Raw genomic sequence first — 115,343 nt, 5'->3', positions numbered from 1 at the left:
GTTGGGCACTCTAATGAGACTGCCGGTGACAAACCGGAGGAAGGTGGGGATGACGTCAAATCAGCATGCCCCTTATGACTTGGGCTACACACGTGCTACAATGGATGGTACAACGAGTCGCAAACCCGCGAGGGCAAGCAAATCTCTTAAAGCCATTCTCAGTTCGGATTGCAGGCTGCAACTCGCCTGCATGAAGCCGGAATCGCTAGTAATCGTGGATCAGCACGCCACGGTGAATACGTTCCCGGGTCTTGTACACACCGCCCGTCACACCACGAGAGTTTGTAACACCCGAAGTCGGTGAGGTAACCTTTATGGAGCCAGCCGCCGAAGGTGGGACAGATGATTGGGGTGAAGTCGTAACAAGGTAGCCGTATCGGAAGGTGCGGCTGGATCACCTCCTTTCTAAGGAATATAACGGAATACACAATGTGTTTGACGCTTCTTTGTTTAGTTTTGAGAGATTTATCTCTCTTGTATATATTTTGTTCTTTGAAAACTGAATACTGTAAGTAATAAACCTCTTATTTAATTATTTTCTACCAGGAGATAATTAATATAAGAAATTCCAATTTTACCAAGAGTAAAAAACCAATAAAAGTAAGCAGATTACTTTTCGCGAATCATACAACTTAACCAATGGTTAAGTGAATAAGGGCGCACGGTGGATGCCTTGGCACTAGGAGCCGATGAAGGACGGGACTAACACCGATATGCTTCGGGGAGCTGTAAGTAAGCTTTGATCCGGAGATTTCCGAATGGGGAAACCCAATTGCTTTGATAGGCAATTACTCAACTACGAATACATAGTAGTTTGAGAGGAAGACGCAGGGAACTGAAACATCTCATTACCTGTAGGAAGAGAAAGAAAATTCGATTTCCTGAGTAGCGGCGAGCGAAACGGAAAGAGCCCAAACCAAAGAGCTTGCTCTTTGGGGTTGTAGGACAGACGATATGTAGTTAAAGATTTAGTCGAATGGCATGGGAAGGCCAATCACAGAGGGTGACAATCCCGTAGACGAAAGATCAATAACGCTAGTCTGTATCCTGAGTACGGCGGAACACGTGTAATTCCGTCGGAATCCGGGAGGACCATCTCCCAAGGCTAAATACTCCCTAGTGACCGATAGTGAACCAGTACCGTGAGGGAAAGGTGAAAAGCACCCCGAGAGGGGAGTGAAATAGTACCTGAAACCGTGCGCTTACAAGCAGTCAGAGCCCGTTAATGGGTGATGGCGTACTTTTTGTAGAACGGACCGGCGAGTTACGATTGCATGCAAGGTTAAGTTGAAGAAACGGAGCCATAGCGAAAGCGAGTCTGAATAGGGCGTCGAGTATGTAGTCGTATACCCGAAACCAAGTGACCTACCCATGTGCAGGGTGAAGGTGCGGTAAAACGCACTGGAGGCCCGAACCCACGTCTGTTGAAAAAGGCGGGGATGACGTGTGGGTAGCGGAGAAATTCCAATCGAACTTGGAGATAGCTGGTTCTCTCCGAAATAGCTTTAGGGCTAGCCTCGGATGATGAATATTGGAGGTAGAGCACTGTTTGATCTAGGGGTCCATCTAGGATTACCGAAATCTGATAAACTCCGAATGCCAAATATTTTAATCCGGGAGTCAAACTGCGAGTGATAAGATCCGTAGTTGAAAGGGAAACAGCCCAGACCACCAGCTAAGGTCCCAAAGTTTCAGTTAAGTGGAAAAGGATGTGGGGTTGCTTAGACAACTAGGATGTTGGCTTAGAAGCAGCCATCATTTAAAGAGTGCGTAATAGCTCACTAGTCGAGTGACCCTGCGCCGAAAATGTACCGGGGCTAAACTGAACACCGAAGCTGTGGATATCCGCATGGATATGGTAGGAGAGCGTTCTAAGGGCAGAGAAGCAAGATCGAGAGGACTTGTGGAGCGCTTAGAAGTGAGAATGCCGGTATGAGTAGCGAAAGACGGGTGAGAATCCTGTCCACCGTATGACTAAGGTTTCCTGGGGAAGGCTCGTCCTCCCAGGGTTAGTCGGGACCTAAGCCGAGACCGAAAGGTGTAGGCGATGGACAACAGGTTGAGATTCCTGTACTTGTTTGTATTGTTTGACCAAAGGAAGGACGCAGGAGGCTAAGCAGAGCACGTTATTGGATTCGTGTTCAAGCAGTGAGTCTGACACAGAGTGAAATGCTTCGTGTTAAAGACAAGCTGTGATGAGGAGGGAAATATAGTACCGAAGCTGCTGACGTCACACTGCCAAGAAAAGTTTCTAGTTAGATACAAACAACCCGTACCGCAAACCGACACAGGTAGTCGAGGAGAGCATCCTAAGGTGAGCGAGCGAACTCTCGTTAAGGAACTCGGCAAAATAACCCCGTAACTTCGGGAGAAGGGGTGCTGACCATTGGTCAGCCGCAGTGAATAGGCCCAAGCGACTGTTTATCAAAAACACAGGTCTCTGCAAAATCGAAAGATGACGTATAGGGGCTGACGCCTGCCCGGTGCTGGAAGGTTAAGAGGAGTGCTTAGCATTAGCGAAGGTACGAATTGAAGCCCCAGTAAACGGCGGCCGTAACTATAACGGTCCTAAGGTAGCGAAATTCCTTGTCAGGTAAGTTCTGACCCGCACGAAAGGCGTAACGATTTGGGCACTGTCTCAACGAGAGACTCGGTGAAATTGTAGTACCAGTGAAGATGCTGGTTACCCGCGACAGGACGGAAAGACCCCATGGAGCTTTACTGCAGGTTGATATTGAGTGTCTGTGTGACATGTACAGGATAGGTAGGAGCCATTGAAGCCGGAACGCTAGTTTCGGTGGAGGCGCTGGTGGGATACTACCCTTGTGACATGGCCACTCTAACCCGCGACCGTAATCCGGTCGGGAGACAGTGTCAGTCGGGCAGTTTGACTGGGGCGGTCGCCTCCTAAAATGTAACGGAGGCGCCCAAAGGTTCCCTCAGAATGGTTGGAAATCATTCGTAGAGTGTAAAGGCAGAAGGGAGCTTGACTGCGAGACCTACAAGTCGAGCAGGGACGAAAGTCGGGCTTAGTGATCCGGTGGTTCCGCATGGAAGGGCCATCGCTCAACGGATAAAAGCTACCCTGGGGATAACAGGCTTATCTCCCCCAAGAGTTCACATCGACGGGGAGGTTTGGCACCTCGATGTCGGCTCATCGCATCCTGGGGCTGAAGTCGGTCCCAAGGGTTGGGCTGTTCGCCCATTAAAGCGGTACGCGAGCTGGGTTCAGAACGTCGTGAGACAGTTCGGTCCCTATCCGTCGCGGGCGTTGGAAATTTGAGAGGAGCTGTCCTTAGTACGAGAGGACCGGGATGGACACACCGCTGGTGTACCAGTTGTTCTGCCAAGAGCATCGCTGGGTAGCTATGTGTGGATGGGATAAACGCTGAAAGCATCTAAGCGTGAAGCCCTCCTCAAGATGAGATTTCCCATATCTTTAAGATAGTAAGACCCCTGAGAGACGATCAGGTAGATAGGCTAGAAGTGGAAGTGCAGCGATGTATGGAGCGGACTAGTACTAATCGGTCGAGGACTTATCCAATGGATAATAAGATTGTATGATGGAATGGTAGACGACTTACAGATTCAGTTTTGAGCGAACAAAAGCTCATATAAATATTGTGTGGTAATGATGGCAAGAAGGACACACCTGTTCCCATCTCGAACACAGAAGTTAAGCTTCTTAGCGCCGAATGTAGTTGGGGGTTGCCCCCTGTGAGACTAGGACGTTGCCATGCAAACCCGGAGAATTAGCTCAGCTGGGAGAGCGTCTGCCTTACAAGCAGGATGTCGGGGGTTCGAGCCCCTCATTCTCCACCATGACTCGTTAGCTCAGTCGGTAGAGCAACTGACTTTTAATCAGTGGGTCGTAGGTTCGAATCCTACACGGGTCATTATGCGGGTGTGGCGGAATTGGCAGACGCACCAGATTTAGGATCTGGCGCCGCAAGGCGTGGGGGTTCAAGTCCCTTCACCCGCATTTATATTAGCCGGCTTAGCTCAGTTGGTAGAGCATCTGATTTGTAATCAGAGGGTCGAGGGTTCAAGTCCTTTAGCCGGCATTAATATCTTTGATATTTACATACGCGGAAATAGCTCAGTGGTAGAGCACCACCTTGCCAAGGTGGGGGTCGCGGGTTCGAACCCCGTTTTCCGCTTTGTCTGAAAAGACAACCATATAAATACATTTTATAATATGCCGGGGTGGCGGAATTGGCAGACGCACAGGACTTAAAATCCTGCGAGGGTTAACCTCGTACCGGTTCGACCCCGGTCCTCGGCATTTTATACAAGCACCCATGGCTCAACTGGATAGAGTACTTGACTACGAATCAAGCGGTTGCAGGTTCGAATCCTGCTGGGTGCATGACCCGGGAAATAGCTCAGCTTGGTAGAGCACTTGGTTTGGGACCAAGGGGTCGCAGGTTCGAATCCTGTTTTCCCGATTCTAATGTGGGGGATTAGCTCAGCTGGGAGAGCGCCTGCTTTGCACGCAGGAGGTCAGCGGTTCGATCCCGCTATTCTCCACTTAATTAGATGTATAATATGGCGGTGTAGCTCAGCTGGCTAGAGCGTCCGGTTCATACCCGGGAGGTCATGGGTTCGATCCCCTTCGCCGCTATTATATAATTACTTGGACCTTTAGCTCAGTTGGTTAGAGCAGACGGCTCATAACCGTCCGGTCGTAGGTTCGAGTCCTACAAGGTCCATCCTTGTATGGGATTATATGAAGCATATTTTATTGCCTCGGAGGATTACCCAAGTCCGGCTGAAGGGAACGGTCTTGAAAACCGTCAGACGTGTAAAAGCGTGCAAGGGTTCGAATCCCTTATCCTCCTTTTTCTTATTAATATCGCGGGATGGAGCAGTTGGCAGCTCGTCGGGCTCATAACCCGGAGGTCGTAGGTTCGAGTCCTACTCCCGCAATTGTGATGGTCCCGTAGTGTAGCGGTTATCACGCCTCCCTGTCACGGAGGAGATCGCGGGTTCGATTCCCGTCGGGACCGTAAATAAAATAATATGCGGGTGTAGTTTAGTGGTAAAACCATAGCCTTCCAAGCTATCGTCGCGAGTTCGATTCTCGTCACCCGCTTTAGTATTATGGGCCTGTAGCTCAGCTGGTTAGAGCGTCCGCCTGATAAGCGGGAGGTCGATGGTTCGAGTCCATTCAGGCCCATTGATATTTGGAGAATTACTCAAGAGGCTGAAGAGGACGGTTTGCTAAATCGTTAGATCGCGTAAGCGATGCAAGGGTTCGAATCCCTTATTCTCCGCTTTTATATATTTTGGCCCGTTGGTCAAGCGGTTAAGACACCGCCCTTTCACGGCGGTAACACGGGTTCGAGTCCCGTACGGGTCATAGCTTGATAAAGCTTAATATTTTTACTTTTGGAGGATTACCCAAGTCCGGCTGAAGGGAACGGTCTTGAAAACCGTCAGACGTGTAAAAGCGTGCAAGGGTTCGAATCCCTTATCCTCCTTTTTCTTATTAATATCGCGGGATGGAGCAGTTGGCAGCTCGTCGGGCTCATAACCCGGAGGTCGTAGGTTCGAGTCCTACTCCCGCAATTGAAATGGTCCCGTAGTGTAGCGGTTATCACGCCTCCCTGTCACGGAGGAGATCGCGGGTTCGATTCCCGTCGGGACCGTTGATTAAGGTCTGATAGCTCAGTTGGTAGAGCACTTGATTGAAGCTCAAGGTGTCGGCAGTTCAAATCTGTCTCGGACCATAGCAATATTTTTATACTGGCCCGTTGGTCAAGCGGTTAAGACACCGCCCTTTCACGGCGGTAACACGGGTTCGAGTCCCGTACGGGTCATCATAATTAAAAAAGGAAGGGAGGCGAAAGCCTCTCTTTTTTGTTTTTCTATTTTATATTGTCTTAAGATGGCTCTACGTCAAATAGGACTGATGAGTATTAATCGCCAGGTAATTTTTAGATTGCCTGGTTTTTCATATACTCTTTTCCATTATTCATTTTTATCTTTATTTTGTGATTATCAAGCAGCCCTTAGGCTGCTTGTACTACAGGTATTTCATTTAGATATAGTTTATTCGTCATTAATATTCTAGTTCTAAAATTTTGGAAGTTTCGGTATCCGTAAGCTATTCGTTTTAAGACCTTAATTTTATTATTCAAACCTTCTATTCGGCCGTTCGTTAAGCGGTTATATTTGAAAGTATTCCCAATATATCTTTGAAGTTTGGTGAATGTACGTAGCACACGTCTTAATCCGCTTGGTAATTTAACTAACTTAGACTGCGCTAACTGGGCTTTAAACACTTCAGAGTCATTCTCTTGAAGCGCTTCACGCAAGTCATGGACGATATTATAGGTGTCTTTTAATAGCGGGTTCTTCTCTAGTAAATAGTCTAAAATACCACCGGTATTCGTAAGCCAATCGAATAATTTAAACGGTTGATAATCCCATGAGTTTAAGTTTTCTCGGGGCATTAGGAATATTCGCCAATATCTCTTATACTTGTTGTACAATCTATGGTCAGGAACCCTGAAAGCATTCATTACTTCAATACGTAGCTTATTTAATTCTCGATTTAATGCTTGAACTAAATGGAAACGATCAATGATGATTTTGGCGTTGGGAAATACTTCTCTAACAACTTCCATATAAGGCATATACATGTCCATCGTAACTGTCTGAACTTTCTGCCGAGTTTTCAACGGATAGGCAAAAAAGTAATCACGTAGGCTGAATTTTCTGCGATCTCCCAGCACATCTACAATACGTGAATTTGTATTATCAATAAAAATAAAGCTCATATTCCCTTCGGAATGCTTTACACCTTTGAATTCATCGAAAGCAATGTGCTCAGGCAATGCATCGAAGATACTAGGTTTAAGCTCTTTACTAGCACCATCAATTACCCGTTGCACTGTATGATCAGAAACGTTGCAAGTCTCTGCGATATGTTTCAGTGTCAACGCATTGGTTGCAAAGTCTAATACCATCCGTTTAACGCGCTTAGAAATAAAACAGTTATCACCGACTACCTCTGATTTAGCAGTGAAGTAGCTATCACATTCTCTACAGTGATAGCGTTTTTTTCGTAAGTCGAGGTAAGCAGGTAGCCCTGATATCTTTGTTAGCGTTAGTCTTGATTTTTTAGACCCATTCTTAACAATACTATTTCCTTGTTTAACACAGCCGCAGGCTGGACAATACTGAGGATTTACATCTAACTTGCCGAAATAGATCAGTGACTTTATATTCTTAACTATCATTTCTTCAACTTTATCCTCAAAAACAATATTTTCATCTTTCAATTGTAGCGTGGTATTGATAAACTTATTCATACGGGGAATCTCCTATCTTATCATGGTTGTCGTTAACTTTATGATAATGGAGATTCCTCTTTTTTTGTAAAAAAATATAGGACCAATGACTTTTTTTGAAGTCATCAGTCCTATATATTGTAGAGCCCTTAAGATTATCCTAAAATAAATATTAAGAATAGATTTGCATGGATAAACATTACAAATTAACTTAAGACTTTGTTATAATAAATACCATATGTAAGTGAAGGGATGGATAATATTGCGACGATTTTTTGAGAATAAAAAATTAATTGTCCTGCTTGTTAGTGTCATCACTTCATTCAGTATGATTGCCTACTCTATATTTAGTCAATCACAGATGCCCAAACCAATTTTATGGGTGAATGATGTGACCGCAGTTGTGGGTAGATTTGTTTCTACACCAACGAATGCGATGATGCGCTTTACAGATTCAATTAACGATTTAATGAACACATACGAAGATAACCAACGATTGAAAAGACAAATTTCTTCACTAGAGGAACTGGAAGCTCAAAATAAGATATTACAAAGTGAAAATGAAGAACTATCTGCCTTACTTGATTTACAACCTTCATTAGTTGGTAAGAATGTGATTGCTTCTTCTGTTATTTCTAGATCCCCTGATACCTGGTTAGACTCAATTACAATTGATGTAGGGTCTAATAGTGGTATTGAAGAGAACATGTCCGTGATGACAGAGAGTGGCCTTGTAGGGCATGTAACGGAAGTCTCTGCTACGAGTTCAAAAGTGCAGTTATTGATTACTGAGAATAATCAAATGAAGAACGTAGCAGTAAGTATTCAAACGGATGATAGTATCGTGTCAGGGATTTTATCTGACTATGAAGAGAAGACACAGGAATTAATCCTTAAACAAGTGCCGAATGATGCACAAGTTTCTGAAGGAAATACGGTCACTACAAGTGGTTTAGGTGGTGTATCTCCAGAAGGTTTAATCATTGGAGAAGTAACATCAGTATCTTCTGATAACTTTGGTTTATCTCAGTCAGTGAGAGTAAAACCTGCTGCAGACTTCAAAGATATCCGTTCAGTATTGGTTATCATGACCTTGAATGAAAGTTCAAGTGATGCACCAGCTGATAGTGAAGATCAGGCTGCTGAATCCTCTGCTGCCTCTACAGACACAGCAGAGTAGGGGAGGCCAGTATGTTACATTTCTTTAAAGATAACTTTTTGATCCCTATCTTTGTGTTCTTTATCCTATTACTGGATGGTAGCGTGATGACCATGTTGTCATATAGTTTGGGTAGTGAAAGCTTTCAGATCAGCCCACAATTTACACTGATTGTGATTACCTTATTGGCAGTTTATTTAATGAATGATTCGAATATATTCCTTGTAAGTATTATCATAGGTTTTATATACGACGCTTATTATTCTTCAATACTTGGGGTTAATTTATTCCTATTCCCCATGATAGTAATCCTTACTCGGACGGTTATTAAAAAATTCCCGATGAACTTTTATACGATTTGGTTATGGATCCTTATTGTTTATACCGGGTATACGCATTTTATCTATGCTTTATACTACTTAATCGATATACATAGTAGTAGCTATTATTATTTTTTAAGTCAGAACTATATTCCGTCGTTATTATTCAATGCCTTTTTAGGTTTTATCTTTATTTGGCTAATTCAGAAATTAGTCATTTGGTTTGAAAAATAATGCTTGATTAAAAATTAAAAAATGATTATAATATATTTACAAATATGAAAAGTGTTGATTGGAAGAGGGTACGAACCTTTTATTAAAGAGAGCCTAGCGAAGTTGAGAATAGGTATAAAAATCGTATCTACACACCCAAGAGCAAATTATTAAAGATAATTCGTGCGTGAGCGTTAATCACTGTGTCAGTACTGACATGCAGAGATAGTAATCGTGAGGTTGCTATGAAAAAAGGTGGAACCACGTTTATTTCACGTCCTTTTATACCAAGGCAGTTTGGTGTAAAAGGACGTTTTTTTTATTTAACTGGAGGGTGGAAGCAATGAAGAAATTTAAATTTAGAAATTTTGTATTATCAATTATTTTATCAATAGGTCTGGCATTTGCTGTAGGGCAAACATCGGTAAAAGCAACTGAATCTGAGGATACGAGTGGTGAAACTTATGTTATCGGTTTAGACGATACATTTGCACCAATGGGTTTCCGTGATGGGTCTGGTGAATTGGTCGGTTTCGATATCGACTTGGCTAATGCAGTAGCTGACCTATATGGTTGGAATTTAGAGTTTCAACCAATTGATTGGGCGATGAAAGAAACTGAGTTAAATTCAGGTAATATTGATATGATCTGGAATGGTTATGGGATCACACCAGAACGAGAAGAAATGGTCTTGTTCTCTGAACCATATATCGAGTCTGGACAAATGGTTATTAGTAAAAAAGGTTCTGGTATTGAAGAACTTTCTGATTTAGCAGGTAAAACAATTGCCACACAGTCTGGGTCCACAGCCTTAACATTTATGCAAGAGTGGCCAGATGACTTATATAATCAATTAGCTGATGAACCAGTCTTGTATCCTTCATATAATGAAGTATTTACTGATTTGGATGCTGACCGTGTGGATGCTATCTATGCTGGGGATATCTATTCTCGCTATACCCTAAACCAAAAAGGGACTTTAGATGAATATGAGTACTTTGTAGATGAAACATCTGTTGAACCGATGGGTGTTGGTTTTAGAAAATCAGATACTGTATTAAAAGAGCAAGTAGATGCAGGTATTGAAGAATTAAGACAAAACGGGACTTATGCTGAAATTGAAGCGAAATGGTTCGGTGAAGATTCTGAATCATCAGGCTCATCAAATATTGTCATGACGGTATTGCCTTCATTATTAAATGGATTAAAATTAACCCTACTATTATTTGTCATTGTATTGATTCTATCAGTGCCAATTGGTTTCTTAATTGGAATCTTACGCGTGTTTGGACCAAAATGGTTACAAGCAATTATTGAAGCTTATGTTTTCATCATGCGTGGTAGTCCACTAATGCTTCAATTGATGGTGATCTTCTTCGGTTTACCATATATTGGTATCGCTATGGATCGATTCCCAGCAGCTGTCCTTGCATATGTGATTAACTATGCAGCTTATTTTGCAGAAATCTTTAGAGGTGGTATTTCAGCAGTGCCGGACGGCCAATATGAGAGTATTTCTGTATTAGGTATTGGTAAAATACGTGGTTTTAGAAGAATTATCTTACCGCAAGTAGTTAATATTGTATTACCTTCAATTGGGAACGAAGTGATTTCCCTAGTAAAAGATACGTCATTAGTTTATGTGATTGGACTTGGCGAGTTACTAAGAGCCGGGAATATTGCAGCGAATACCTATGCGTCTCTAGTACCATACTTAGTTGCAGGGGCGATTTACTTAATCGTGACAGCAGTTCTTACATTCATCTTACGTAAATTTGAAAACCAATTGAAATGGTAAAAAGGAGGTAATCTTATGTCATTAAAAGTAACAGGACTAAATAAAGCTTATAAAGATAACCAAGTCATTAAGGATTATGACTTCGAAATCAATCCAGGTGAAGTTGTGATTTTACTAGGTCGTTCAGGGACGGGTAAAACGACATTCATGCGTATTATCAACAATCTTGAAGAAGCAGACCGTGGTACGATTGAAATTAACGGTAAGGTCTTATCAAAAGATAACGGCACCAAAGCTGTCTATAGTTCAAATAGTGAGCGTCGTGCTTATCAAAATGAACTAGGCATGGTTTTCCAAGATTATCAATTGTTCCCGAATTTAACCGTGATTCAAAATCTGATTGAAGCACCTTTAGCACAAGGGCTTAAAAACAAAGAAGAATTGATTGAAGATGGTAAAAAACTATTAGCAGATGTTGGTTTATCTGATAAAACAGATGTTTTCCCATCAACATTGTCTGGTGGACAAAAGCAACGAGTGGCGATTGCTAGAGCCTTAATGCTAAATCCAAGTGTCTTGTGTTTTGATGAACCTACTTCAGCCTTGGATAGAGAATCTGCTGACCAAATCGGGAGTCTTATCACAGCCTTAGCTAAAGACCAAGGTAAAGCCATTCTGATTGTTACCCATGATATTGTGTTCGGTAAACAAATTGGAACTAGAATTGAGTCATCGACTGAATTCGCAAAATAATCTGAGTTAGACGCTAGATTTTTGAAATCTTAAACTTAATCATGATGATTTTCTTGACGGGGTTAGGTTAATTTGGTAGTATATATGATGTTGTAAAAAGTGTGAGCACCACACTGCAACCGCGCATGATATCGTATTTTAAGTGTCGAAAGACCACGTGTCGTGGCGAGTCTAAGTCTATATAAGGAGGTGCGTTAGATGTACGCAATTATTAAAACTGGTGGAAAACAAATTAAAGTTGAAGCTGGACAAGCTATCTACATTGAAAAATTAAATGCAGAAGCAGGAGACAAAGTTACTTTTGATCAAGTAGTTTTTGTTGGTGGTGACGATGTTAAAGTAGGAACACCTTTAGTTGAAGGTGCGACTGTTGAAGCAACTGTTGAAAAACAAGGTCGTCAAAAGAAAGTAACTACTTTCAAATACAAAGCTAAAAAAGATTCTCACCGTAAACAAGGTCATCGTCAACCATACACTAAAGTTGTTATCGACTCAATCAATGCTTAATTAAAAGTGTGATGATATGATTCAAGCAATTTTTAAAACTGACGAGAAAGATCAATTTGTTAGCTTTGAAGTTTCTGGCCACGCCTTTGCAGGTGAATATGGGCAAGATATTGTCTGTGCAGGAGTATCCGCAGTCGTTTTATCGACAGTGAATAACCTGACACGTATGGCAAGTATCGAGCCACTTATTGAAGCCGATGAAGAAAATGGCGGTTACTTGTATGTTGAGTTAACAAAGGATCTCTCTACGGAGCAAGGTGAACTTGCTCAAATGTTATTAACAAGTTGCTATTTGGCCTTGTCTGAAGACGTTGAAGCCAATTACGGTGACTTTATACATGTATCCAAAACAACGAAATATTAGAGGAGGTTATCCCATGTTGAAATTTAATTTACAATTCTTCGCCCACAAAAAAGGGGGCGGGTCTACTGCCAATGGTCGTGACTCTCAATCAAAACGTTTAGGTGCTAAACGTGCTGATGGTCAAGAAGTTTCAGGTGGTTCAATTTTATACCGTCAACGCGGTACTAAAATTTACCCAGGTGTAAACGTAGGACGCGGTGGAGACGATACTTTATTTGCTAAAGTTGACGGAATCGTTCGCTTCGAACGTAAAGGCCGTGACCAAAAACAAGTATCAGTTTATCCAGTAGCTGCTGAATAAATCGTTGATATATCAACGTTTATAAGCTCTCTTGTTTCCCTAAGGGGCAGATAAGGGGCAAACTACTTCGCAATGTTCAAATTGAGCATTGCGTTTTTTTGTTGTGCTCGCATTTTTTTCGTAAAGTGAGCATATACCTTATCAATCATCTTGGTATCGGCGTGACCTACCTGTTCAGCGATTATTTCCTTTGATACGCCGTTCTGAACAGCAAGGGATATGAATGTATGTCTAAAGTAATGGGTGCTCACAGGCTTGCTTATAATGCCTTTTAAGCTAACATTCATCTGTGCAGGTCTGATAGGATAGCCAGTGTTGCCTACAAATAATAGTCGTTGTTCTCTATTTTTATTCGTTTCTATCATTTTCAATTTAGCGTGTTGGATTTGTTCAGTTAAGGCCTTTTTCACATCATCATTAAAAAATACCACACGATCATCACCGTTTTTAGGAGCGGTAAATATTTTATGGTCATGGTCATAATTTTTGCTGACAACAAGCGTGTGTTCCTCTAAATTAACATCATCAAAATTCAAAGACACCATTTCACTAAACCGCATACCTGTCCCAGATTGTATGAGTGCCATACGAGCATATTCTTCATTATCTTCACTTTTAAAATAGTCAATAATTTGATTTAGTTCATCAGGCTCTAAATACTTCAATTTATTCTTTTCAGACCGATTGATTTTAGGCACTTCTAGCAGGTCTAGCAACACATGTTGGTCAATCCCTTTATACTTCAAAGCAAATTTTATTATTTGTTTCAATGTGTTGTTGGCGAGTACAACTGACGAATATTTATATCTACCATCTGTTAACAACTCTAAATAGTAGTTATTAATTATATTTGCTGCTAATTTTTCAAATTTAACGTTACCAAATTTATTGGTTAACAATTTTATATTGTTAGCCGTTCGCTGGGCAGTTGACTGTTTAACATTTTGCTTGTGTACTTTAAACCAATCATTTGCAATATCCTCTAAAGTTAAACCACTTTGTGGTGCGTTTATCAATTCTTCAATTCTTTCATTTAAAATTGCAGTAGCTTGCTTCCTAATGCTTGCTGTATTCTTTTCCATTGTCACACTTACACGTTCCATTTTATCGGTTAGTGGGTCTTTATATCGTTCAACAAATTTTACTTTTCCGTTAGGTGTTTTTTCTGACCACATTTCAAATCTTCCTTTCTTATGGTAAAATATAGGTATACAAAAAGCACACACTTAGTGCGTTTTGTTAAAACTTCAGATTGCCTCACTCTTCGACCTTCCAAAGTGTAGAGTGGGGCGTTTTTTATCTAAAATATTCTTTAAATTATATCTATTTTTTGTTTAACATATTCTTCAAGTTTAGCTAAACTTTGAAGAGATATTCCAAATAATTGGAATACATCTTTACCATTAAAATTAAATTCAGGTCTTGAATAATTATCAAAATAATTTATTACTTCATTCCAGAAGTTGTTGAGTGCGTATGGGTCATCAAGTAAGGTAATAATAGAGTAGATTACTGAAAAGAGTCCGTTTCGATTTTCATTTTCAAATAAATCTAAAGTATTTGTACTCTCTAAATAGATACGTTTCATCTCATATTTTTCTTGGAATTGAAAATCAAAAATCCTGTTACCATGAGCAGAAATATTCCTAAATTCATAAACTTGGCTGATAAGTCTATAGAAATAGTCTTTTTTATTTTCAACTGTCATTCTGTAATCTGTATTAATAAATTTTGAGACTAATTCATTTTTAGGTATATCTCTAAGAATTTGATACCAGATATATGCAACTCCAAAACTTACTGCCTTGGTGGCAACCCAAGGGGGTAAATTTCCTTCAGTATCCATGTAATGTTTTGCTGAACGATCTGATTCTTTTTTATTTTTAATTTCATCAATAACTTTAGATAATTTCCCTCTATGATAAGGGGCCTGACTATAATTCTTTTTTTGTAAATATTGTTCTTCTGTGTCTCCAAATGAGTCTCCAATGAGGTAAGCTAATCTTGACTTAAGCCGTTTTTCGACAAGTAAACTATATTTAAACACTAAATTACTCATTGTTAGATCCATCCAATAGACTTGATATAACATTGAAATTGTAGTGCCTGCTTTAAATTTTTCTTTTGAACTACTAGGCTCTAAAAAAATATCCTTATAACCATTTATAATTGCATAGTAGGAATAGTCTTTCAATACAAGATCAAGAACTTTTTCATCATCAATTATTAGATTTCTGTCATTAATCAAAATATTTTTTTGTTTTTCGTAGTCCTGAAAAGGATGTTTTTTATTTTTCATTTTAAACGCAAAGAAACCCCCTTACATTTAGATAAGGGAGTTTCTTTAGCAATTTCCATTTAAGGAAATCATCTCAGTTACCCTTATTCTAAAATATTTATTTTACCGTGTCAATATATTAATCAACGATTCTAATTAAATCTCCTATACTAATAATTGGATTTTCTAGATTAAGATGTAAATTTTCTTCTTCATTAACATTAATGGTCTCATATTTCTTCTGTTGTCTATTCTTTAGCATGGGTGAAGCGATTGCGGTAGCTAATGAAGGCATTGCCATTATTTTTTCATTTCGAGCAACAGCATAATTTTCATATACTTCAGTTATAGTTAGTTTTTCTTTTACAATGGCATATTGATCAATTACATTATTTGTATCTGGATCTTTAATATCAGGGCCAGGTTCATACACTACTATTTCAGTACCAATGTTAAAATCTTTATCATTATCTGTTCCATAATTAATAACAACTCTACTATTATCAGGAATCATTACTACTTTTATCTGATTTTCCATAAGATTCATCTCCTTAACTTCCTTGCATACGTCATTTGTCCCTACTCACCACCCCCGCTATGATGTAGGGCTATTTATATTTAGAATTTTATATTAACAGCTTCAGTTTCTAAATTAGTCATTTCATCATCTTCTTGGGTAATATCCCAATTTATTGTCAATTCTTCAATTTCAGGATTATTAATTTTACCAATTGCACCACTTTGGTAAGTAGTCCCTCCGGATAATAGCTCATAATCTCCAAGTATATTGTTGAACGTAATTTGTTCACCGCTAGAAGTGATTAGAACTGGTGTTGAGATAGATTGTAAAGTATAAGGTGTTTCATTTTTCATGTCATAGGTTACTTGAATCATATAATCGCCGTCATATATTCCCATATTGCTGTATATGTCACTATAGTCTTCATCAATATCTGTAACGGACATAATTTTGACAGTTATATTCTCTACAGTTACACCTTCAACTATTTCATTACTGTCACTGGTTTTAGCTATCGCTTCTAAAGTAGTTTTAGAACCATCTTTAGTACTATACTGTCCAACTTCTTCGAGTAGCCCGTTACCGACATCTTTAGTGTTTGTTTTGTTATTGGTACTTTGAACAGTAGCTTCAGCAGAAGAACTACTAGATGATTCATTTTCTGTGTTACTTCCACAAGCACCTAATAAAAATACTGACATACCCAATAAAACTATTTTCTTCATAATCAAAAATCCTCCTAAATTATATCTTTGATAAAAAACATTCTAATCGCATCAACTACAACATTCACTGGTAAGCCAAAATCTTCAGCTATTTCATAATCGTGAACAGGTTCGTTAGACATCTGATATTTTTTCAATCGATCTATAGAAATTAATTGCTCATAACTCCACAGCCTAGCCTTATATTCTTCTTTCATGTCCGAATAATCTATAATTTCACCAATAGTCATATGATAATGTCCAACTTCTTCCATAACAGTAGCTACTTTATCCTCGTAAGATATATTGTCATTAATATAAATTGTTTCATTATCTATATATCCATAAAGTTTTGGTGGCATATCGCTTTTAAAAATAAATTCGAACTCATCATACTTTGACATGATCACTTCTAATTCATTCAATTAATCACTACCTTTTCGATTTTATATAATTAATATAATTTAAAATCTCCTCCATTTCTTCGGGAGTTACGTCATCAGCAATATGTGCTGCTAGAACATTAGGATGTTTAGTATTTTCTTCCCTTCCTAATAATTCATCAATTGACACACCAAAGAAATCTGCTACTGATTGAACTTTATCAATCCCCGGATTAGTTGTATCCCATTTACGAATACTACCTTGGCTAAGGTTGAGTTTCCTTTCTAACTCAGCAATAGTCATACCTTTAGCTATAGCTAATTCCTTTATATTTGCTAGTAAACTCATCTATTTCCACTCCTATTTTCTAGCTCATGAAAAATAAAATGGAAAATATTCCATTTAAGTGTTGACTAATGGAAAATAATCAATTATACTCATTTCATAAGCAAGATATTTAAGCGTATAAAAACCAGCTTATTTAATAAACAAAGTCCGCCAAGACAGCCATTAAACATGCGTTTATTTTTATGCTTATTTCCTATGCTTATATAATAGAATATTTTCCATTGTGTGTCAATGGGATTAGAAAATTACTGTGGAAAATAATCAATAGAAAGGAGTAATAAAGAATGTCATTTGAAAAACAAGTCAAAGTAGCTTTGGTAAAAAAGGATTGGTCACAAGCTAAATTAGCTAAAGAAATGGGTATTTCTCCAGCTTACCTTGGGGAGTTACTTAAAGGTTCAAGAACAACACCTAGTCGTATTGAGCAAATAAAAGAGATTTTGAAAGACGAATTAGAAACGCAATATGAGAAAACAGGAAATTAAAGGAGGATGCCAGTGTGGAAGTAGTAAAAGTAAGGGCTATGCACAGTCCATATGTGTACGCCAAAGATATAAAGGTGCTAATTAATCAAAAAAATGTATCAAACTTCTTACGAGATTTCAGAGAATTTGTGGATGAAAATCCATCTTATTTCAGTCCATATCGTGGTTATCACAAGCGCACAGGAAAAGATTCACTTTATGATGTGATTCCGATTCTATGGTTTAACGAGAATAAGGAATTTGCGACTGCAGGTAGTAGAACAGTGACGTTTAAACAGGATTTACCGAGATTGAAGGAAATATTGGACATTCAAACTTACTTAGTTCAGGAGGTATAAATAATGAAAAACACAATAAAAACACTCGCACTATTTACCACAGGATTGGTAGTCGGTGTGGTAGTAGGGCGAGTGAAAGAAAAGAAAATTGTTATTGATGGTCATCGTTTATCGGAGAATTTATCAAACCTTCGTCAACAAGATCTGTTAGAACGTGGTTTGAATTAAAAAGGCGGGAAAAATTTATATGTCAAAAAATTATATATATGTAAGTGAAGCTTCTGAATCACAACAGTATGTGTCTAAGAACCCAAATTTCAAAGGGTGTATGACTATAGTATTGAATACAGAAGGTGAATCTCCCAAAGACCAAGTTAAATTAAAGAAAGAGTTACTGGAGTTCGTTAGGGAGCTTTGTGAATCATTACAATCCTAAGCTTCTCGATATGAGGTTTGTAGCAATTTGACTAAGTATATCCAATGATACAGAACCAAATGTTGAGGCAGCTTTCTTAGTCTCAATCCAAATTTTAGGATCTCTAATGGTATCTAAAAATTCATGACCTAGATAGGTAATCGTTGATATGTAATAGAAATAAGGCTGATTTGATGAATATTTAATATCTCCTTTAATATATCCTGCTTCTATTAGTCTATCAATTACATATAGTGTTTCATCAACAGAAACGTTGTTGCGAACTGAGAATTCGTCTATTTCATTTGAACCAAAAGAACTATTACTCTCCTGAGATTCTAAATCAAGCAACAATAAGCGAATTAAATCTTTATTCAGTTTCAACCACTCACCTCCTTTCTATAAGGAGGATTATACCAAAGAAAGGAATTTCAATATGAAAAACGTAATAAAAACACTCGCCTTAATCACTATTGGCGTAGTGATTGGGCGAGTGAGTAAATATTTCATTCAAATCGAATTTGAAGAAATTGATTAAGACCATTTAAAAGTGAAACCACATTGGGAACATCTAACTGTCGACATAGAAGATGTTGGAATGTTGTGGCCACAATTAGGGCATCGTAACTGTTTAGTAACTGCTCGTCTAATATCTCTTTTGATTTTAGCTTTAGACGGAGTCTTGATTCTAATCTTTTTCAGGAGTATCACCTCACTTTCATTTTTATTTTGACATCAAAAATCTATAATGGTCCCCCAGCACGGGGAGTTGGATCACCATTTCTAAGGTTTTCGTTGTCGCATAGATTATAACACGGTTCAACGTTAATGCACAACATGTAGTAGCAAACAAATGTTTGGAGGTAAATATAACAATGATTAATAAAATCAAACTACAACATATAGTATCTAACTCAAACAAATCATTAAATCAATTAGGTAAAGAAATAGGAGTTAGTCATACAACTTTAACAAGAATAGTTAATGGAGATCAGGAAGATATGAAATTTTCAACGGCTTGCAATTTAGCAGACGCATTAGGTATAGATATTAATGAGTTTAGAGAGGATGAAGAAAATGAATCATGATAGTAAGAAATTCTTATATTGGTCATTCGTGACAGTAGCATATTTAATTGGTTGGGCATCAGCGATTGAGTACAACTTAAACGATCTAATCACAACACTATTATTTTGGGCTTTAGTTGGGAATGCATATAAGGCTTATCAATATGCAAAGACCGCTGACCTGTTTATATGGATTGAGGAGGAATAAACATGAAAACAAAAACTATCGAATGGACTAAAGAACAGCGCCAACAACAGATTGAAATATCAGTGAAAGCATATGCTGAAAGTGGCGATGTAGTGCATCTAGAAGATATCGAAGCAATCAATGAGCATTATGACGATATTTTAAAAGATTTACACACGATACCCATAGTTCTCAAGGCACAAAATTATTCATAAGGAGGCGTAACTATGAGAGGTACATACGATTTAGATGAGATGCAATGGTACCCAGAAGAAAAAGAGCTGCCGACTTTTGAAGTGCAGTTGACAGGTACCGTCAAGGTTGATGCAGAGGACGAGGACGAAGCTAAAGATCTAGCAAGTATTTACGATGTGGATCACTGGGAAAAGGAAATTTTGGATTAAAAAAGACACCTTTTGCAGAAGGTGCCTAAAGAAAATTATTTATCAAAATTATAGCACAAATATAAGGAGTGTACATGATGACGGCAGAAAATAACCTAATGGAATTTGAAGAACATGCGTTAGGCGCAATGCAAAAGATTTCTGAAGTGAGTAAAAGTATGAAGCAGCTAAAAGAAATTGATGCTCAAAACAGAAAATATATCGAAGAATTGATGGAGGAATACGACATTAAATCAATCGATAATGACTTCGTAAAAATTACTTATGTAGAACCAACAGAAGCAACATCAGTAGACATTAAATTGTTGGAGAAGAAAGAACCAGAATTACACCAAGAATTGTTGGAGGATTATCCAAAAGTGACAAAGCGTAAAGGATACGCACGTATTACTGCTAAGTAGGTGTAGTCATGGTCCTACCTGAAAAGCAAGTTGAAAACGAAATTAAGCACTATCTAGACAATATAGGTGCTTACCATATAAAGACCTTAGGCGGTTCAGTGCCAGCAGGTACGCCAGATATATTGGCTTGTGTGAATGGTGTATTTGTTGCTATCGAAGTTAAGAAACCTAAAGGTGGCGTGGTTAGTGCATTGCAAAAATCTAAGCTTAAAAAAATTAGAAAAGCTGGTGGTGTGAGTATGGTAGCTAAGTCACTAGATGAAGTGCTAAATGTGTTAAGAATGGAGGAATTAATATGACTGAAAGTGTGAAATATACGCTTGAATCGAGAATTGATGATTTTGAACGACATTTAGAATATGTCGAAGAAGAATTGGAACGAACAGAACGTAATCATGTTGAGCTTTCGACAGAAAAGGTAAGCCTAATCAAAGCAATCGAAGAACACAAACGAGCGTTACTGGATTTAAAGGAGTGAGTAAGTGGCTAAAGAGACTTTACTATACGACTTCCAACAGAGAATTTTAAATCAGTCTAAACCCAATTATATTATTGCAGCGGACACAGGTACAGGCAAGACCATGATGGGTATTCATCATTATCTCAAATATCGTGAGGATGAGCCGTTATTAGTGGTTGCACCACCTTCAAAAATCAAAGAAGGCGGTTGGGATAGAGAGATAGAGTTTATTGCTAACCATTACGAAGTTGACATCGAATACGCCTTATTGTCTTGGGGTTCAGTCGCTAAGAATTGGGCTAAGTTCAAAGGGTATTATGTACTATTTGACGAATGTCACATGGCTAAAAATTCTACAAGCCAACGTGGTAAAGCTGCATTTAAATTAGCAGAATATTCAACTCATTTCTGTTTATTATCAGCTACCACAATGCCAAATGGTTGGGGTGATGCAATCAACTATTTCAAAATGTTTGGTTTTGCTAAGAACAAAACACAGTTTAACCGTGAGTTTGCAATCATGGAGTACCAGAAATTTGGTGCACAGCAATTTCAAAAAGTTGTTGGTTACAGAAATGAAGATGAGCTGGAAAAAATGTACCAATCAGTATCTGTAACGATCAGCAAGAACGAGGCATTAGATTTACCGGATATCACATATCAATTCATCAACTTTAAGCCATCAAAAGAATACCGTGTAATCAAGAAGGACAGAGTATTAGATGATGTGGACTATGACAGTTCAGCTAAGTTGCTAAGTGGCCTAAGATACTATGCTAATCAGAAAGATAAGCTAGCCTACACCAAAGACTTCTTGGAAGGCACCAGTCGAAATGTAGTAATTTTCTATAACTTTAAACAGGAAGTAGAAGATTTGCTAGATATAGCTAAAAAACAAGACAAGAAAATTTATCAAGTGAGTGGTGGAAAGTTTAGCTTACCAGATAAAACAGATTGGCCGGATGTAACCAATAGCGTGACATTGGTTCAGTATCAAGCCGGTTCAGCTGGAATCGAGCTGCAGTACTGTTCAGAAGTTATTTATTACACACCAACTTACAGTTACGGTGACTATCAACAATCACTTGGTCGAGCGTATCGAAATGGTCAAGAGAATAAAGTATCTGTATATCAGTATAAAACGCTTGGCACAGTTGAAGAAGAAGTTTGGAAAGCACTTGAAAATAAAGAAGATTTTGATACTAAGTTGTATGAGTTAACTAAGTTGGGCGGGTGAAATCGTGAGTATTAAAAGATGTATAGAAGTTTTAGAGAGTATTAATAAATTACTTTTCTTTTTATCCAATGATGATAAATATGAATTTATTCGTGAATCAGATAAATTAAATAATTTAACAATGAACACTGAGTTAGAAGTTGAAGTTAACAGTTTAAGAAGTAGACAATTCGATGTTAACAGTGAAGGAATCAAAAGAACTTTATTAAGCTTATCAGATAGAACGATTGCAATCATCAAACGTAAGCTTGGATTGTAGGTGAGTATAAGTGACTAAATATAGTTACAGCCGTGTAGATCTGTATAAGCGTTGTCCTTACCACTTTAAGCTTAGGTATTTGGATAAGTTAACAGAGTTACCAGATTATGACAATGCTGCTAACCCATTAATTATTGGAACAGCAATGCATAAAGGAATTGAAACCGAAAATGTTGATATAGCTGTCAAAGAATACTTAGATACATTTCCTGGCCTAAATAATTTAATGATTGAAGAACAAATTAAATTAGAGTACTGGATACCCAAAGCGGTTGAGTTTCTAAAAGTGATGTTTGCTGGTGCTGAATTCGAACATGAATACAGGATCAACACAAATAATTTTATAGGTTTTGTCGACTTAATGGCACATCACCCAGACGGAACAGTATCAGTTGTGGATTTTAAATATAGTAATTCGATTAAAAATTACGCAACATCAGGTCAGTTACACATTTATAAAGAGCAACTAGAACAATTGGATTATAAGGTTAGAGATTTGTCTTATCTATTTATTCCTAAAACATCGATTAGACGTAAGAAAAAGGAAACTACAAATGAGTTTCGTAAACGACTAATGGAAACAATGGACGGACAACAACTAACATTCCTACCAATTGACTATGACGATATGGAGTATATCTACTTCATTAATACGGTTGATGAGATTGAAGAAAAAATTGCTAGTGGTTCAGAAGAGTGGGTACGTGATCCACATGAAGAGTGTTTCGCTTGCAGAGCGTTAGCGGGCAAGTTTGGCACACCACCTAATTACTTAGACGCAATTCAAGATGAAAAAGGAGAGATATTAATGGCATTACCTAAAAATGAACGACGTGAAGAAAAGATTGATGTTAGACCAGACTTTTGGATCTATGCAGAGTCTTATGTAGGAAAGAGTACGTTCGTAGATAACGTAGAAAACGTACTGTTCATCAACACAGACGGTAATACAGACAACACAACTGCACCAGTCGTAGCTGTAGCTGATAAGAAAATCAAAGAGGGCCGTCGTATCAAAACGGAACACGGATGGCAAGAATTCTTGGATACAGTAGCAGATTTAACATCTGAAGAAAATACCTTTGAAGCTGTAGCGATTGACTTAGTAGAAGATTTATATGAGCTGTGCCGTACTTATGTATTTGACCAACAAGGTTGGGAGCATGAGTCTGATGGTGAATGGGGTAAAGGCTGGGGCCTAATCAAAACAGAATTTAACAATGCGATTAAACGACTAAAAATGTTAGGTTACCAAATCATTTATATCAGTAAAGAAAAGGTAGAAACCACTAAGTTAAAAGGTGGTGCTGAAATTAACCACTATGCACCAAACATTAATGACAAGCAAGCCAATTTCTTATCTGGAACAGTTGATATGACAATTCGAGCTTATATTAATGCTGATGATGATCATGTGCTGGTATTAAATTCAGACAAAGATAGTTTTGGTGGTAGCCGTATTGAATTTAAAACAGATGAAATTGATTTAGACTATGACCAATTTGTAAGTGAGCTTGAGAAGGCCCAAAAAGGTAAGAAAACTTATAAAGATAGCCGTAAAACGCCTGTTGATGAAGATGATACCGACACCGAAGAAGTAGCAGAAGAAAAACCTAAACGCTCACGTACCCGTAAGAGTAAAGCACCGGAAGATTTATCTGATGTAGAAATGGCTGAAGATGTATCTGAAGAAATTGAAGAGGAAAAGCCAAAACGTAAACGTAGAACTAAAGAAAGTGAAGAAGAAATTGATACCGAAACAGAAGAAGAACCGGATGAAGAGAAGCCAGCACGCAAGCGACGTACTCGTAAGACTGCTGATGAACCCACAGAAGATGAAGAAGAGTCAGATGATGCAGAAGATACTGATGAAGAAGTAGAAGAAAAACCTGAGCGTGCACGTCGCTCACGTAAAACATCACAAGAAGAACCTGAGGACGAAGAAGAGGAAGTAACTACAACTCGTCGCCGTCGCAGAAGTCGTCGTAGCTAATAGATAACATAGGAGGAAATATATTATGACTAACTGGAATAAATTTGATAAAGACTTAGATTTAGATGCATTACAAGAAGCAGTAAATGAAGCAGCTGAAAATGGTGGAGATTTCCCAGAGATTCCAAATGGGGAATACGAAGTTGAGGTGGTTGAAATGGAACTGAAGGAAACCAAAAAAGGTGATCCAATGATGACTATTCGCTTCAAGATTTTGGAAGGTAGTTATAAGAATCAATTAATCTTCTTTAACCAGGTAATGAACCCATCAGTTGATTACTTCGGTATGCAAGTAAATGGTGCAAACACTATGTTGCGTAACCTATGGGATGCAGACAAGTCCGAAGTTAATTTTGAGTCATTCTCTCAATATGCAGAATTAATCAAAACTATTTACAAGGATATTGATGGGCAATTCGAATATTTATTAAAGAAAGGCGAGAACAAGAAAGGTTACGACACTTACGAAATCACAGACATTTTTGAAGTTGAATAATTATGTTGTTTATTGATTTTGAAGTATTTAAACATGATTGGCTGTGTGTGGTAGAGATACCATATACAGAGCCAATTGTGATAGTGAATGACACTGCTGCATTATCAAGATTGTACGAGAAGCACATTAAAGGCGTTTGGATAGGTAGCAACATTAAAGGCTATGACCAATACATTTTAAAGGGCATATTGCTAGGTATTAATCCATACGCAATATCTGACTACATTATCAATGGCGACAATTTTGGTTGGCAATACACAGACGACTTCAAGCTATTTTCGCTAAATGTTTATGACGTTCAAAAACCTAAACGCTCATTGAAAGAATCAGAAGCACATGCTGGTCATGATATTGAAGAAACACAAGTCGATTTCAATTTAGATAGGAAATTAACTGAAAAAGAAATTGAGTTAACAGAATTTTATTGTAGGCATGACGTATCTGAGACCATTGAAGTATTCATGGACGATGTCGAGGAATTCGAAACAAAACTAGAAATTTTAAACAGCTTCAAATTAAACCTTAAGCATATCAGCAAGTCTTATAGCCAATTGGCTAGTTTAGTATTTGGTGCTAGACAAGGACTAGGCGAAGAACAAGCTGATAAGTATGACTTAATACTGCCAGAAGTTAACACTGATATGGCGAATGAAATAGCAGATTGGTTTGAGGGTATATTTGATGAAGACCAGGAAACCTATTACGTGAAGCAAGGTGTTCAGCATCGAATAGCTGGCGGTGGTATACACGGTTGTGTTGAACCGATGAACAGTAAGGGTAACTACTTACTGATAGATGCTATTAGTTATTACCCAACGCTGATGATTGAGTATGACTTATATAGTAGGAACTTAATGAATCGAGATAAATTTAATGAAGTTTATGATAAGCGATTGGCTTACAAGGATGTAGGTAATAAGCGAAAAGCACAGGCATATAAAAAACTAATCAATAATACTTACGGAGCGATGGGAGATAACTTTAACAAACTGTATGACCTTAAAATGCGTAACAGTATAGTAGCGACTGGTCAAGTATTGCTGGTAGAACTCATGGAAATGTTAGCAGACGACTGCAGGATATTGTTCAGCAACACAGACGGTATTTTGATTGAATATGATGACTTTGATGTGATTGATGAGATATGTGCTGAATGGGAAGATTTATACGGTATCAAATTAGATTTCAAAGAAATAGATCGTGTGATATTAAAAGATGTAAATAATTATATTTTGATTGGTGACGAGGTGCATCGAGTAGGTGCGTATACCAAAGAGTTGAGTAAGTATGACAATGACTTGCCAATATTGAATAAGGCGGTAGTTGAATATTTGCTAAATGGTAAGAAACCAGAAGAAACGATATTCTCAAGCAATGACTTAATGGACTTTCAAAAAGTCGTTAGATTGCCGAATGGAAGCATTGGGGCTAGATATGGGTACTTAGAGTATACAGGTAAAGTATACAGGGTATTCGCTTCAGATAGCTTACAGCACAATGAATTAAAAGCTGTTAAATCGAATGGGTTACATTCAATAGCTGGTATACCAGAGTTGGTGTTTATCGATAATGGTGACGTTCGAGGTAAGACAATACCAGAGTATTTAGACTATACCTGGTACATTGCTGAAGCATGGAGTCGGATTAATGATTTTAAAGCCAAAACAATTGATTATATTAAGCCGGATGAACTTACAGATGACATGTTGCCATTTTAAAAATATAGGAGGGATTAAGAATGGGATATACGGTATTCGATACATTCGATTTACTACAATTTAACTATGGTGTTACGGGAGCAGAAATTTCTAAACAAGCAGACATACCATATCAATGGATTGCAACTTCCAAAGAAACAAATAAATTATCCAATAACTTACAAAAAGCGATTGGGAAAGTATATGGATATGATTGGAACAGTTTAGAAAATTTACGATTATACCAAAAGCGACTAAATACAGTAGGGTTGGTTGATGGTAATCGGATTAAGAAATTACGTGCTCAACGAGAAATTACACGTAAACAAGCAGCTATTGATTTGAAAACAAGCGATGATCGTATCAGCCGCATTGAACGGAATGAAGTCGTCCTATCCAGTTGGGTTGAATATTTAAGATTTAAAGATTATTACCAAGATGACTTACTGTTACGTGATGAAACAACTGAAGCTAAAAAGCGTAAACGAGCTAAAGAAGTAATCACTTTTAGAAACATCGCAACACGCGGTTCAAAAGTATCTTGGCAGATGATTAAGAAAGTAAGAGCTTAGGAGAGTTTGAAATGGACAAACAACGAGAATTCAATAATATCATAACTGAAATGTCTGAATTATATAGCGCTAAAAACCACGACTATGGTGACGCATTCGGTCAAACCTTTGCTGAACTAGGTATTATCTCAGCAATTACACGTATCTCTGACAAAACCAATCGTTTGAAATCACTCGCAACTAAAGACCAGCGTGTTGATGATGAACGTATTGAAGATACGCTAATGGACTTAGCCAATTATGCTGTAATGACATTGATTGAGTTGCAAGATAATGATGATAAGAAACCAATTGAAACTGTAATAGCGTATGCAGACGGTGGACCAGTGTTTAAGACTGAACTACCTGTGAAGCCAATTGCTGGTGTATATAAAGGCAAAGTGTACAAAGGTCGGTTGAACTTGTTGAAAGACTTGAAACATGATGGGTTCGAGTGGTTTGCAAGAGATTATGACGGTGAATTGTACGTTTATGAGGGTGCTCCATAAAAGTATGAAAATATTGAGGTTTGGGATACATGGGTAAACGATAGTTCATTAATCGAAAAAGACAACCTCCCTGAAGTTAAATGGTCTGACGAAGAGCCAACCAAAATTTCTGAATTACTGGCAACTTACGAAAATGGTGGAGAAAACAGAAAATAATGACGTATGACGCAGTTGTAATAACTAATGATGGTAAACACACCTACCAAAACATCGAAGCTAAAAACGAGCAGCATGTGACGGATAAGATACACAAAGATTTAAAGACTGAAATTGTTGAGATTGAAATCAAGAAAACATTTGGAGATGTGGATAATTATGAAAGTTATTTATAAAGGCAGAGGTCAAGGGAAAACTTACGACATGATTAAGCTTGCTAGTGAAAATAAAGGATATATCCTTTGTAGCACGTTTCAGCAAGCGCAGCACATTTATGACTTATCAAAAGATATGGGTTTGAGCATTCATTTTCCTATTACATACTCTGACTTACCATTAACAAAAAGGCAAAGAATTGACAGCATATTGATTGATAATGCAGAGGATTTTATCGAGAAGTCGGTTGGTAAGAATGTTTCTGCTATCTCAATCACAGATAAGGAAGGATAAATTATGACTAAACAAGTAACAGTGTTTTCAAAGTATGAATGTGGAATTTGTGAGAACGTAAAGCGCTGGTTAAAGTGGGCGAATGTACCTTATACAGAAGTCAATGTAGAAGAGAGTTCAGAAGCTTTAAAATATGTTAAAGAGGATTTAGGGTACCAGTCAATGCCAGTAATTGAAGTTACAGACGCTGACGGTATCAAATATGAGTTTCAAGGTTTTAATGCGGAAGAATTGGCTAAACTGAAAGTATAAGAAAAGCAAGCGGTTAAGCTTGCTTAAAGGAAAGTACTTATTTTTTCTATAATTTGTGGAAGGTTATTATGGATAAATCCAGCTGAGGTTGTTAATAAATTTCCAATTGGTGCGTACTTTTGTAAGAATCCGTTGAAGCGATCTAATAAGGTATTCTTATCTTCTCCTCTTTGGATTTCTTCAAGTAATTCTATAAGTGTTCTTATATCTCTTTTTCCCATTTCATCTTGAACATATTCATACATTTCTGCTTGAGAATTGATTTGATTCAAGTTGTTTTGGTTTTGATTTATAGTTCCCGAATTATTATTACTAAAATTGATATTTCCACCGTTAAAATTGTAATTTGTTCCGCGCTCTTTATCCATTATATCTCCTAACATTCTTTGACCACTTACAGTAATGAAAATAGAAGGGTGAATAATCAAACCGTCATCACCAAAATAAGCGATAATACTTTTACCATTACTTGTTTCGATTACGCCTTCATGTTGTAATGCTCTTAAATCATTAGAGAAATCATATCTCGTTAGATACGAAAGAGAATCATCTTGTAATCTATTATCTTTAATTAATTTAAGTATCGATTTGTAATCAGCTTGTTTATCGTCCAAAAACTTTTCTCCAGAATAGGTTAATTTAATATCAGGGTCAACTTCTGGACCGGCGTAGGTTTGTATTATTACATCTCGACCTTCTGGAACATATATATACTCAAGTTTTTCAAGTTCTGATAAAAGACTGATAATTTCATCTTTATCAATTCCAATGTCGAAAATGAAGCTACTCAAATCTTTTTCAGAATTTACTTGTATTACTTTCAATATATATTTTAATGATTCTTCTTTCAATATAATCGCCTCCATATGGAGAATTATATATTGAAATTGATAATAATTCCATAATAGAAAGGAGGTGCTACTCTTTGTCAGAGCAAACAGTCAATGATCTATTATACAAAGGCTTCTTAAGAGGTAACGGCAAGCATGCTGGTAAGCCAAAAGACAAAGCAAAATTCCTAGCATTTGAAACAGTGCGTAAATCAGATTCGTTCGTTGGTATCTTAAAAGATGATGTAGTCATGGTTGACATCGATGACATTGAACAAGCTGAGTTACTACTTGATATCCTTGAAGATAAGGAAATACCAGTTATCTCGAGAGAAACACCTAACGGTATACATTTTTACTTTAAGAACTCATCTATTAATTCCAACAAAATTAAATGGTTCAGTAACATCGATATGTTGACTGATTATAAAATCGGTAGTAAGTGGACTGCTGACCCAATTAAAATAGATGGTGATAAGCGTGAATTAATTACTGAAGCAGATGAACTAACTGATTTACCTGCATGGTTATTACCGCTAAGAAAACAGAAAAGTGATGAAGATGCTGGTGAGGGTTTAAATGGTATCAGCGAAGGTAATCGAAATCAAACCTTTTACAACTACATTTTAAAATTGCAGCGGAATAGCTTATCTAAAGATGAAATTGCAGAAACGATTAAAATTATCAACGAATACCTAGCTATTAAACCGCTTAAACCAAGAGAACTTAAAACTATCCTTCGTGATGAAGCATTTAAGAAACAGTCGTTTTACGAAGGTAAGACGTTTCTACATGATAAGTTTGGAGATTATCTCATTAATGAGTACAACATCATCAGTATTCAAAACAACTTACATATCTATGAAGCTGGTGTGTATGTCCTAGGCGATGATCATATCGAACGCTTCATGATAAAAGAAATACCTACACTCAAACGCAATAACAGACAAGAAGTGTTAGCTTACATAAAGTTAAAAGCGCCAGTCAAACAGTTCAGTGATACGAGGTACATCGTATTCGCTAATGGTATCTATGACTACGTTGATGACATACTCATGCCACACTCGCCTAAAATTATATCAACTAATAAGTTGCCAGTTAGATATAACGAAGAGTCTTACTGTGAAGCGGTTGATCATATGCTAGATAAAATATCTACTAAGGATAGGAAAATTCGTAGTTTAATAGAAGAAATGTTTGGCTACACACTATACAGACGTAATGAAATTGGGAAGTTTTTTATCCTCAAAGGTAAAGGTTCTAATGGTAAGTCAACGCTGCTAACTATGTTAAGACACATGTTAGGTAATGATAACGTATCGTCCTTAGACATCCGGGAAGTGGATGAACGATTTAAAACCGCTGAAATCTTTGGGAAGTTAGCAAACATTGGTGATGATATCAGTAAGGCTTACATCAATGAGACATCTGTACTTAAGAAATTAGTAACAGGTGAGCCGTTATCAGTGGAGCGAAAAGGTAAAGATCCGTTTGACTTGAAGAATTACAGTAAATTAATATTCAGTGCGAATGACATACCACGATTCAATGATACTTCTGATGGTTTCTTAAGACGTATTTGCATCGTACCTTTACGGGCTAAGTTCAGTTCGCAAGACCCAGACTATGACCCAACGATTATTGATAAGCTGCTATCGCCTGAAGCATTAGAGTACATGGCACAGTTAGCACTTGATGGCATGTTGGATGTAATAGAGCGTAAGAAATTTACAGAACCTGCTGGTGTTCAAGATGAGTTGGATAAATTCAAAGAAGAGAACAACCCAATCATTGGTTACCTCAAAACAACAGATATCGATGGTGAGTTAGTTGCTGAAGTTTACACTGACTACTCTCAGTGGTGTTATGATTCAGGATTAAAAGCAGTAAGTAAAGTTTCATTCAGTAGATATATTTGTAGTTATGAGGGATACGAAACCAAACAATCTAGGATAAATGGTAAAAGACAACAAATATTCGTTTTGGTCAAATGATAACTAAAAAGTTAAATTGACCAGAGAATTGACTGTTTTCGTGGTCAAAATCGACCAGACACTCATTTTCGTGGTCAAATGAACCTTGATATATCAACATCGACCACAAAAGTTATAAAATGTCTGGTCAAAATCGACCAGCAAATTAGCAGATTTCTTGGTTTTTTATACTAAATAAGTTATAAAAATGGTCATTTTTACGGGTTGAGGATAGACAGTAGACAACTCGATAGACACAATGATAGACACTCAAACGTTGATATGACGGTGTTTATAGAGGTTGTCTATCTTGTCTATCTTACTTTTATTCCTTTTATATATTTAAAGAAAAAAATAATAAAAAGTAGTAAATATATATAATAATATTAGAGTGAAAACTACGCTTACATTTTAAATTTTAGACGCTGAATCGATTGGGGGAGTAAGGATAAGGGGTGTCTATCCTCGTCGATAGACATAAGATAGACAGCTGACACAAGGAGGGAGTTGTATGAGTGACGAATTTAGCTAAAGAGAAACTTTTAAAGTTTAGTAATGAGCAGCAGAAGTTGCAGAGATACAAAGAACAGTTGGTAGAATTAAATGCCATTGCAACAAATACAACTACAGAATTAAAAAAGGTAGTTGTTACTTCTTCAAAGAGCAATTCATTTGATGGCCAGTTGGCAAGGATCTCTGATTTGAAATCTGAAATTATCAAACAATCAATAGTAGTGAATGCAGAGCAACAAGAATTAAAGTATTACGTCAACTCACTAAGTGATGAATCTTATGTAGAAGTAATCACACTGAGATACTTTGACAACTTACCTTGGTTTGAAGTGTGGCAGGATATGCATTGCTCTCAAAGTAAAATGTATAGATTACATGATGCAGCACTCAAAGAATTGAATGAGATGATGAAAGTAAATGAGAGTAATGTGGGAGTTAATTGGGAGTGAATGATAGTAGTAGTGGGAGTGGTTCACGTAGTATATTGGTATTGTCAAAAGATTAAGACAAACAAAACATACTACAAATTAATATTTGACAGCAGAGCATCAAGCCAAATCAGCTTGGTGTTCTTTTTATTTACTAACAAAGGAGTGTGATGATAAGTGTATGAAACAACAGACGAACGTAATAAATTCTATTGGTCTAAAGAATGGCGAGCGATGCGTGAATATATATTGCAGCGTGATAACTATGAATGCATTCAATGCAAACGACAAGGAATAGTTACGTCACATGATGTTGCTACACTTATTGTTGATCATATCCTTGAACTAAAAGACAGACCAGACTTGAGGTTGGATGAGGATAACTTACAGGTCTTGTGTCATTATCATCATGAGTTGAAACATGACAGAATATTCAAAGGGAATGAATTCAGAAAGAAAAGTAAATGGTCAGATGATGAATGGTGGTAAAAATTTTTAGGTACACCCCCACTAAAAGTTTTGAAAAATAAATTTCACTCTGCACAGCGGGGAGGGGATGCGACTGTGGAACTTTTTTTGAAATTCCTATACGCAATAGGGGGCACTTTAAGGAAGGGGGGGTCTGATGGCTAGACCAGCAAAAACAAAATTAAAAATGTATATGTTAGAAAATATAGATATGAATAATTTGATTGAAGTCGATAAGGTCGAACGATACTTGCTGATGTACGATATCCAAAAGAAATTAGAACAAAAAATAAAGCAGCACGAGGTGGTTGTTGAAACTGTTAATGGTTCTCAAAGCTTTTTGAAAGAAAATCCTGCAATTAATTCATGGACCAAAATAGAAGCCTCAATGATGAAATTGCTAGATTCTATACAGTTTAAAAATGATACAAAATCTGATAAAGCAATTACTAATATAATATCGGAAAAGCCAAGAGATAAAATCGTGGCCATGAAACGTGATTTACTATGACATTTAAAACAATGTATCCAACAGTCAAGCATTACATGGATTTATTTGATGATGGGAAAATCATTTTAAATAAAGAACGTATTCAATTATTTGAATACCTAGAGCGAGATGTATTGAATCGAGATGATGTTTATTTTGATGTCGAGCAAATAGAAAACTGCATTGATTACATAGAAAGGTGGTATTTCCCTCTAGCTGATTTTCAGAAGTTTTTAATTCCTTTTAGTTTTCTAAGGATAAATGAAGATGGTACCGATGCCTTATTTTATGATTCGCATTTTTGGACGATGGCCCGTGGCTCAGGAAAAAATGGACTCTTTAGTGGATTAAGTAACTATTTTATTGGTCCGCTTCACGGCATCAGAAATTATAATGTTGATATTGTAGCGAACTCCGAAGATCAGGCGATGGTTTCATTTGATGAAATTTATGACATGTTAGACAGCAATGAAGATTTGAAATCCTACTTTTATAAGAATAAACAATATATAAAAGGGATTGATTCAAATAGTATTTTAAAATTTAGAACATCGTCCACTAATACAAAAGATGGGTTACGAGTCGCCTGCGTTGGATTTGATGAAATTCACGAATATGTAAAGAATGACCAATTGGAAATATTTGAATCAGCTCGTGGTAAGGTGAAAGATTTTAGGGCTTACTATATCGGTACAAACGGTTTTCAACGTGATGGTGTCTATGATCAAACTATTGATATTGCTAAAAATATACTGAATGGTGAAGATCCATATACGCGGATGTTTCCTTGGATTTGTAAGTTAGATGACTTATCAGAAATGGATAATTTTGATTTGTGGCAAAAAGCTAATCCTATGTATCATGCGCCAATGACAGAATATGCCAAAGAGCATATGCGACAACAGAAGCGACGTTATTATGGCATTCAGTCTGGTAAAACGGATAAAATCAAATTTACGATTAAAAATATGAATACATTGTTGGAAGATACAAATCGTACTGTGGTACCGAAAAAAGAGTTGATAGCAGCAACCAGACCTATTCCTCAAGATACTTCAGAATTATCAGCATTAGGCGCTTGTGACTTTGCGCAAGCACGAGACTTCACTGCATGTGGCGTTTTATTCTTGGACGAAAACGAAGAGTATATTTGGAAACATCATAGTTTTGTAAACCAAAACTTTTTAAATCAATTTACGATTAAAGCGCCGATAAAAGAATGGCAAGAAGAAGGGTTACTTACAATTATCGATGAACCATTAATATCAGTTGATCATATAGTGGATTGGTTTGTAGAAATGCGAGAAGAGAATCCTATGCTTCAAACAATAGTACTTGATAAACACAAACTAAATACTTTAAAAGTACCGTTAGAAGATGTTGGCTTTGAAGTAGTCTGGGTAAATAACCCTAGAGTCGCTTCTGGTCAAGTGTCAGATAAAATCGATAGAGTTTTTGGTGGACAACATATTCGTTGGGGTAATGATTACATGATGAGGTGGTACACGAATAATGTATTCGTAAAATATGACGCTTCAGGTAATAAGCTATATGAAAAGAAAGAAGAATTAAGGCGTAAGACAGATGGTTTCATGGCTCTGTTTTATGCTTTTTATTTTGCAGATACGAATTTAGAAGTACCATCGGAATTTATTTTAGCGGACATAGATTTCTAGTGAAAGGAGGGATGTTATGAATAATAAAGGTCGTGACGTAACGGAACTCTGGAGGTGATCTAATGTATCTAAATTTAAAATGAAAGGTGGTGAAAGGTTATAGGCGTATTTAATTATTTTAGTCGACACCCGGATGCAAATATTATCAAAGAAATTACTTTATTGGAGCAAGACTACAATGCCACATTAATGAAACAGAGGGCGTTAGACACGGTTTTAGGTAAGGTGGCTAGGTCTTTATCACTTGTTGAATGGAAGACGTTTGACAGCGGAAATTTTAATCGTGATGACCTGTATTACCATTTAAACGTCCAACCTAACTTGAACGATAATGCAACAGAGTTTTGGCAGAAAGTTATTCGTAAATTATTTTATGAAGACAACGAATGTTTAATTATTGTGACAAAAGAAGATTATTTCTTAGTGGCTGATGATTTTCAAATAAAAGAGTTTGCTGTATACCCAAATATCTATAGTGACATTGTTGTAAATGGCTTGAATATGAATAGAAGTTTTAGTGAGACAGAAGTTATACATCTTAAATATGAAAATACTGATTTAAAACGATTAGTACATCAATTGGATGATTCGTACGGTGACTTATTTGCTAGGTTGATTCAAGTAGCAATGCGGACAAATCAAGTGCGTGCTACTGCTAAACTAACTGGTTCGCTAAGTAAGCAAAAAAATGCCCAAAGCTATTTACAAACTTTTGTAGATAAAGTTTTCAAAGCATTCAGCAACAAAACAGTCGGTGTCGTACCATTACAAGATGGTATGGAGTACAAGGAACATTCTAGTAGTACCGGTATTGCCAATAGTCAGGTTGATGAAATGAATAAAATTTCTGATGAGTATCTCGATGCAGTCCTACAAGTTGTTGGTATCCATCCATCATTAATTTATGGCGATATGGCGGACGTCAGTCAACATAAGGATGAATATTTGATTAACGTTATTCAACCACTTGTTGAACAAATTTCTGATGAAATTAATCGAAAGTTTTACACACCAAAAGAATATATTTCTGGCAATTATGTAAAAGCTTCAACTCTGAAATTACGTTATATCAATATTTTCGATATTGCTACTAGTGCAGAAAAACTGATTGGTATTGGTTCATTTAGTCCGGATGATATTCGGGAAGAAGCAGGATATGAACGATTAGAAAATGCAGAATCGTCAGCTTACTACTTAACCAAAAATATTGAACCATTGAAAGGTGGTGAGAATACTGAATAAGAAATTAGCAAAAATGATGGTAGAAGAGCCTATCAAAGCATCTGTTTCAACTGAAGAAGATAAGTTATTTTTATATGGAACGATTGGTGATGCATGGGACGGAGTGACACTTGAGTACGTTCGTCGAATGTCGAGTCGATTAGACAAAACTAAATTAACAGTTCACATCAATTCATACGGTGGCGATGCAACAGAAGGCGTGGCTATTCGTAATTATATTAAATCTACTTTTGATGAAGTTGATGTAGTAATCGATGGTATCGCAGCAAGTGCAGCATCAGTCATTGCAACTTGTGGGAATACGTTAACAATGCCGTCCGGAACTACTTTTATGATTCATAACCCTTGGGCATATGTCATTGGGAATAAGAGTGACTTGCAAAAAGAAATCGGCGCTTTAGAATCTTTGGAACAATCATATAGAGATATTTATATGGAGCGTTTTAATGGGACAGAAGATGAGTTGGGAGAGTTGATGGAAAATGAGTCGTGGTTAACTGCTGAACAAGCTGAAACTTTTGGTTTTGCAACTAAAACTGTTAAAGATGGTGATTCTGTAGAATCGCAAGATAACTTATTAATCGCTAGCTTATTAAATAAATATTCAGCTAAGGCTGATGATACAAAAGCCGAAGAAAATTCTGCCAATGATGAGTTAGTAGATGTGGAAGAGTCAGATGAAGATGAAGATGAAGAGTTAACTGAAGAATCTACTGAAAACAAACCAAACGCATTTTTAAGTAACTTAGTAAAAACGTTTAACGTTTAAATATAAAGGAGAAAAATAAATGACAATTAAATTATCTGACAAAAAAGAAAATAAATTACAGTCAGCTACACAAGCAATGTATGATGCACTATCATCAGAAGAAACAGAGGTACAAAAACAAGCATTTGAAGATTATTCATTAGCTTTAGCAGAGTCAATGGAAGATTCAGTGAACGCTGAAATCGCTAAGTACGAAAGCGCGCGTGATGAAGATACTGTGATGGCAAAGCGTGCGAATCGTTTACAAATGACGCCAAAAGAAAAGAAATTCTTTGCTGAAGCGGTTGAAAAACAAACCGTTGACGGATTAGATGAGTTGTTTCCAAAAACAATTATCGAGACTATTATGCAAGATTTATCGCAAGAACATCCTGTATTATCTGAAATCGATACACGATATACTGAAGCGGCGATTAAATACATCTATGCAGACCATGCAAAACAAACAGCTTTCTGGTCAGAAATTCCAGCAGATATTCGTCAAATCTTAATTGGTTCATTCAAATCGTTAGATATGACCGTAGCTAAACTATCTGGTTTTATTGCGTTGCCAAAAGGTTATTTTAAATTGGGACCAACTTGGTTAGCACAATATGTGACTACATTTTTACGTGAAGTCATGGCAGCTACTTTAGAGTTAGCGGTTATTAATGGTGACGGGAAGTTAAAACCTATTGGTATTATGCGTAAATTGTCTGGTTCAACTGATGGTGTTTACCCAGAAAAAACTGCTGTTAAAATTACCGATTTAACTCCTAAATCATTCGGTGGACCTCGCGGATTATTAGCAAAAGAAAAGATGTTGAATGGGAAAATTTCATTGGTAGTGAATCCTGTTACTTACGAAACTAAGATTTCTCCAAATTTATTCTTCCAAAACACACAAACTGGTGCTTGGGTTCAATTAGGATTGCCAAATGGGGAATCTGTTGTGAAATCATATGCCGTGCCAGAAGGTAAGGCTATTTTAGGTAACTTGAAAAATTACTTGTTAGCTGTTGCTGGTGATGTAGAACTTAAAAAATATGAAGAGACTTTAGCAATTGAAGACATGGATTTATTCATTGCAAAAATGTTCTCAAATGGGTTAGCTAAAAATCCTAACGCTTTCGTAGTATTAGACTTAGCTGATATTGAGGGTGTAACCGTACCTGAAGCAGAAGGTAAAGCAGATTTAGCAAAACAAGATACAATTAATCCTATTCAAGTCGAAACAGATCCACAAGTTTAATTAGGAGGTAAATAGGATGGAAAAATTTCTAATTTTAAAAGGTTTTTATGATACCCAAGATAAACTAAAATCTGGAGAACATAAAAAAGGTCGTCACTACACTGTAGATGGCGACTTTTCTGTTTACCCAGCGACTAAACGAGAAGTTGACCCAGAGCGATTAGCATTTTTGCAAAATGAGGGCTTTGTAGCAAAAGAACCTATTGAAGAGTAGGTGAAGAATATGGTTGGCACTGTAAGTGATATGTTGGTAAGTGAATTTAAGGATTTATATGTCAGAGAAACTGGCCTAGGTGTAGAGTCTGATGAAGTTTTTAAACGAAACTTGGAGTCAGCATATCAGTATGTTGTAGATCATTCAGACTACTTTGATATTGAAACGAATAAAACAGGCAAGATGCTTGTGTTTGATCGTGCAAGATATGTTCGCGCTAATGCTAGCGAATTATATTATCAAAATTTCTTGCATGATTTGAATGCATTTGGCCTGAATTTAGCAATGGAGCGTGATTTGAATGAGCCTGCACAAGACAATTAAAAATAAGCGAATTCAAAATGCTTATAACGATGGCATCTTAGGGATAGTAGAACGTCGAGTTAAAACTGACGAATATAACACACCTATTCCCGGTGCTACTTATCTGAAACTATTAGGGACTTATCCTATTAGATTGCAGGGAATTCATAGTCAAGATCGTTATGAATTTGGCAGTCAAAATGTCACTTTAGAACGACAGGTTAGAATCCCTTTAAATCTACATATACATAGTGGAATGACTGCTATTTTAAATAACGATGAGTCTGTAACCTATGACATCGTTAAGGTATTTCCTGATTTTACTAATAACGAAACAGAATTGTTACTAGCGAAAGAAGGTGGCTATAGTGACGCTAAAATCTGATATAGCTGATGTTCTTAAAGGGCTAGATTATACCTGGTTTTATGGGAATAGCATGAATGCTAAATTTCCATTTATAAGATTTAATCTAGGTAATAATTACGCTGACAGGTTATCAAATAAAAAAGCTAATCGTAATATCTGGTATCAAGTTGATGTGTTCACTCTGACGCCATTGGACGTGGAGGACAATAATATGCTCAGTGAAATCGAAAATAGATTAGAGCAAGCAGGTCTATTTACCACCGATTGGTTGGAAGCGACTGATACTGATAATAATACAAACTATCCAGTTTACCATTATTTCTTGGAGGTGCGTTCGTGAGAGTTAAGGCAGAAATGATAGGTAATGACTCATCAATTGATAGTGACATTCAAGATTTAATCAGAAAATCTGAACGATTACCACAAGCAATGGATAAGGGTGCGAATTTAATTGTAAATAAAGCTAAATCAATTGCAAGTTCAAAGGGATTGAATAAAACAGGTGCCGGTGTAGCGGGTATTATGTTTGAAAGGGATGCAAACGATAGATTAATTGGTTGGGATAAACGGCCTAATTTTCATCTGTATTTCCATGAAGTTGGTACCTATAAAGATAGGCCTAGACCGCATGTAAGGCCTGCTGCTGAACAATCAGAAGAACAAATAATTAAACAAATTGAACAAGACACTATAGGCAACTAGCTAAAAACTAGTTGTCTTTTTATATTAAAAGGAGATGTATATTTTATGGCACAAGTAAAAAAACAAACTTTAATGACAGGTTTAGGTGACGGTTATTTCCAAGAAATGACTACTGAAGAAACAGCTTCAAAAGCTCCAGTGTACGCAGAAGAGGTTGAAATTGTACCCTCATTACAATCTGCAGAAACTGAAATGACATACGAATCTAGTCCGATTTTCTTATCAAACAAAAAGCACTCGGACTTAGGGAAAGTATCAGACTTAACAATCAATTTATCTGCTGGATACTTACCAGAGGGGTTTGCTGAACGTATGACAGGCGCAATTAAATTAGGTGAAGGAGTATATGGGTACAACTCAAACCCAATTCAAAAATTCTTCCGTTTCGCATTCCCAATGACAGATGAAAATGGTGGGGAAGTAATTGTGAATATGCCAAAATGTCAATTGCAACCAGTTGGTCTAAATCCACAAACTGAAACTGATACTAAAGAAGCACAGATCACTTCATATTCTATTGTCGGTAATGCTTTAATTTATCGCCCTGCAATTGCAGATGCTGCAGATGATTTAAACAATACTCTATATGTGAAAGCGGATTTACGAAGCGCTACAACAGCTAGATTGTATGATCGTGATGCATTGCTAGAAAAAGGTTGGTTTGATAAAGCCACTTTAGCAGAGTGTTTAGTTTCCAGTACCGACCCACAAGTTTAATTTAATGAGGCCTTATTTGGCCTCTTTTTATATTTAGGAGGATTTTAATGAGTAATATTTTTAAAAATACAGTTAAAAGTTTTACATCTGATATCACTGGTGAAGAAAAAGAATATCGTGTAAATAATGCAGTTTGGATTTATATGGAAGAATTATTTGACTACACACAATCAAAATTTGATGAGCAATTACAAACTGATGGCAATACAGCTATGGTCAAATTTGCGACTGCGGTCATGAAAGCTAATGGATTAGACGTGACGTTTGAAGAAGTTGCAGAAAACACCACACCTTATCAAGCAATTAAATTCTATAATGATTTTTTCGACATTGCCTTCAATCCACCAGTGGAAGACCTAAAGGAAAAGGCGAAGAAAACCAAAGCGGAAGTACAGAAAGACAAAGCATAGACTTTGACTATCTCTATACTATGTCCAGAAAGCTATTTGGCATAACGATGGATGAGTTTTTATATCAACATGATGCTTTAGCGATTTCTGAAATGTTACACCAATTAACAAAAAATAGTGAAAAAGAATCAGATAACGATAGTACACCATCTGAAATGCCAGGTATTAATTTCTTATAGGGAGGAGGTAACGAATGTCTGAATTAAGACGTATAGGTGTCCGCTTGATGGCGGAAGGTGTCAATCAGTATAAGAATGATCTAAGAACAGCTGGCCAAGAAGCTCGGACCATGGCACAAGAAACAAGGCTAGCGATGGCTGAACTAGGTAATAATGCATCGGCTACAAGTAAATTCCAAACTGAATTGAAAAGTCTGGAACGACAATACGATGTTCAAGCTAGAAAACTTAAATCATTAGAGTCAGCTCAAAAAGATTTTAGCTCTAATCTAAAAGTCACTGAACGAAATATAAAATCGACTTCTGATGCTTTCTCTAAATCGAAAACGACAACTGATCAACTAGAAAAAGAGTATAAAGAACTCGGTAATACTATGGGTTGGAATGCAACCAAAACTAAGGAAGCAAAAAAAGCTTGGCAAGAGTCTAAAGCGGAGACTGACGCTCTTGGAAATGAATTATCTGAATTAGAGAAAACACAAGCTAATTATAATAAAGAGCTTGAAAAAATGCCGGGTAAAATAAACTCAGCAAAAATCAGTATGGCAGAAATGTCTAATCAGGCACAAAAACTAACGGAAGACTATGTGAACGCCGGTGGACGATTCGCCGATACTGCAGATAAAATGGAGAAAACTGGTGGGAAAATTAAGTCTGTTTCTAGCGCCATTGGTTCTGTGGGTAGTAAGTTAACTACTTCTGTAACTGTCCCATTAGTTGCTATGGGAGCAGCAGCTGCTACAGTTGGGATCCAATTTGAGAAACAAATGTCAAGAGTAGGAGCTGTAGCTGGGGCAACAGGTAGCGAACTTGAAGCGATGACTGAACAAGCTAAGGAATTAGGAGCTTCTACCGCTTTTAGTGCCAGTGAAGCAGCACAGGGTATGGAAAACTTAGCGAGTGCTGGGTTTGATGCAAGTCAAATCATGGCCACCATGCCCGGTGTGCTAGATTTAGCTGCAGTATCTGGTGGAGATGTAGCCTTAGCTTCTGAAGCTGCCGCAACTGCAATCAATGCATTTGGACTCGAAGCAAGTGATTCCACTCATATTGCTGATGTTTTTGCAAGAGCGGCGGCAGATACCAATGCTGAAGTTGGTGATATGGCTGAAGCAATGAAATACGCTGCACCTATGGCTAATACTCTAGGGTTAAGTATCGAGGATACAGCAGCTGCAATTGGTATTATGAGTGATGCAGGTATTAAGGGTAGTCAAGCCGGGACAACACTTCGTGGGGCTTTCACTCGACTTGCTAAACCAACTAAACAAGCTAGTGATGCGATGGCCGAATTAGGTTTTAATGCCTTTGATGCGAACGGCAAAGTTAAACCAATGTCTCAAATCGTCACAGAATTAGCCGGTTCAATGCAAGGCATGACAAAAGAACAGCAAGCTCAAACGATGGCTACGATTTTTGGTCAAGAGGCTATGTCAGGAATGATGGCTTTAGTTGAAGCTGGTGGTGGTAAAGTTGACACGCTATCACGTAGTTTAGAAAATTCAGCGGGTGCAGCAGATGAGATGGCTAGAGCGATGCAAGACAACGTAGCCGGTACCATCGAAGAAATGATGGGTGCTTTAGAAACGGCTGGTATTGAAATTACTGAAGCTTTAGCACCGGCAATCACAGCAGTTGCTGAGAACGTGACTGAATTAGTGAATAGCTTCAATGAGTTAGATGATGAAACGCAACAGACTATCCTTAAATTCTTAGCATTCGCAGCGGCAACGGGACCAGTATTGTCCGGAATAGGAAAAGTTGGTAATGGTATCGGTACATTGTATACTGGTGGTTCCAAATTAGTCAGAATGTTCGGTAAGTGGGAAGCTGGTGCTAAGTTACTAGGACCGGCAACTTCATCGGCTGGAACGGCATTAACTACTTTAGCTGGAGGAGCCTCAACTGCAGCGGGCGCAAGTGGTGTAGGTGGTTTAGCGACAGCATTAGTTACCACATTACCTTGGGCTTTAGGAATTGCAGCAGTAGCAATGGGAGGTTACGCAGCGTGGAAAATCTGGGGTGAAGATGCTTATAAAGCTTCCCAAGATACTAAGGACTTTGGTGGTGTCGTTGGAGAAGTCGGTAGAGAAATTATCACAGAATTCGATGAAGTAAATGATCAAGTGAGTTCGGCTCATTCTGAGATGGCAACCAATGCTGAAGAAGGAGCACAAAAGGCTAAAGAGGCCTATAACGGTCTGGCCGAAAGTGTTAGTGAAGATTTATCAAAAGTTGGTAAAGAATCGGAAGAAGCCTTTAATAAGTTACCTGAAAACGTTAGAGAGGTTTTGAAAACTGTAAATGAAGATTATCAAACAGGACTCTCTACACAGCAGGAAATTATTTCAGGTTATCAGGATAATGTTAATAAAATTTATGACCGTGCCAGTAAAGAACGCCGTGAGTTAACTGATGCTGAAAAACGTTTTATAGCTGATACAGCAGAAGAAATGTATCGTATCGAAATTGAAAATGCGGATATGACAGCCGAAGAAAAAATTAATGCACTTAAAGCGTACAATTTAGAATATGAAGATATGTCTAAAGAGAGATTAAGTAACTTAATTTCAGAAGGTGAAAATAGACGTAGAGAAACTAAAAAACAATATGATGAAGATCTCCAAGCTTTGAGGCAATGGGGAGAAGAAGCTGGCGCAACTAATGAAGAAATGCTTGCAGCAGAAAATCAATTAAAGGCGAAGTATAAGGCTGAGCAGTTACATGAAGCGGCGATGATGGTAGAACAGCAACGCGCTTTAGGGATTGATGAAGCACAAATACTAGAAAACCTAAGGGATTCATATGGTGAGTACGGTATTAGTATCGCTGATGTAAATAAAGAAATTGCTAGCAGTCAAGAAAAGACAGCCAGTTTATTTGCTGTATCTACAGATGAAATGTCTGAAGCGATGCGCAAGGCGAATGATAGTTGGAATAATATGCTGTTTGAGCATAAGATTGCTGAACTTGATACAAATGCTGCTGAAACATTTGAAGAAATCGCGTCTACACAAGAAGGTTGGGAACAATTAGAATATTACGCAAAGAATGCTGATATAGATTCAAATGCTAAAGAATTCATCGGTCAAGCAATGGCAACTAATATGGCATGGTTTGACCTTGAGTGGGAAGAGAAACAAGCATTAATATCATCGAATGTTGGTGAACAAGCTGAAGCTTTTCTGGTGAATAACGGCCTGTGGGATAATCTTGACTATAAAGAACAAGAAGCAATTTTAAATACTAACACTTCCGAAGAATTGGAACAGGTATTAAAAGATATCGGATTATGGGAGCAACTAGATCCCACTGAGAAAGATGCTATCCTAACGACAACATCAGGTATTGCAGCACAAACATATCTAGACTTTTTAGGGATATGGGATAGTATTGATCCAGAAAATAAAGAAGCTATATTACATAGCAATTCCGGCGAAGCTATGGAACAAGCGTTAATCGACGCGGGTGTTTGGGACCAGCTTGATTGGGAAACCAAATTAGCTATTGTAATGACTAATTCTGGTCAAAAGATTAAAGAAGCTCTCCAAGATAAGGAAATTTGGGACGGCTTAGAGTACGAAACAAAAATGATGTTAGCGCAGTCCAATATGGATGAAGAAACTTTAGCCCTTATGACTTATCACGATTTGTGGAATAGTACTGAATTCTTAGATAAGTTAGCTAATATCGATACAAATGCACCAGATGCTACACAACAGGTTATGGATTTAATCGAACAGTGGACAGGCTCAGAACTTGAGGAAAAGAACGGACAAGTCACTGTGACTGAATTTGGTGTGAAAGAGACGCAACAAAACTTATCTGACTACAATCGTGAAGTTGGATTAATGACTGAAACTAAGTTCGGAAAAGTTCAAGTCGAAAGTAATGTTGACCAACATACGCCGTCAATTCAAGAGTGGAATGAAGAAATGCAAATTCTTCCGCCAAACAAAACAAGTGTAATGTTTGCACAACAAAATGCTAGTGCTAATAGCCCAGCAGTTGAACGATGGAATCAAGCACAGAATAATGCTAAATCCACTTCAACATCAGCTACTACAAGTACCAATGCGCCAACCCCTACAGCTCAAGTTAATGCTTGGAACACAGCTCAAGGTGGAACGCATAGTACGAGCACTTCAGCAAGAACGTCAACAAACGCACCGACACCTACTTCACAGGTTAATGCGTGGAATACTGCGCAAGGTAAGACTCACTCTACTAATACAAGCGCAACAACAAGTACGAACGCAAGTAGTAATACTGGTGCAGTAAACGATTGGACGCGCTCTGTAAATAATGCACCTTCAAGTAAAAAATCTGTATTCACAACAATTTATGAGACTGTACAGAAATTTATTAAAGGTAAAGCAACAGGTGACCCAAGCTGGGGAGGTGGAGAAGTTTGGTTAGGTGATGGTGGGCGTCGCGAACCATACTTAACGCCTAGTGGACAATTTGGTGTATCTGGTAATAATTGGGAGTTACATAATCTACCAAAAGGAACACGGATTTGGCCATCTAGACAGGCTTTTAGAACATCTGCGAACAATAATCCATTGCTTGCACAGTACTTAGATGCACTGCCTAAATTCGCAAAAGGTGGACGAATTGATAATGCATATGATGGCTATACAGGTTTAGTAGGAGAAGCCGGTCCGGAAATTTTTCAAATTGCACAAGGTAAAGTATCAATTACGCCAATTACAAGTAATCAACGGAGTAAGGTGCTTGAAAGTACTGGTGGCTCAGTTGATATGACTGAAACTAATAATTTAATTATGGAACTGATTCGAGCAATTACTGGAACAGAATTTGTTGGTGTTATGAACGTGGATGGACGTGAAGTTGGTAGAGCAGTATTCCCGTTCGTGGAAAATGAACTAGCGGTTAACACAAAACTTAGAGAGGGAGGAATGAGACGATGACATACGGATATGGAGATAGCTTTTACTTTAAAGGAGAAGATATTCAAACGAAATTTGGTATCACGGTATCAAGTAGAACGATACATGATCCTGATAAAATAAAGATTAAAGGTAGTTTACCATTTACTAGTGTCATCTATGATTTCTCCGAAATCTATGGCGGACCAGTATATGAGGAACGCCGCATTGATTATGTGGTTAATTTATATCAATTTGGTTTAACTGATCGATTAACAATGGATAGCAAACGTACAGCTTTTGTAAACTGGTTATTAAATAGCCATGGTAAGCAGGTGTTGATGGATGACACATACCCAGATTATTACTTCTTAGCCGAGGTAGAAGAAGGTAGTGTCTATAATCGATACGAAGATGGCACGATTAGTTTCACGTTTATATGTTATCCATTTATGATTGGCAGAAACTTAGAAGGTAATGATATTTGGGATTTATTTAACTTCGAAACGGATGTATCACAAAAAGTTAACTTTACAACACAATCTGACTGGTCTAAATTTAAGAAATTAAAAGTTGGTGATCAAGCGAGTTACACAGCGTGGGCTACTGATTATGACGGTGGGGCAGATATTGACATTCAACAACTTGGTAGAACATATAAAATCACTGACATGCGTGAAACAACAGCTTCCGCAAGTAGTGTGGCTTACAAGCTAGAAGGTCAGCCTTATTGGCTGATGGAACAAGACGTGCTGCAAGCGCAAACCAAATGGACGGACGTCACATTGGTTAACAATGGCGCTACTGATGTTGTACCTAAAATCACAACGTCAAATAAGATATCTATTGAACATGACGGTATTATATTCAACCTATTCGCTGGGACACATGAGATTGACGAGTTTATTCTACACACTGGGGTTAACACATTTAAAATGTACGCTCATGCAAGAGCGCATGTTAACTTTGAGTTCAGGAAGGAGCTGATATAGTTTGTATAGAGTTTCGATTTTCAACGACGGTAAACGTATTGATATCCACCAACAAAATATATCAGCAAATAAACTTGTTGAAGGTAAAGTTAAAAGCATGGTGGATGGTATAGATACTTTTGATTTTAGTTTCTACCAAAATAATAAAGGTTACGGTCAGATACAACCTCTAAAAACGCAGATTGAAGTTGTAAACACCAAGACCAATGAATCAATATTCAAGGGTAGAGTATACATGCCAACTGATGATATGGCGAGCAACGGTTTACATAGTACATCGTTCGTGTGTCAATCAGAGATGGGTTATTTAACGGACAGTGTTTCACGACACGTTGAATGGCGAGGTAGTCCTCGGAATTTGATGACTAGCATTTTAAACTGGCACAATGGTCAGGTTGAAGATTTTAAGAAATTTCAACTAGGTGTTGTTGAAGTTGAGGACCCTAATGATTTTCAGTATCTATATTTATCAGCTACACGAAGCACTTACGAGGAAATACTAGATAAGATTATTGACCGCTTAGGTGGGGAACTGTCAATTAGATATGACAAAGGTGTTCGTTATTTAGACGTGTTAAAGCGTATCGGTAAACAAAGTAAGACCACTATTAAACTAGGGAAGAACTTGAGAACACTTAGTCGTACAGTTGACGCAACAGAGGTTATTACAAGACTTACACCACTTGGAGCAAGGATTGAATCGGAAGATGAAACTGCTACCGACGCAAGTGAGGAACGGTTAACCATAGCTTCTGTGAATAATGGTAAACCTTATATAGATAGGGAAGATTTATTCGAGTATTATACTATCAAAGGTAAATCGGTAGTGTGGGAGGATGTAAACGATCCTAAGATTCTACTAACCAAAGGTAAAGAATACATGGCGAAAATACAACCAGTTAAAACCCAGTACACTTTGACAGCTTACGACTTACACACTATTGGAAAAGCGCCAGAGGAGTTTAAAATTGGTTATGATTATCATGTCATGAACCCAGTTATGAACTTGGATAATTACTTACGGTGCGTTGAATTAACAATAGACATTGTGTCACCTCAAGAATCGTCAATGGTTATTGGAGATAAATTATCAACAATATATGATTACCAATGGATCACACAAAATATGAAACAACAGTTAACAGAATTGTCATATAGTTTCGTAAACCAATCCAAACGGTTATCAGACATACGTAATAGTTACGCTGATTTAAGCCAACTATACTCGACAGTATCAACCGAAAAGATACCTAGTATTGAGAAACAAATAAAAGACCTTGGTAAACTGATTGAGAACTTAACCCCACCAACAACACCAACAGACCCACCGGTAGGCAGTGATGGATATGCAACCGACAGAGTTTTCCCTGTCGACTACACGCTACCTGGCATCAATTTCTTTGTGCGTGCAGGTAAGTCACCGGGTTCAATCGAATATGATATGACGTATGGTCCTAGAAACGGTGTGCTGCATAGCGGTCATGATATTGGGACTAATGGCGATAGAAACTACACAGCTCACGCAACTACTGATGGCGTTGTCCGTAAGGCCGAATTTATGACTGGCGGAATCGGTAATGCGGTGTATGTTGAACATACTGGCGACAAGTTTTGGTCTAACTATATGCACTTGAAATCAATCAGTGTGTCAGTTGGCCAGACAGTTAAAGCTGGAGACGTGATTGGTGTAATTGGTGGAACGGGCGGAGATTATGCACCGCACTTACATTACGAGTTAAGTCCTGACGGTGTGTTCCACAGTGGGGGTAATACTGTGAATCCGCAGAATTACTTAGGAATTACTGGCGATAATAAAACAAGTTTACCAAGACCTATATAAAAAAGAGCCCAAATTTATGGGTTCTTTTTTGTTATTTCCTGCAAATTAAAAATATATTCTTTAATTTCTTTATAAATATTTTTAAGTGTATCAACCACTTCGGTATTTGTATCTAGAAAATGAAGTTTATAGAAAAAGTCCGCATCGTATTCTTCGACATAAGGATGTGTTGGGGCGGTAATTTCGTTAAAAGGTATATCACCTAATACGATATTATCTTTACCCGAATTAAAAGCGCCTACGTTGTTAAAGATCAACCCGTCTATTGTTTTAAGATATTTAACTTGTACCCCAAATTCTTTAAGAGCATGTTTGGTTAAAAAGTTGTGTTTATTATCGTTAACCAGTTTATTTAGAATCTTAACCCATTTCTTATTATTAAAATATTGCATGGATTCAAGTAAACTATAAACTTTTGGCTGGGTTTGGTCTAAACCTTTAAATTTTCTATCCATCTCTTTCTCAAACTTATCCTTATTATCTGTTAAGGGAAACTGTGGTTTACCTGCACCATTCTTCTTTACCTCATTGTTTGAAACGTACATTTCTCGACAGTACTCATGAAAAATGAAGTTGGCAGAATAATCAAGAGGGGATTTCAAATTTTCAAGAGTGTTCTTTGTGTAGACCTTAACATAAGGTATTAACACTTCATCTTCAACAGCATTTGGAACAGTTTTTTCAAGGTAGAGGATAGTATCCTTTGCAACGTTTAGACAAGCAACGGAATCTTCAAACCAATTTTCGTTCATTTTGTCACCTCGTTTTAGTTTTGATTATAAATGAAAGGAAATTAAAAACAATGAAATCGAAAGAATTAGAAGAATTATTTTTTGAGTTATTAGATAGGTGGTATTGCACTGAAAACGCTATAAATCAAGAATTCGAAACTTTTAATACAAATTATACGGAAGAAACGGACAAAGATTACTTTGAATACAAACAAAGATTTGAAAATATTAAAAAGGAGTTGATAACAATTGGATTGGAATAATATCAATGAAGATAAAGATACAAGCGGTCTAGGACCAATCGAATATGACCAATCGAAAGTACCTCAACCTATTCGCAAATACGCTAATGCTGTCCGTACTAAAACATACGGTCAGCAGATACGTGAAGCGCAAGCAAGGAATGCCGAGTATGCAGGTTTGATTGCTAGTAAGAGCGAATCCTTATCTAACGCTACTAAAGAACGACAAGATACATTGGAAATTTACAATGACCAAGTAATTCGAGAGATGACAGATAAGGATGTAATCAGTGCGCCAGAAATTATTCAAGCCCGCAGTGTACATAACACCTTATCCGATCGCTTAGAGTATGAAAGTGGTTATATTTTTGATTTATATAAAAGCGCTAATCAGCAAGCCATTAATGTAATGACGCCACCGAGAGATACCGGGTTAATTGCAGCAAAAGGTGACGGATTGACTGATGACACAGAAGCTTTACAAAACATTATCGACTATGCTTTTGAAAATAATTACAACGTTTATATTCCAAACGGGAAGTACCTTATCAGTAAGCCTTTAATCATTTATGCTGCCAAAGGTAATAATGTTGACTTTGATGGTATTGGTAGTCAAATAATCGGTCAAAGTCGAGAAGGCGTAACTATACATAAAACAACAGATGATGTCGCTGATAATTTAAGTGACAACTTAAATGCTAATGCCATTGCGATAGTTTTATCACAGGACAGAAACTTAATCGACAATGCTAGAGGTGTGTTTATTAGCAGACTTACACTTGCGGCTGACCGTACCACTAGCGTTGAATATGGTCTGTATATCAATACTAAGAGCATGACCAATTCGATTTATGAGAATATTTATGTATTAAACGCAAAAACATCCGTTGCTACTAGAGGGCACTTATATTTGAGCAGTTTCAGATTTATCAGAATGGAAAACTGTATTGATGGATTTAAACATTTAAGTGGCATTATAACAAGTAACGTGTACGAGTCTCTGTATGTAGTCACATCAACAGGAACTGCAATATCTATCTACGGAAATTACATTACGGTAATAAACCCTGCCGTTGACCACTGCACCGGCACTTGCTACGACTTCTCCGGGATGCAAGGTACTGTAATTTCGCCGGGCTCAGAATCTACTAATGCTAGCGTAATGTTTGAGTTCGGCAGTAAAACACCAGATTATACAGCAGTTGTTATCAATGGTGCTAACACGTTTTACTTAACAAAAGATAATGCTATCAACATAAAAATGTTTGCTGGTACAGTAACTTTTATAGGTGGCTGGATAAATAGGGATGATACTAGTAACAACAAAGGTAAAGGGAAATTAATTTCTGGTAATAGTAACTACGGTTCGTTGTCTATATTGAACACTAAAATTGGGAAAGGTACTGAAGTAGCTTCGACTTTACCTAAAAAATCTGATTTAAGATTTGGTGACGCTAGTAGTGTAGGTAAAATGGCTCTGCTATACCGAACTCAAAACGAAGCTAGTAACCAATTAATTTCACCGACATATACTAGTAGGATATTATTTGGTTATTTGAAAAAAGATGAAGGTGGTTTCCTAAGCCCAACAGGTAGTAGTTTCGTAATACCAGAGTTCGTCCGAAAAGTAAGGTTGAATGCACAAATTTATTCATCGAAGGGTATACCAAAAGGTGAGTTGATGATTACAAAAGTAGGTGTTTCTCACAGATTTAGTAGTTTACCAACAGTTATCTCGACGGGTACAACAACCCACTTATCAATATCTAGTGGGATTTTAGAAGTTTCGGCAGGGGAAGAATACAACGTTTCATTTTACAACACTGATGAGAGTAAGACACTTGAACTATCAAATTTACCACAGAGTTGGTTTAGTTTAGAAGTAGTAGAATAACGTATTAAAAAGGAGAGAAATACCATGACAACATTTAACAACCAAACAACCAAACGTTTTTATTTCGACACACCACAAACAGATAAATTACAAGCTTTCACAACTAATTATGAAACTGGGGTATTGACTTCAGCAACTTTCACTAATACATCAGACCAACCATCTAAAATAACAATCACTTTAAACGGTGCGGATATTCTTTACGAGTATGAAGTCGCTGCAGGAACGAATGAGGTATTGCCTTTTAATATCGTGCTAGAGTCAGGCGACATCGTGTATATCAAGCAGACGGTACTCAATGCGGTTAATGTCAGTCTAAATGGTTCAGTTGGGTAGATAATGACACGCACTCCCAAACAATATGCTATATTATAGCTAAAAGTTTGGGAGTGGTTTTATGAATGAAGAGCAGTTTGAACAGTTAATATCTGCCATTGAGCAGTCTAATAAAACGCATTTGTGGGAGTATGTTATAAATGCCTTAATCGCTGCTATAGCAGCACTGGTTGTGACTTATAGTGTAGAAAGCTACAGAGATTATAGTAAGTCTAAAGTCACATATCATAATTTGAGACAAATCCAAAGTTCTATTGAAAAAGCAAATAAACTGATTCTTGATGAGATTGAAGAAATAAAATTAGATATAAAGTTATATAAAGATACTAAAAGAATAGGAAAAATTAATTTATACTACAGAATGTTAATAGACCAATTAAAAATGGCAAGAACATTTCTAGTTGATTATGAGAAATACAACAGTTTCTTTGTGTATACATTAGATAAATTGATTTCTGATACGGAAGCACAGAACAAAGACATTGTTCAATTTGTGAAGTCAAATAGTATTGAAGATTATAATTATAGCTTCAGTCCTTCGGATAACTATGACTTAATTTTGGAACAATACTCTATTTTTAAATCAGATTTTAAGTACTTTAGGATAATTTTACGCCAAATAAAAATGTTCTTTTCAAAGTAGAAACAACCTTTAAAGGTTGTTTTTTTTGTTGTATGAAATTTAGAAAGGAAGTGGAAGATGGAAACACAAGACCACGAAACACGTATATCACGCTTGGAAGAAAATGATGAAGAAATTTTCAAGCAAATCAAGAGTATTAATGATGATTTAAAAGATAGATACTCACGTATTGATGAAAGTAATAAACATCTACGTGAATTATCTTTGAAGCAAAATGATCAGAATGCACAGATACTCAACGCAGTCTTGAAGGGTAATCAAGACTCTGAAAAAAGAGCAGATGAACGTAAAAAGTCAGTGGATGAAAATCGGGGTCAGTTATTGCTAACAATCTTAGGTAGCGGTGGGATTATCTACATTGTCATCGACGCATTATTAAAAGTATTTGGAGGATAGGTATATGGACATTTTAAATTATGTCGTGCAAGAAGGACTGGTAATGATACCGGTCCTTTTTATTATTGGCGAGATTGTAAAAGGTACAGAATTACTATCAAACAAATGGATACCGTTAGTGTTATTAGTTGTCAGTATCGGTTTCACACCATTGGTGTTAGGTGCTTATACTGCTAACAATATCGTTCAAGCTGTACTTGTAGCTGGTGTGACTGTATTTGGTAACGAGCTGGTTAAGCAATCAAGTAAAGGGGATAAATAATTATGTCAGAAGAAATCAAAACTGTTGAGAATTTAATGAAAGAAATTGAATCGCAAGAAGATGGTATTGTCAAAGACGGTAAAGGTACTGACCAAGACAATAAAGGGGAGGGCAAATAATGGCTTTAACGATTAAAAAGGACCTAGCACCAACAGTAGCTGGAACGAACGGTTTTGGGAATAAAAACCAAAAACGTAAAGTAACCGTCCATTTAACAGGGAATCGTGGAAAAGGTGCGAATGCTAAAATGCATGCGAAACTGCAAAAAACTATCTATCCGGCTAGCTGGCACATTCAAACGGATGATAAAGAATCGATTCAATCATTTGAGTACTCATGGCAGTGTTATCACGCTGGGGACGGTGCTGGAGATGGTAATAAACATTCTATTGGTATCGAGGGATGCATCAACGTTGATGGTGACTATGTTAAGATGATTCACAACTTAGCGGAGACAGTTGCTATTGTTGTTCGTGACAATGGTTTGGATCCGGTTAAAGACGTTGTACGTCATTATGACTGGTCAGGTAAACACTGTCCGTCTCAAATTATGGATGGTTGGTATGGTATCACATGGGCTAAGTTTAAACAAATGGTTGTAGATTACTATAATGCTGGTAATACGACAGTTAAACCTGTAGCGACGACTACTGCTAAAGCGAAAACATCAGCAAATGGTATCGTTAAGAAATACAGTGAAAAAGGTGTATTCTATCCTAACGAAACTATTATTGTTAGAGATGCGCCCACAACTAAAGCTAATCGTATAACAAAATACTATAAGGGTGAGAATGTGACATACCATACAGTCCACATTGGTAATGGTTATGTCTGGTTGCAATATACACGGGTTAAAGGTGGCCAAGGATATATTCCTATTCGTGAATACTACGGCGGGTCAAAATATGGTCCAAAATGGGGAATAATTAAATAATTACAATTCTCAAAAAGGTAGTGGGCTTCGGTCTGCTACCTCTTTTTTGTTGCATATTGCGAACGTAAGTTCTATAATATAATTAATCTTTCAAAAGATTAATAGGCTGAGATGAGGACAACGCATCATTGTGTTTTTGTCCTCTTTTTGTATAATAAGTTAAGCTTATTAAAATTTTGGGGGAGAAACTAATGAAAACTGTACACTTTTATCGCTTAGATATGGATAACGTGAGCACCATTAAAGATGAAGTTAAACCAATCACTAAATTAGAAGATAAACAGAATATTTGGGAAGCTTTAAATAAAGAAATTCTAAAAAGTAAAGATATATATATAATTGAGGCTGAAAGAAAAAAAGATGCTGTTCTAGAAATAACTGGTAGAAAAGGTAGTCTAGTTTTTGGTAAATTATGTAGCGAACAAGATATACGGAATTTTCAAACTCGGGATAGAGAAACTTTGATAGTCAATAGAAAAGCAGTTAACCCTGAAAGAATATTAGAAAAATTTTCTTATTTCCTTCTAGATACTAATAATTTTACTGTGTGCTATATAAAAGAAGTTGGAGCACCCAAGATTGATTACTTAGGCTATGCCATATCTAATTTATTCGATAATACTTCTCCAAGAAAAGAAGGAAGATTAACACCTCTACTAGATCCCAATGTTTTAAAAACGGTTGCTAGCAAAGAAATCATAGGGTCTATACAATATGAAATGACGATACCGAGTTGGGCTAGTATGGATATAACGGGTTTATCAGAAGAACAATATAGAGACTTACAGCATACTAAAGGTGTAAAAATTGCTGTAACTATAAAACCAGAGTTTAGAAAAAAATCAATCTTATCCGGTGACGAAACAGAACGATTTAAGTGGCTAAGTAATTTTTTTATTGGAAAAGATAAAGTTACTGCAAAAGCGAAAGATTCTGATGAGAGCCTTTCGATTGATTATAACTTGGAAGAACATAAATTTATCAAAAAAATAAATTTTAAAGATGATGATTTTATTGATATAGAAACTTTTGATACTGAAATATTTGGTGTGATTACTGATGAGTATCAGAAAAATAAACAGGATATAGAAAGTTACCTTGGCACTCTAAAATAAAAAGGTGTAATTATGAATGGTAAAATTATTAATGGAATTAAAGTTAGGGCAGTACGAAATAAATTGAATTTAAGTTTTCTTCTGATTTTTTCAATTATATTTTTGATTGCTTCGTGTTTCTTTACACTAAAATTTACTACTAGCACTAGAGAAAATCTTTTGACTGTTTCTTCTGTTTTTGCAGGATTCGTTTATACAATTAATGCAAATATGATGGAATTTAGCTCACGCCCAACAATAAAGCTTTTAGATAAGGTTGGACACATGGACAAGTATCATTTCTCAACTCAAATTTCATTAGATAGTTTTATCATTTCATTTTTGATTGGGGTCTTACAACTTTTTATTCCCTCAGATGAAATTCCAAAGTTAATTGATTACATATTGATTTATTTTATTTTTATAGGCGCTTTATTTTTTGTTATTTCTTCTTATAATATGCGTAGATTATTTAAAATTATTAGAGAAGATGATCAGGAAACTGAGTGAAATCAATATATATGTATGTAATAATTTGCAGCATCCCTTACCTAACCAGTGGTGATTGTCTTTTCATCTAACTCAAGCTATAATATTCATGTGCTTCGCTCCCAACTTAGCACGTTAAAAGCCCTTACTTCCTTAATCGAAGGTAGGGGCTTTTTTTGTGTTTCCTGTTATAATATATTCGGTGATAATATGAAATTAATATCAAAAAATAAAGTAAGTAATACATTCAGCATACCTACATGGTTACAATCAAAAGACTACACCTCAAACTTAGACTATGCTAAGTTAACCATTTATAAGGGTAGTCCTGTGTTCAGTCTATTTAGATTAATAGATGATAAATACATTACCTATGCAATCGTGGTAATTGACGGGTATAGATATGTATTTGAGATGACCAAAGGCAGCAGGGATGTTGTTAGTGAGTTTGAACAGGAAATATCTACATTAATATAGAAAAAAGCCCCTATAAAACAAGGGGCAAAAAAGGGGCAAATATTTTTCTTTTTTCTATCTGTGGTGACCTGTGATAAAATTAAAAAGTTGATTTTATGTATTTTCTACTTATAGCGATGTCTAGTTAAAGCATTCATCAGTATCAGTTTATCCAGTAGCTGCTGAATAATTTGATATTCAAAGAGCGCTTGAACTTAAGGTTCAGGCGTTTTTATTTTGCCTGAAAAAATCCTATTATCAGCCTAGAACAACTTAGGCTATCGGTGCTTTTTTGGCAGAAAGACAAGGTGGATGTATCTATGGTGGCATATCATGTTTTGGCTCTTCGTCAAATAGGACTGATGAGTAATATCTGCCAGGTAATCATTAGATTGCCTGGTTTTTTATATACTCTTTTCCATTATTCATTTTCATCTTTATACTATGCTTTCAGAGCAGCCCTTAGGCTGCTTGTACTACCGGTATTTCATTTAGATATAGCTTGTTCGTCATTAATATTCTAGTTCTAAAATTTTGGAAGTTTCGGTATCCATAGGCTATCCGTTTTAAGACCTTAATTTTATTATTCAAACCTTCTATTCGGCCATTCGTTAAGTGTTTATATTTGAAAGTATGCCCAATATATCTTTGAAGTTTGATAAATGTACGCAACACTCGTCTTAGTCCGCTTGGTAAATTAACTAACTTGGACTGCGCTAACTGAGCTTTAAATGCTTCAGAATCATTCTCTTGGAGCGACTCACGCAAGTTATGGATAAGATTATAGGTGTCTTTTAATAATGGATTCTTGTCCAGTAAATAATCTAAAATACCACCGGTATTCGTAAGCCAATCGAATAACTTGAATGATTGATAATCCCATGAACTTAGGCTTTCTCGGGGCATTAAGAATAGTCGCCAATATCTTTTATATTTGTTGTACAATCTATGGTCTGGAATTCTAAAGGCATTCATTACTTCAATACGTAACTTATTCAATTCTCGATTTAACGCTTGAACTAAGTGGAAGCGATCAATAATAATTTTGGCATTGGGAAATACCTCTCTAACGACTTCCATATAAGGCATGTACATGTCCATTGTAACTGTTTGAACTTTCTGACGAGTTTTCAACGGATAGGCAAAAAAGTAATCACGTAGCTTGAATTTTCTGCGATCTCCTAGCACATCTACAATACGTGAATCCGTATTATCTATAAAGACAAAGCTCATATTTCCTTCGGCATGCTTTACACCTTTGAATTCATCGAAAGCAATATGCTCAGGTAACGCATCGAAGATGCTAGGTTTAAGGTCTTTACCAGCACCATTAATTACCCGTTGAACTGTATGATCAGAAACGTTGCATGTCTCTGCGATATGTTTAAGCGTCAACGCATTGGTAGCAAAGTCTAATACCATCCGTTTAACGCGCTTAGAAATAAAACAGTTATCACCGACTATCTCTGATTTAGCAGTGAAGTAGCTATTACATTCTCTACAGTGATATCGTTGTTTTCGTAATTCAAGGTAGGCAGGTAACCCTGATATCTTTGTTAGCGTGATTCTTGATTTTTTAGATCCATTCTTAACGATACTATTTCCTTGTTTAGCGCAGCCGCAGGCTGGACAATACTGAGGATTTACATCTAACCTGCCGAAATAAATCAGTGACTTTACATTCTTAACTGTCATTTCTTCAACTTTATCTTCGAAAATTATATTTTCATCTTTCAATTGCAACGTGGTATTGATAAACTTATTCATACGGGGAATCTCCTATCTTATCATGGTTGTCGTTAACTTTATGATAATGGAGATTCTTCTTTTTTTGTAAAAAAAATAGAACCAATGACTTTTTTAAAAAGTCATCAGTCCTATATATTGTAGAGCCCATGTTTTTAGGCCGGACTATAGTCGCAATGATTGACAGGAAGCCATTCTTCCTTGAAAATAGGTATGTAGTAGGATAATGAGAGAGAGGAAGTACTATGTCAGTAGAAAATATCAACCAATTATTTGGTGTATTGCATGACTCAACGATTTTGATTCAGGAAGCGCTGGAGTTTTCTTACCTAGAAGCTTTATTTGAAACTTTGCAAAATCTTGCTGATGGCGAAGTGCAACAAATCGACCAACGACCAAGTGATGAAGAGGCTGAGCAATTGAGAGAGATTTATAGCAATGTCAATCTCCAAGAATTCGAAGCTGAAGACATTCGTAAGGCGGTTCAATTTGCCTTTATTGAAGGGGAAAAAGCTGATCAATTACAAGCTAATTACCATATGACACCTGAAGCTATCGCCGTTTTAATGGGCTATTTTGCCACTAAACTGGTAGATCAAGGGCATTTAGCTGACAAAGCAGATGATACTGAGATCACCTTCTTTGATGCGACAATGGGGACTGGAAACTTGTACGCCATTATTTATAATGCTTTGAAGGCATCTGGTTATAAAATTCAAGGATTTGGCTATGATAATGATGACTTAATGTTGTCAATTGCGGACGTTTCCACGCGTCTACAAGATATCCCAGCTAGTTTATATTTAGGGGATTCATTACAAAATCTGATTGTCCCACCAAGTGATCTAATTGTAGGTGACCTACCCTTAGGCTATTATCCAGTGGATGAAGTAGCTGACACCTATTCTTCAGCAAAAAACCGTGAGGAAGGGCAACATGCTTTTGTTCATTATTTGATGGTAGAACAAGGATTACGTTACTTGAAACCGAATGGTTGGGGTATTTATATTGTGCCTTCTGGGCTAATCCAAGATGAAAATATTAAGACCTTAATTGAAGCCATTGGTGAGCATGGTTATTTCCAAGCTTTACTGTCACTACCAAGCAATCTTTTCAATAATGAGAAATCTAGAAAAGCTATTTTATTAGTGCAGAAAGCGGGCGACAAGGCTAAACAAAGTGAGAATGTACTTGTAGGTGAAATTCCGGACTTGAAGAGTAAGGAAGAATTGCCCAAGTTCTTGGGGGCTTTTGAAAACTTTCTTGAGAAAATGAAGTAGGTTTTGAAATAGCTACTTTGCAAAAAATGCATTTCACAAGGAATAGAATACAAATGTCTTTACCATAACGAAACATGTCATGTTATAATGAAGTATATAAAATAATATTGATTTAAGATTAAAGGAGAGAAAGCATGTCTAAAGTAATTGCTGTAAACGCAGGTTCTTCTAGTTTAAAATTTAAAATTTACGAAGTGCCTAGTGAAGATGTTGTAGCGTCAGGTCAAATTGACCGTATCGGAATCGGTAACTCTAATGTTTCTATCAAATATGGTGAAGGCCAAAAATTTGAGGATGTTATAGATATTGCTGACCACGAAGTAGCTACTGAATTCTTGTTAGACAAATTAAACACTTTAAACATTATCACTAGCTATGATGAAATTTCAGGTACCGGCCACCGAGTGGTAGCTGGTGGAGAAATCTTTAAAGACTCTACATTATTAGATGATGAAGCAATCCAAAACATTGACAAATTAGCTGAATTTGCGCCTCTACATAATGGACCAGAAGCGCGTGCCATTCGTGCATTCCAAAAAGTATTACCAGGCAAACCAGCTGTTGGGATTTTTGATACATCATTCCACACAACAATGCCTGAAGTCGCTTATTTATATTCTATTCCATTAGAGTACTATGAAGAGTTTGGTGCTCGTCGTTATGGTGCGCACGGTACTTCACACAGATATGTAGCGAATCGAGCAGCTGAACTAATGGGTAAACCAATTGAAGATTTAAAAATTATCACTTGCCATTTAGGTAATGGTGGTTCAATTACTGCTGTAGACGGTGGTAAATCTGTTGATACTTCAATGGGCTTCACACCATTAGCAGGTATTACAATGGGTACTCGTTCGGGTGATATCGACGCATCTCTAGTTCAATTCTTAATGAAGAAATTGAATATTACGGATATTGATGAAATGATTTCTATCTTAAACAATAAATCTGGTTTATTAGGTTTATCTGGTGTATCTTCAGATATGCGTGATGTTGAAGATGCAGCAGATAATGGTGACGAACGTTCACAAACTACATTAGAAATCTTCTATGACCGAGTACGTAAATATATTGGTCAATATATTGCAGTTATGGGTGGCGTTGATGCCGTTGTATTTACAGCTGGTATAGGTGAAAACTCAGGACGTACACGTGCAGCAATCATTGATGACCATATGGCATTCTTTGGTATGGAGATTGATGAAGCAGCAAATGATACACGTGATGAAGCAAAAATCTCTAGCGAAGATTCAAAAGTTGCGATATACACAATTCCAACTGATGAAGAGTTAGTGATCGTTCGCGATACTGTACGTTTAGGTAACATTAACGAATAATCAAACATTTTTCAAAGGACTCAAGTTGTCTCTAATTAGGCAGCTTGGGTCTTTTTTTATCGAATGATGTAATTTAATTTCATCTATATGTTTTTTTCAAGAAAATTCGTAATTTATTGAAAAAATATTTCAACGTGTTATAATGAATTTGAAGTAAAACGCTTTCAAACAAAAAGAGAGCAAGTTAGAGTCTGATTGAGGTGAGTATATGTATGGTTTTTCCGTATATTTAAATGAAGAAATTGACCGTGGTCACATCGACCGCATGGTTGCTGCTGGTTTTACTGGTATTTTTACATCAATCCATATTCCAGAAGATGATCCCACTGCCTATCTAGATAGGATGCGGGACCTTGGAGCTATCGCGAAGGCTTGTGACTTGTCGCTAGTCGTGGATATTTCAGGGACCAGCCTCCATAAAATTGGTGGGTCATTTGAAGATATCAGGCCAATCATTGATCTAGGGATTACGGGTCTGCGGATTGATTATGGCATTGGATTTGAAACGGTAGCTCGTTTAAGTCGTGAAATTCATATCGCTTTAAATGCGAGCACACTGACTGCACAAGATCTAGATCAACTCCACTATTATCAAGCGGATTTAAGCCATATCACCGCTTGGCATAACTACTATCCGCGCCCAGAAACTGGCTTAGGTATGGACACCTTTAAACACCACAACCGTTGGCTGAAGTCGACGGGTCTTCGGACCATGGCTTTTGTCCCTGGTGATGACAAAATGAGAGGGCCAATCCACGCTGGCTTGCCGACGGTTGAAGCCCACCGAAGCCTGCATCCTATGGCGGGAACTCTAGATTTAATCACTAATGGCTATATTGACGATGTCTATATCGGTGACCCAGCAATTTCACGGGATGTCCTTTTTCAATTTAAAGAATATATTGAAAAAAACAGGATTTGTTTAAGGGTGGAAAGTGCTAGGGACGCGGTTGCTGAACAGGTGGAATGGATTTTAGGTGACCATACTAATCGGCAAGATGCGGCAGCTTTAGTGGTTAGGAGCCAAGAATCAAGACGACAATTAAGGCCAAATGACTCAATCAAAGCAGTGAATACTAGTGCGCGACAATTTGGCGCTATCACTGTCGATAATGAAGGCTACGGACGCTACCAGGGAGAAGTACAAATTTGTAAGGTCGATTTACTAGAAGATGAGAAAGTGAATGTGGTTGGACGGGTGACTCAGGCAGATAGAGACTTGATTGCCTTCATTGGACCAGGACAAACATTTAAATTGTTGCATAAGTAATGGAGGAAAAGAGATGAGTGTAGAAATTAATCAGTTAACGACTGAGAAGCGGAATCCAAATACGATGCATTTGGACCAGATGTCAGTTGGTCAAGTACTTGAGCTGATGAATAAGGAAGACCAACAGGTGCCTGAAGCGATTGCGGAAGCGCTTGGACAAATTGAAGCGGCGATTGAAATGATTATTCAGTCTTTAAAAGCTGGCGGCCGGTTAATTTATTTTGGGGCCGGAACGTCTGGTCGCTTAGGCGTCTTGGATGCAGCTGAGTGTGTACCGACTTTTGGGGTCTCACCAGACTTGGTGGTCGGCTTGATTGCGGGTGGCGACAAGGCCATGGTTGAAGCGGTTGAGGGCGCTGAGGATTCCCTGACCTTGGCAGAAGAAGATTTCAAAAAGTTGAACTTAAATGCCAATGATACAGTTGTTGGGATTGCTGCTTCGGGCCGAACGCCTTATGTCATTGGTGGCTTGAAGTATGCGCAAAGTGTTGGAGCCGAAACAGTCTCAATTGCCTGCAACAAGGAGGCAAAAATTAGTGGTTATGCCCAGATTCCAATTGAAGTGGACTGTGGACCGGAAATTTTAACTGGATCAACCAGACTAAAAGCGGGGACAGCACAAAAGTTGATTTTAAATATGTTGTCAACGGTATCGATGATTGGTATCGGTAAGGTCTATCAAAACTTGATGGTGGACGTGCAAGCGACCAATGAAAAGTTAGAAGAACGGTCAAAAAGGATTATTATGGCAGCAACTGAATGTACTTATGAAGATGCAGCAAACTATTTTGAAGCTGCCAATCAAAATGTCAAAGTCGCCATCGTGATGATTTTAACTAATTTAGATGCGACAGAAGCCAGCCAAAAAATTAATGCAGCCAATGGTTTTGTTAACCAAGTAATCAAATGATAAGGGGATGGGTATCATGGCTAAAACCAGTAATGAAGAACGTTTAGCACAAGCAATTTACCAACATATTGGCGGACCAACTAACACGAGTAAAGTCTACAACTGTATGACTCGTGTTCGGATAAACATCAAAGATGACCAACAAGTGGACATGGAAGCCCTGAAGCAAGTTGAAGGAGTTATGGGTGTCGTTGAAGATGGGGACACCTTACAAGTGGTTGTTGGTCCAGGGACGGCAGCCAAAGTAGCCACTGTCATGGCCGACCAAGGAAATGTCCAACAAGGGCGTCAAGTTCATGAAAATCTTGACCAAGATTTAACTTCAGGGCGTTCTGAAGCTGAACGAATCACTGCAGAAAATAAAAACAAACAAAAACAAAAGAATAATACACCTTTTAAACAAGCACTAAAAGTCATTGCCTCTATCTTTGTGCCTTTAATTCCTGCCTTTGTTGGGGCCGGTATTATTGGGGGGATTGCCTCAATTATTCAAAATATGTTGACGGCGGGTGCATTAGAGCCTGGCATGTGGGACAACATTTTCCTTGTCCTTAAAATTCTTCAAAATGGGCTATTTGCCTACTTAAATATTTACATTGGTATTAATGCTGCCCGGGTATTCGGTGCAACAGAAGGCCTTGGTGGGGTTGTTGCAGGGGTTACTTACTTAACTGGTATGTTACCTGAGGCGCCACTTCCAAATATCTTTACAGGCGGCGACTTAGCGGCAGGTCAAGGTGGGGTAATTGGTGTAATCATCGCCGTTTACCTCTTGTCACTGGTTGAGAAAGGCTTACGTAAATTTATTCCAGATGCCATAGATATCATTGTAACGCCAACTATTTCTCTACTAGTTATTGGGATGATGACGATTTTCCTAATTATGCCGATCGCAGGGTTTATCTCTACATCACTTGTAGGGACAATTAACTGGGTATTACAAGTTGGCGGTGCATTTGCTGGCTTTATCTTAGGTGCAACCTTCCTACCTTTAGTCATGTTCGGATTGCATCAAATTCTTACCCCAATTCATATTGAAATGATTGCAGCTACAGGGAAAACCGTTCTACTACCAATCCTTGCGATGGCAGGAGCTGGACAAGTTGGTGCTGCCTTCGCATTATGGTTGAAATGTCGTCGAAATAAACAATTAACCAATATTATTAAAGGATCATTACCTGTAGGGATTTTAGGAATAGGTGAACCATTAATTTATGCCGTAACTTTACCATTAGGTCGACCATTCATAACAGCCTGCTTAGGAGGCGGTATCGGTGGTGCAGTCTTAGGTGCAATAGGTGGCATAGGTGCCACAGCAATCGGTCCCTCAGGTGTTGCCTTAATTCCCCTGATTGCTGATGGACAATGGCCAGCATACGTCATGGGTCTTGTCGCAGCTTATATTGGTGGCTTCATCCTAACTTACTTCTTCGGTGTGCCCCAAACTGCCCAAGAAGCCAGTGAAATTACCGGATCACCATCAAATACCATGGAAGCATTAGACAATTTATAGTAAGATATGAATAAGTGGAAAAGGGCTGTCAACTCCTTGCTGGCAGCCCTTTAAATTTGTGAAATGAGACGATAGAGAGGTGCAAGATGGCAAGAAATGTCCTTCAAACAATCAATGAAATGCTGAAAGACTTACCCAAGTCTGAACAAAAGATTGGTCAACTTGTTTTAGAGCGGCCAAAAGACGTTATCCAGATGAACGCGACCGAGCTCGCAAAAGAGGCCAAGTCAAGTCCAGCAGGGGTTATCCGTTTTTGCCATTCGATTGGGATCAGTGGCTTTACCGCGTTAAAACTCGCTTTATCTGCACAAACAAGTCAAAGAAGTGATTTAAACTATACGGATATTGATGCAGACGAAGGTCTAGATACTATCAAAGAAAAGTTGGCAACCAATGCCAGTGTGGTCTTCGCCGATACCAATGTCAGTCTCTTAAACCAAGATATCGATCAAGTTACGGACTGGATTATGGCTAGTCCAATGGTCTTTTTATATGGGCTCGGTGCATCAAATATTGTAACCCAAGACTTCCGGCAAAAGTTTACCCGGATTGGTAAGCAAGTCATGGTCACCCAAGACCAACACGAACTAGTCGCAGCCATGGCCATTGCCCCAAAAGACTCACTATATATTGGGATTTCCAATTCAGGTGAAAAAGCTGAAGGAACCAGAGTTATGAAGATGGCCAAAGAACTCGGTTTAAAAACCGTTTCTTTAACTAAATCAGGTGCCAATACGCTTGCCAATTTAGCCGATATTCCCTTACATACGGCTGATACCAAGGAGGCTTTGTTACGGAGTGGGGCAACCATTTCCCTGTTAGCCCAGCTTTATGCCATTGACCTGCTGTTCTTTTCTTATATGACGAAAAACTATGACATCCATGTTCAAAACTTGGCCTTAACTAAAGAAGCAACCAACGCAATCGAAAGCTTTTACCAAGATTAAAGAAAGGTGCTAAATAACGACAGCATATATTTAAAACTGAAAGTAAATTTATGCTAAGTAGACTAGTTCTTTTTCAAAGGGCTAGTTTTTTTTTGATCATTTAGCTTAGCGAAGAGTGGTCATTCTTCAAGGGAATTTAATCGTCTTTTAATGAAGGACAAAATTTGCTATGATGGTAGGGAGAAACTTGAAAGAGAGAGGATGAAGTCAGGTGCTAAAAATGTATGGCTTAAAACAATGTTCCACAACACAAAAGGTGAAAAAATACTTGGAAGACCAAGGGTTAACCTTTGGGGAAATCATCGACATCCGTGATCAACCACCCGTGGCTGAAGAAATTGCCTGGGCACTGGACCAAGTAGACGGTAAATATACAAAAATATTAAACACATCAGGCGGTTTGTACCGTGAATTAGGCTTAAAAGACAAGCTAACCGATATGTCAGAAGAGGCATTTTTAGCCTTACTGTCTGAACAGGGCATGTTAATTAAACGACCATTAATTGTAGGCGACCAAGTCGCTACAGCAGGATCAAAAGTCGATTTTTTGGACCGGATCTGGTTAAGCAAATAAGGATAGGAAAATAAGGACAAGACAAGGGGCAACATAGGATAAAGATTCTTGGAGGGGTTTTATTGGAAATTGAAGCGTTAAAGGATTTAATTGCAGGGCAAGAAAGTGACATGTTCGCCTTTTTAGAAAAATTAGTGAATACAGAATCAGGGATTGATCAAATTTCTGGTGTCAATCAAGTGGGGACAATTATCAGTCAATGGTGTGAAAGTATTGGCATGACCACCCGGACCATTCCCCATGACCAAGCAGGGGACTTGTTGATTGCTGAATATAAAACTTCCGAAAACAAGGACCAAAAACCCATCGTCTTATCAGGTCATATGGATACCGTCTTTAATGCCGATGTGACCAAAAACCACCACTTCCGTTTGCTGGCTGATAAACCGGGTTTTGCTAAGGGTGCTGGCCTTATGGACATGAAGGGTGGCCTCGTCATCGCCATGTATGTGGTGAAAAACCTGATTGAAATGGGCTATCAAAAACACCCACTAAGTCTAATTTTTATTCCGGATGAAGAAACCCTCCACCGGTACTCAGATACCCGTCAGGAAATGATTGGGGAATTACAGGATGCAGCATTGATGCTGAACTTTGAGCCCACACCAACCTTTGATAAAATTGTGGTCGGCCGTCAAGGTGGCATGATGCTGAACGTAACCGTCGAAGGCGTCCAAGGTCATTCCGGTATGGAAGTTGAAATTGGCCGGTCAGCCGTTGTGGAATTAGCTCAGAAAGTCATTGCCCTAGAATCCTTAACCGATATCCCGCGTAAGAAATTGATCAATTGCGGCATTATCAAGGGGGGCGTTTCAGCCAATACCATTCCAGGTTCTGCCAAAGGAAACTTCTCACTGAGATTCCCAAACCAGACCATTAAAGAGGAAATTATCGCGGACATCGAACGCGTTATTGCTGAACCCTATATAGCAGATACAACGACCAAATTTGAAATTGAATCGGGCGTAGATGCCATGGTTTACACCGATAAAGTCGATCAATTAGCAGACCATTACTCCGCCACGGCTGACAAAATGGGTTACGGTCCTCTAGCTAAGGTTGAAAGCCAAGGCGCATCCGACGCCTCTCTAGCATCCCTTGTAGACATTCCCGTTGTTGACGGCTTGGGCATTGTGGGAACAGGTGCCCACACCCTTGAGGAAGAAGCTGATTTGACCTCACTTGTACCAAGGATCGCACTATCTATTCAAGCCATCTTAGATTTATAATAAACTACGCAAACCAAATAACCGCCAACTAGGAGACATGACATCAGCTAGTTGGCGGTTTATTTTGTTTGAATAAATCTTTTGCTGAAAATTTAGTCAGCAATTTGTTCATTGTCTAAATTCGTACGAACCACTAACACATCACATGGGGCATTACGAATCACATATTCAGAAACAGAACCGATAAATAAACGTTCAACAGCATTTAAACCAGTCGCACCAATCATAATTAAATCGGCCTTGTGTTCTGGTGCTAGTGTATGGCAAATTTGGTACTTGGCGGAACCATAATCAATCACAGTTTCCACTCGTTCAATCCCTGCTTTACGCGCTTCTTCCTCATAATCAGTTAACATGGCTTTAGCACGTGTTGTAACGGCTTCAGGAATGACCTCATTATACATATTTGTTGTTTGGAAAGCAGAGGTGTCAATAATATGGGCAACAATTAGGGTAGCATTGTTACGCTTAGCAACAGCTGCAGCTTTCTTAAACGCTAATCTAGACTCGTCCGAACCATCAATTGGGGCTAATATACGTGAATATTCTTGGTACATTTTCCTCACGCTCCTTTGTACTTATTATAGCACTTAAAAAGTATAAAGTAAGCGCTTAAGTATCATTTTGCAGTTATATAGGTAAAAAAATGAAAAACAGCGAAAATGATTCACTTTGTAGAAGGTTCCTTCTCTTACCTTGTAACCTACGTAATCGAAAAATGGATTAATACAACAAATTTAACCAAGGTTGAAAAAAGCCTGTATTAATAAAAATGTAAGGGCTTGCTAAACTAAAGCTATCAAATAAATAAGGAGGCAATTAGATGGCTGATTGGTTAAATATTGAAGGTAAGGTGTTAGTAGTTACGGGTGGTTCCTCAGGAATTGGTCGGACTATTGTAGAAAGGTTACTAGCGTTGAATGTAAAGGTGGCAAATCTTGATATTTCGGATAATGGACTGATACATGAAAACCTATTATTCGTACAAACAGATGTAACTTCTGCTTTAGCTGTAGAAAATGCTGTAAATGAAGTGGTGGCAACTTTTGGGACGATTGATGGTGTCGTGAATAATGCTGGTATAAACATTCCGAGACTTTTGGTAGACCCAAAAGATCCACATGGTAAATATGAACTAGATGAAAAAACGTTTGATAAAATGTTAGCTATTAATCAGAAGGGTGTATTTTTGGTTGCACAAGCGGTAGGAAGAGTACTTGTAAACAAAAATGCTGGTGTAATTATTAATATGGGTTCAGAATCTGGTTTAGAAGGTTCGGAAGGACAAAGTCCATATGCAGGAACTAAGGCGGCTGTTTATAGTTATACAAGATCATGGGCAAAAGAACTAGGTAAGCACGGTGTACGTGTTGTCGGAATTGCGCCAGGTATAATGGAAGAAACAGGTTTAAGAACGTTAGCTTATGAAGAATCATTAGCTTATACTAGAAACATCACAGTTGAACAATTAAGAGAGGGCTATTCTAGTACATCTACTACGCCACTGGGTAGAAGTGGAAAACTAGAAGAAGTGGCAGATTTAGTAGCATATCTATTTTCAGATAAATCAAGTTATATTACTGGTGTGACAATTAATGTGGCTGGTGGAAAAACTAGGGGTTAGGATGATTTGAAATGGCAATTATTAATAGATGGTACCAAATTTTACAAATTATGGATAACTATCAAAGTATAAAGCAAAAAGAATTGGCTGATTTATTGGAGATTAGCCGTCAAACTTTATCAAAAAATATCTATCTATTAAATAATGAGCTAGATCAAATTGCATCAATCAGTACTGAAGATGGCGTTTATACTTTAGATGTTTTTGATATCAATGAATATGAAAAAATACTAGCAGGAAAATTAAAAAGAGAAAGTGATTTTAACTCTACAACTAAGAGAATGGCGTATATTTTAAAACGGTTAATTGGACAAGAAGAAATAATTACGATTGATCAACTCTCGGAAGAAATGATGGTTAGTAGGGGAACAGTTTCAAATAATATATCTACGCTACGAAAAATTATATCTGATTATGAGGTAGAAATTATAGGAAAGACTAACAATGGCTTAGTAATTATTGGTGAAGAATTGGACATACGCCTAATTTATGTTAATTATGTCATGGAATATTTCCCACCTGAACTAGTAACTGATTCTTTTAAGAATTTGTTATCTTCCTATTGTCATAAGAATGATATACCAGCCCATATCACGAGATTGTTAACGAGTGTAATAGAAGTAAGTATCTTAAGAGTTAGAAATAAACAGTTGCTCAAATCTATCAATCCTTATTATGAGAATTTTATAAAAGACACAGAATTTTTTGAATACATACATTACCTAATTGAAGAAAATTTTGAAATGTCTTTGAGTGCAACTGAGTTGGACTTTATTGTTTACCCGCTTAATGTGTTTAACCAAGGTAGCGGGATTAAAAAAGTTTATAACATGAACAAGACTAGACATTTATTTAATCAAATAATTGAAAATGTAGAGCAAGTATTTTCAATATCTATATCTAAGGACCAGTTTTTCGATATCATGCGGTATCACTTAACCCACCTCACTAACAGGTTAGTTATGCGGCTGGATATGAACGATTTATTTTTTGAAGAAGTTGCAGAGAAATATCCTTCCTCATATGCGATTGCTGAAGAAGCATCAAGAACAATTGCAGATGTAGTAGGTAGAGATGTTCCTAAAGCTGAAATTAATTATTTAACCCTATATTTTGAAATGGAACTTAGTGGAAACGGTGTACCAAATAAGCGACATATAGCAGTGATTTGTCATACGGGGATGGGAACGGCCTTGATCATTAAAAACCAGCTGCAAAAAGTAATCGGACATGATGTTCATGTAACAGCATACTCACAGCAAGAAGTTTCCGATGAAACGTTGGATAAATATTTTGCTATATTTACAACAATACCATTAAGAACAAGAAATACTAAGGTGCCTGTTATACAGATGAATTCTATAGTGAATGATTCATTTGTTAAAGAACAGTGGAGAAAGATTGAGAAAAACTCTCTAATTTCTGATAACAAGTTGGAACTTGTTATATCTAAAATCTCTGCCAATTCAAATTATCTAGATCTTATTAATCAAATGTCCGAGGAATTGATTGAAGCAAACTTGGTGGATGATAATTTTAAGGACAGTATTTTAGAAAGAGAAAATATGAAATCTACTATTTTTGATCCTACAATTGGCATGCCTCACGCCTTGAATTTCAAAAATAGAAAGATAGTTTTAAATTTTGGGAAATACGATAAGGATACAAATGATATTCCAAAATTTGTCTTTCTTTTAGCAATTCCCAATAATGCAGATGAAGAAATTAATAATTTGCTTTTGGATGTTTACGATTTTATTTTCAGGATCAGTAGTGATTCGAATTTGATTAAGAAATTATCTGATGTTGATTCCGAAGACAATTTACGGCAAATAATAATGGAGGACTAAATTTTATGGACAACATACTGATTGTAGGTCTAATAATGTTTTGTGCGTTTGTACTACAGACGATATTTGGTTACATCCAAATTCGAAATTTTAACAAAATATATCAAAATATTAGAAGCAGAGGAAAAGTGGCAATAGGACGTAAGTCTGGAAAAGTTCGAGCAGGTACTATCGTTTTCTTTGGTATCAACGATGATGGTCAAATTTTTGATGCTTATTTAATGCAGGGAGTAACTGTATTATCTAAATTTAAACAAATAGACCAGTATGTCGGTCAAAATCTACATTTTATTGATAAACATCATCCTTTAGTCCAAAAAGAAAACAAACTCACTCAGTTTGCAATGGAAAATGCACGGGATTTATTCGTATTAGTGGATGCAGGTAAATACCATGAACCAGAGACTACTGGTCAAGTAGATAGAATGATGGATATGATGAATGTTTACAAATCAAAATTAGTTAGTAAATTGAACGGGAGGATATAAGAATGAATTATATAGTTAAATTTGCAGAAAGTTTCATGAACCTATTTCAATCAGGAGCAGATACCTTTATTGGCATGATGACTTCAATTGTACCGCTGGTATTAATGTTAATGGTAGCGATGAATGCAATTGTTAACTTCTTAGGTGAAGAGAGAGTGGAAAAACTAGCTGAAGTATCCGCTAAAAATCCAGTAACACGCTACTTAGTATTACCATTTGTTTCAGCTTTCATGTTAGGAAATCCAATGTCGATGACTATGGGACGATTCCTACCTGAATTTTATAAACCAAGTTTTATCGCATCACAGATGCAATTTTGCCATACTAGCAATGGTGTATTCCCTCATATAAATCCAGGAGAACTATTTGTATGGTTGGGGATCGCACAAGGAGTAATTGATTTAGGATTAAATGAGATGGACTTAGCAGTACGTTACTTATTAGTTGGGTTAGTCATGAATTTCATTGGTGGATGGTCAACTGACTTTATTACTGAGCGACTATGTAAATCTCAAGGTGTACAGTTGAGTAAAGATGCTAAAACGGTAGTGTAAAGGGAGGAATTCATTATGACAACATACAAAAGTATTAAAGTTTCAAAAGGCAGTGGTGGCTTTGGTGGACCACTTGTTATTACACCGACAGAGCAGAAGCACAAGTTCATTTATGTAGTTGGTGGTGGAGAACGACCTGCTATCGTCGATAAAATTGAAGAATTAACAGGTATGGAAGCTGTTAATGGATTTAAGACTTCTATTCCAGATGACGAAATTGCTTTAGCAATTATTGATTGCGGTGGGACTTTGCGCTGTGGTATTTACCCTAAAAAGGGTATACCAACAATAAATGTCCTTCCAACTGGTAAAGCTGGCCCCTTAGCACAGTATATTACTGAAGATATTTATGTTTCAAAAGTAAGTAATAGCCAAATTGAATTATATCAAGAAAGTGAAGAAGGACAGCCACTTGTATCAGAGGAAACTGCATCGACTCATAATAAAGATGAAAAGAAACCTACATATGATACTAGTAAAAAAATGACCCAACAAGGCGGTAGTGGTATTATTGGGAAAATAGGTTTAGCTGTTGGTAGCTTTATGTCTACAATTAACCAATCTGCTCGTGAAGCAGTGCAAACCATGTTGACTACTGTGATTCCATTTATGGCATTCGTATCTTTAATTATTGGGTTAATTCAAGGTTCGGGAGTAGGTAATATCATCGCGAACTTTATGGCACCTTTAGCTGGTAATGTATTTGGCTTGATTGTTATTGGTTTCATCTGTTCAGTTCCGTTTCTATCACCTTTATTAGGACCTGGAGCCGTAGTATCTCAAGTAATTGGTGCATTAATTGGGGTTGAAATCGGTAAAGGTAATATTCCACCTCAATTAGCTTTACCAGCATTATTTGCGATTAACACACAAAATGGTTGTGACTTCATTCCAGTTGCATTGGGGTTAGCTGAAGCAGATTCAGAAACGGTAGAAGTAGGTGTACCTGCAGTACTATACTCTAGATTTATTAATGGTGTTCCCCGTGTTGTAGTGGCTTGGTTAGCAAGCTTCGGATTATATAGATAGAAAGGAAAATTAAATTGAGTATTTATCAAACTAAAATTTTAAATATTGGTTCAGAAGCCGAACTATTTAAAGAAGAGAAAATGATGATTTTATTTGGAGATGATGCGCCAGCGGACCTAGCAGATTATTGCTATGGAATTGAAAAGGCTAATCTTTCCGAAGAAATTCAAGTAGGACAATATGTTGTAATCGAAGGTCATGAGTTCCAAATAACGGCTGTTGGTAATGTTGTGAATAAAAATTTACAAGAATTGGGCCATATTACGATTAAGTTTGATGGAGCGGTATCGCCTGAGTTGGCAGGAACATTATATGTGGAAGATAAGCCTATTCCAAATGTTGAAAACGGTTCAGAAATCTCAATAGTGTAATTGTCTGAAAGGATGTATAGCTTGAAGAATATAATTTTTGATATGGACGGCGTTATTACAGACTCCGAATACACATATTTAAATTCCAAAACGGAGATTCTTAAAGAAGCAGGATTTGATAAAGACATATCTTATCAATATCAATTTATGGGAACCACTTACGAATATATGTGGCAAACTATGAAAGATGAACTTGGACTACCTTTGAGTATTGATAAATATATTAAACTGATGAATCACAAAAGAAAACTCATGATTCAAAATGATGGTGTGAAGGCCATTCTAGGGGCACAAGATTTTATAAAAAAATTATCAGATGCGGGGTTTCAAATGGCTGTAGCTTCTTCTTCACCTAAAAAAGATATCAACCATGTGATGTCCAGTTTAGATTTAAATGATAATTTTAAATACCTGGTAAGTGGAGAAGAAGTTGAAAATTCTAAACCAGCACCGGATGTATTCTTACTTGCAGCAGACTTACTAAACAGTAAACCAGAAGATTGTGTAGTGATTGAAGACACGAAAAATGGTGTGTTAGCTGGAAAAGCTGCTGGTATGTACACAATTGGGTTCAACAACCCTGATTATCCTGATCAGGACCTGTCAGCTGCAGATCAAATCGTAACTAGTTTTAAACAAATTCCTATCGATCAGTTCAGATGATTTTAAGGAGAAGCAAATGAGATTAATTATTGATTCGGCAAATATTGAAAAAATACAAGAGTACGTTAAATACCTTCCTGTTGAAGGGGTTACTACTAATCCTAGTATATTAAAAAAAGAAGGAAAAATTGATTTTGCGCAGCATATCAAACAGATTAGAGAAATCATAGGAACCGACAAATCTATGCATGTTCAAACAATTGCCAGTGATTATGAAGGGATTTTAAAAGATGCTGAGACAATTCAAAGATTAATCGGGGAAGATACATATATTAAAATCCCAGCGAATAAGGACGGACTCGCAGCGATTAAGACTTTGAAAGCACAAGGGGTTAAGATAACGGCTACTGCCATTTATAATGAAATTCAGGCAATTCTAGCAACTGAATTAAATGCTGATTTTTTAGCGCCATATGTGAATCGGATGTCAAATTTAAATACTGATCCTTACCAAGCTATTAGTAATATTTATGAAAATATCAAAAGAACTGATAGTGAAACTAAAATTCTGGCAGCCAGTTTTAAGAACGTTGATCAAGTTCTAAAGGCAAATTTAGCAGGTGCAGAATTCGTCACAGTTGGCACGGATGTTGTTGATGCATTTTTAGCTGATGCTAATATTAATCATGCTGTGACTCAATTTACTAATGACTGGAACAACATACATAATAAATTTGAAATTTAGAGAGTAAAATCCTCGGTGCTAATGCTCCAATATTAGTTCCGAGGATTTTTTCCATAACAAAAAAGGATGCGATAAACGCATCCTCTAAAAAGTTAATTTTATAAAAGAGCTCCGTTATGTGCCGTGATGAGATCTATCTGTATTGAACCCGCATTGATATACAGGTGGGAACCACATATCTACTTCAACAGTCCTCGTGACGAGGCGTTATATCCATAAACCTTGGCAGTCCCCTAGATAGCTAATTGTTCGGTCAACACATGTAAAGAAATCGCGAACACTACAGAGGAATTCTTCTTATAAGTATCATACAATCTTTTGAGGATAATTTCAAGTTTTAGGACCTGAAAAAGCCGATAATTACTATAAATTTAATATTTATAAGTGATTATTTACCTTCACGTTTACGGCGATTTTCAGCTAAAGCCCGTTCGTAATTCCCGGTGTCTCCAGCTTGGTAATACCGTCTACCAACCAGGGTATCTGGTAGATATTGTTGGGCTACCCAGTGGTTAGGGTAAGCGTGTGGAAACTTATATTCGTTGCCGTGACCTAATTTTTCTGCCCCTTTATAATGGGCATCTTTTAAGTGTTTTGGAATGATACCAGACTTACCGGCCCGTACATCAGCAAGGGCGGCGTCAATTCCTTCAATGGCCGAATTGGATTTAGGCGATAGGGCTAAATCGATAATGGCATTTGCTAAAGGAATCCGAGCTTCTGGTAGGCCTAATTGGTTGGCCGCTTGAACTGCAGCTACCGTTCGTTCAGTTGCTTGTGGGTTGGCTAAACCAATATCTTCGTAAGCTATGACGAGTAGTCGCCGACATAAAATAGTTAATTCACCGGCTTCAATTAACCGTGCTGCGTATAAGAGAGCAGCGTCCACGTCGCTTCCGCGGATAGATTTTTGAAAGGCTGAAATGACATCGTAATGCATGTCTCCGTCTGCATCGTGGGAGAATGATTTCATCTGCATGCTTTCTTCCGCGATATCCAAAGTAATATGGATACGGCCATCCGCATTTTCATCTGTTGATTTAACGCTTAGTTCTAGGGCATTTAAGGCCGACCGCAAGTCACCAAAGGCTGCATGGGCGAAGTGATCGATAGCATTGTCATCAATGTCAACTGGAAAACTGCCCAATCCGCGGTCACTATCGGTTAAGGCCCGTTCTAAACCAGTTTTAATATCTGCTTCATCCAGTGGTTCTAATTGAAAGATTTGGGCCCGAGACCGGATGGCTGGACTGGTGTTAATAAAGGGATTTTCAGTTGTGGCCCCAATTAAAGTAATCAATCCTGATTCCAAATGAGGTAGTAGAAAGTCTTGTTTTGTTTTATCTAGTCGGTGAATCTCGTCTAGTAATAAGACGATACCGCCAGAAAATTTAGCTTCCTCAACGACCGCTTGTAAGTCCTTCTTGCTGTCTGTAGCGGCATTTAACTTTCTAAAGGCATATTTCGTTGACCCAGCGATGGCTGAGGCAATCGACGTTTTCCCAATGCCCGGCGGTCCATATAGAATCATGGATGATAATTGCATGGCTTTTACCATTCGGAAAATGATTTTGCCTTCTCCAACCAGATGTTGTTGGCCGACAACTTCTTCGATTGACCGCGGTCGCATGCGAAAGGCTAAGGGATTGTTTTGTGGCATTTACATGGCTCCTCTCTTGACTATACTTCCCTTAATTATAACATAGGTAATGCAGGTTAGCGAATATACGTTCGTTTTCCAATAAAAAAGTAAGACAGAAAAATGGTCTGACAGGCACATTAATGATAAAATAAGTCGAACAACCATTGCTATACGGATGGTAGAAGAGTAGATGAGGAGTTAGATTACATATGAATTGGTTACAGTCATTCATTCAACAAGCAGAGATTCGCCACGCCTTCAAAGAGGCATCGGTAGGGATTGAACGAGAGGGTCACCGGATTACACCTGAGGGGCAGTTGGCCTTAACCCCGCACCCTAAAAAAGTGGATGGGTCAACGTCGTCATTTTATATTCAACGGGACTTTGCGGAATCTCAATTAGAATTGGTGACACCACCAGTTTATTCTGCGGACCATGTCATGGAATGGTTGCAAGCGATACATGAAGTGGCGATTGAGTCATTAACGGAGAATGAACGGATCTGGCCATACTCAATGCCACCTGCCTTGCCGGTGGATGACTTGATTGAAGTGGCAGATTTAGAAGATCCAGCTGCTGTTGACTACCGGGACTATTTAGTAGAAGTATACGGTAAAAAATTGCAGATGATTTCTGGTATTCACTATAATATGCAGATTTCACCTGCTTTCATTCAACTAGTCCATGAAGAAGCGAAAAAAGTAGACGGCAATAGCCAATCGCTAAAAGATTTCCAATCTGATTTCTACCTACGTTTATCTCGTAATTTCTTACGTTATCAGTGGATTTTAGTTTATTTATTTGGGGCGGCGCCAATTGCGGATGACAGCTTTTTCCGTGTGCCATCAGATAAATTTGCACACCCAGTGCGGTCAATTCGAAACTCACGTCTAGGATATATCAATAAGAATGATGTGACTTTTACTTATGACAATTTAGAGGACTATGTGACGCAATTAGAGGCCAACGTGACTGAAGGCCGATTAATCGCTGAGAAAGAATTTTACTCAAATGTTCGATTACGTGGTGCCAACAAAGCCCGGTCTTTACTGAATAATGGGATTAAGTACCTAGAATTTAGACTGTTAGATATTCAACCGGATGCCGCTTACGGGATTAAAGCAACTGACATTGACTTTATGAAATACTTCATCTTGTACTTAGTATGGTCTTGTAAAGATGCCGATATGGCAGATGTTCATTACGGGATTGACTTGAAAACTAAAGTTGCTGAAGAAGAAACTTTCCAAAAAACGCAAGCTATGGACGAAGGGTTAGCTATTTTGCAAGACATGCAAGACATGTTAGTGGCGATTGAAGCTGATCAATCAGTTATTGAAACGACACAATTAATGGTAGACCGGATGAAAGACCCAGCATTAACGCCAGCTGGCCAAATGATGACGACTATGAAAGATGTTGATGGCTACCTAGAAGCAGGGCGTCAATTCGCGGAAGAGGTCTACGAGTCAGCCTGGGCTAAACCTTATGCTTTAGGTGGTTTTGAAGATATGGAATTATCCACACAAATCTTGATGTTCGACGCTATCCAAGAAGGTTACCAAATGGCTATTTTGGACCGGAATGACCAGATGCTTCGTCTAGAATACAAGAACCACAAAGAAATCGTGAAGAATGCTAACATTACCAGCAAAGACCCTTATATTGGCCACTATGTAATGGAAAATAAGGTAGTCACTAAGGCTTTATTAGCCGAGCACGGGATTCATGTACCAAAAAGTTTAGAATTTAACCAATTTGATGAAGCGATGAAAGTAGCAGCTTTATACCAAGACAAGGCCTTTGTGATTAAACCAAAATCAACCAATATGGGGATTGGGATTTCAATCTTTAAGAAAGGCGCGACGGCGGACGAATTTAAAGCAGCTTTAGATATCGCCTTTAAAGAAGACCATACAGTTTTAATCGAAGACTTTGCATTTGGCACTGAGTACCGTTTTTACGTGCAAGAAGGGGAAGTCCTGTCTATTGTCAACCGTGTAGGGGCTAATGTGATTGGAGATGGTCAGTCAACAGTTGAAGAATTAGTCGCTGAAAAGAATAAAGACCCTAAACGAGGACGGGACCACCGTTCGCCACTAGAAATCATCCAATTAGGGGATATTGAAGTGAATACCTTGAAACAACAAGGCTTTACACCAACGGATGTGGTGCCTGAAGGGCAACAAGTAATTTTACGAGAGAATTCAAACATTTCAACAGGTGGAGATTCTATTGAAGTCTTAGCCGATATGCATGATTCTTATAAGGAAATTGCTGTGAAGATGGCGGCTGTTTTAGGGGTGAATATTACCGGATTAGACCTAATGATTGAAGACATTCACCAGCCAGCAAGTGCAGATAACTATGCATTAATTGAAGCCAACTTTAACCCAATGATGATGATGCATATTTACCCAGCAATGGGAGAGGGGAAACGGATTACAAAAGACCTGTTAAGCTTCCTATTCCCAGAGAAAATAAAATTTACGGGAGGAAAATAATGAAAGGCATTTATTTAGATTACGCCGCAACAACGCCAGTTGACCCAGAAGTCATTGAAGTCATTACAAAAGCCATGCATGATGATTTCGGTAATGCTTCAAGTTTGTATAAGATTGGGCGTGAATCTAAGCAGAAGGTGGAGGGTGTCCGCAGACAAATTGCGCGTACCCTTAACGCTGATGCGGATGATATTATCATTACGTCTGGTGGGACCGAGTCCAATGATTCAGCCATCAACCAAACTGTTGCTCGTTTAGCGGATAAGGGTAAACACTTAATTACGACCGCTGCAGAACACTCTTCTGTCTACCAAACTATGCGTCACCTTGAAAGACAAGGTTTTGAAGTGACTTATCTAGAATTCGACGAAGAAGGTCATATTGACTTTGAAGAATTGAAAACAAGCATCCGAAAAGACACGATTTTGGTATCCATTATGGCCGGGAATAACGAAGTTGGGTCCTTGCAAGACATTCAAGCTATTGGTGAGCTATTACATGAAAAGGATATTTTCTTCCATACAGATACTGTCCAAACATATTTGAATATTCCTTTAGACGTCGAAAGAATGCACATCGATGCTTTATCTATGTCTGCCCATAAAATATACGGGCCAAAAGGAATAGGCTTTATGTATTACCGTAATGCTAAGGCGGATTTTGCCCCTTATGTACGCGGGGGTAACCAAGAAAATAAACATCGGGCAGGAACAGAAGCCTTACCTTTAATTTTGGGCATGTCTAAGGCAATCGAAAAACAATATGACAATATGGACAAGCACCAAGACCACTTCAAGGCCTTGCGTCAACATTTCTTGGAGGGCGCTCAGGAACGTGGCTTAGACTTCCAAATCAATGGTCCGGCTGAAGCAGAATTGGCCCATGTCTTAAATATCTATTGGCCTGGTCACCCATCTGATCAAGTTTTAATCAAACTAGACTTAAGAGATGCCTACTTATCAGCAGGTTCAGCATGTACAGCAGGATCACTTGAACCATCACGTGTGCTTGTGTCTATGTACGGGGGGGATTCGCCACGAATCGCAGAAAGTTTACGACTTTCTTTTGGGGACCCAACTGAATTTTCAGATATTGATAAAATTTTAGATATTTTTGCTTCAATTAAATAGTCGTTTTGATTTCTAGTGGAGGAGAGCAGATTATGGCAATGACAGCAAGTGTCCAGTTAAAAGGCGCTAGCAAGAAATTTAAACTAGCGGATACAGTGAAGAAATATACCCTTAGAGATTACGGATTCCAAGAGGGTAAACATGGGAACTTTGAATTCGAACGCGTAGTAACCGCATCATTTAATGATAGCCGTGAAGTTTTATTCAAAATGAAAGTGAATAGCAGCCTTGATGGTTTTTCTATGACCGTGACCAATTTGAACGGCATGCAAGTGGTGAATGTTTATAAAAACGATTCGATGGCACCACTGCAAGAAGCGGTTGAACGGTTACAAGCGGATATGGTCACTATGGGGATCCTTGAAGAAGTTGTATAAACTATAACTGATAAATGTACTCGAAAAAAGTAAGCGTATTGCTTGCTTTTTTTGCTATAGCCTGTATAATCTGTACTTGTGATTTTATAATCTCTACTAACAACCTAATATACGACCTTCAATCGTAAAATTATGGCAGAAAGATGGTGATGTTGTGGTAGAAAATAATCCAAACAAAAATACCCGCGTGGTAGTCGGTATGAGTGGGGGCGTTGATTCCAGCGTGACAGCTTTATTACTGAAAGAACAAGGGTATGATGTCATCGGTATCTTCATGAAGAACTGGGATGACACAGACGAAAATGGTTTCTGTACAGCAACGGAAGATTACAAAGACGTTGCCGCAGTAGCCGCGCAAATCGGTATTCCTTATTACTCGATTAACTTTGAGAAGGAATATTGGGACAAAGTATTCACTTATTTCCTAGATGAATACAAACGTGACCGGACACCCAATCCGGATGTAATGTGTAACAAGGAAATCAAATTTAAAGCTTTCTTGGACTATGCATTAGAACTTGGGGCTGACTATGTTGCAACTGGCCACTACGCGCAAGTTGAACGCGATTCTAAAGGCAAAGTACACATGTTACGAGGTTTAGATAATAATAAGGATCAAACATACTTCCTTAACCAATTATCACAAGACCAATTACAACGTGTCATGTTCCCATTAGGCCATTTAGAAAAACCAGAAGTACGTCGTATTGCAGAAGAAGCAGGCTTAGCAACTGCTAAGAAAAAAGACTCAACTGGTATTTGCTTTATTGGTGAAAAGAACTTTAAAGAATTCCTAGGTAACTTTTTACCAGCACAACCTGGTAAAATGATTGCTGAAGATGGGACTGTAATGGGTGACCATATGGGCTTGATGTACTATACAATCGGCCAACGTAAAGGGTTAGGCATCGGTGGCGGTGGCGAATCTGATCAACCATGGTTTGTTGTAGGGAAAGACCAAGCTAAAAACGTTTTATACGTTGGCCAAGGCTTCCACAACGATAAATTATATGCAGACTACTTAATGGCGAGTGACCTATCATTTGTCGATGACGAATTTACTGCAACTTCTTTTGATTGCACAGCGAAATTCCGTTACCGTCAAAAAGATACACAAGTCCATGTTGATATCAATGAAGATGGGACTGCGAAAATCACTTTTGCAGAACCAGTACGTGCAATCACCCCTGGACAAGCAGTTGTATTCTACGACGGTCCAGAATGTCTAGGTGGCGGTACAATTGATGCTGCTTTCAAAAATTCAGAAGTAGCAGAATTGCAATACGTTTAAACACTTCAATCAACTATTCAAACAATTCAAACTAACATAGAAGAGGCGTGATGTCATGGTCACGTCTTTTTTTTATTATATTTCAATAGGCAAAATGACTTAGGGACCTATAAATCTATCCATTCTGAACTACTTGAATATGCTATAATATGTAAGATTACTAAGACGAGGAAGGAGCAGCCAACATGCGACAAAATCAGAATCAACCAACAAGTGAAGATTATGTCATAGGTGAGGTAAAGGCGACCTTCTTTTTTAATGAAAGCAACTTTTATCGGGTAATGTCAGTTGAAATAGACGAAACCAATACCATGTATTCAGAAAAAGAAATCGTGATGACGGGAAACTTCCCAACTATCCAGGACGGGACGACCTATCATTTTAAAGGTAAATTGGTGGACCACGCTAAATATGGTGTCCAATTCCAAGTAACTTCTTATGAAGCGCAGAAAATCACTTCTAAAGAAGGGTTAATTCGCTTTCTATCATCCGAACAATTTCCAGGAATTGGGGATACGATAGCCAGTCGTATTGTTGATGCTTTTGGCGACCAAACCATTGATACTATTTTAAATGATGCAGAAGCCTTAAAAGTGGTTAAAGGTTTGTCTAAAAAGACTAGAACTATGCTACATGAGCGGATGGTTGAACAAAGAGGGAATGAACAAGTTTTCGTTAAGCTAGCTGAGATGGGCTTTTCATCGCGGTTGGCTGGGCAAATTTATGGCCTCTACCATAACGAAGCGGTCGAAATTATTGAAGAAAATCCTTATATTTTGATCGACGATATCCGCGGTTTTGGTTTTCAAAAAGCAGACCAAATCGCTTTAAATATTGGCTTCCCCTTGGATTCACCAGTCCGGGTTGCTGGGGGTGTCATGTTTGTCCTAAACTTAGCCACTTTTGAATCAGGGAATACTTTTGTGATGGAGCAGCCACTGATTGAGAAAACCCAAGAAGTCTTGATGCACGGGCAGTCACAATTTATTGAAGCCAAACGCATTCAAGATACCATTTCAGATATGAATGAAACAGGTAAGTTGATCTTATCTGAAGAAGGGCGAGTTGCTTTGCCAACTTTATACTTTGCTGAAGTGGGTATTGCCAAAATGATGGGGCAAATGCAGCAACCTCAGTATCAACCCCAATATCCGGGTGTTAATTTAGACGAAGAAATCCAAAAACTAGAACAAGACTTAGGTATTTCATACGGACAGGCTCAAAAGAAAGCCATTAAAGAGGCGTTAACTTCCAAAATGTTTATCTTAACTGGGGGACCAGGGACAGGTAAGACAACGGTATTAAACGGCATCGTCCAATTGTATGCTCGTTTAAATAATATTTCCTTAAATGTAGAAGAATATGACCCAGGTGCCTTTCCAATTTCTTTAGCCGCCCCAACAGGACGAGCCGCTAAACGAATGACTGAAATGATCCATCTGCCAGCATCAACTATTCACCGTTTACTTGGTTTAACAGGTGAAGAGGATGACAGCGAAGACGGCGAAGAGTCAGGCATGCAGCTAGAAACTGACTTATTGATTATTGACGAAATGTCCATGGTGGATACATGGCTTGCCTATAAATTACTTTCGAGTGTCCCTTCGTTTATGCAAGTCATTTTTGTGGGGGATAAAGACCAGTTAGCTTCAGTGGGTCCTGGTCAAGTATTAGCTGATTTGTTGTCATCACAAACGGTTAAAACACGCGAATTAGATGAAATCTACCGTCAGAAAAACCAGTCGACCATTGTCCAATTAGCTCACCAGATTAAACAGGGGATTGTCCCAAAAGACTTGATGATGAACCAACGTGACCGATCATTCTTCAAGGTGCAGGCGAATCAAATTGCAGACTTAGTAGCTATTGTGGCTAAGCGGGCTGTTGACAAAGGCTATCAAAAACGAGACGTTCAAGTCCTAGCACCACTTTATAAAGGACAGGCTGGGATCAACCATATTAATGAACGGTTGCAGGCTGTTTTAAACCCTAATGACGACGGCAAACGCCGGGAGCTCGTCTATTTTGAACAGACCTTCCGAGTTGGGGACAAGGTCTTGCAGCTGAAAAACCAAGCCGAGAAAAACGTCTTTAATGGAGACTTAGGGGAAATAGTGGCTATCTTTTTTGCCAAGGAGACGACTAACAAGGTGGACCAGATTGTGGTCCAATTTGACGAGGTTGAAGTGACGTATGAACGTAATGACTTTAATGAAATTACGCTGGCTTACTGTACGTCCATCCATAAGTCGCAGGGGTCAGAATTTCCGATTGTCATTGTACCTTTAGTGCCGCAACACCACCGGATGCTGAAGCGGAATTTATTATATACAGGAATTACTCGGGCGAAGCAGTCCTTGATTATGTGTGGTGAACCGCAAGCCTTCCAAACGGCTATTCAAAATGTGGATGCTAGCCGGCAAACCCAGCTGAAAGACTTTTTAATGGAAGCTGTGGATATTGATGAACGGATGGCAACGGCGGTTGCAGCGGAAATAGAGGACAAAGAGGAAAATGATGCTGACAGCAAAGAATCTAAGAGTGAAAATTCTACGGTAACTAGCATTCAACTCGAGGCCAATAAAGACGGTAAAGAAAACCAAGCAGAAAATGTGTCAACCACTATCGATAGCGATACAGAAGCGAGTGATGAAGCTGGTTCAGCAGTGGTAGATTTCAAACTCACTGCCGAATTGGTTTTAACGAATGCCATTGACCCTATGATAGGGATGGATGGATTAAAACCGGAAGATTTTTAATTGGTTTACTGGCTTGAAAACTTGACAAATTAGGCATTCTGTCAGTATAATTTGGAATGTGAAAAGACTGTAAACTCTACAAGTGGAAAGAACCATATTTTATGAACCTTAGCGAGGATGAACAGGTGCAAGCATCCAACCATAAAATGCTCTCTTTCTAAACATTTAGTCGAAAGGCTACGCGCTAGCGTTATCCAGCAACTAGAGAGGTAATGTAAACATAGCATTGCAAATGAGGTGGTACCGCGCACAGTCGTCCTCAATTTGCAAAGCTATGTTTTTTTATTTTGAGGAGGACAACAATTATGAAACAATTAACATCAGCAGAAATTCGCCAAATGTGGCTAGATTTTTGGCAATCTAAAGGCCATAGTGTGGAGCCAAGTGCTTCATTAGTACCGGTTCAAGATCCGTCATTATTATGGATTAACTCAGGGGTTGCAACCTTGAAGAAATACTTTGATGGCTCTGTTGTACCTGAAAACCCGCGTATCACCAACTCACAAAAATCAATTCGTACCAACGATATTGAAAATGTTGGTGTGACAGCTCGTCACCATACCTTATTTGAAATGTTAGGGAACTTCTCTATCGGAGACTACTTCAAAGTTGAAGTGATTCCTTGGGCTTGGGAATTCTTAACTGACGAGAAATGGTTGGGCTTAGATCCTGAGAAATTGTATATGACTTACTACCCAGAGGACACTGAAACAGTTGAATTATGGCGTAAGGCGACTGGTTTATCTGATGACCATTATGTGCCAGTGGAAGATAACTTCTGGGATTTAGGTGCTGGTCCATGTGGTCCGGATACAGAAATTTTCTATGACCGCGGTGCTAAATACCAAGATTTAGAAGATTCTGACCCAGAAATGTACCCTGGCGGTGAAAATGAGCGTTACTTGGAAATCTGGAATATCGTTTTTTCTCAGTTTAACCATATGCCAAACGGCGAATATGTGCCTTTAAAACATAAGAACATTGATACGGGTATGGGGTTAGAGCGTATGACTTCTGTCATCCAAGATGCGCCAACCAACTTTGAAACAGACCTATTCTTACCGATTATTAAAGAAATCGAAACATTAGGGACAGCTGTAAAATATGGTGAAAAACCTGAAACTGATGTTTCTTATAAGGTAATTGCTGACCACGTTCGTGCAGTAACTTTTGCCATTAGTGACCGTGCCTTACCTTCAAATGAAGGCCGTGGCTATATCTTACGTCGTTTAATCCGCCGTGCAATCATGCATGCACGCCGTTTAGGTATCAAAGATAACTTCTTAACGAAATTGGTACCTGTGGTTGCGGACATTATGGCTGACTTTTATCCAGAAGTGAAAGCAGACCAAGACTTTATCCAGGATGTAATTAAAACAGAAGAAGACCGTTTTAACGAAACCATCAATGAAGGTGAAGCGATTATTCAAGAAGTGATTTTAACGCTTGAAGCGGAACATAATAAAGTGATGTCTGGTGCACAGGCCTTTAAATTATATGATACATATGGCTTCCCATTAGAATTAACGCAAGAATACTTAGAAGAAGTGGGTATTGATGTTGATTTATCTGGCTTTGAAGATGCGATGAAAGCACAAAGAGAACGTGCGCGTGCTGCGCGTAAGGATTCAACAGGTATGGCTGTACAGTCTGAAGTGTTGAGCGAAATTGACGTGACATCAACTTATGTTGGTTATGACCAATTAGTCGTAGAAACACGCGTGAATACCATTGTGTCAGGAGACGCATTAGTGTCGTCAGCAGAAGCTGGGGACGAGGTATACTTAGTTGCTGAGCAGACACCATTTTACGCTGAAATGGGTGGTCAAATTGCAGATACAGGTGACGTCCTAGATGAAGATGGCCAATTAATTGGACATGTTGTAAATGTTGTCCGTGCACCAAATGGTCAACATTTACATGAAGTAAAATTAGAAGCAGCAATCGTATTGGACCAAACTGTACAATTAGCGGTTGACCGCCGTCGCCACCACTCAATCGAGAAAAACCATACGGCGACTCATTTATTACATCAAGCATTGAAAGATGTTTTAGGTGACCATGCTAACCAAGCGGGGTCATTGGTAACTGCTGACCACTTACGTTTCGACTTCTCGCACTTTGGGCAAGTAACAGACGAAGAATTGGCTGAAATGGAAGCGAAAGTAAATGAAGCAATCGCGGAAGCTTTCCCAGTTGTGACAACAGTGACTTCTATTGATGAAGCGAGAGCTGCTGGTGCACAAGCCTTATTTGGTGAAAAATATGGTAGCGAAGTACGAATGGTAGATATTAACCACTGGTCAATTGAACTTTGTGGGGGTACACACGTTGGTAATACTGCTGAAATCGGTCTATTCAAAATAACTTCAGAATCTGGTATCGGTGCTGGTGTTCGTCGAATTGAAGCTGTAACTTCATTAGCTGCTATCCAAGAATACAAGGTGCAAGAAAACATCTTGAAACAAATTGCTTCAAATCTTAAAGTTAGTAAATTCTCAAATATTGTTTCACGTTTACAACAATTTAGAGAAGAACATAAGGAAACTTTACAGCAATTAAGTGCTCTACGTGATAAAATGAATGCGCAAGCAGCAGGTCAAATCTTTGACCATGTAGAAACTGCTGGTGCTTACACTGTAATTGCTGAACACGTACCAAATCGTTCGATGGATGATTTACGTAAGATCGCGGATGAGTGGAAACAAAAAGGCTCTTCTGATATCCTTGTGCTAGCGACTTCATCAGATGATAAAGCAAACCTATTAATTGGTGTTGGTCAAGATGCTGTCAAAGCGGGCGTTAAAGCTGGTGACCTGATTAAACAAGTCGCACCTAAAATTGGGGGTGGCGGTGGTGGCCGTCCAGATATGGCCCAAGCCGGCGGTAAAAACCCAGCTGGAATTGAAGAAGCACTTGCGTTTGCAAAAGAAATTATTAGCCAATAATGATGATTTCTTGTTAAAATACGGATAATTAGGTAAACTATAGATAATATTTGGAGGTGTTCTGATGAGTAATAAAGATGAAACAGTCCTATTCAATTTCGGGGAAAACAACGAAAAGGATGTCAAAGAGACATTAGAAATCGTATATGATTCTCTTAAAGAAAAAGGTTACAACCCAGTAAATCAAATCGTTGGTTATTTATTATCTGGTGATCCAGCTTATATTCCACGTCATAACGAAGCACGTAATATTATCCGTTATCATGACCGCGATGAAATTCTTGAAGAATTAATCGTGAATTACATGAAACAATCTGGTCGCGAGTAATGCGATACATGGGATTAGATGTGGGGTCTAAAACAGTCGGCGTGGCTGTTTCTGATCCATTCGGTTGGACGGCCCAAGGGGTGGAGATTATTCCAATCGATGAAGAACTAGAAGAATTCGGTTTGGACCGACTTGGTGAATTAATTGCTGAGTATAAGGTAGAAGCGCTGGTATTGGGTTTGCCAAAGAATATGAACAATTCTATCGGTCCGCGCGCTGAAGCATCACAGAAATACGGCCAACTTGTAATAGACCGGTTTGGTTTACCAGTCTTTTATCAAGATGAGCGGTTAACGACTGTCCAAGCAGAACGGATGTTAATTGCCAACGACGTTAGTCGTAAGAAGCGTAAGAAAGTGATCGATAAATTGGCTGCCGTATTGATTCTGCAGAATTATTTAGATGCCCACCCATCGTAGTAGGTGTGCGGAAAGTCGTTTAGAGTTGAGGCGCTAGATCAAAAGTCTAACAATTACTGTTAAGTAATTGGAGCATTTTGAGAAGCGACGGATAATTCTGACTTTTCAAGCCCAATATGATGGCTATTGATAGATATTGATTGAGTCCGTTACAGGCTCAAAACACGAGAGAAAAAGGAGATTTTCAAATGACTGAACACCATGAACATGACCACGAAGGTCACGACCACATTACAATTGTTGACGAGGAAGGTAACGAGCAATTATTCGAAATTCTATTTACATTCGATTCAGAAGATTTCGGTAAATCATATGTTATCGTCTATCCAGCAGGCGTATCTGACGAAGAGGGTGTAGAATTACAAGCTTTCTCTTACGTTGAAAGTGAAGACGGCTTTGAAGGGCAATTAAATCCTATTGAATCTGAAGAAGAATGGGATATGGTAGAAGAAGTATTAGCGACTTTTATCGAAGACGAAGATATGCAGTAAGCTTTGAGGTGCGAAAAAATCGTACAGACTGGACGTATATTAGGAAATGGCGGTAGAGTTTGACTTTTTTTGAACAGCTGCCGGAACGCAGTGACATACAGTTGTCTATGCGTAAGAAAGGCCGGATATGATGACTATTGTTAGTCATTGACAGAGAGAGTGTGATATTTATGTCACACTCTCTTTTCCTATTTATAAAGGCCAAATATTAATTATTACAGGTATTTTACGTTTGTTTGTATTTATCTAACATTTATATAGAAAAATTACCCTTTCATGTATAATGGGAGTAATGATTTTACTAGAAGAGGAGTCGCTATATGTCTAAGAAAGCACGCGAAGATTTTTACAAAAAGCAAAAAGATCTTGATCGTAAAGCAGAATCTACTGCTTCGAAAATAGCTAAATGGTTTTTAGTGGTTGCAGCAGCACTTATTGTGGTTGTTGGTTTATCCCTAACGTTTATGATTTTTACAGGAGGTATCGGTAGCTCGGACGAAACAGTCGAGGTTACCATACCAGAAGGGTCGACAACAGCCGATATTGCAAGCATCTTGGATGATGAAGGCATTATCTTTAACGATTTCCTTTTTACAACTTACTTACGATTCTTTGGAAATGATGCGATTGAAGCGGGTACTTACACCTTACACAAGAATATAGGCTATACAGATGCTAATAACGAGCTACAACAAGGGGCTACAGCTCAAGTTGACTCAGTGGCTATTCCTGAAGGTTCATCGCTAGAGGCCATTTCGCAAATTATTGCAGACGCACTTGGCATTGAACAAGAAGATGCATTAGCACAAATGACGGATGACGCCTTATTTGATGAATTATTGGCGACATACCCTGAATTATTGACCGACGTATCGGAAAATGACGACGTGCGCTACAAGTTGGAAGGCTACTTATACCCAGCAACTTATGAGTTGTCATCAACTGTAACGGTTGCAGACATCGTGACTATGATGGTTGGGGAAATGGAAAATGTTCGTCAAACCCACACTGCTGAAATTGAAGCGTCTGGTTTCACCTTCCATGAATTCTTAACCTTAGCTTCATTGGTTGAAGCAGAGGCATCTTCACTAGAAGACCGTGAAATGATCGCTGGTGTATTCGTGAACCGTTTAGAAATCGATATGCCAATTCAATCAGATATTTCAGTTTTATATGCGAATAATACACATTCTGCATACGTAACCAACGAGGATGCAGCAGTTGATTCACCGTATAACTTATACATCAATACTGGTTTTGGACCGGGACCATTTAACAACCCTGGTATTGAAGCTATCGAAGCTTCTATGAATCCAACTGAATCTGACTACTTATTCTTTGTGGCCGATTTAACTACCGGTGAAGTATATTATTCAGAAACATACGAAGAGCATGATGCTTTAGTTGAACAATATGTATCTGAAGAGAATGCCGACTTATAATCAGACAGGGAAAATACGATTAAAAAAATAAAAATAGCTTGAATTTACTTGCAATTGAGAACATTTTTCTCTATATTTAATAGCAGTGAATTCGAGCTTATTTTTAATATCAGGAAGGTGTGTTTTGAATGCGTAAGCCAATCATCATTGGTGTAACAGGGGGTACTGGTTCTGGTAAGACTACTGTAACCCGTAAAATTATTGAAGAATTTGGAGATGTAAGTTTAGCTTATATTCCACAAGATGCTTATTATAAAGATCAAAGTCACTTAACAATGGATGAACGTGTGTTAACTAACTACGACCACCCATTTGCATTTGACAATGACTTACTTAGCGAGCATATTAGACAATTATTGAATGGACAAGCTGTCCAAATGCCGGTTTATGATTTCACTCAACACAATCGTGCAGAAGAAACGATTCGTGTAGAACCAAAAGAAGTTATTATTATTGAAGGTATCTTAATCTTCTCTGATAAAGAGCTTCGTGATTTGATGGATATTAAAGTCTTTGTAGATACAGATGACGACATTCGTATCATCCGTCGTATTAAACGTGATATGGCTGAACGTGGCCGTTCTTTAGATTCAATTATCGACATGTACACATCAATTGTTAAACCGATGCATGAGCAATTTATTGAACCTACAAAAAAATTCGCGGATATTATCATCCCTGAAGGTGGATCAAATAATGTTGCAATCGATTTGATGACGACAAAAATCCGTTCAATCATTCCAAATGATTTAAAAATTGATTAATTAAAGTTTTATTAGACGATATTAGATAAAGTGTATTGCAAAATTTCTAGTTCCATGATATTGTGGGTCTATTCAATTTTGATAAGTTGAAACTACTATTGTTGTTAGGAGTAAAAGTATGGCAGAAGAAGTATACCCAATGACCCAAGAAGGTCTTGAGAAAATTCAACAAGATTTAGACGAGTTAAAAATTGTAAAACGTAAAGAAATTGTAGAACGAATCAAAATCGCACGTTCATACGGAGATTTATCAGAAAACTCTGAATATGAAGCGGCTAAGGATGAACAAGCTTTCGTTGAAGGGCAAATTCAAAAATTAGAAAAAATGGTTCGTTACGCTAAAATTATCGATCCAAATGAAATCGATGAAGGTATCGTTTCATTAGGTCGTAAAGTAACTTTTATTGAGTTACCAGATGGCGACGAAGAAGTTTACTCAATTGTTGGTCGTGCAGAAGCAGATCCATTAGATGGTAAAATTTCTAATGAATCACCGATTGCACAAGCATTAATTGGTAAAGGTGTGAACGATGAAGTAACGATCGAAACACCAGGCGGCGACATGGTTGTTAAAATCACAAGCGTTGACGCAATCTAATTCAAGCAAATTTCAAGACATATCTCTACCATTCGCATGGTTGGGGTATGTCTTTTTTGCTATTAACGGAAACCTTTAAGGCTTAGGTCCAATGTAAAAGGGACTGAGTTCTCATAAAATGGTCGTATATAGTAAAATGTAGAAGTGGTATGATTAGAGTATAAAAATAGGATGGAGGGCAATATGAGAAATCTTTGGATGATTTTAGCTTGTTTTGCCGGATTGATTGTTTTTACAGGTTTATTGGTTAGACCCGAAAATTTGATTTCCATTGTTGTCGGTTGCGGACTTTTAGCCGTATCTAACCGGGTAAAAATAAATATGAATACAAAGAAACAACAGCAAAGTTGGCTGAACTTGATTCTAGTAGCCATTGGTTGTTTTCTGATTTTTATTGGGATTGTGGCCTTGCCTTATGTTTCAAGTATTTTATTGGCTCTAGTGATTGTTGGTTTGGTTTATTATGCGATTGTGAATGATACGTCTGATAACGTAAAACATGACTTAACATTGCGCCAAACAAAAATTGTGGATGCAGAAGATGGTGCTTTTAAGAAGCAAGAAAAGGAAGCTTTCCTAAAATTTGACCATTTATTTAATAATGGGCCTTACAAGGAAGAAGTGTATGCCTGGGAAGATGTGGAAATGTACCATCTCTATGCCAATACTTTTATTGATTTCGGGTCAACAATTGTGCCGATAGGGACCAATGTGGTCGTGATTAATCAATTGGTTGGGCAAACCAAACTTGTGGTGCCTGAAGGGGTGGGTCTTGAGCTACATGTCAATGGTTTTCGGACTGAAGTAAATTGGAACGGGGAAAAAGTGGCCCTAAACAATGAGCGTAAAACTTTTGAAAGTGCATCTTATCAGCAAAGTAACCGGAAAATTTACCTACAAGTTTCTCAAGGTTGGGGAACAGTTGAGGTGGTCTTCTTATGAGAGGACGTCGATTTTTAACAATATTTATTGTTTTATGGTTGTCACTTTTGACGGTATCTCTTGGAACCTATATCTTTTTGATTTTGGCACCTAATACCATGAATGTCGACGGGTCATATCTTGAATTTGCCCGTTTAATCCTACCATTTATGTATTTATTGGTCATTGATATAGTCATCTCATTGATTGCAACCTTAATCCTGTATTTCTTTTTATACAAAGACGAAAATAAATTAACGGCTAAGCTGTCTGCCTTGGCTACCAGAAAATATGATTCACCCATTTTTCAAGAGATAGAAACGGGCGTCTATGCTGGCCAGCAAATAGATGAGCAAATTGAACGGTTGCGGGCCATGTTACAAAACATGGAAATGGCCTTGCAGGCAAAAACGGTGGCGGATGAAGCGACCTCAGAGATGAACAGAAACGAACTAGTCAAAGAGGAACGACAACGGATTGCGCGTGAATTGCATGATTCAGTTAGCCAGCAATTGTTTGCCATGACCATGATTTTGTCAGCTATCCAAGAGCAAGCGGACAATATGGACCCTGTCAACCGGCAATTGATCGATAAGGTGGCGGATATGGTAGACCAGGCTCAAGCTGAAATGCGGTCCTTACTACTCCATCTACGACCAATTTCCTTGACCAATCAAAGTTTGGCAGAGGGGATTGAACAGCTCTTTAGAGAGTTAGAAACGAAGGTTAAGATTAATTTTGAAGCCACTGTGACGGACGTTCAATTGCTGCCCGAAGTGGAGAACCACCTATTCCGAATTGTGCAGGAATTATTATCCAATTCCCTGCGACATGCTAAGGCACAAATTATCGAATGCCATCTGTATGAGAAAGACCGAAATATTTATCTGCGATTTTCAGATGATGGCGTGGGCTTTGATACCGACAAAGAATTACTGCAGAACGGTGGGTACGGCTTGAAAAATATCCAAGAACGCGTGGCCCAGCTAGGTGGTTCGGTCAACATTATTTCATTTGAAAACCAGGGCACATTGATCCAAATCGTAATACCAAGAAAAATGGAGGGCATATATGATTAAAGTATTGTTAGTAGATGACCACGAAATGGTCAGACTAGGCGTTTCTACCTACCTATCTACTCAATCAGACCTAGAGATAGTAGGGGAAGCTAAGGACGGATTAGAGGGTAAGAAAATGGCCTTATCACTGCAACCAGATATCATTTTAATGGATTTAGTGATGGATAATATGGACGGGATCCAAGCAACACAAGAAATCTTAGATGAATGGCCACAAGCCAATATTTTAATTGTCACTTCTTTTATCGATGATGAAAAGGTATATCCTGCTATGCAAGCTGGGGCTAAAGGCTACATTTTAAAAACATCTTCTGCAAGCGAAATTGCGTCAGCGATTCGCCGGACCTATGCGGGGGAATCAGTCATTGCACCAACAGTCAATGAAAAGCTGATTGCCCATGAAGTAGAAGCTAACCGACATCACTTACATGATGATTTAACTACTCGTGAACGGGAAGTCTTGCAGTTGATTGCAGCTGGTAAATCCAACCAAGAAATTGCCGATGAATTATTTATCACCTTAAAAACGGTCAAAACGCATGTATCGAATATATTATCTAAATTAGGGGTTGAAGACCGGACACAAGCAACGATTTATGCCTTCCAAAATCAATTAGTCAAATAGTCGTTTTATTGCTAAAGAAAAAACCTGCGATGCAAGCTAGTTCAGCTTTACATCGTAGGTTTATTTTTGTTTATTAGTAATCATTGTGATTAGACAGGCATTACGACTGCCATAATCATTGGATTACGTTTTGTACGTTTATACAAGAATGGTTGTAGGGCATTTTGCATAGCGTCACGTAAGATTTTTTCGTTTACTTTCTTACCTGAATTTAGATGCCCGATAACAGTGGTACGGATTACTTTTTGTGCATCTTGGATTAAACCAACAGATTCACGCATGTAAATGAAACCACGAGAAACGATATCAGGACCAGCGAGTAATTCATTCTTAGTAAAGTCAACAGATACAACTGCTAGGACTAAACCATCTTCAGAAAGGTTATGACGGTCACGTAAGACGATATTGCCAATATCCCCGATACCCTTACCATCTACGTAGACCGCTTCACCTGGGAAGCTACCTGCGCGACGCGCTGAGTCTTGCGTTAAGGCTAAGACTTCACCGTTTTGCATGATAAAGATGTTTTCGTGTGGAATACCAACTAATTCAGCTTGTTCAGCCTGGATAGATAGCATACGGTATTCACCGTGGACTGGCATAAAGTATTTCGGTTTCATTAATGACAGCATTAGTTTTTGCTCTTGCTGACCACCGTGTCCTGAAGTATGGACATTGTTGACCTTACCGTGGATAACTTCCGCACCTGCAGCAAGTAATTGGTTAATTACATGGTTTACAGATAGGGTGTTACCTGGAATTGGGCTAGATGAGAAGATCACAGTATCATCAGGTTGGATTGAGATTTGACGGTGGGTACCGTTTGCAATCCGAGATAGGGCAGCCATTGGCTCACCTTGAGAACCTGTACACATGATTAAGATTTCGTTTGCTGGGTATTGGTTGATTTCGTTACTTTGGATGAAGGCATCTTCACCCACGTTGAAATAGCCGAGTTCGATAGCGTTTCGAATGGCTGCTTCCATAGATCGACCAAAGACAGCTATTTTTCTACCTTGGGCTACAGCCACATCGATGGCTTGTGATAAACGAGAAATATTTGAAGCGAAAGATGCGAAGATAATTCGACCTTCAATATTTGACATGATATCCGCTAATGATTCACCAACGACACGTTCTGATTGGGTAAAACCTGGAATTTCAGCGTTTGTTGAGTCACCAAGTAACAATAGAACGCCTTCTTCACCGATTTTAGCCATTTTATGGATATCAGCAGGTTCACCTACTGGGGTGAAGTCAAACTTGTAGTCACCGGTAAATACCACGTTTCCTGGTGGGGTCTTTACCACAATCCCCATTGCATCAGGAATAGAGTGGGTAGTACGGTAGAAAGAAACGGATGTTTTTCTAAACTTTATGACAGAATCTTCATCAATAATATGTAATTCTGCATCACGTAATAATCCGTGTTCTTCTAATTTATTCTTGATTAGAGCCATGGCTAATTTGCCAGCATAAATCGGAATGTTAATTTGTTTCAGTAAGAAAGGAATCCCCCCAATATGGTCTTCGTGACCGTGGGTGATGAATAAACCTTTCACTTTTTGTTCGTTTTGAATTAAGTATTGGTAGTTAGCGATAACGTAATCAATACCTAACAAATCGTCTTCTGGGAATTTAACCCCAGCGTCTAATAATAAAATTTCGTCTTGAAATTGGACTCCATAAGAGTTTTTACCGATTTCGTCTAATCCCCCGAAAGCGAAAACGCCAACTTCATTATTTTTTATATCAACTTTCATTAATTAGAAAGCTCCACAACTTTAAAGTTTGGATTTTGTTGTTCGTATTCTAAATGCGCACCTTCAAGTGGTTGGATAAACTCGACTAGATAGGGGGTTTCATTCTCTAGGTGGGCACGAACCTCACGTTTAGTTTCAGCTTGGACATACATAGTGTGTGTTGATTCACGACGTGGTACTTCAGTCAATGAATCTTGATAAGTTACTTTAAAAATCATTTTTTGCTCCTTTTATAAATTTATTAAAAATGTGATCTTACTCGCTTACACTATTCTACCATATTTCATTATCTTTGCGCACTTTTTTAGAAATTTGTTGATATGGTACGTTTTCACGAAAAGAATTTCAAAATATATGCTAAAATATCTTTGAATGAAGTTAAAGGAGCAATCAAATGCGAGTAGCGATTAAGAGTGCAAAATATGCAGTGGCCACTTTTATTGCCATATTTTTAGCCCAATGGTTAGGCCTAGATTATGCGGTATCAGCCGGGGTTATTGCCATCCTATCCCTGGCAGAAACCAGTAAGAAAACTGTACAATACATCGGTAACTTGACCCTCACCATGATTTTGAGTTTGTTGATTGCCACCATATTATTCAATCTTTTCAGTTATGAAATTTGGGTATTTTCACTTTATTTATTAATTACCTATCCAGTTTCTGTCTACCTGAAGAGCGATAACGCAATTGCCCCATGTGCGGTATTTATTTCCCATTTGTTGCTTGAACAAGCGTCAGATTTTAATTGGTGGGTCAACGAAATGCTTCTACTTGTGATTGGTGTTGGGATTGCAGTAATTGTCAATTTATATCAGACATCGGCCAGTGGCGAGATGGACAAGTTGAAAGGTCAAATTGAAGGGGAAATGCAGGTCATTTTAAACCATTTAGCTGACAAAATGGATACCCCTGACCACTCGGGTCACCTCTTATATGAACATATCGATCAGGCTTACGAGCTAGCGAAACATGGAGAATTTCTGGCATTGAAGGAGGCTGAAAATAATATCACGGGCGATATGCAAAATTACTATCTGAATTATTTTTCAATGCGGTCTTCCCAATTGATTATTCTCTATGATATCAACAATTCTTTGGATAATATTTATGAATCAACCGATCAGACTTATGACTTGAGTGGCTTTTTCCGTCACGTTAGTCAACAATTATCAGAATCAAATACAGCGGCTAAACTTCGTAATGAATTAAATCAATTAAAAACGCGGTTTAGACAGCAACCTCTACCGCAAAGCCGAAATGAATTTGAAACTCGGTCTATGCTCTTTGATATCCTGTTAGACTGTGAGAAATTCTTGAATCTGAAGTACGAGTTTTATAAATCTGGGCAGCGGTTAAAATATCTCCAAAGCAAATAAAAAATACCAAGCAAAGGCAAGTAGCAGGACTACTCAACTTTGCTTGGTATCTTATTTTTCATATATAAATTATTCATTCTTACACATATAATAAGACGGCGAAGTACATCGCGATTGAACCACCGAGTACAAATAAGTGCCAAATGACATGCCAGAATTTCAAGTTATCATGGGCGTAGAAGATAGTGCCGACTGTATAAGTTACTCCGCCGGCGATTAGCCAAGCGATACCACCAGAACCGATGGCTGTGGCCATTTGCGGGATAGCGATAACCCCAAACCAGCCCATCAAAATATATAAAAGGGTAGAAAATTTCTTCATCTTATCTAGGAAGAGAATTTTACCGATAATCCCAAATAGTGCGATGGCCCATTGTGCAATGAAAATAAACCAACCAAAGGCACCACCAATAGCGACTAAGGCAAAGGGTGTGTAAGACCCAGCAATTAAAATGAAAATCGATGAATGGTCGATAATTTTCAGGATACTCGCAGCTTTGGTAAATGAAAAGCTGTGGTATAGGGTTGAAGCCAAGTATAGGGCACACATAGAGATGCCGTACATCACGTATGAAAACATTTCAAGACTATTTTGGTTTTCAACACCTTTAAGGATTAGGAAAACAGTGGCAACAATTGAAAGGACAAAGCCAATGCCATGTGTCACCGAATTCAAGACCTCATTCGTGATATAATAAGCTTTCGTATAAGGTAATTTGGTTTTTTCTTGACTACGTGAATTAGCAGACATCATTCTCCTCCTTTAGTACGATGTGTTTTTAACACTTGTAGTATAGCATATTCTATTAGGTAATTATGGAAATTCGACGCAATTAATACTAATTTAAAATCTATCTGATAAAATATATGTAAGCACAAAAACAAATGAGGTGAGCGAAAATGGCGAGAAATATGGATTGGTCTCTTGCTGGGGAACTAACCAGGAAAACGCAAGAAGAAATTGAAAAAATCGAAAAAGTACATATTCTAGTAGTAGGTAAAACGGGTGTCGGGAAATCAACTTTAATCAACAATATTTTTCGGGAGAGATTAGCAGAAACGGGGATTGGACAACCCATCACCAAACATTTGCACAAAATCGAAAAAGAAGGCGTGCCAATGGTCCTTTATGATACGAGAGGGTTGGAGCTGGATGCAGAAACGCAAATCCAAGTGACCGGAGAAATCGATCAAACGCTGGATGGCATGGCCAAAAAGCAACAACATATGCACGTGGCTTATTACTGTATCAATGCCTCTTCATCGCGGATTGAAGATATGGAGATTCGCTTGATTGAATATTTAGCTAGTAAGATGCCGATTATTTTAGTACTGACTCAATCTATCGGGGATCAAGCTTTGAAATTTGAACAATACCTAGTCAATCAAAATCTACCCGTCCAAGCGATTATTCGGTTAATGGCCCAAGATTATAAGATTACTGACGAATTTACCATTCCTGCCTTCGGTCTAAAAGAGCTTGTTGAAAGAACTTTTGGCTTATTGCCACATCAGGTCTACACAGCTTTTAACAACGCCCAACAGATTGATATTGAACGGAAGGGTCGAGCAGCGCGACGTTGGGCGCGTAGATATATTGTTACTACCTTTGGTGTTGGATTCACACCCATCCCATTTTCCGATGCAACCGTCCTAGTACCCATGCAAATAGGTATGATGGCCCATATTACAGCTATATTTGGCATTTCCATGGACCAAGCGACTGCATTAGGAATCCTAGGGGCTATTGGTGGAACAGGATCAGCAACCTATCTAGGACGTCTGATCGTTTCTAACATGGTGAAATTTATCCCAGGTATCGGGTCTGTGGCAGGTGGGGTGATTTCAGGAACAACTGCTTCAATCATTACGACAGCCCTAGCCATGTCCTACATCGAAGTCCTGACTTTTATCGCCACAGCAGAAGCTAAAGGGGAAGAGGTCAGTCCGCGAACAGTCCGTAAATTGATGAAAGATTTATACGGACAAAGGCTGCAACGCGGGCAAAATGACCCCGATTTCCAAGCTGCCATGTCGGATATCGAAGCGAAAAAGGATCAAAATGCTGAGGGGACCAAAGAAAAGGACACTATCCAAGGCGTGTCTCTAGATGATAAAGTAGAAGAAGGTGGTCAAAAGACGCTTATTAACTGGCCAAAATGGTCATTCAGAAACCGAAAACGCTAGTGGTTTCCTGTATTTTTCGAATTCAAAATAAAATACCTCGTTTTAAAAACTATTGTTCATAGTGATGATAACTTTGTGGTATAATATAATCATAATGAAATAGTGGGTGAGTATAAGTGGAAAAGCAATTAGAATTTGAAAACTGGGTCAAAAGTTTAGACGACGTCAACATGCCAAGATGGGAAGATATTACAGATATTCCTTTATACATGGACCAACTGATTGCAGTTGTAACCCAGTATTTAGAACCATTCCAAATTTTTTCTTCAGATAAGAAACCTGTGACATCTTCAATGGTCAATAACTATGTTAAACTAGGATTAATTCCAAAGCCCATCAAGAGACATTACAATAAACGTCATATCGCATATTTAATCGTCATTACTTTATTTAAAGAAGTCATTTCAATTCAAGATATCCGTCGTGTATTGATATTTCTAGCGCAGTCACAAGGCAATTCAAACGCCTACAATCAATTCTGTGCCTTATTAGAAATTACCATCAAACGAAAAGGGCATGTATATTTAGATGTAGCCGTGGATGACGAAATTGAAACAGACTATTCAGATCCAGAGGATTTTGATAAGTATATTATTTATTTGGCTTGCGAAACAATCACTAATTTATTGTTTGCGAAAAAATTTATTTCCTTTGTAGATCAAGATACCACAGAGATAGAAACAGAAGCATAACCCTTATAGTCGGAGGTAGTCAATTGGAAAAAATAGGTTTTATTGTGGACTCTGGTTCAGATGTTCCAAAAGAGTTTGTCGACAAATTTGAAATCGAAGTATTGCCTTTAAATGTAGCCTTTAAAGATGGCGATTACTTGGATGGGGTAACCATTCAACCACAAGAAGTATTTGAGCGTATGGCCTCGGAAATCCCGAAAACATCCCTACCAAGTGGTGAATTGATTTCTCAAGCTTTTGAAAACTTAATAGAAAAAGGTTGTACGCATATTATCGCCATTACCATTTCATCAAATCTTTCTGGAACTAACAACTCAGTTCGTTTAATTGCGGAAGATTTTCCTCAAGTGGAGTTTTTCCTTTTAGATACGAAAAACATTGGTATCGGTTCAGGTCTATTCATGATCGCTGCAACAAAATACTTCGAAATGAAGAATGACTTTAAAATGATTACCAAGAAATTACAGGATTCAGTTGAAAAAGGTCATGTATTTTTCCATATCCCTAACTTAAAATATCTAATTGCTGGTGGACGAATTGGCCGGGTGACGGGTGCAGTAGGTACCTTGTTAAATATTCAACCAATTATCACTTGTGATGAAGAGGGAATTTATACAACAATCGCTAAAATCCGCGCCTCAAAAACCAATAATGAAGCCAAAACCGTTAAGAAGATGGTTGAATTAGTGAAGGGCGTTGTTCCTAAAAACCAAGAATTTTTATTGGCTTCTTGTGGCGGTAATCCGGCTGCTAGAGTGACATCAGCCAAGCTTTTGAAAGGACTTAAAGACGCTTTACCGGAATTTGAAGAAGCCTACGACGGCCAACTGGGATCAGCCTTAGCGGTGCATACAGGACCTGAATTAACAGGTTGTGCGATTTTACCTTTGTATAAATAAAATATGAAGGGTGCCTATTTTATAGAATAGGGCAAGCTAAATAAAAATCATAGGCGGTATGCCGGATGAAATCTCATCTGCATACCGCCTTTTTTTGTGTTTATTTCAATCGTGGCAAATTTAGGGACGCTATTTCCTTCGGGCCCGCAGCATGGATATCAGAAGGATTAACCCAATAAGCGCTGTAATGACGAAAAAGAAAATACCCAGTAATTCTGCATAATAGGTTTGTGCTGAGGTAATGATCAAAGTGGAGGCCAAGATAAGGGCGGATAGAATTACACCAAAAATTATGCGGTTAATCATTGAGTTAATGTCCCGTATCCGGTCATCCACATTTTCAAAGGTTAGTCGTACATTCAAACGACCGTTATTGATGTTGTCCACTAAGTTTTCTATCTTAGTTGGCATTCTTCTAGTGGTATTTAAGAACCTAAAGGCTTCTCGTGCAACAGCATTCGGGTCCAAGAATTTCTCCCAGTGAATGGTGCCGCTAGACAAGAAGAAAGATTGGAAGATCGCCATAAAATCTAGATGTGGGTCTAAACTTTGGGCAACGCCTTGAACCATGGCAATGGTTTTCTCCAGTAAAATATATTCAGATGGGAAAGTCAGCCCGTGTTTATGACCAAATTTAAGTAGGTCCTGGAAGATATCGTCAATTTCCAAGGCTTCCATACCGGTGGTTAGGTAGCGGTTGAACAAGCTTTCAATGTCCCGGTATAAAACGACCTTGTCGACAGTTTTATTCTGTTTACAGATTTGCAGCAAGACATTGACTAAACCATCGATATCTTTACTGACTATGGAGGTCAATATTTGAACCAGTAGCTGTTTTTGGCCGGGGGAAATTTTCCCCATCGCCCCGAAATCAATAAAGACAATTTTCCCATCTTTAATCAGGATATTGCCGGCATGGGGGTCAGCGTGATAAAAGCCATCGTCAAATACTTGGTATAAATAGGACAAGACGAATTTGCTGGCTAAATCATTGAGGTCATAACCTTCTTCTTTTAAGGCAAAATGGCGACCGATTGAAATCCCATCAATATATTCTTGAATCAACACTTTTCTGGTCGACAGATTTAAATAAGGAATCGGGTTCAAAATGGTTGTCCGATGTCTGTGATTTTCTGCAAACAGCAACATATTATGGGCTTCATTGAGGAAATCAATTTCTTCTAAAATCTGAATCTTAATGTCTTTTAGAATTTCTACCGGGTTGATAATGACATCAATAAAAATCGATGGAATGGCTTCAACAACCCGGATAAAAATATTTAAGTCGCGAATCAATTGGTCTTCAATTTCAGGTCGCTGGACCTTTACTATTACCTGCTCACCAGATTTCATTTGGGCCCGGTGGACTTGAGCAATTGAGGCTGAAGCCATAGGTTTCTTGTTGACGGTGGCAAAATCTTCCTCAATTTGGCGGCCTACAGACTCAAAATACTCTTGTTGTATAATGTCGTAGGGGATGGGCAAGGTATCTTCTTGTAACTTCTCTAATTCCACTAAATATTCTATCGACAAGAGGTCACTTCTTGTCGATAAAATTTGCCCAATCTTAATAAAACTAGGGCCTAATTCTTCAAAAGCTTGTCTTAGGGCTCTAGGTCGATCGTCTTCTTCATTCTTTTTCAGTCGATATCGTATCTCACCGAATCCGTAACGACCTAATATGGAGACGATTTCACGGAAACGACTACTATCTCTTTGCATGCTATCACCGTCAATTCACAAAGCAAGTCCTGTCAAAAAAAAAACTGTATATGGTAGATGAGGCTGGGGCAAAGGTGCCTCAGCCTCATCTTATCGCTATATAATCTAAAATTATTGAATGACGTCTTCTGTGGCATCTTCATCCGCAGATTCATTATTTGACCCTTTTAATGATTGGACTTCTTGGGTTAAGTTTTCGACTTGTGTTTGTAGGGCTAAGATGCGTTCAGACAAGGTTTGATCTAAAGGATCAAAAGCGTTTGAACCTTCTGCATGGCCTTTAGCTACCCGTTGAATATCTTCACTTAATGACTTACCTTCAGCTACAGAAATTTGACCTTTTTCAATGAGACTTTTTAACACTTCATCGGCCTTCTCATAGGTTAATCGTGTGCCACCTACTGCTGCTAGAAATAAATTTTTAATCGGATTCATGTAGAAACACTCCTTTTTCTGCTTTAGGGTCATGTGCCTAGATATGATAGATATGTAAATTTTTGTCATTTACTACTTATATAGTATAAGAAAATCGCTTATTGTTCAATAAAACGGTAAATAAAATTTTCTTCTTCGGGAGAAAAGTCGACTTCAAAGTCGTAGCCATTGAAGAACCAGTCATCATTTTCCGTAATATAGTATTGGATACCGTCAATCGTTTCGTCAATTAAGAGGGCACCACCTGGCGATTCTATGGATAAGCCAACTGAAAATCCTTCATGTACAGCTGTTTTACCGTAGACGCGGCTATGAAATCCGACTTGGCTTCCCGAGGACAATCCCATGTCATTTTTGAAGTATGCTTGTGCTGCTGGTGTAATCGTTAGTTTCATCTATAGTCGCCTCCATTAATCTTGAAACCTGATAGTGTCATTATAACGTATTGTTTTTTGAAAGCAATTTTTTGCTGTTTTTGATGGGGATATCAGCATTTTCTTTAAATGATTCAAAGATTAACCGAGGAATCGTTGGATACCACTTGTGAATATGATAAAATGTTCATGCAAGTCAAGGGAGGATTATCAACATGCAAGCTATCGTAACATTTAATCAAGTGACCTTTCAACCAGGCGACCAGCCCCTCTTAAAAGATGTTTCTTTTTCTATATATGCAAATGAAATGATCCGTGTCGAAGGACCGTCAGGAAGCGGAAAAAGTACCTTGCTGCGTTTAATTGCAAGCCTTATTCCGAGAAATTCAGGTGAAATTAATTACTTAGACCAACCATTAGAAGAAGTGGCTTATCAAACATACCGGCAAAACATTTCATATGTGGCCCAAAATCCACTATTATTCGGGGAAACCATCCGTGATAACTTTGAATTGGTTTATGAAGCCCGCAATCAAGACTTTGACGAAAATCTTGTATTGTCTTATATGAAAGCTTTCGGCTTAAGCCATATTGCACTCGACAAATCGATTCAAAAAATCTCTGGCGGGGAAAAACAGCGGATTGGTTTAATCAGACACCTGATCTTTCCACCTAAAGTCCTCTTACTAGATGAAATTACTTCATCATTAGACGAGGGCAATCGCGAATTGGTATGGCAGATTTTACTGGACTATAAAGAAAAATATGGAGTCACCATTCTATGGATTAGCCACCTTCAAGATGCGTCTATCCAACCAAACCGGGTCTTCCATATTGCCAACCAAGAAATGATAATTGAGGAGCGTGGTCTAAATGACTAATGCATTAACAACAACCCCAACAACTTTAGCTTTTTCGTTTATTCTAGTGATTATCGCGGTCTTGATTTCTAATAAAGAGAAATTGGGGCTTGAAAAGGATATTTTATGGGCAATGCTTCGAATGGTTGTTCAATTGGTCATCATCGGTTACGTGCTGACATACATTTTTCAAATCGATTCAGTTATCGTAACGGCCATCATAATGATTTTTATGATTGTAAACGCGGCTTATAATGCAGAAAAACGAGCCAATAAGATTCCAAATGCCTTCAAAATATCTTTAATTGCCATTATTGGTGGGGTAGTGACGTCAATCCTCGTGTTAGTGGTTTCAGGCTCTATTCAATTCGTACCAGCGCAAATCATCCCAATCACAGGGATGTTAGTGGGAAATGCCATGTCAGTTATCGGATTGGCTTTCAGAAATTTGAATAATGAATTCGTCAAATCACAACAAGAAGTCAATGAACAGTTGGCCCTAGGTGCGTCTATTAAATTAGCTTCTACAGGTATTGTCAGAGAAGCGATTAGAGGGGCAATGCAACCTACTATCGATACAGCGAGAACTGTCGGTTTGGTCTTGTTGCCAGGTATGATGACTGGGATGATGCTAGCAGGTGCGGTACCCTTGAGTGCAATTATGTATCAGATTTTGATTTATTTTATGATGATTGCGACTTCTGCAATCACATCCATGATCGCCGTATACTTAGCTTATAAGCATTTCTACAGTAGTTATGGGCAATTACAAATCCCTTCATAAGCGTGTGGGTCAAGGAAGCCTGGTGAAGGCTTTTTTGATATCTAAAAGTGTCAAATATCCGTATAATGAGTGATATGTTATTAAGAAGATAGTCCATTGAATGATCAACATTCGACACTATCAAGGAGGTAAAAAAATGGGTTTATTATATCAAGAATCAGTCAAAGTGCGTCACTACCATTGTAATGCATTAGGTGAGATGACACTTCCTGCCATCTTGGATATCATGTTGATTGCATCTAATAATCAAGAAGCGACGATTCCAGAAGCGAAAGAAGGTTTTCGCCAAGAGGGTTGGGCTTGGATCATCACACAAAATCAAATAGATATCAATCGTTTACCACGTTACAACGAAGATATCATTGCAGAAACTGAGGCAACAACTTACAACAAGTTTTTCAGCAAGCGTCATTACGCCTTGAAAACAAGTGACGGTCTAGTTTTGGCCCAAGCAGAGACAACATTCGCCTTAATCGATTTGAATCAACGGTCAATCGTCCGAATTCCAGAAATCGTTGCTGAATGGTATCAAGTTGAAAAAGAAGAAAAACCGAGTCGCCGTAAACGATTAAGTAAAGAAGTAGCACATGAATCAAAAGTTGACCGCTTTGAAGTGAAATTTTTAGATATCGATATCAATAACCATGTAAACAACACCATCTACTTACGGTGGATTACCAATTCACTAGGCATGGAATGGTTTGAAAAATATACACCAACCAGCTTCACCATTGCCTATGAAAAGGAAATGTACTTGCATCAAGAAGGTGCCGTGCATTCTGACTTATCAACATTAGCTGAAGACTTGAAATCGGATGATACTTTCAACACGCAACATGTCATCGATGGTGAAGATAACGCCCACTGTTTAGCAAAGATCACATGGCAGGTAAAATAACCGGCTAGTTTGGAGTAAGTATGCAAGTAAATAGAGATTATTATATTATTGAACGAATGGAATGGAATCAATACTTAAAAGACTTAAATGAAGACTTTGAAATCAAGCTGACCAATGAACAATTGGACCGGCTAACATCTTTAAACGATTCCCTATCTTTAAAAGATGCAAACGAAGTATACAAACCTTTAACCCAGTTGATTGCCATTTACCGTGAAAATTATAAGATCCTAGAAAGAAAACGGGCTAATTTCTTCGGCATCACTGGAGAAATCCCGCCCTTTATTATTGGCATTGCCGGTGGGGTAGCAGTTGGTAAAAGTACAACAGCTCGATTGCTGAAGCTCTTTTTAGCGCAAGCCTATCCTAATTTAAACGTCGAATTAGTGACTACAGACGGGTTCTTATACCCAAATGCAGTGCTTGAAAAAAATGGGTTAATGGACCGTAAAGGGTTTCCAGAATCTTATAACATGGAGGCCTTGGAAACTTTCTTAACAGACGTGAAAAGCAATAAAAGTGAAATTTATTATCCAAAATATTCCCACTCCGTTTATGATATTGTAGAGGACGAGGAGAATGTATTGCGCAACCCTCAAATCCTAATTGTTGAAGGGATTAATGTCCTACAAACGACAGAGAATAATACGGTGTATATGAGTGACTTCTGGGATCTGTCCGTCTACGTCGATGCAGATGAAAAGCAGATCGAAGAATGGTTCTACCAACGATTCAACCTCTTAGTTGACCAGGCTGTTGACCACCCGGATGACTTCTACTATCAATTTACCCAAGTGACCCATGAAAAGGCCATGGAGAGAGCAGAGCATACCTGGAATAATATCAACTTGATTAACTTGAAGGAATATATTTTACCAACACGAAACCGCGCAAATATCGTGATTCATAAAGAAAAAGACCACTACATTAATGAATTGTGGATCAAGAAATATTAGAAAGAAGGCGACTAGTGAAGAAGAAATTTACATGGCGAAGAATTATCAGTTTGTTGTTTGTTGTGATTGTCGGTTACTGGGCAATCAATAATTTCGAGACTATCAAAGGGATATTTGATTCAATTATTACTGTCACCTTGCCATTCTTATTAGGTGTAGCATTGGCCTTTATCCTGAACTTACCATTGAAGTTCTTCGAAAAACATATGACTAAGTTAGTTGGGAAATATTACACTTGGTACAGAATTGTTGGCATCTTATTCGGCTACCTAATCATCGCTGGGGTGATTGCCTTTATTATCTTCCTAGTGGTACCGGATTTACAGGAAACATTAGGATCATTTATTAGCCAAGTACCAGCAGAAATCAATTTACTTTATAACAAAATTAACCAGTATATTGCAGATAATCCGCAAATACTAGAAACTGTAAATCAATTGAATGTGGACACCAACCAATTGAGAGACCAATTATTCTCAATCGTTCAATCCTTTACATCAGGTATTTTGGATACCACATTTAGTCTTGTTGGGAACCTTGTGAATGGTGTCTTTAATGCGTTTGTAGCCATTATCTTTGGTACGTCGATTCTCTTTAAAAAGGAAACCTTAACCAGACAGATTAAAAAAATTATTTACGGAACAATGCCGAAACATTGGGCCAACTTTACGGTTAACCTAGGTGCTGAAGCCAACCAAACCTTTGGTCATTATGTGTCTGGTCAGGTAACTGAAGCTGTTATTTTACTGGTACTCGTCTTTATCGGAATGACTATTTTCAACTTCCCATTCACCTTATCGATCTCGGTCCTAACTGGTGCAATGGCCTTAGTCCCTATCTATGGGGCCATCATGGGTGGGGTTGTCGGCTTCTTCCTAATCGCTGTTGTTGATATTGTTCAAGCCATTTGGTTTATCATTTTCATTATTGTAGTTCAGCAAGTGGAAGGGAATATCATCTACCCGAGAGTTGTCGGTGGGTCAGTCGGTTTACCAGGCATTTGGGTTCTATTCTCAGTAACCGTTTCAGGTGCCTTCTTCGGCCTAGCCGGTATGCTGCTATCAGTGCCGATTTTTGCCCTATTCTACAAGCTGGCATCCGCAACTATTAATTACAATTTAGACCAAGACAATATCAAAGTAACCACAGAAACCAATAATCTTAAATAAAATCTATTGACTAGTAATTCTTGTAAAAGGGCGGTAACAGCACTGTTATCACCCTTTTTTACTACCTGTAGGCAATTCTTTTCCCAAATCTGTCTTAGAAAAGATCATATCAAAATGATTTTCTTGTACACAAAAATAGTGCTGATGGAAATGATTGTGCATTTTCCACCAACACTATTTTATTTTGCACGATTATATGCATATCGTTTATTAAGAATACCCCATTGAAACATCCATTGGTGTTTCTTCTGAGAATTGACTGTTATATAAATCAGCGTAGAAGCCGTCTGCTGCCATTAATTCATCATGGGTACCATGTTCAGTGATATTCCCTTGTTGCATAACTAAGATCAAGTCAGCGTCACGAATCGTTGATAAACGGTGGGCAATTACGAAGCTCGTTCTGCCTTCCATAATCTTATTCATAGCTTCTTGAATCAATTTTTCAAGACGAGTATCTACTGATGAGGTGGCTTCATCCAAGATTAGGATATCTGGATCTGCAATCACGGCACGAGCGATGGTCATCAATTGTTTTTGTCCTAATGAAATATTGTTGGCTTCTTCATTGATTTCCATTTCATAACCGCCAGGTAGGGTGTTGATGAAATGGTCAACGTTGGCAACTTCTGCTGCTTCTTGGACTTCATAGTCATTGGCGTCCAATTTACCAAAGCGAATATTTTCTAAGACAGTATCAGTGTATAACCAAGCATCTTGTAATACCATACCAAAGTGCTTGCGTAATTCCCCGCGTGTCATTGATTTAGTGGGTACACCATCAATTTTAATCGCACCAGCATCCACGTCATAGAAACGCATCAACAAGTTGATTAAAGTCGTTTTACCTGCACCAGTTGGTCCTACAATGGCCACTGTTTGACCAGGCTCAACTTTGAATGAGATATCTCGCATCAAGGGTTTCTCTGGGTCATAACCGAAGCGAACGTGGTCGAATTCAACAGCACCAGTAACTTTCGCTGGTAGGTGGCCGGTAACTTCTTCTTGGATTTCATTTTCCTCGTCTAAGAAATCGAAGACACGGTGGGCGGCAGCTAGGGCTGATTGTAAGACACCAGATAGTTGGGTCAACATTTGAATCGGTTGGGTAATTTGCATCACGTATTGGACTAAGGCTTGTAGATTACCGACTGTTAACTTCCCAGCAAGGGTATATAAACCACCAGCAATCGCAGTGGCCACATAACCCAAATTACTTACTGTATTCAGTAGCGGCATCATTAGAGACGATAGGAAGCTGGCTCTAAAACCGTAATCCCGCAATTGTTGGTTTCGGCGTTCGAATTCTGCCACCGATTCCTCTTGACGACTGTAAACCTTGATTTCAGTGAAACCTGATAATTGTTCTTGCGTATAACCAAATAAGTTCCCCAAGGCATTCGCTTGATTTTGGAAGGCTGATTGCGATTGGTTAATAATCAGCTTAGCAAAAAGGAATGACAATGGAATTGTGGTCACAATAATTAAGGCTAGGTGCCATTGGATAATGAACATGGAAATAACCGCAAAGGAAATCCCAAGAATCGCATTCACGAACTGGATAAAGGACTGTTGTAAAGCATTGGTAATTGAATCAATATCATTGGTCATTCGGGATAAGACATCACCCGTTGGATGGCTGTCAAAATAAGAAACAGGCATGTTGTTGGCTTTCTTAGCCACATCGTTACGAAGGTCGTAAATAGCATTTTGTACCACGTTTGTTAGCCAATACTGACCTAAGTATTGACCTGACCAGAAGAAGCAGCCACGGATAAAGTAAAGTAGGGCAATGTAACCAACGTATTCATAGTTGATACCTGCACCAGGTACTTGGTTCATCAAATCCACTACATTACTGGTTAATTCAGTGATAGCTAAACCAAGTACGATAGGTTCTAAAACACCGGCAATATTCATCCAAACAGTGGCAAACATGGCCAAGAAGAATTGGCCTTTATAGGGTTTGATATACCGCCATAGGTTGCATAAGATTTCCTTAGTTGGAATTTCTCGTTTTTCAATTTCTGTATTAGCCACGATTTAATTCCTCCTCACTTAATTGAGATGATGCAATTTCATAGTAAAGTTCAGACGTTTTAAGCAATTCTTTATGAGTACCGCGCGCTGCCACTTCACCCTCATCTAGGACTATGATTTGATCAGCATGGATAATGGAACTTACACGTTGGGCAACGATGATAGTTGTTGCATTCTGTGTTTCGTCTTTTAAGGCTTGGCGCACTGCAGCATCGGTCTTGTAGTCTAGTGCTGAAAACGAGTCATCGAAGATGTAAATTTCTCGGTTCGCGATAATGGAACGGGCAATAGACAAACGTTGTTTTTGTCCACCAGATAGGTTGGCCCCACCTTCATCTAAATGAGTCGCATATTTGGTTTCCAAACGGTTGATAAATTCAGAAGCCTGCGCCACGTTAGTCGCTCGGTCCAGGTCCATATCATCCGCATTGAATTTACCATAACGTAAGTTTTCCGCGATATCCCCAGTAAATAGTAGGGCTTTTTGCGGTGTATATCCAATTTTTGACCGTAAAGCATTCAATTCATAGTTTCGAACGTCAATCCCGTCAATTAAAATCTGACCCTTACTCACGTCGTAGAAACGTGGGATTAACTTAACAATCGTTGATTTACCAGATCCAGTTGACCCAATAAAAGCCACCGTTTCACCAGGATTTGTTTTAAAGGAAATGTTCCGTAGAACGGGCTTAGAAGCATCTGGATAAGCAAAGTCAACGTCACGGAATTCTAGGGTACCAAATTCATCAGATTCAGTAATAGCCACTTGTGGATCAGGTGAAGCAACTGTAATTGGCATATCCATCACTTCTTGTAATCGGCCAGCTGAAACTGCCGCACGTGGGTACATCATAAAAATGTTGGCAAACATTAATAATGAGAATAATGCGTGGAAAACGTACTCGATAAAGGCAACCATGATACCAACTTGCATAGAACCAGTCTCAATCAAGCCAGCCCCAAACCAAAGGATCGCAATAATCACGGTATTCAATAATAGAGAGAATAGGGCCGGTGTAATCGCGATGGTTTTGAATAATTTACCAGATTGTTTCTTGTAAGATTGGTTAACGTCTTTAAACCGGCCTTCTTGGAATTGCTCATTATTGAAGGCACGGATTACACGTAAACCAGTAATGTTTTCCCGTAGAATCCGGTTGATATTATCTAAACTTGCCTGTTGTTTTTCAGAAATCGGCAAAGTGTATTTGGCGATAAAAATTACAGATAAGAGGATAATAATAGAAACGGGAATCACGTAGATTCCTAATGCCGGTGAAATGGAGAAGATCATGATGATCGAGAAAATTAGCATCATAGGGGATACTAGACCTTGTTTTAAAGTCATCTCCATAAACTGTAAAATCACAAAGGCATCGGTTGAAATACGGGTCGTTAAAGATGCCACACCCAACTCTTGAAACTCATGGTGAGATAGGTTTTGCATTTTTTTGTAGGCGTCGTTTCGGATGTTCATGACCATGTCATTGACGATATTAGAAACGGTATAAGCGGTGATCGTCCGTGAAATGAGGGATAGTACCACCAATCCCATCATTATCCATGTATAGCGCCATAATAAAGGGATATTCTGGGTAATAATGGCATTATCAATCATTTGCGCTAATAGGGTAGGTAAGCCGATCATTACTGCTGCCGTTCCAATGGTAGCAATGAATGTGATCAGCAATTTACCAGGGTATTTTTTAACGTATTTCCAGATAAAATTCAAATGTTCTCCTCCTTAAACTTATTTTGCCTAGTAGTCATTGAAAAATATAAAACATAAATTATCGCCAAAGTGAATAAAAGGCAGACCGAAATCGGTCTGCTTTTATCAGTTTGTGTTTTAACAACACTATTTATTCAGCGTATAATTTTTGGATGCGGTCTTGCACATCTTTATTGTCTAAAAATTCTTCGTAAGTAGTATCCATACGGTCAACCACACCATTTGGTGTTACATGGATGATACGGTTAGCGATTGTTTGGATAAACTCACGGTCATGAGAAGTGAATAATACGACTTCTTTAAATTTGATTAAGCCCTCATTCAGACTAGAAATAGATTCCAAGTCCAAGTGATTTGTTGGGTCATCCATTACCAATACATTGGCTTTAGATAACATCATCTTAGATAACATACAACGAACACGTTCCCCACCCGATAATACATCTAGGTTTTTGTTTACTTCGTCACCAGAGAATAACATACGACCTAAGAATGAACGTAAGAATGTGTTATCTTCTTCCTCTGGACCATTGGCGAATTGACGTAACCAATCAAGGATACTTTGTTGGCTGTTTTCAAATTCATCTGAGTTATCTCGTGCCAGGTAAGTTTGACTTGTAGTGACACCCCATTTGTATGAACCTGAGTCTGGTTCCATATTCCCTGTGATGATTTCCATTAAAGCAGTAGTTGAGATATCGTTACGAGATACAAAAGCTACTTTATCTTTTGGACGGATAATGAATGATACATTATCTAATACTTTCACGCCATCAATTGTTTTAGAAAGGTTTTCTACTGTTAGTACATCATTACCAATTTCACGTTCTGGCTCGAATCCAACAAATGGATATTTACGGCTTGAAGGACGGATGTCATCCAATTCGATTTTCTCCAATGTTTTCTTACGAGAAGTCGCTTGTTTTGATTTAGATGCGTTGGCAGAGAAGCGGGCGATAAAGTCTTGTAACTCTTTCACTTTCTCTTCTTTTTTCGCATTTGCATCAGCTTGTAATTTAGCAGCTAATTCTGAAGATTGTTTCCAGAAGTCGTAGTTACCAACGTAAAGTTGAATTTTACCGTAGTCTACGTCACAGATGTGGGTACATACCTTGTTTAGGAAGTAACGGTCATGGGAAACAACTAATACAGTGTTCGGGAAGTTGATGATATATTCAGCTAACCATTCGATGGTGTCTGAATCCAAACCGTTTGTCGGCTCATCTAGTAGTAAGACGTCAGGTTCACCGAATAGTGCTTGTGCAAGTAAGACTTTTACTTTTTCTTGCTCAGCTAATTCGCTCATTGTTTGGTAGTGCATGCCCTCGCCAATACCTAAACCACGTAATAATTGTGATGCTTCATTTTCAGCATCCCAACCGTTCATTTCAGCAAATTCAGCTTCTAATTCACCAGCGCGAATCCCGTCTTCTTCAGAGAAGTCAGCTTTAGCGTATAGGGCATCTTTTTCTTCACGAACTGTGTAAAGACGTTTGTTACCCATGATAACAGTGTCTAAAACTGTGTATTCTTCAAAACCAAAGTGATTTTGGCTTAAAACTGATAGGCGTTCGTCGTCACCCATTGATACGTTACCAGTTGTTGGGCTTAATTCGCCAGATAATACTTTTAAGAAGGTAGATTTACCCGCTCCGTTGGCACCGATAATGCCGTAGCAGTTCTCAGGTGTGAATTTTAAGTTTACTTCATCATACAATTTACGACTTGCAAATTGTACACTTACATTATTTACAGTTAACATCTTGATCCTCTTTCTTCCATAAGATTCGTGGCGTAAAACGCCTAACCATACCCATGGTACATGATTAGCACCCTTGAATCAAATACATTTAATCCAAAGGTGCTATTTTTATTGCGATCGATTATTAAAATCCATCACTATTTTGTATTTAGTCTATTTTGCAAACGTTCAAACCAAGTCATTTTACTGCGCGGGGCAGATGTTCTGGCTTGTTCGCCTTCGTTTAAAGCCTTTTGCATGAAGATTTGTTGTGAGTCTACTGGCGCTAAATCATTTTGTACATATTGGTAAGTACAGTCAGGTAATTTATAACGCGCTTTGGTATTATCTTCTAAGTATACTTTCAAGATTTCCATAATTTCTTCGTGAATATGTTCATCTAAAATAGGGAACTCGATTTCTACACGGCCGATCATGTTACGGGTCATCATATCAGCAGATGATAAGAATAATTTTTCTTCGCCGTTATTATTGAACCAGTAAATACGGCTGTGTTCTAGGAATCGACCGACAACTGAGATGACATTGATATTTTCTGATACACCAGGGATACCCGGTACAAGACAGCAAATACCACGGATAATCAGATCGACTTTCACACCAGCTTGACTCGCTTCGTATAATTTTCTGATGACATCTTTTGACGTTAGTGAATTCATTTTGGCAATGATATGACCATTACCATTCGCTCTGTGGGCTTGAATTTCATCCTCTATATCTTCAATGTAGTTATCACGAATCGCAAAAGGTGATACGTGTAGGTAGTGGTAGTCGGGTTGGTTAGAATAACCACTTAGGTAGTTGAAGAAGTCTGTTGCATCTTCCGCAATTCCTTCATTGGTTGTGATAATTCCCATATCAGTATAGAAACGGGCAGTCTTATCATTGTAGTTACCCGTTCCAAGATGGACGTAACGGTAAACGCGACCATTCTTTTGTTTCACAACCATGGCAATTTTAGAGTGGGTTTTAAGGTGAGTTTTACCATAGATTACATGGCAACCAGCTTCCTCTAAGATTTTAGCCCATTGGACATTATTTTCTTCATCGAAACGAGCTTTCAATTCCACTAAAACGGTTACTTGTTTACCACGTTCAGCAGCTGTTTTTAGGGCTGAAATAATTGGTGAATTCGCCGATACCCGGTATAAAGTTTGCTTAATCGCAAGGGTCTGAGGGTCATTGGCTGCATCTTGGATAAATTCGACTACTGGTTTGAAAGAATCATAAGGGTGGTGTAAAAAGATATCACGTTTTTCAGCTAATTTGAATAAATTCGTGGTTTGTAATTCGCTCGGGTAAACCGGTTTAAATGGTTCATAGCGTAAGTTAGGGAAGTAGTTTTCCAAAACATCGATGGCATCCCCTAGACCGGTTAAGTCTAGTGGGCCGTTAACGAAGTATAGGTCGCGTTCTAATAGACCCAATTCTTCCAGCAGGTATTCAAGGTCTGCATGGATATATTCTTGATCATAATTTTCTTCTTGTTGAATTTCGATACGAACGGCCATACCGTTACGTCGTTGGACTAAGTAGTCTTCAATGACTGTTAATAAATCGTCCGCGCCATCTTCTTGAATGTCTAGATCGGCATTACGGGTCACACGGAACAAGAAGCTAGATTCGATAGTATAGCCAGTAAATAAGGTTTCAATAAAGTTTGCCACAATATCTTCCAAATTAATGAAGTAGTAGTGACCATTTTCTTCGTAATGGAAGTAACGGTTCACCAATTGTGGAATTGGGACAATTGCTACTTGCTGCTCGCCTTCACGACTTAAGTTCACAAAAATATGAATTAATTTGTTGTTTAAGCTTGGAAAAGGACGATAAGCATCAATACCAAGTGGTGTAAGCGTTGGGTAAATTTCATTGAAGAAGAATGTTTTCATTTTCTCTTGGCGACGAATAGGCGCTTCGTTGAAACGGATAAAGCGGATATTGTGTTTTGCCACTTCTTTCTTCAATTCTTGGTATAGGGCATATTGATATTCGTTATTTTCATGGTTCTTATCCGCAATGGCGATTAATTGCTGTTCAGGTGTCCATTGCTTTTTACTATCCAGTTCATTCACATTTAAGTGGAATTGATCTTGTAAACCAGCAACCCGGACCATCATAAATTCGTCTAGGTTAGACGTCCCAATACTTAGAAAGCTTAATCGTTCTAATAAAGGGTTTCTGTCATCAGCAGCTTCTTGTAATACACGGTAGTTAAAATTTAACCAAGAGACTTCTCGGTTTTCATAGTAATCAGGATTATCAAGATCGTATTTGATTTGTTCAGTCATTTTTGTATTCTCCTTTTCATTAAGCTACGGAGAGACTAGTAACTGTTATAAAATGGCCCGATATGAATTTGCATTTATAAACTCTAGGGTAATGTCTTTGCCGATTGCACGTTCTA

The 115,343-nt window shown here is 38.1% G+C and carries 118 protein-coding genes, 23 tRNA genes, 3 rRNA genes, 1 other RNA gene, 1 pseudogene and 2 other annotated features (2 of these 148 cut by a window edge); of the genes and pseudogenes, 121 read left to right on the top strand and 25 right to left on the bottom strand.

Annotated elements, in window-relative coordinates; genetic code table 11:
- From A6J77_RS00935 to A6J77_RS00810, 26 genes are all read left to right on the top strand, one after another.
- Positions 1-405: ribosomal RNA gene (locus A6J77_RS00935) — 16S ribosomal RNA — on the top strand; it begins 1,145 nt to the left of the window's first position.
- A 236-nt stretch (positions 406-641) separates the two neighbouring features.
- Positions 642-3,544, top strand: a 23S ribosomal RNA gene (locus A6J77_RS00930).
- Positions 3,545-3,624: 80 nt separating this feature from the next.
- A 5S ribosomal RNA gene (gene rrf / locus A6J77_RS00925) occupies positions 3,625-3,740 on the top strand.
- Together the 16S, 23S and 5S rRNA genes with 23 tRNA genes alongside form the textbook arrangement of a ribosomal RNA operon.
- Before the next feature lie 6 nt (positions 3,741-3,746).
- Positions 3,747-3,822: transfer RNA gene (locus A6J77_RS00920), tRNA-Val, on the top strand.
- A gap of 1 nt (position 3,823) precedes the next feature.
- Positions 3,824-3,896: transfer RNA gene (locus A6J77_RS00915), tRNA-Lys, on the top strand.
- Positions 3,897-3,900: 4 nt separating this feature from the next.
- Positions 3,901-3,982 (top strand) — tRNA-Leu (locus A6J77_RS00910).
- 9 nt (positions 3,983-3,991) lie between these two features.
- A tRNA-Thr gene (locus A6J77_RS00905) sits at positions 3,992-4,064 on the top strand.
- Between the two features lie 24 nt (positions 4,065-4,088).
- Positions 4,089-4,160: transfer RNA gene (locus A6J77_RS00900), tRNA-Gly, on the top strand.
- A gap of 40 nt (positions 4,161-4,200) precedes the next feature.
- Positions 4,201-4,285 (top strand) — tRNA-Leu (locus A6J77_RS00895).
- A 10-nt stretch (positions 4,286-4,295) separates the two neighbouring features.
- Positions 4,296-4,369: transfer RNA gene (locus tag A6J77_RS00890), tRNA-Arg, on the top strand.
- Positions 4,370-4,374: 5 nt separating this feature from the next.
- Positions 4,375-4,448 (top strand) — tRNA-Pro (locus A6J77_RS00885).
- 9 nt (positions 4,449-4,457) lie between these two features.
- Positions 4,458-4,530 (top strand) — tRNA-Ala (locus A6J77_RS00880).
- 20 nt (positions 4,531-4,550) lie between these two features.
- A tRNA-Met gene (locus tag A6J77_RS00875) sits at positions 4,551-4,624 on the top strand.
- Between the two features lie 14 nt (positions 4,625-4,638).
- Positions 4,639-4,712, top strand: a tRNA-Ile gene (locus tag A6J77_RS00870).
- Between the two features lie 39 nt (positions 4,713-4,751).
- Positions 4,752-4,841: transfer RNA gene (locus A6J77_RS00865), tRNA-Ser, on the top strand.
- Positions 4,842-4,856: 15 nt separating this feature from the next.
- A tRNA-Met gene (locus A6J77_RS00860) sits at positions 4,857-4,929 on the top strand.
- A gap of 7 nt (positions 4,930-4,936) precedes the next feature.
- Positions 4,937-5,009, top strand: a tRNA-Asp gene (locus tag A6J77_RS00855).
- 15 nt (positions 5,010-5,024) lie between these two features.
- A tRNA-Gly gene (locus tag A6J77_RS00850) sits at positions 5,025-5,095 on the top strand.
- 10 nt (positions 5,096-5,105) lie between these two features.
- Positions 5,106-5,179, top strand: a tRNA-Ile gene (locus A6J77_RS00845).
- Between the two features lie 9 nt (positions 5,180-5,188).
- Positions 5,189-5,276, top strand: a tRNA-Ser gene (locus A6J77_RS00840).
- A 14-nt stretch (positions 5,277-5,290) separates the two neighbouring features.
- Positions 5,291-5,362 (top strand) — tRNA-Glu (locus A6J77_RS00835).
- A gap of 31 nt (positions 5,363-5,393) precedes the next feature.
- Positions 5,394-5,483: transfer RNA gene (locus A6J77_RS00830), tRNA-Ser, on the top strand.
- Positions 5,484-5,498: 15 nt separating this feature from the next.
- Positions 5,499-5,571, top strand: a tRNA-Met gene (locus A6J77_RS00825).
- Between the two features lie 7 nt (positions 5,572-5,578).
- Positions 5,579-5,651: transfer RNA gene (locus A6J77_RS00820), tRNA-Asp, on the top strand.
- Between the two features lie 8 nt (positions 5,652-5,659).
- Positions 5,660-5,732 (top strand) — tRNA-Phe (locus A6J77_RS00815).
- Between the two features lie 18 nt (positions 5,733-5,750).
- Positions 5,751-5,822, top strand: a tRNA-Glu gene (locus tag A6J77_RS00810).
- 192 nt (positions 5,823-6,014) lie between these two features.
- On the opposite strand, the gene A6J77_RS00805 is transcribed toward A6J77_RS00810, so the two are convergent.
- Entirely contained in the window at positions 6,015-7,319 is a 1,305-nt protein-coding gene (locus A6J77_RS00805; RefSeq protein ID WP_083067658.1) for an ISL3 family transposase, read from the bottom strand.
- A 241-nt stretch (positions 7,320-7,560) separates the two neighbouring features.
- Here A6J77_RS00805 and mreC point away from each other — a divergent pair, with 241 nt between their 5' ends.
- The 7 genes from mreC (at position 7,561) to rpmA (ending at position 12,653) form a co-directional block, all read left to right on the top strand.
- Entirely contained in the window at positions 7,561-8,478 is a 918-nt protein-coding gene (gene mreC, locus A6J77_RS00800; RefSeq protein ID WP_083067657.1) for a rod shape-determining protein MreC, read from the top strand.
- Positions 8,479-8,489: 11 nt separating this feature from the next.
- Positions 8,490-9,011: a rod shape-determining protein MreD gene (gene mreD / locus A6J77_RS00795; protein WP_083067656.1), complete on the top strand. Its 522-nt coding sequence runs from the start codon at positions 8,490-8,492 to the stop codon at positions 9,009-9,011.
- Between the two features lie 45 nt (positions 9,012-9,056).
- Positions 9,057-9,275 (top strand) — a binding site (T-box leader).
- 58 nt (positions 9,276-9,333) lie between these two features.
- Positions 9,334-10,788 carry an ABC transporter permease subunit gene (locus A6J77_RS00790; protein WP_083067655.1) on the top strand — a complete coding sequence of 485 codons (1,455 nt, stop codon included), beginning with the start codon at positions 9,334-9,336 and terminating at the stop codon, positions 10,786-10,788.
- 15 nt (positions 10,789-10,803) lie between these two features.
- On the top strand, positions 10,804-11,481 hold the full coding sequence (locus tag A6J77_RS00785) for an amino acid ABC transporter ATP-binding protein (protein WP_083067654.1): 678 nt from the start codon (positions 10,804-10,806) through the stop codon (positions 11,479-11,481).
- Positions 11,482-11,588: 107 nt separating this feature from the next.
- Positions 11,589-11,664: a sequence feature (ribosomal protein L21 leader region), on the top strand.
- 15 nt (positions 11,665-11,679) lie between these two features.
- Positions 11,680-11,988, top strand: a complete 309-nt coding sequence (gene rplU / locus A6J77_RS00780) for a 50S ribosomal protein L21 (RefSeq protein WP_083067653.1) — start codon at positions 11,680-11,682, stop codon at positions 11,986-11,988.
- A 16-nt stretch (positions 11,989-12,004) separates the two neighbouring features.
- Positions 12,005-12,352, top strand: coding sequence for a ribosomal-processing cysteine protease Prp (locus tag A6J77_RS00775; RefSeq protein ID WP_083067652.1), 348 nt, complete (start codon positions 12,005-12,007; stop codon positions 12,350-12,352).
- 13 nt (positions 12,353-12,365) lie between these two features.
- Positions 12,366-12,653 (top strand): 50S ribosomal protein L27, encoded by a 288-nt coding sequence (gene rpmA / locus A6J77_RS00770; protein WP_016897563.1) that lies wholly within the window; start codon positions 12,366-12,368, stop codon positions 12,651-12,653.
- 62 nt (positions 12,654-12,715) lie between these two features.
- On the opposite strand, the gene A6J77_RS00765 is transcribed toward rpmA, so the two are convergent.
- The 6 genes from A6J77_RS00765 to A6J77_RS00740 form a co-directional block, all read right to left on the bottom strand.
- On the bottom strand, positions 12,716-13,828 hold the full coding sequence (locus A6J77_RS00765; protein WP_083067651.1) for a tyrosine-type recombinase/integrase: 1,113 nt from the start codon (positions 13,826-13,828) through the stop codon (positions 12,716-12,718).
- A 137-nt stretch (positions 13,829-13,965) separates the two neighbouring features.
- Positions 13,966-14,952 carry an Abi family protein gene (locus A6J77_RS00760; protein WP_083067650.1) on the bottom strand — a complete coding sequence of 329 codons (987 nt, stop codon included), beginning with the start codon at positions 14,950-14,952 and terminating at the stop codon, positions 13,966-13,968.
- 118 nt (positions 14,953-15,070) lie between these two features.
- A complete protein-coding gene (locus A6J77_RS00755) occupies positions 15,071-15,469 on the bottom strand; it encodes a hypothetical protein (protein ID WP_083067649.1) in 399 nt (132 codons plus the stop codon).
- Between the two features lie 80 nt (positions 15,470-15,549).
- Positions 15,550-16,176, bottom strand: coding sequence for a hypothetical protein (locus A6J77_RS00750; protein ID WP_083067648.1), 627 nt, complete (start codon positions 16,174-16,176; stop codon positions 15,550-15,552).
- A 14-nt stretch (positions 16,177-16,190) separates the two neighbouring features.
- Positions 16,191-16,580: an ImmA/IrrE family metallo-endopeptidase gene (locus A6J77_RS00745; RefSeq protein ID WP_083067647.1), complete on the bottom strand. Its 390-nt coding sequence runs from the start codon at positions 16,578-16,580 to the stop codon at positions 16,191-16,193.
- A 7-nt stretch (positions 16,581-16,587) separates the two neighbouring features.
- Positions 16,588-16,887, bottom strand: a complete 300-nt coding sequence (locus tag A6J77_RS00740; protein ID WP_083067646.1) for a helix-turn-helix domain-containing protein — start codon at positions 16,885-16,887, stop codon at positions 16,588-16,590.
- Positions 16,888-17,171: 284 nt separating this feature from the next.
- Between A6J77_RS00740 and A6J77_RS00735 the strand changes: the two genes are divergently transcribed.
- From A6J77_RS00735 to A6J77_RS09320, 3 genes are read left to right on the top strand one after another with little or no spacing between them, the layout of a single operon-like run.
- Positions 17,172-17,372 carry a helix-turn-helix domain-containing protein gene (locus tag A6J77_RS00735; RefSeq protein WP_083067645.1) on the top strand — a complete coding sequence of 67 codons (201 nt, stop codon included), beginning with the start codon at positions 17,172-17,174 and terminating at the stop codon, positions 17,370-17,372.
- A gap of 14 nt (positions 17,373-17,386) precedes the next feature.
- Positions 17,387-17,710, top strand: a complete 324-nt coding sequence (locus A6J77_RS00730) for a hypothetical protein (protein WP_083067644.1) — start codon at positions 17,387-17,389, stop codon at positions 17,708-17,710.
- 3 nt (positions 17,711-17,713) lie between these two features.
- Positions 17,714-17,878 (top strand): hypothetical protein, encoded by a 165-nt coding sequence (locus A6J77_RS09320; RefSeq protein ID WP_193756619.1) that lies wholly within the window; start codon positions 17,714-17,716, stop codon positions 17,876-17,878.
- Between the two features lie 196 nt (positions 17,879-18,074).
- Here the strand turns inward: A6J77_RS09320 and A6J77_RS00720 are convergent, their stop codons facing one another.
- The gene (locus A6J77_RS00720; RefSeq protein ID WP_083067642.1) at positions 18,075-18,449 is read right to left on the bottom strand and encodes a DUF2513 domain-containing protein; all 375 of its coding nucleotides are present in this window, start codon (positions 18,447-18,449) and stop codon (positions 18,075-18,077) included.
- 491 nt (positions 18,450-18,940) lie between these two features.
- Here A6J77_RS00720 and A6J77_RS00715 point away from each other — a divergent pair, with 491 nt between their 5' ends.
- From A6J77_RS00715 to A6J77_RS00645, 17 genes are all read left to right on the top strand, one after another.
- Positions 18,941-19,153: a helix-turn-helix domain-containing protein gene (locus tag A6J77_RS00715; RefSeq protein WP_083067641.1), complete on the top strand. Its 213-nt coding sequence runs from the start codon at positions 18,941-18,943 to the stop codon at positions 19,151-19,153.
- A complete protein-coding gene (locus A6J77_RS00710) occupies positions 19,143-19,340 on the top strand; it encodes a hypothetical protein (RefSeq protein ID WP_083067640.1) in 198 nt (65 codons plus the stop codon). The genes A6J77_RS00715 and A6J77_RS00710 overlap by 11 nt, the downstream gene beginning before the upstream one ends.
- 2 nt (positions 19,341-19,342) lie before the next feature.
- Positions 19,343-19,534, top strand: coding sequence for a hypothetical protein (locus tag A6J77_RS00705; protein WP_083067639.1), 192 nt, complete (start codon positions 19,343-19,345; stop codon positions 19,532-19,534).
- 12 nt (positions 19,535-19,546) lie between these two features.
- Entirely contained in the window at positions 19,547-19,723 is a 177-nt protein-coding gene (locus tag A6J77_RS09315) for a hypothetical protein (protein ID WP_193756618.1), read from the top strand.
- Between the two features lie 77 nt (positions 19,724-19,800).
- Positions 19,801-20,124 carry a hypothetical protein gene (locus A6J77_RS00700; protein WP_083067638.1) on the top strand — a complete coding sequence of 108 codons (324 nt, stop codon included), beginning with the start codon at positions 19,801-19,803 and terminating at the stop codon, positions 20,122-20,124.
- A gap of 8 nt (positions 20,125-20,132) precedes the next feature.
- Entirely contained in the window at positions 20,133-20,423 is a 291-nt protein-coding gene (locus A6J77_RS00695) for a recombinase RecB (RefSeq protein WP_083067637.1), read from the top strand.
- Complete coding sequence (locus A6J77_RS00690; protein ID WP_083067636.1) at positions 20,420-20,602, top strand: hypothetical protein; 183 nt, start codon at positions 20,420-20,422, stop codon at positions 20,600-20,602. Before A6J77_RS00695 ends, A6J77_RS00690 begins: the two co-directional genes overlap by 4 nt.
- 4 nt (positions 20,603-20,606) lie before the next feature.
- A complete protein-coding gene (locus A6J77_RS00685) occupies positions 20,607-21,821 on the top strand; it encodes a DEAD/DEAH box helicase (protein WP_227645087.1) in 1,215 nt (404 codons plus the stop codon).
- A 4-nt stretch (positions 21,822-21,825) separates the two neighbouring features.
- The gene (locus A6J77_RS00680) at positions 21,826-22,080 is read left to right on the top strand and encodes a hypothetical protein (RefSeq protein WP_083067635.1); all 255 of its coding nucleotides are present in this window, start codon (positions 21,826-21,828) and stop codon (positions 22,078-22,080) included.
- Between the two features lie 10 nt (positions 22,081-22,090).
- Positions 22,091-24,073: an AAA family ATPase gene (locus tag A6J77_RS00675; RefSeq protein WP_083067634.1), complete on the top strand. Its 1,983-nt coding sequence runs from the start codon at positions 22,091-22,093 to the stop codon at positions 24,071-24,073.
- 25 nt (positions 24,074-24,098) lie between these two features.
- Complete coding sequence (locus A6J77_RS00670) at positions 24,099-24,569, top strand: DUF669 domain-containing protein (protein ID WP_083067633.1); 471 nt, start codon at positions 24,099-24,101, stop codon at positions 24,567-24,569.
- A 2-nt stretch (positions 24,570-24,571) separates the two neighbouring features.
- A complete protein-coding gene (locus tag A6J77_RS00665) occupies positions 24,572-26,287 on the top strand; it encodes a hypothetical protein (RefSeq protein ID WP_083067632.1) in 1,716 nt (571 codons plus the stop codon).
- A gap of 20 nt (positions 26,288-26,307) precedes the next feature.
- The gene (locus A6J77_RS00660) at positions 26,308-26,838 is read left to right on the top strand and encodes a helix-turn-helix domain-containing protein (protein WP_083067631.1); all 531 of its coding nucleotides are present in this window, start codon (positions 26,308-26,310) and stop codon (positions 26,836-26,838) included.
- A gap of 11 nt (positions 26,839-26,849) precedes the next feature.
- Positions 26,850-27,326 (top strand): DUF1599 domain-containing protein, encoded by a 477-nt coding sequence (locus A6J77_RS00655; protein WP_083067630.1) that lies wholly within the window; start codon positions 26,850-26,852, stop codon positions 27,324-27,326.
- 155 nt (positions 27,327-27,481) lie between these two features.
- On the top strand, positions 27,482-27,658 hold the full coding sequence (locus tag A6J77_RS09310; RefSeq protein WP_193756617.1) for a hypothetical protein: 177 nt from the start codon (positions 27,482-27,484) through the stop codon (positions 27,656-27,658).
- Positions 27,642-27,932, top strand: a complete 291-nt coding sequence (locus A6J77_RS00650) for a hypothetical protein (protein ID WP_083067629.1) — start codon at positions 27,642-27,644, stop codon at positions 27,930-27,932. The genes A6J77_RS09310 and A6J77_RS00650 overlap by 17 nt, the downstream gene beginning before the upstream one ends.
- 3 nt (positions 27,933-27,935) lie before the next feature.
- Positions 27,936-28,184: a glutaredoxin family protein gene (locus tag A6J77_RS00645; protein ID WP_083067628.1), complete on the top strand. Its 249-nt coding sequence runs from the start codon at positions 27,936-27,938 to the stop codon at positions 28,182-28,184.
- 23 nt (positions 28,185-28,207) lie between these two features.
- Here A6J77_RS00645 and A6J77_RS00640 read toward each other — a convergent pair whose 3' ends face one another.
- Entirely contained in the window at positions 28,208-29,035 is an 828-nt protein-coding gene (locus A6J77_RS00640; RefSeq protein ID WP_083067627.1) for a hypothetical protein, read from the bottom strand.
- 74 nt (positions 29,036-29,109) lie between these two features.
- On the opposite strand from A6J77_RS00640, the gene A6J77_RS00635 reads away from it, so the two are divergent.
- From A6J77_RS00635 to A6J77_RS00550, 19 genes are all read left to right on the top strand, one after another.
- On the top strand, positions 29,110-31,008 hold the full coding sequence (locus A6J77_RS00635; protein WP_083067626.1) for a phage/plasmid primase, P4 family: 1,899 nt from the start codon (positions 29,110-29,112) through the stop codon (positions 31,006-31,008).
- Positions 31,009-31,502: 494 nt separating this feature from the next.
- The gene (locus tag A6J77_RS00630; protein ID WP_083067625.1) at positions 31,503-31,949 is read left to right on the top strand and encodes a DUF1492 domain-containing protein; all 447 of its coding nucleotides are present in this window, start codon (positions 31,503-31,505) and stop codon (positions 31,947-31,949) included.
- Between the two features lie 156 nt (positions 31,950-32,105).
- A complete protein-coding gene (locus A6J77_RS00625) occupies positions 32,106-32,417 on the top strand; it encodes an HNH endonuclease (RefSeq protein ID WP_227645086.1) in 312 nt (103 codons plus the stop codon).
- Between the two features lie 136 nt (positions 32,418-32,553).
- The gene (locus tag A6J77_RS00620; protein WP_083067624.1) at positions 32,554-32,907 is read left to right on the top strand and encodes a P27 family phage terminase small subunit; all 354 of its coding nucleotides are present in this window, start codon (positions 32,554-32,556) and stop codon (positions 32,905-32,907) included.
- Positions 32,904-34,562 (top strand): terminase large subunit domain-containing protein, encoded by a 1,659-nt coding sequence (locus tag A6J77_RS00615; RefSeq protein WP_083067623.1) that lies wholly within the window; start codon positions 32,904-32,906, stop codon positions 34,560-34,562. Before A6J77_RS00620 ends, A6J77_RS00615 begins: the two co-directional genes overlap by 4 nt.
- 189 nt (positions 34,563-34,751) lie before the next feature.
- Complete coding sequence (locus A6J77_RS00610; RefSeq protein WP_127885810.1) at positions 34,752-35,804, top strand: phage portal protein; 1,053 nt, start codon at positions 34,752-34,754, stop codon at positions 35,802-35,804.
- A 13-nt stretch (positions 35,805-35,817) separates the two neighbouring features.
- Entirely contained in the window at positions 35,818-36,573 is a 756-nt protein-coding gene (locus A6J77_RS00605; protein WP_083067621.1) for a head maturation protease, ClpP-related, read from the top strand.
- A 19-nt stretch (positions 36,574-36,592) separates the two neighbouring features.
- Positions 36,593-37,804 carry a phage major capsid protein gene (locus A6J77_RS00600; protein ID WP_083067620.1) on the top strand — a complete coding sequence of 404 codons (1,212 nt, stop codon included), beginning with the start codon at positions 36,593-36,595 and terminating at the stop codon, positions 37,802-37,804.
- A 16-nt stretch (positions 37,805-37,820) separates the two neighbouring features.
- On the top strand, positions 37,821-38,018 hold the full coding sequence (locus A6J77_RS00595; protein ID WP_083067619.1) for a hypothetical protein: 198 nt from the start codon (positions 37,821-37,823) through the stop codon (positions 38,016-38,018).
- Between the two features lie 9 nt (positions 38,019-38,027).
- Positions 38,028-38,342, top strand: a complete 315-nt coding sequence (locus A6J77_RS00590; RefSeq protein WP_083067618.1) for a hypothetical protein — start codon at positions 38,028-38,030, stop codon at positions 38,340-38,342.
- Positions 38,320-38,706, top strand: coding sequence for a hypothetical protein (locus A6J77_RS00585; RefSeq protein ID WP_083067617.1), 387 nt, complete (start codon positions 38,320-38,322; stop codon positions 38,704-38,706). Before A6J77_RS00590 ends, A6J77_RS00585 begins: the two co-directional genes overlap by 23 nt.
- The gene (locus A6J77_RS00580) at positions 38,690-39,028 is read left to right on the top strand and encodes a hypothetical protein (RefSeq protein ID WP_083067616.1); all 339 of its coding nucleotides are present in this window, start codon (positions 38,690-38,692) and stop codon (positions 39,026-39,028) included. Before A6J77_RS00585 ends, A6J77_RS00580 begins: the two co-directional genes overlap by 17 nt.
- A complete protein-coding gene (locus A6J77_RS00575) occupies positions 39,025-39,390 on the top strand; it encodes an HK97-gp10 family putative phage morphogenesis protein (protein ID WP_083067615.1) in 366 nt (121 codons plus the stop codon). The genes A6J77_RS00580 and A6J77_RS00575 overlap by 4 nt, the downstream gene beginning before the upstream one ends.
- 45 nt (positions 39,391-39,435) lie before the next feature.
- Positions 39,436-40,107, top strand: coding sequence for a hypothetical protein (locus A6J77_RS00570; RefSeq protein WP_083067614.1), 672 nt, complete (start codon positions 39,436-39,438; stop codon positions 40,105-40,107).
- Positions 40,108-40,154: 47 nt separating this feature from the next.
- Entirely contained in the window at positions 40,155-40,517 is a 363-nt protein-coding gene (locus tag A6J77_RS00565) for a hypothetical protein (protein WP_083067613.1), read from the top strand.
- 20 nt (positions 40,518-40,537) lie between these two features.
- On the top strand, positions 40,538-40,696 hold the full coding sequence (locus A6J77_RS09305) for a hypothetical protein (RefSeq protein WP_193756616.1): 159 nt from the start codon (positions 40,538-40,540) through the stop codon (positions 40,694-40,696).
- 14 nt (positions 40,697-40,710) lie between these two features.
- The gene (locus A6J77_RS00560; RefSeq protein ID WP_083067612.1) at positions 40,711-45,630 is read left to right on the top strand and encodes a phage tail tape measure protein; all 4,920 of its coding nucleotides are present in this window, start codon (positions 40,711-40,713) and stop codon (positions 45,628-45,630) included.
- Positions 45,627-46,580, top strand: a complete 954-nt coding sequence (locus A6J77_RS00555; protein WP_083067611.1) for a hypothetical protein — start codon at positions 45,627-45,629, stop codon at positions 46,578-46,580. Before A6J77_RS00560 ends, A6J77_RS00555 begins: the two co-directional genes overlap by 4 nt.
- 1 nt (position 46,581) lies before the next feature.
- Positions 46,582-48,420 (top strand): phage tail spike protein, encoded by a 1,839-nt coding sequence (locus A6J77_RS00550; protein WP_083067610.1) that lies wholly within the window; start codon positions 46,582-46,584, stop codon positions 48,418-48,420.
- A gap of 14 nt (positions 48,421-48,434) precedes the next feature.
- Here the strand turns inward: A6J77_RS00550 and A6J77_RS00545 are convergent, their stop codons facing one another.
- A complete protein-coding gene (locus A6J77_RS00545) occupies positions 48,435-49,172 on the bottom strand; it encodes a hypothetical protein (RefSeq protein ID WP_083067609.1) in 738 nt (245 codons plus the stop codon).
- A 50-nt stretch (positions 49,173-49,222) separates the two neighbouring features.
- Here A6J77_RS00545 and A6J77_RS00540 point away from each other — a divergent pair, with 50 nt between their 5' ends.
- The 9 genes from A6J77_RS00540 to A6J77_RS00500 all read left to right on the top strand — a co-directional run bounded on the left by A6J77_RS00540 (position 49,223) and on the right by A6J77_RS00500 (position 55,462).
- Entirely contained in the window at positions 49,223-49,414 is a 192-nt protein-coding gene (locus A6J77_RS00540; RefSeq protein ID WP_083067608.1) for a hypothetical protein, read from the top strand.
- On the top strand, positions 49,401-51,287 hold the full coding sequence (locus A6J77_RS00535) for a glycosyl hydrolase family 28-related protein (RefSeq protein WP_083067607.1): 1,887 nt from the start codon (positions 49,401-49,403) through the stop codon (positions 51,285-51,287). Before A6J77_RS00540 ends, A6J77_RS00535 begins: the two co-directional genes overlap by 14 nt.
- Positions 51,288-51,311: 24 nt before the next feature.
- Complete coding sequence (locus tag A6J77_RS00530) at positions 51,312-51,623, top strand: hypothetical protein (RefSeq protein ID WP_083067606.1); 312 nt, start codon at positions 51,312-51,314, stop codon at positions 51,621-51,623.
- A gap of 61 nt (positions 51,624-51,684) precedes the next feature.
- Positions 51,685-52,266, top strand: a complete 582-nt coding sequence (locus tag A6J77_RS00525) for a hypothetical protein (RefSeq protein ID WP_083067605.1) — start codon at positions 51,685-51,687, stop codon at positions 52,264-52,266.
- A gap of 57 nt (positions 52,267-52,323) precedes the next feature.
- Entirely contained in the window at positions 52,324-52,662 is a 339-nt protein-coding gene (locus tag A6J77_RS00520; protein ID WP_059134486.1) for a hypothetical protein, read from the top strand.
- 4 nt (positions 52,663-52,666) lie between these two features.
- A complete protein-coding gene (locus tag A6J77_RS00515; RefSeq protein ID WP_083067604.1) occupies positions 52,667-52,924 on the top strand; it encodes a phage holin family protein in 258 nt (85 codons plus the stop codon).
- 118 nt (positions 52,925-53,042) lie between these two features.
- Positions 53,043-53,858, top strand: a complete 816-nt coding sequence (locus A6J77_RS00510) for an N-acetylmuramoyl-L-alanine amidase (RefSeq protein WP_083067603.1) — start codon at positions 53,043-53,045, stop codon at positions 53,856-53,858.
- Positions 53,859-54,049: 191 nt separating this feature from the next.
- Complete coding sequence (locus tag A6J77_RS00505; protein WP_083067602.1) at positions 54,050-54,973, top strand: hypothetical protein; 924 nt, start codon at positions 54,050-54,052, stop codon at positions 54,971-54,973.
- A gap of 12 nt (positions 54,974-54,985) precedes the next feature.
- Positions 54,986-55,462 carry a hypothetical protein gene (locus tag A6J77_RS00500; protein WP_083067601.1) on the top strand — a complete coding sequence of 159 codons (477 nt, stop codon included), beginning with the start codon at positions 54,986-54,988 and terminating at the stop codon, positions 55,460-55,462.
- An 897-nt stretch (positions 55,463-56,359) separates the two neighbouring features.
- Here the strand turns inward: A6J77_RS00500 and A6J77_RS00490 are convergent.
- Entirely contained in the window at positions 56,360-57,664 is a 1,305-nt protein-coding gene (locus A6J77_RS00490) for an ISL3 family transposase (protein WP_083067599.1), read from the bottom strand.
- Between the two features lie 224 nt (positions 57,665-57,888).
- On the opposite strand from A6J77_RS00490, the gene A6J77_RS00485 reads away from it, so the two are divergent.
- The 8 genes from A6J77_RS00485 to A6J77_RS00450 all read left to right on the top strand — a co-directional run bounded on the left by A6J77_RS00485 (position 57,889) and on the right by A6J77_RS00450 (position 66,703).
- Positions 57,889-58,923, top strand: coding sequence for a class I SAM-dependent methyltransferase (locus A6J77_RS00485; RefSeq protein WP_083067598.1), 1,035 nt, complete (start codon positions 57,889-57,891; stop codon positions 58,921-58,923).
- A gap of 134 nt (positions 58,924-59,057) precedes the next feature.
- Entirely contained in the window at positions 59,058-60,260 is a 1,203-nt protein-coding gene (locus tag A6J77_RS00480; RefSeq protein WP_083067597.1) for an acetate/propionate family kinase, read from the top strand.
- 208 nt (positions 60,261-60,468) lie between these two features.
- Positions 60,469-61,530 carry a DUF871 domain-containing protein gene (locus A6J77_RS00475; protein WP_083067596.1) on the top strand — a complete coding sequence of 354 codons (1,062 nt, stop codon included), beginning with the start codon at positions 60,469-60,471 and terminating at the stop codon, positions 61,528-61,530.
- A gap of 13 nt (positions 61,531-61,543) precedes the next feature.
- On the top strand, positions 61,544-62,440 hold the full coding sequence (gene murQ / locus A6J77_RS00470) for an N-acetylmuramic acid 6-phosphate etherase (protein WP_083067595.1): 897 nt from the start codon (positions 61,544-61,546) through the stop codon (positions 62,438-62,440).
- Positions 62,441-62,456: 16 nt separating this feature from the next.
- Positions 62,457-63,953 carry a PTS transporter subunit EIIC gene (locus A6J77_RS00465; RefSeq protein WP_083067594.1) on the top strand — a complete coding sequence of 499 codons (1,497 nt, stop codon included), beginning with the start codon at positions 62,457-62,459 and terminating at the stop codon, positions 63,951-63,953.
- Positions 63,954-64,039: 86 nt separating this feature from the next.
- Complete coding sequence (locus A6J77_RS00460; protein ID WP_083067593.1) at positions 64,040-64,900, top strand: MurR/RpiR family transcriptional regulator; 861 nt, start codon at positions 64,040-64,042, stop codon at positions 64,898-64,900.
- A gap of 220 nt (positions 64,901-65,120) precedes the next feature.
- Positions 65,121-65,474 (top strand): Spx/MgsR family RNA polymerase-binding regulatory protein, encoded by a 354-nt coding sequence (locus tag A6J77_RS00455; RefSeq protein ID WP_227645174.1) that lies wholly within the window; start codon positions 65,121-65,123, stop codon positions 65,472-65,474.
- 62 nt (positions 65,475-65,536) lie between these two features.
- The gene (locus A6J77_RS00450) at positions 65,537-66,703 is read left to right on the top strand and encodes a M20/M25/M40 family metallo-hydrolase (RefSeq protein ID WP_083067591.1); all 1,167 of its coding nucleotides are present in this window, start codon (positions 65,537-65,539) and stop codon (positions 66,701-66,703) included.
- Positions 66,704-66,795: 92 nt separating this feature from the next.
- Here A6J77_RS00450 and A6J77_RS00445 read toward each other — a convergent pair whose 3' ends face one another.
- Entirely contained in the window at positions 66,796-67,260 is a 465-nt protein-coding gene (locus tag A6J77_RS00445) for a universal stress protein (protein WP_083067590.1), read from the bottom strand.
- A gap of 266 nt (positions 67,261-67,526) precedes the next feature.
- Here A6J77_RS00445 and A6J77_RS00440 point away from each other — a divergent pair, with 266 nt between their 5' ends.
- The 8 genes from A6J77_RS00440 to A6J77_RS00405 are packed head-to-tail and all read left to right on the top strand — an operon-like array spanning position 67,527 to position 73,967.
- Positions 67,527-68,327 (top strand): SDR family oxidoreductase, encoded by an 801-nt coding sequence (locus A6J77_RS00440; protein ID WP_083067589.1) that lies wholly within the window; start codon positions 67,527-67,529, stop codon positions 68,325-68,327.
- 11 nt (positions 68,328-68,338) lie between these two features.
- Entirely contained in the window at positions 68,339-70,177 is a 1,839-nt protein-coding gene (locus tag A6J77_RS00435; protein WP_083067588.1) for a BglG family transcription antiterminator, read from the top strand.
- A gap of 5 nt (positions 70,178-70,182) precedes the next feature.
- Complete coding sequence (locus tag A6J77_RS00430) at positions 70,183-70,665, top strand: transcriptional regulator GutM (RefSeq protein WP_053083828.1); 483 nt, start codon at positions 70,183-70,185, stop codon at positions 70,663-70,665.
- 2 nt (positions 70,666-70,667) lie between these two features.
- Positions 70,668-71,219, top strand: coding sequence for a PTS glucitol/sorbitol transporter subunit IIC (locus A6J77_RS00425; RefSeq protein ID WP_083067587.1), 552 nt, complete (start codon positions 70,668-70,670; stop codon positions 71,217-71,219).
- 15 nt (positions 71,220-71,234) lie between these two features.
- On the top strand, positions 71,235-72,248 hold the full coding sequence (locus tag A6J77_RS00420; protein WP_059348989.1) for a PTS glucitol/sorbitol transporter subunit IIB: 1,014 nt from the start codon (positions 71,235-71,237) through the stop codon (positions 72,246-72,248).
- Between the two features lie 14 nt (positions 72,249-72,262).
- Positions 72,263-72,619 (top strand): PTS glucitol/sorbitol transporter subunit IIA, encoded by a 357-nt coding sequence (locus A6J77_RS00415; RefSeq protein WP_083067586.1) that lies wholly within the window; start codon positions 72,263-72,265, stop codon positions 72,617-72,619.
- A 12-nt stretch (positions 72,620-72,631) separates the two neighbouring features.
- Positions 72,632-73,282, top strand: coding sequence for an HAD family hydrolase (locus tag A6J77_RS00410; protein ID WP_083067585.1), 651 nt, complete (start codon positions 72,632-72,634; stop codon positions 73,280-73,282).
- A 16-nt stretch (positions 73,283-73,298) separates the two neighbouring features.
- Positions 73,299-73,967, top strand: a complete 669-nt coding sequence (locus A6J77_RS00405; protein WP_083067584.1) for a fructose-6-phosphate aldolase — start codon at positions 73,299-73,301, stop codon at positions 73,965-73,967.
- Positions 73,968-74,071: 104 nt separating this feature from the next.
- Here A6J77_RS00405 and ssrS read toward each other — a convergent pair.
- Positions 74,072-74,259, bottom strand: a non-coding RNA gene (gene ssrS, locus A6J77_RS00400) — 6S RNA.
- A 96-nt stretch (positions 74,260-74,355) separates the two neighbouring features.
- A complete protein-coding gene (locus A6J77_RS00395) occupies positions 74,356-75,627 on the bottom strand; it encodes a replication-associated recombination protein A (RefSeq protein ID WP_083067583.1) in 1,272 nt (423 codons plus the stop codon).
- Positions 75,628-75,818: 191 nt separating this feature from the next.
- On the opposite strand from A6J77_RS00395, the gene gshAB reads away from it, so the two are divergent.
- The 15 genes from gshAB (at position 75,819) to A6J77_RS00320 (ending at position 93,285) form a co-directional block, all read left to right on the top strand.
- Complete coding sequence (gene gshAB, locus A6J77_RS00390) at positions 75,819-78,113, top strand: bifunctional glutamate--cysteine ligase GshA/glutathione synthetase GshB (protein WP_083067582.1); 2,295 nt, start codon at positions 75,819-75,821, stop codon at positions 78,111-78,113.
- Positions 78,113-79,243, top strand: a complete 1,131-nt coding sequence (locus A6J77_RS00385) for a cysteine desulfurase family protein (RefSeq protein WP_083067581.1) — start codon at positions 78,113-78,115, stop codon at positions 79,241-79,243. The genes gshAB and A6J77_RS00385 overlap by 1 nt, the downstream gene beginning before the upstream one ends.
- A 32-nt stretch (positions 79,244-79,275) precedes the next feature.
- A complete protein-coding gene (locus A6J77_RS00380) occupies positions 79,276-79,620 on the top strand; it encodes a hypothetical protein (protein ID WP_083067580.1) in 345 nt (114 codons plus the stop codon).
- A 199-nt stretch (positions 79,621-79,819) separates the two neighbouring features.
- Entirely contained in the window at positions 79,820-80,911 is a 1,092-nt protein-coding gene (gene mnmA, locus A6J77_RS00375; RefSeq protein WP_102950037.1) for a tRNA 2-thiouridine(34) synthase MnmA, read from the top strand.
- Between the two features lie 185 nt (positions 80,912-81,096).
- A complete protein-coding gene (locus A6J77_RS00370) occupies positions 81,097-83,670 on the top strand; it encodes an ATP-dependent RecD-like DNA helicase (RefSeq protein ID WP_083067578.1) in 2,574 nt (857 codons plus the stop codon).
- Between the two features lie 305 nt (positions 83,671-83,975).
- On the top strand, positions 83,976-86,618 hold the full coding sequence (alaS, locus tag A6J77_RS00365) for an alanine--tRNA ligase (RefSeq protein WP_083067577.1): 2,643 nt from the start codon (positions 83,976-83,978) through the stop codon (positions 86,616-86,618).
- Between the two features lie 64 nt (positions 86,619-86,682).
- On the top strand, positions 86,683-86,946 hold the full coding sequence (locus A6J77_RS00360) for an IreB family regulatory phosphoprotein (RefSeq protein WP_003140964.1): 264 nt from the start codon (positions 86,683-86,685) through the stop codon (positions 86,944-86,946).
- Positions 86,946-87,365 (top strand): Holliday junction resolvase RuvX, encoded by a 420-nt coding sequence (gene ruvX, locus A6J77_RS00355; RefSeq protein ID WP_083067576.1) that lies wholly within the window; start codon positions 86,946-86,948, stop codon positions 87,363-87,365. The genes A6J77_RS00360 and ruvX overlap by 1 nt, the downstream gene beginning before the upstream one ends.
- 188 nt (positions 87,366-87,553) lie before the next feature.
- On the top strand, positions 87,554-87,856 hold the full coding sequence (locus A6J77_RS00350; protein ID WP_083067575.1) for a DUF1292 domain-containing protein: 303 nt from the start codon (positions 87,554-87,556) through the stop codon (positions 87,854-87,856).
- Between the two features lie 320 nt (positions 87,857-88,176).
- On the top strand, positions 88,177-89,298 hold the full coding sequence (gene mltG / locus A6J77_RS00345; protein ID WP_083067574.1) for an endolytic transglycosylase MltG: 1,122 nt from the start codon (positions 88,177-88,179) through the stop codon (positions 89,296-89,298).
- 128 nt (positions 89,299-89,426) lie between these two features.
- Positions 89,427-90,062: a uridine kinase gene (gene udk, locus A6J77_RS00340; protein WP_083067573.1), complete on the top strand. Its 636-nt coding sequence runs from the start codon at positions 89,427-89,429 to the stop codon at positions 90,060-90,062.
- Between the two features lie 118 nt (positions 90,063-90,180).
- Entirely contained in the window at positions 90,181-90,660 is a 480-nt protein-coding gene (gene greA, locus A6J77_RS00335; RefSeq protein ID WP_003140974.1) for a transcription elongation factor GreA, read from the top strand.
- A gap of 183 nt (positions 90,661-90,843) precedes the next feature.
- Positions 90,844-91,602, top strand: coding sequence for a cell wall-active antibiotics response protein LiaF (gene liaF, locus A6J77_RS00330; RefSeq protein ID WP_083067572.1), 759 nt, complete (start codon positions 90,844-90,846; stop codon positions 91,600-91,602).
- Positions 91,599-92,660: a sensor histidine kinase gene (locus A6J77_RS00325; protein ID WP_083067571.1), complete on the top strand. Its 1,062-nt coding sequence runs from the start codon at positions 91,599-91,601 to the stop codon at positions 92,658-92,660. Before liaF ends, A6J77_RS00325 begins: the two co-directional genes overlap by 4 nt.
- A complete protein-coding gene (locus A6J77_RS00320) occupies positions 92,653-93,285 on the top strand; it encodes a response regulator (protein ID WP_083067570.1) in 633 nt (210 codons plus the stop codon). The genes A6J77_RS00325 and A6J77_RS00320 overlap by 8 nt, the downstream gene beginning before the upstream one ends.
- Before the next feature lie 89 nt (positions 93,286-93,374).
- On the opposite strand, the gene rnjA is transcribed toward A6J77_RS00320, so the two are convergent.
- On the bottom strand, positions 93,375-95,048 hold the full coding sequence (gene rnjA / locus A6J77_RS00315; RefSeq protein WP_083067569.1) for a ribonuclease J1: 1,674 nt from the start codon (positions 95,046-95,048) through the stop codon (positions 93,375-93,377).
- Positions 95,048-95,266, bottom strand: a complete 219-nt coding sequence (locus A6J77_RS00310; RefSeq protein ID WP_083067568.1) for a DNA-directed RNA polymerase subunit epsilon — start codon at positions 95,264-95,266, stop codon at positions 95,048-95,050. The genes rnjA and A6J77_RS00310 overlap by 1 nt, the downstream gene beginning before the upstream one ends.
- A gap of 176 nt (positions 95,267-95,442) precedes the next feature.
- Between A6J77_RS00310 and A6J77_RS00305 the strand changes: the two genes are divergently transcribed.
- Complete coding sequence (locus A6J77_RS00305) at positions 95,443-96,426, top strand: aromatic acid exporter family protein (protein ID WP_083067567.1); 984 nt, start codon at positions 95,443-95,445, stop codon at positions 96,424-96,426.
- Between the two features lie 79 nt (positions 96,427-96,505).
- On the opposite strand, the gene trhA is transcribed toward A6J77_RS00305, so the two are convergent.
- Positions 96,506-97,177 carry a PAQR family membrane homeostasis protein TrhA gene (gene trhA, locus A6J77_RS00300; protein ID WP_083067566.1) on the bottom strand — a complete coding sequence of 224 codons (672 nt, stop codon included), beginning with the start codon at positions 97,175-97,177 and terminating at the stop codon, positions 96,506-96,508.
- A gap of 149 nt (positions 97,178-97,326) precedes the next feature.
- Here trhA and A6J77_RS00295 point away from each other — a divergent pair, with 149 nt between their 5' ends.
- From A6J77_RS00295 to A6J77_RS00285, 3 genes are all read left to right on the top strand, one after another.
- Entirely contained in the window at positions 97,327-98,613 is a 1,287-nt protein-coding gene (locus tag A6J77_RS00295) for a YcjF family protein (protein ID WP_083067565.1), read from the top strand.
- A gap of 116 nt (positions 98,614-98,729) precedes the next feature.
- On the top strand, positions 98,730-99,305 hold the full coding sequence (locus A6J77_RS00290; RefSeq protein WP_083067564.1) for a DUF1836 domain-containing protein: 576 nt from the start codon (positions 98,730-98,732) through the stop codon (positions 99,303-99,305).
- A gap of 23 nt (positions 99,306-99,328) precedes the next feature.
- On the top strand, positions 99,329-100,204 hold the full coding sequence (locus tag A6J77_RS00285; RefSeq protein WP_083067563.1) for a DegV family protein: 876 nt from the start codon (positions 99,329-99,331) through the stop codon (positions 100,202-100,204).
- Positions 100,205-100,333: 129 nt separating this feature from the next.
- Here A6J77_RS00285 and A6J77_RS00280 read toward each other — a convergent pair whose 3' ends face one another.
- From A6J77_RS00280 to A6J77_RS00270, 3 genes are all read right to left on the bottom strand, one after another.
- A complete protein-coding gene (locus A6J77_RS00280) occupies positions 100,334-101,926 on the bottom strand; it encodes an ABC1 kinase family protein (RefSeq protein ID WP_083067562.1) in 1,593 nt (530 codons plus the stop codon).
- A gap of 111 nt (positions 101,927-102,037) precedes the next feature.
- Positions 102,038-102,361: a hypothetical protein gene (locus A6J77_RS00275; RefSeq protein ID WP_083067561.1), complete on the bottom strand. Its 324-nt coding sequence runs from the start codon at positions 102,359-102,361 to the stop codon at positions 102,038-102,040.
- Between the two features lie 98 nt (positions 102,362-102,459).
- Positions 102,460-102,756: a HesB/YadR/YfhF family protein gene (locus A6J77_RS00270; protein WP_083067560.1), complete on the bottom strand. Its 297-nt coding sequence runs from the start codon at positions 102,754-102,756 to the stop codon at positions 102,460-102,462.
- A 194-nt stretch (positions 102,757-102,950) separates the two neighbouring features.
- Between A6J77_RS00270 and A6J77_RS00265 the strand changes: the two genes are divergently transcribed.
- The 5 genes from A6J77_RS00265 to A6J77_RS00245 all read left to right on the top strand — a co-directional run bounded on the left by A6J77_RS00265 (position 102,951) and on the right by A6J77_RS00245 (position 107,402).
- Positions 102,951-103,616, top strand: a complete 666-nt coding sequence (locus A6J77_RS00265) for an ATP-binding cassette domain-containing protein (RefSeq protein WP_083067559.1) — start codon at positions 102,951-102,953, stop codon at positions 103,614-103,616.
- On the top strand, positions 103,609-104,379 hold the full coding sequence (locus A6J77_RS00260) for an ABC transporter permease (RefSeq protein WP_083067558.1): 771 nt from the start codon (positions 103,609-103,611) through the stop codon (positions 104,377-104,379). The genes A6J77_RS00265 and A6J77_RS00260 overlap by 8 nt, the downstream gene beginning before the upstream one ends.
- Before the next feature lie 136 nt (positions 104,380-104,515).
- The gene (locus tag A6J77_RS00255; RefSeq protein ID WP_227645085.1) at positions 104,516-105,277 is read left to right on the top strand and encodes an acyl-[acyl-carrier-protein] thioesterase; all 762 of its coding nucleotides are present in this window, start codon (positions 104,516-104,518) and stop codon (positions 105,275-105,277) included.
- Positions 105,278-105,297: 20 nt separating this feature from the next.
- Positions 105,298-106,233, top strand: a complete 936-nt coding sequence (gene coaA, locus A6J77_RS00250; RefSeq protein WP_083067556.1) for a type I pantothenate kinase — start codon at positions 105,298-105,300, stop codon at positions 106,231-106,233.
- A 14-nt stretch (positions 106,234-106,247) separates the two neighbouring features.
- Complete coding sequence (locus tag A6J77_RS00245) at positions 106,248-107,402, top strand: AI-2E family transporter (RefSeq protein ID WP_083067555.1); 1,155 nt, start codon at positions 106,248-106,250, stop codon at positions 107,400-107,402.
- A 210-nt stretch (positions 107,403-107,612) separates the two neighbouring features.
- Here A6J77_RS00245 and A6J77_RS00240 read toward each other — a convergent pair whose 3' ends face one another.
- The 5 genes and pseudogenes from A6J77_RS00240 to A6J77_RS00220 form a co-directional block, all read right to left on the bottom strand.
- On the bottom strand, positions 107,613-109,442 hold the full coding sequence (locus A6J77_RS00240) for an ABC transporter ATP-binding protein (protein WP_083067554.1): 1,830 nt from the start codon (positions 109,440-109,442) through the stop codon (positions 107,613-107,615).
- Complete coding sequence (locus tag A6J77_RS00235; protein WP_083067553.1) at positions 109,435-111,174, bottom strand: ABC transporter ATP-binding protein; 1,740 nt, start codon at positions 111,172-111,174, stop codon at positions 109,435-109,437. Before A6J77_RS00235 ends, A6J77_RS00240 begins: the two co-directional genes overlap by 8 nt.
- 130 nt (positions 111,175-111,304) lie before the next feature.
- Complete coding sequence (locus A6J77_RS00230) at positions 111,305-112,936, bottom strand: ABC-F family ATP-binding cassette domain-containing protein (protein ID WP_083067552.1); 1,632 nt, start codon at positions 112,934-112,936, stop codon at positions 111,305-111,307.
- A 137-nt stretch (positions 112,937-113,073) separates the two neighbouring features.
- Positions 113,074-115,230 (bottom strand): annotated as a pseudogene (locus tag A6J77_RS00225) (RNA degradosome polyphosphate kinase); the annotation flags it as partial.
- Between the two features lie 42 nt (positions 115,231-115,272).
- Positions 115,273-115,343, bottom strand: the end of a protein-coding gene (locus A6J77_RS00220; RefSeq protein WP_083067550.1) for a Ppx/GppA family phosphatase. The gene runs 1,483 nt beyond the window's last position; 71 of the gene's 1,554 nt are visible here — the last part of the coding sequence; its start codon lies off the right edge, out of view; it ends in the stop codon at positions 115,273-115,275.

This window comes from Aerococcus viridans (assembly GCF_002083135.2).
Taxonomy (GTDB): Bacteria; Bacillota; Bacilli; order Lactobacillales; family Aerococcaceae; genus Aerococcus; species Aerococcus viridans_C.
The sequence above is the reverse complement of the archived record's forward strand: the minus strand, read 5'-3'. Positions and strand labels throughout refer to the sequence as shown.

Coding starts and splice junctions, on each gene's coding strand:
- A6J77_RS00555 (WP_083067611.1), top strand. CDS start 45,627: ATGACATACGGATATGGAGATAGCTTTTACTTTAAAGGAGAAGATATT.
- A6J77_RS00715 (WP_083067641.1), top strand. CDS start 18,941: ATGATTAATAAAATCAAACTACAACATATAGTATCTAACTCAAACAAA.
- A6J77_RS00665 (WP_083067632.1), top strand. CDS start 24,572: ATGTTGTTTATTGATTTTGAAGTATTTAAACATGATTGGCTGTGTGTG.
- ruvX (WP_083067576.1), top strand. CDS start 86,946: ATGCGATACATGGGATTAGATGTGGGGTCTAAAACAGTCGGCGTGGCT.
- A6J77_RS00455 (WP_227645174.1), top strand. CDS start 65,121: ATGTATGGCTTAAAACAATGTTCCACAACACAAAAGGTGAAAAAATAC.
- A6J77_RS00750 (WP_083067648.1), bottom strand. CDS start 16,176: ATGAAGAAAATAGTTTTATTGGGTATGTCAGTATTTTTATTAGGTGCT.
- A6J77_RS00785 (WP_083067654.1), top strand. CDS start 10,804: ATGTCATTAAAAGTAACAGGACTAAATAAAGCTTATAAAGATAACCAA.
- A6J77_RS00595 (WP_083067619.1), top strand. CDS start 37,821: ATGGAAAAATTTCTAATTTTAAAAGGTTTTTATGATACCCAAGATAAA.
- A6J77_RS09305 (WP_193756616.1), top strand. CDS start 40,538: ATGTCCAGAAAGCTATTTGGCATAACGATGGATGAGTTTTTATATCAA.
- A6J77_RS00645 (WP_083067628.1), top strand. CDS start 27,936: ATGACTAAACAAGTAACAGTGTTTTCAAAGTATGAATGTGGAATTTGT.
- A6J77_RS00700 (WP_083067638.1), top strand. CDS start 19,801: ATGACGGCAGAAAATAACCTAATGGAATTTGAAGAACATGCGTTAGGC.
- A6J77_RS00275 (WP_083067561.1), bottom strand. CDS start 102,361: ATGAATCCGATTAAAAATTTATTTCTAGCAGCAGTAGGTGGCACACGA.
- A6J77_RS00295 (WP_083067565.1), top strand. CDS start 97,327: ATGGCGAGAAATATGGATTGGTCTCTTGCTGGGGAACTAACCAGGAAA.
- A6J77_RS00695 (WP_083067637.1), top strand. CDS start 20,133: ATGGTCCTACCTGAAAAGCAAGTTGAAAACGAAATTAAGCACTATCTA.
- rnjA (WP_083067569.1), bottom strand. CDS start 95,048: ATGAAAGTTGATATAAAAAATAATGAAGTTGGCGTTTTCGCTTTCGGG.
- A6J77_RS00465 (WP_083067594.1), top strand. CDS start 62,457: ATGGCTAAAACCAGTAATGAAGAACGTTTAGCACAAGCAATTTACCAA.
- A6J77_RS00790 (WP_083067655.1), top strand. CDS start 9,334: ATGAAGAAATTTAAATTTAGAAATTTTGTATTATCAATTATTTTATCA.
- murQ (WP_083067595.1), top strand. CDS start 61,544: ATGAGTGTAGAAATTAATCAGTTAACGACTGAGAAGCGGAATCCAAAT.
- A6J77_RS00620 (WP_083067624.1), top strand. CDS start 32,554: ATGGCTAGACCAGCAAAAACAAAATTAAAAATGTATATGTTAGAAAAT.
- A6J77_RS00350 (WP_083067575.1), top strand. CDS start 87,554: ATGACTGAACACCATGAACATGACCACGAAGGTCACGACCACATTACA.
- A6J77_RS00395 (WP_083067583.1), bottom strand. CDS start 75,627: ATGCCACAAAACAATCCCTTAGCCTTTCGCATGCGACCGCGGTCAATC.
- mnmA (WP_102950037.1), top strand. CDS start 79,820: ATGAGTGGGGGCGTTGATTCCAGCGTGACAGCTTTATTACTGAAAGAA.
- A6J77_RS00505 (WP_083067602.1), top strand. CDS start 54,050: ATGAAAACTGTACACTTTTATCGCTTAGATATGGATAACGTGAGCACC.
- A6J77_RS00360 (WP_003140964.1), top strand. CDS start 86,683: ATGAGTAATAAAGATGAAACAGTCCTATTCAATTTCGGGGAAAACAAC.
- A6J77_RS00485 (WP_083067598.1), top strand. CDS start 57,889: ATGTCAGTAGAAAATATCAACCAATTATTTGGTGTATTGCATGACTCA.
- A6J77_RS00445 (WP_083067590.1), bottom strand. CDS start 67,260: ATGTACCAAGAATATTCACGTATATTAGCCCCAATTGATGGTTCGGAC.
- A6J77_RS00460 (WP_083067593.1), top strand. CDS start 64,040: ATGGCAAGAAATGTCCTTCAAACAATCAATGAAATGCTGAAAGACTTA.
- greA (WP_003140974.1), top strand. CDS start 90,181: ATGGCAGAAGAAGTATACCCAATGACCCAAGAAGGTCTTGAGAAAATT.
- mltG (WP_083067574.1), top strand. CDS start 88,177: ATGTCTAAGAAAGCACGCGAAGATTTTTACAAAAAGCAAAAAGATCTT.
- A6J77_RS00370 (WP_083067578.1), top strand. CDS start 81,097: ATGCGACAAAATCAGAATCAACCAACAAGTGAAGATTATGTCATAGGT.
- mreD (WP_083067656.1), top strand. CDS start 8,490: ATGTTACATTTCTTTAAAGATAACTTTTTGATCCCTATCTTTGTGTTC.
- A6J77_RS00775 (WP_083067652.1), top strand. CDS start 12,005: ATGATTCAAGCAATTTTTAAAACTGACGAGAAAGATCAATTTGTTAGC.
- A6J77_RS00435 (WP_083067588.1), top strand. CDS start 68,339: ATGGCAATTATTAATAGATGGTACCAAATTTTACAAATTATGGATAAC.
- A6J77_RS00520 (WP_059134486.1), top strand. CDS start 52,324: ATGGAAACACAAGACCACGAAACACGTATATCACGCTTGGAAGAAAAT.
- A6J77_RS00540 (WP_083067608.1), top strand. CDS start 49,223: ATGAAATCGAAAGAATTAGAAGAATTATTTTTTGAGTTATTAGATAGG.
- A6J77_RS00690 (WP_083067636.1), top strand. CDS start 20,420: ATGACTGAAAGTGTGAAATATACGCTTGAATCGAGAATTGATGATTTT.
- A6J77_RS00650 (WP_083067629.1), top strand. CDS start 27,642: ATGAAAGTTATTTATAAAGGCAGAGGTCAAGGGAAAACTTACGACATG.
- A6J77_RS09310 (WP_193756617.1), top strand. CDS start 27,482: ATGACGTATGACGCAGTTGTAATAACTAATGATGGTAAACACACCTAC.
- rplU (WP_083067653.1), top strand. CDS start 11,680: ATGTACGCAATTATTAAAACTGGTGGAAAACAAATTAAAGTTGAAGCT.
- udk (WP_083067573.1), top strand. CDS start 89,427: ATGCGTAAGCCAATCATCATTGGTGTAACAGGGGGTACTGGTTCTGGT.
- A6J77_RS00660 (WP_083067631.1), top strand. CDS start 26,308: ATGGGATATACGGTATTCGATACATTCGATTTACTACAATTTAACTAT.
- liaF (WP_083067572.1), top strand. CDS start 90,844: ATGAGAAATCTTTGGATGATTTTAGCTTGTTTTGCCGGATTGATTGTT.
- A6J77_RS00565 (WP_083067613.1), top strand. CDS start 40,155: ATGAGTAATATTTTTAAAAATACAGTTAAAAGTTTTACATCTGATATC.
- A6J77_RS09315 (WP_193756618.1), top strand. CDS start 19,547: ATGAGAGGTACATACGATTTAGATGAGATGCAATGGTACCCAGAAGAA.
- rpmA (WP_016897563.1), top strand. CDS start 12,366: ATGTTGAAATTTAATTTACAATTCTTCGCCCACAAAAAAGGGGGCGGG.
- A6J77_RS00755 (WP_083067649.1), bottom strand. CDS start 15,469: ATGGAAAATCAGATAAAAGTAGTAATGATTCCTGATAATAGTAGAGTT.
- A6J77_RS00475 (WP_083067596.1), top strand. CDS start 60,469: ATGTATGGTTTTTCCGTATATTTAAATGAAGAAATTGACCGTGGTCAC.
- alaS (WP_083067577.1), top strand. CDS start 83,976: ATGAAACAATTAACATCAGCAGAAATTCGCCAAATGTGGCTAGATTTT.
- A6J77_RS00265 (WP_083067559.1), top strand. CDS start 102,951: ATGCAAGCTATCGTAACATTTAATCAAGTGACCTTTCAACCAGGCGAC.
- coaA (WP_083067556.1), top strand. CDS start 105,298: ATGCAAGTAAATAGAGATTATTATATTATTGAACGAATGGAATGGAAT.
- A6J77_RS00420 (WP_059348989.1), top strand. CDS start 71,235: ATGACAACATACAAAAGTATTAAAGTTTCAAAAGGCAGTGGTGGCTTT.
- A6J77_RS00405 (WP_083067584.1), top strand. CDS start 73,299: ATGAGATTAATTATTGATTCGGCAAATATTGAAAAAATACAAGAGTAC.
- A6J77_RS00560 (WP_083067612.1), top strand. CDS start 40,711: ATGTCTGAATTAAGACGTATAGGTGTCCGCTTGATGGCGGAAGGTGTC.
- A6J77_RS00600 (WP_083067620.1), top strand. CDS start 36,593: ATGACAATTAAATTATCTGACAAAAAAGAAAATAAATTACAGTCAGCT.
- A6J77_RS00305 (WP_083067567.1), top strand. CDS start 95,443: ATGCGAGTAGCGATTAAGAGTGCAAAATATGCAGTGGCCACTTTTATT.
- A6J77_RS00765 (WP_083067651.1), bottom strand. CDS start 13,828: ATGTGGTCAGAAAAAACACCTAACGGAAAAGTAAAATTTGTTGAACGA.
- A6J77_RS00585 (WP_083067617.1), top strand. CDS start 38,320: ATGAGCCTGCACAAGACAATTAAAAATAAGCGAATTCAAAATGCTTAT.
- A6J77_RS00515 (WP_083067604.1), top strand. CDS start 52,667: ATGGACATTTTAAATTATGTCGTGCAAGAAGGACTGGTAATGATACCG.
- A6J77_RS00570 (WP_083067614.1), top strand. CDS start 39,436: ATGGCACAAGTAAAAAAACAAACTTTAATGACAGGTTTAGGTGACGGT.
- A6J77_RS00385 (WP_083067581.1), top strand. CDS start 78,113: ATGAAAGGCATTTATTTAGATTACGCCGCAACAACGCCAGTTGACCCA.
- A6J77_RS00410 (WP_083067585.1), top strand. CDS start 72,632: ATGTATAGCTTGAAGAATATAATTTTTGATATGGACGGCGTTATTACA.
- A6J77_RS00480 (WP_083067597.1), top strand. CDS start 59,058: ATGTCTAAAGTAATTGCTGTAAACGCAGGTTCTTCTAGTTTAAAATTT.
- A6J77_RS00605 (WP_083067621.1), top strand. CDS start 35,818: ATGATGGTAGAAGAGCCTATCAAAGCATCTGTTTCAACTGAAGAAGAT.
- A6J77_RS00425 (WP_083067587.1), top strand. CDS start 70,668: ATGAATTATATAGTTAAATTTGCAGAAAGTTTCATGAACCTATTTCAA.
- A6J77_RS00710 (WP_083067640.1), top strand. CDS start 19,143: ATGAATCATGATAGTAAGAAATTCTTATATTGGTCATTCGTGACAGTA.
- A6J77_RS09320 (WP_193756619.1), top strand. CDS start 17,714: ATGAAAAACACAATAAAAACACTCGCACTATTTACCACAGGATTGGTA.
- trhA (WP_083067566.1), bottom strand. CDS start 97,177: ATGTCTGCTAATTCACGTAGTCAAGAAAAAACCAAATTACCTTATACG.
- A6J77_RS00610 (WP_127885810.1), top strand. CDS start 34,752: ATGAAACAGAGGGCGTTAGACACGGTTTTAGGTAAGGTGGCTAGGTCT.
- A6J77_RS00260 (WP_083067558.1), top strand. CDS start 103,609: ATGACTAATGCATTAACAACAACCCCAACAACTTTAGCTTTTTCGTTT.
- A6J77_RS00230 (WP_083067552.1), bottom strand. CDS start 112,936: ATGTTAACTGTAAATAATGTAAGTGTACAATTTGCAAGTCGTAAATTG.
- A6J77_RS00760 (WP_083067650.1), bottom strand. CDS start 14,952: ATGAAAAATAAAAAACATCCTTTTCAGGACTACGAAAAACAAAAAAAT.
- gshAB (WP_083067582.1), top strand. CDS start 75,819: ATGAATTGGTTACAGTCATTCATTCAACAAGCAGAGATTCGCCACGCC.
- A6J77_RS00805 (WP_083067658.1), bottom strand. CDS start 7,319: ATGAATAAGTTTATCAATACCACGCTACAATTGAAAGATGAAAATATT.
- A6J77_RS00380 (WP_083067580.1), top strand. CDS start 79,276: ATGGCAATGACAGCAAGTGTCCAGTTAAAAGGCGCTAGCAAGAAATTT.
- A6J77_RS00325 (WP_083067571.1), top strand. CDS start 91,599: ATGAGAGGACGTCGATTTTTAACAATATTTATTGTTTTATGGTTGTCA.
- A6J77_RS00740 (WP_083067646.1), bottom strand. CDS start 16,887: ATGAGTTTACTAGCAAATATAAAGGAATTAGCTATAGCTAAAGGTATG.
- A6J77_RS00705 (WP_083067639.1), top strand. CDS start 19,343: ATGAAAACAAAAACTATCGAATGGACTAAAGAACAGCGCCAACAACAG.
- A6J77_RS00615 (WP_083067623.1), top strand. CDS start 32,904: ATGACATTTAAAACAATGTATCCAACAGTCAAGCATTACATGGATTTA.
- A6J77_RS00735 (WP_083067645.1), top strand. CDS start 17,172: ATGTCATTTGAAAAACAAGTCAAAGTAGCTTTGGTAAAAAAGGATTGG.
- A6J77_RS00525 (WP_083067605.1), top strand. CDS start 51,685: ATGAATGAAGAGCAGTTTGAACAGTTAATATCTGCCATTGAGCAGTCT.
- A6J77_RS00545 (WP_083067609.1), bottom strand. CDS start 49,172: ATGAACGAAAATTGGTTTGAAGATTCCGTTGCTTGTCTAAACGTTGCA.
- A6J77_RS00270 (WP_083067560.1), bottom strand. CDS start 102,756: ATGAAACTAACGATTACACCAGCAGCACAAGCATACTTCAAAAATGAC.
- A6J77_RS00280 (WP_083067562.1), bottom strand. CDS start 101,926: ATGCAAAGAGATAGTAGTCGTTTCCGTGAAATCGTCTCCATATTAGGT.
- A6J77_RS00490 (WP_083067599.1), bottom strand. CDS start 57,664: ATGAATAAGTTTATCAATACCACGTTGCAATTGAAAGATGAAAATATA.
- A6J77_RS00530 (WP_083067606.1), top strand. CDS start 51,312: ATGACAACATTTAACAACCAAACAACCAAACGTTTTTATTTCGACACA.
- A6J77_RS00510 (WP_083067603.1), top strand. CDS start 53,043: ATGGCTTTAACGATTAAAAAGGACCTAGCACCAACAGTAGCTGGAACG.
- A6J77_RS00590 (WP_083067618.1), top strand. CDS start 38,028: ATGGTTGGCACTGTAAGTGATATGTTGGTAAGTGAATTTAAGGATTTA.
- A6J77_RS00310 (WP_083067568.1), bottom strand. CDS start 95,266: ATGATTTTTAAAGTAACTTATCAAGATTCATTGACTGAAGTACCACGT.
- A6J77_RS00500 (WP_083067601.1), top strand. CDS start 54,986: ATGAATGGTAAAATTATTAATGGAATTAAAGTTAGGGCAGTACGAAAT.
- A6J77_RS00440 (WP_083067589.1), top strand. CDS start 67,527: ATGGCTGATTGGTTAAATATTGAAGGTAAGGTGTTAGTAGTTACGGGT.
- A6J77_RS00655 (WP_083067630.1), top strand. CDS start 26,850: ATGGACAAACAACGAGAATTCAATAATATCATAACTGAAATGTCTGAA.
- A6J77_RS00255 (WP_227645085.1), top strand. CDS start 104,516: ATGGGTTTATTATATCAAGAATCAGTCAAAGTGCGTCACTACCATTGT.
- A6J77_RS00430 (WP_053083828.1), top strand. CDS start 70,183: ATGGACAACATACTGATTGTAGGTCTAATAATGTTTTGTGCGTTTGTA.
- A6J77_RS00670 (WP_083067633.1), top strand. CDS start 24,099: ATGACTAACTGGAATAAATTTGATAAAGACTTAGATTTAGATGCATTA.
- A6J77_RS00320 (WP_083067570.1), top strand. CDS start 92,653: ATGATTAAAGTATTGTTAGTAGATGACCACGAAATGGTCAGACTAGGC.